Below are 113,219 nucleotides of genomic sequence, written 5' to 3' on the forward strand. Positions count from 1 at the left end.
AGATGAAGAACCTGTGGGAGCGAGCCTGCTCGCGATAGCTCACTGACATCCACCCTTGATGTTGACTGACCGATTGCAATCGCGAGCAGGCTCGCTCCTACAGGTTCCACGCCAGCCGGGGAAATTGCTCGGCTCCAGAAATGACCAAGCCCGGCCGAGGCCGGGCTTTGGTGTCACTGGGGTGAATCAGCTAATGGACGCGCCGCCAGTGCGATCGTAGCCGTCTTCGGCAACGGTGGAGCCGCCAGTGCGGTCGTAACCATCGGCAGCGACGGTGGAGCCGCCAGTGCGGTCGTAGCCATCGGCAGCGACGGTGGAGCCGCCAGTGCGATCGTAACCATCGGCAGCGACGGTGGAGCCGCCAGTGCGATCGTAGCCATCGGCAGCGACGGTGGAGCCGCCGGTGCGATCGTAGCCATCAGCGGCAACGGTAGCGGAGCCGGTGCGGTCATAGCCGTCTGCTGCGACAGCGGAGCCGGTGCGGTCGAAACCGTCGGCGGCGAAGGTGTTGGCAGCCAGTACGGACAGGGCCAGGGCGAGGAACAGTTTGGTTTTCATTTTCGGTTCTCCAGATTCGTTGGCGTTTTGTGTCTTGGGCATGGGTTTCATGCTACGCCAATTAAACTGATTAAAAAGCGCAAAATAATGTTAGAAACAATCGATTAATTAGATGTTAAGGCGGTCGAGCTTTTCCGCTTTCAGACACTGAGTGAGCGCAAGGCACTTAATCGATCGGGCAGGATCAGGATGGAGGGCGAGCATTAACTCGTGATTAATCGGCTCTTTCGCCCGCGTGACAGATTTTTCATAAACCGCTTACCCATTTTTCACCCCCTGTTCTCCAGTCTGCGCGCCATCGGATTACCCGAAGAAAAACGGCCGTCTTGACCATTGGAGCTGCACCTCGATGAATAAACTTCCTCAAATCACCTTGGCGTTCTGGGTGATGAAAATCTGCGCGACGACCCTGGGGGAAACCGCCGGCGATTTACTGTCGATGACGCTCAACGTCGGCTATGCCGTCAGCTCGCTGATTCTGATCAGCGTGTTTGTGTTGACCCTGGTCACGCAACTGATGTCCAAGACCTACAAGCCAGTGCTGTACTGGATCGTGATCCTGTCGACCAGCACGGCCGGTACCACCATGTCTGACTTCATGGACCGCACCCTCGAACTGGGTTACGCCACGGGGTCGATGATCCTGATTGCGATTTTGCTGGGCATCTTCGCGGCCTGGCGCCTGAGCGGCGATTCGCTGAACGTGAGCAAGGTCCAGACGTTCCGCGGCGAGATGTTCTACTGGATGGCGATTCTGTTCTCCAACACCCTGGGCACGGCATTGGGCGATTATCTTGCCGATGATTCCGGCCTTGGTTTTGCCGGCGGCGCGATGCTGATCGGCTCGACCATCGCGGTGGTCGTGCTGCTCAAATACTTCACGAAGATTTCGACCGTGGTGCTGTTCTGGGTGGCCTTTGTCCTGACTCGACCTTTCGGCGCGACCCTGGGTGACTTCCTGACCAAGCCCCATGAAAAAGGTGGCCTGGATTTCGGCACCATCGGCTCGTCGGTGGTGTTGGCGGGGGTTCTGCTGGTGATGATCGTGGGGGCTTCGATGGCGCAGAAGCGCTTCGGGAAACTGCAGGTTGCCGAGTTGACTTGATACCGGGGAGAGCCCATCGCGAGCAGGCTCGCTCCCACATTGGAACTGGGTTCACCAGACCTTTGTGGGAGCGAGCCTGCTCGCGATTATTTCAAGACAACCTTGATCAGTCGGTGACGATCCGCGAATGCTTCTGGGTGTCTTTCATGGTGACGTACACCAGCAACGAAATGGCGATGCACCCGGTCACGTACCAGTAGTAGCCGGATTCCATGCCGATGCTCTTGAACCACAGGGCGATGTATTCAGCGGTGCCGCCGAAGATCGATACGGTCAGTGCATACGGCAGGCCGACACCCAGGGCGCGGATTTCGGTCGGGAACAGTTCGGCTTTGACCACTGCGTTGATCGAGGTGTAGCCGCTGACGATGATCAGCGCCGCCATGATCAGGAAGAACGCGCCCCACCAGGTCTGGATGGTGTGCAGGGTCATCAGGATCGGCACGGTGAAAATCGTGCCCAGCACGCCGAAGGCGATCAGGATCGGACGACGGCCGATCTTGTCCGACAGGCCGCCGATGATCGGCTGCAGGCACATGAACAGGAACAGCGTGGCGGCGGAAATGGTGGTGGAGTCGGAGATGCTCATGCCGACGGTGTTCACCAGGTATTTCTGCATATAGGTGGTGTAGGTGTAGAACGCCAGCGTACCGCCCATGGTCAGGCCGACCACGGTCAGCAGTTCCTTCGGATGACGCAGCAAGGTGCGCATCGCGCTTTCCTTGGCCTTCTCTTTCTTCACGAACGACTCGGTTTCTTCCATGCCGCGACGCAGGTACAGGGCGACCACGGCACACAGCGCGCCGATGGCGAACGGGATGCGCCAGCCCCAGGCATACAGCTGTTCGGTGGTCAGTGTCTGTTGCAGCACGATCAGCACCGCCAGTGCGATGAGCTGCCCGGAAATCAGGGTCACGTACTGGAAGCTGGAGTAGAAGCCGCGACGTTCCTTGGTCGCCATCTCGGAGAGGTAAGTGGCGGAGGTGCCGTATTCGCCACCGACCGACAGGCCTTGCAGCAGGCGCGCGAACACCAGCAGGATCGGCGCGCCGATGCCGATGGTTTCGTAGCCGGGGCTCAGCGCGATCAGCAGCGAGCCGAAGCACATCAGGTACACCGAGGCCATCAGTGCACGTTTGCGACCGGCTTTGTCGGCGTAGAGGCCCATGAGCCAGCCACCGATCGGACGCATCAGGAAGCCCACGGCGAAAATCGCAGCGGTGTTCATCAGCTGTGCGGTGGAGGAACCGGCAGGGAAAAAGGTCTTTGCGAAGTACAGGGAGAAGGCGGCATAAACGTACCAGTCATACCACTCGACCATGTTGCCCACAGAACCGCTGAAGATCGACTTGATGCGGCTGGCAGTGGATCTTTCCTTGACCGGCACGGCAGCCGACCCAAGGGGCAGGGTGTTGGAGTTATCCATTGAAGGATCCTTCATTTAGTTGTTTTTGTGGAGCGCGTCTGAACGCCGCCTGAAGGGGCTATAGCAGGAGCTGTGCCAATGGGGAGAGGGCCGGTTTAGAGGGGGTAAGCCGTTTGAGTGAGCGGGAATCCGCTTATGTACTGGTGGGTGTGAGCGGAAAATCGCTCATTGGGCCGGGGAGTTTTGTTGTATATGCCGGCCCCATCGCGAGCAGGCTCGCTCCCACAATGGCAAGGCGTTCACCGATCTACTGTGGGAGCGAGCCTGCTCGCGATGAGGCCAGATCAAACACCACAAAATCAGCCTTCGGGAAGGAACATCTCTCGGGTGAGCCCATGCCGCTGCATCTTTTCATTGAAGGTACGACGCGGCAGCTGCAGTTCTTCCAGCACCGCCTTGACGTCACCCTTGTGCCGGGTCAACGCCGCGCGCAGGCACTGCGCTTCAAAGGCTTCCTGTTGTGCCGCCAGCGATTGCCCGGGCTCGATGCCCGCCGGCACCGGTTCGCCAAGCCCCAGGACCTGACGCTCGGCCACGTTCGCCAGTTCGCGCACATTGCCCGGCCAGTCGTGGCTCAAAAGGTGGCTCAACTGCGCCCCGCTCAAGGGTGAAAAGCTGCGACCCAGGCGCTCGGCGGCGTGGCGGGCGAAGGCTTCATACAGTAGGGGAATGTCCTCGCGGCGGTCACGCAACGGCGGCAGGCGCAGTTCGGCGACGTTCAGGCGATAGGCCAGATCCTCGCGAAAGCGCCCGGCCCGTGCTTCGTCGAGCAGGTCCGGCTTGGTCGCGGCGATGATGCGCAGGTCCACGTGAATGCTCTGGTTCGAACCCAGGCGCTCCAGCTTCTGCTCCTGCAACACCCGCAGCAGTTTCACCTGCTGCGCCAGGGGCATGCTTTCGATTTCATCGAGAAACAGGGTGCCGCCGTCGGCATATTCGAGCTTGCCGACGCGCTTGCCCTGGGCGCCGGTAAAGGCACCGCTTTCATGGCCGAACAGCTCGGCCTCGAACAGTTGCTCGGGGATCGCCGCGCAGTTCAAGGCGACAAAGGGTTTGTCGGCACGCGGCCCGAAGTCGTGCAGGCAGCGAGCAACCAGTTCCTTGCCGCTGCCGGTTTCACCACGGATCAACACATTGACCGGCAGCGCCGCCAGGTCCAGCACCTGCCCGCGCAGGGTTTGCAGGCCGCGGGATACCCCGAGCAGCGTCGCATCGAGCTTGGCGCGGTTGTCGGCCTGTTCGTGCAAGGCGCGGTTTTCCAGCACCAGGCGGCGCTTGTCCAGCGCGCGGCGCAGGCTGCCGAGCAGGGTTTGCGGGCTGAAGGGTTTTTCCAGGAAGTCGTAGGCGCCATCACGCATGGCATCGACCGCCATCGGTACGTCGCCGTGACCGGTCAGCAGGATCACCGGCAGGTCGGCATCGCGGCGCTGCACTTCGGCCAGCAGTTCCAGGCCGGTCATGCCAGGCATGCGCACGTCACTGAGAATCACCCCGGGAAAATGCCTGGGCAATTGCGCCAGGCACTCTTCGGCACGGCTGAACAGCTGCACCTCGAAGCCCGACAGGCTCAGCCATTGCTCGACGGCACTGCGGATGCTGCTTTCGTCGTCGACCACCATCACTGAGTTGAGCATGAGCCTTGGGCCTCCAGATCGATGGGCAGGGTCAGGGCAAACACCGCGCCGTTGGCATGATTATCGGCAGTCAGGCGTCCGCCCGACTCATGAACGATAGCGAAAGACACCGCCAGGCCGATACCCAGGCCATCGCCCACCGGCTTGGTGGTGAAAAACGGGTCGAACACCTTGGACAGGTTTTCTTCGGCAATACCGCTGCCGTTGTCGATGACGCTCAATCGCCAGATCTGTTCCTCGGCTTCGAGGCGGATTTCCAGGCGCTTGCAGGTTTTGCCACTCATGGCGTCCAGGGCATTGCGCAGCAGGTTGATCAGCACCTGCTCCAGACGAATCGCATCGCCGCGAACCCAGGCCGGGCGTGTCAGATGCAACACGGTGCTGACCTGTTCATCGCGCAATCGCGTGTCGAGCAGTTGCAGCGACTGATCCACCACCGCCGCCAGGTCCAGTCGTTCGCGCAAGCCGCTGGGGCTTTTGCGGGCGAAGGTCTTCAGGTGGCCGGTGAGGGCGGCCATGCGGGTGAGCATCTCGTCCACGGGTTTGAGGGCCGCGTAGGCTTCATCGACCCGGCCGTGATCGAGCAGCAGGCGCAAGGTGGCCAACTGCATGCGCTGCGCGGTCAGCGGCTGATTGATTTCATGGGCCAGGGCGGCCGACATCTGCCCGAGGGCCGCCAGCTTTGCCGATTGCACCAGCCCTTCCTGAGCGGTGCGCAGGTCGCGGGTGCGCTCTTGCACCAGCTGTTCGAGTTCCTCGCGGCTGCGCTGGCGCATTTTCGCCAGGCGCCAGCGCTGGTTGAGGAACAGCAGCAGAAACACCAGCGCCAGCCATAGGCCGGCAGCGGCGAGCGCGGCGTTGCGACTGTCTTCGAACGCCACCTGCGGACGACGCAGCAGGTGCAATGTCCAACCTTCGGCAGCCAGCGGCAGGGACTCCCAAAGGTAATCCGCCTGACCGTCCGGACCTTGCACCCGGGCCAGCTCACTGTTGTCGTCGAAGCGTCGCAGTGAGTGGTAGTCCAGCAGTGTCAGCGGCTGCTTGTCGTATTGGCGGGTGGCCTTGAGTTCGGCGTGGTCGCTGTCGTTCAACGGCTTGAGCAGGCGATAGCGCCAGCCCGGCTGGTTGGCGATGAAGACGATTCCGCGGGCGTCGCTGACCAGCAAGGTGTCGTTGCCCTGGCTCCACTCCCGTTCCAGTTCCGGAAACTCCAGTTTCACCACCATGGCGCCGAGAAACTGCCCGTCGTCGTTGGTCACGGCGCTGGACAGGAAGTAACCCGGAATGCCGCTGGTCACCCCCACGGCATAAAAGCGCCCGGTGCCCTGGGTGCGGGTCTGGTTGAAGTAAGGGCGGAAACCATAGTTGTGGCCGACGTAACTGCTGGGCAGCCGCCAGTTGCTCGCGGCGACTGCAAGACCGGTGCGGTCGAGCAATTCCAGGGTCGAGGATTCGGCGGCGCCGTTGATTTGTTCCAGCTTGCGGTTCAGCAGGTCCTGTTGGCCGGGAGTGACCGGGCCCTTGAGCGCGTCGCGCAATTGCGGGTCCAGCGCCAGTACCGAGGGCAGGGAGCGGTAGCGCTCGATCAGGGTATGCAGGGAGGTGGCATAGAGCCCCAATTGCTGATTGGCGCGGGCCGCGTCTTCGACCATGGATTGGCGCACGGTATGGCGCATCGCCAGGGTGGCGGCGATGACGGCACCGGCAATGATGACCAGGGTATAGAGCGTCAGGCGCAGGGGGCGGGATGACAAGAACATGCAGGCATTACACATGGGGTACGGAGGGGGCGCACCATAGCATGGGTCTTTGCTGACATCCCACAAACCCCTGTAGGAGCGAGCTTGCTCGCGATAAAGTCGGGATCACCACGGGGTGCCAGATGCTACGCGTTATCGTTGACGACCATCGCGAGCAAGCTCGCTCCTACAGGGAATCGGGGCAATAAAAAAGGCGACAGGGGATAAGCCCTGTCGCCTTTTTCAGTCAGTCGAAATGCTTACTGCACTTCTACCGCCAGGCTTTCACTGATCTTTTGCTGCCAGATGGCAGGACCGGTGATGTGTACCGATTCGCCCTTGCTGTCGACCGCAACGGTCACTGGCATGTCGGTCACGTCGAACTCGTAGATCGCTTCCATGCCCAGTTCAGGGAACGCCACCACGCGGGACTTCTTGATGGCTTGCGCCACCAGGTAAGCCGCGCCGCCCACAGCCATCAAGTAAACGGCTTTGTAGTCCTTGATCGCCTCGATGGCGGTCGGGCCACGCTCGGATTTGCCGATCATGCCCAGCAGGCCGGTTTGATCGAGGATCTGCCGGGTGAACTTGTCCATACGCGTTGCGGTGGTCGGGCCCGCTGGGCCAACCACTTCTTCGCGCACCGGATCGACCGGGCCGACGTAATAGATGAAGCGACCCTTGAGGTCCACCGGCAGGGTTTCACCCTTGTTCAGCATCTCGACCATGCGCTTGTGCGCGGCGTCGCGACCGGTGAGCATCTTGCCGTTGAGCAGGATGGTTTCGCCCGGCTTCCAGCTCTGCACTTCTTCCGGGGTCAGGGTGTCGAGGTTGACGCGACGGGCCGACGGACCGGCTTCCCAGACGATTTCCGGGTAGGCATCCAGCGGTGGTGCTTCCAGCGCTGCAGGGCCGGAACCGTCGAGCACGAAGTGCGCGTGACGGGTGGCGGCGCAGTTCGGGATCATGCACACCGGCAGGGACGCTGCGTGGGTCGGGTAGTCCATGATCTTCACGTCGAGCACGGTGGTCAGGCCGCCCAGGCCCTGGGCACCGATGCCCAGCTGGTTGACCTTCTCGAACAGCTCCAGGCGCATCTCTTCGATGCGGTTCTGTGGGCCGCGAGCCTTCAGCTCGTGAATGTCGATGGATTCCATCAACACTTCCTTGGCCATCACCGCGGCTTTCTCGGCGGTGCCGCCGATGCCGATGCCGAGCATGCCCGGTGGGCACCAGCCGGCACCCATGGTCGGAACGGTCTTCAGAACCCAGTCGACGATCGAGTCGGACGGGTTGAGCATGGCCATCTTCGACTTGTTCTCGGAACCGCCGCCCTTGGCCGCCACGTCCACTTCCACGGTGTTACCCGGAACGATGGAGTAGTGGATAACGGCCGGGGTGTTGTCCTTGGTGTTCTTGCGAGCGCCCGCCGGGTCGGCGAGGATCGAAGCGCGCAGGACGTTTTCCGGCAGGTTGTAGGCGCGACGAACGCCTTCGTTGATCATGTCGTCCAGGCCCATGGTGGCGCCATCCCAACGCACGTCCATGCCCACGCGGACAAACACGGTCACGATGCCGGTGTCCTGGCAGATCGGACGGTGGCCGGTGGCGCACATGCGCGAGTTGATCAGGATTTGCGCCATGGAATCACGGGCTGCCGGCGATTCTTCGCGCAGGTAGGCCTCGTGCATCGCCTGGATGAAATCCACGGGGTGGTAGTAGGAAATGAATTGCAGGGCGTCGGCAACGCTCTGAATCAGGTCTTCTTGCTTGATCACGGTCATGAGTCGCGCTCCTCTAAAAGACGGGAACATTCAATAAGGTGCTTGCAGCTTGGGTGCATCGGTCGGTTGCAAGCACCTTTCAAGGCACGCCGGCATGCTGGCGCGACGCTAAAAAGGCGCGGCAGTATACCGCGCCTCGCTCAAGGGCACACGCGCCGGCAGTCAATCGTTGGTCGCATATCGGACACTGGACTTGACGCAAGGCGTTCGTCCCTGAAAATTGAATGGTCATTTATCGGCCACGCCACTAAAGTGACATACGGTCTGTAGAGTAGGACGCTCTACCAGCCTCCTTTCATTCGGTGAGTCAACGATTGACCCATAACGCCATTCAACGCCTGCTGATTAAACGTTTTGCCCTCGCGGCCGGCACCTATGCCCTGGCATTGCTATTGGTGTGGCTGGCGTTTTTTACCGGTCACTATGAGGATTCGCTGGCGGGCATGGCCATTGGCAGTTCGCTGGTGGTCATCAGCCAGGCGGCGCTGTTCGCGCTGTTTTATTCCGGTCGCAACCTGCGTTTCGCCGACCCCAGCCTGACCGAGGCCCAGGTGATATTGGGCCTGGGCTGGCAAACCTGGCTGGTTGCCCACCTGGACGAAGCGCGCGGGGCCTTCCTGGTTTTTTATGTCTTGATCCTGTTGTTCGGGCTGTTCCATCTGTCCCGACGATCATTCCTGCGCTGCGCCTTGCTGGTGTTCTTCAGTTTCAGTGCGATCACGTTGTGGGAGGGCTACCACATGCGGTTGCCCGACCCGGCCCTGGCGGCGTTGCAGGTGTGCGTGCTGTTGATCGTGCTGGTCTGGCTGGTGCTCTATGCCGGTTATGTCCAGGCCTCGCGGCATCGCATGCGCCAGCGCCGCTTTGCTTTGCAGGCGCACCAGGACACCCTGCGCGGGATGATGCGCCAGCTCGAAGACCTCGTGGCCACCGACGAGTTGACCGGACTGTTCAACCGCCGGCACTTCCTGCGCCTGGCCTCCCGCGAGCTCAAAGCCATGGATGCCGGCGTCATGCACGGCCTGGCACTGATCGACCTCGACCATTTCAAGCGCATCAACGACATTCATGGCCATGCCGCTGGCGATCAGGTGCTGCAAGCCTTCGCCGGCGTGGCCACCGCTTGCTTGCGCGACGGTGACGTACTGGCCCGCTATGGCGGCGAGGAATTCGTGGTGCTGTTGCCCGATTGCGATGCGGACAGTTTGACGTCCTGCTGCGAGCGGCTGCGGATCGCGTTCACCGATGTCGAGTTGCTCGGTCTGAGTGTCCGTAACCTCAGCCTGTCCGCCGGCATGACGTTGCTGGTGGCAGGGGACGATCTCGACGATGCCTTGCAGCGCGCCGATCAGGCGCTGTATCGCGCCAAGCGTGACGGGCGCAACCGCTGTGCAGCAGCCTGGGAAAACGTCGATGCCTGAGTTGCGTGTGGGTGAGCGCCAGTGGTCGGTGGCGGCGGGCAGCAATCTGCTCGATGCGCTGAATCACAATGGCGTGGCGGTGCCTTATAGCTGTCGCGCCGGCAGTTGCCATGCGTGCCTGGTGCAGTGTGTGCAAGGGTTGCCGAGCGACAGCCGCCCCGATGCCTTGAGCGCGGAGCAGCGTCAGCAGGGCTGGCGACTGGCGTGTCAGTGTCAGATTGTCGAAGACTTGCAGGTCCACACCTTCGATCCGCAGCAGGACGGTCGGCCCGCCGAGGTCGCCGCGGTCGATTGGTTGAGTGACAGCGTGCTGCGCCTGCGCCTGACTCCGCAGCGCCCGTTGCGCTACAGCGCCGGCCAGCATCTGGTGCTGTGGGCGGGGAATGTGGCAAGACCGTACTCCCTCGCCAGCCTGCCGGAAGACGATCGCTTCCTGGAGTTTCACCTTGATTGCCGCTTGCCTGGGGAATTCAGCGACGCGGCTCGGCGCTTGAACATCGGCGACGCCATCCGCCTAGGCGAGTTGCGCGGTGGCGCCCTGCATTACGACCCGGACTGGCATGAGCGGCCCCTGTGGCTGATGGCTTCCGGGACCGGGCTGGGGCCGCTGTTCGGCGTGCTGCGTGAAGCGTTGCGCCAGGATCACCAAGGTGCGATCCGCGTCATTCACCTGGCCCATGATGCCAATCAGCATTATCTGGCCAAGCCCTTGCAGGCCATGGCGGCCAGCCGTCCAAACCTGAGTATCGAGCTGTGGACCGCGGCCGAGTTGCCAGCGGCTTTGGCGCAACTGCGGCTTGTTTCGCGGCAAACCCTGGCCTTACTCTGCGGAGCCCCCGACAGTGTCGACGCCTTTGCCCGACGCCTGTATCTGGCGGGATTGCCGCGCAATCAACTGCTGGCCGATGTGTTCCTGCCCCGTGGTTGAGCGCTGATTTTTGTGGCGAGCGAGCTTGCTCGCGTTTGAGTGCGTAGCGCTCACAGATTTTTGAGGCCGCTGCGCAGCCCAGCGCGAGCAAGCTCGCTCGCCACAGTCCATCCTCTCAATCGGGACTCGTCATGACCGAAGCCATTCTGCTGCAACGCGAACGCGGCCTGCTGACGCTGCGCCTCAATCGCCCGGAAAAGAAAAACGCACTGACCCGCGCCATGTACAGCCAGTTGGCCGAGGCGCTGAAGCGGGCTGATAGCGACCCTGAAATCAATGCAGTATTGATCACCGGCTCCAGCGAGTGCTTCACCGCCGGCAACGATATCGCTGATTTCGTCCAGCAACCACCGGCCAACCTCGACAGCCCGGTGTTCCATTTCATGCTCAACCTGCTCGAATGCCGCAAACCGGTGATCGCTGCCGTGGCCGGTGCGGCGGTGGGGATCGGTACGACGCTGTTGCTGCATTGCGACCTGGTGTACGTCAGCCGTGACGCGCGCTTGCGCATGCCGTTCGTCAACCTGGGCCTGTGTCCGGAGTTCGGTTCCAGCCTGATCCTGCCGAGGCTGCTCGGGCAGGCCAGGGCGGCGCAATTGCTGCTGCTTGGCGAAGGTTTCAATGGTGAACAGGCGGCCGCCTGGGGTATTGCGTCCGAAGCATTGGGCAGTGGCGAAGAGGCGTTGGCCAAGGCGCGAGAGATGGCCCTGCGTTTCGAGTCCTTGCCACCGGAGGCGGTGCGGATCAGCAAGCAATTGATGAAGGCCCCGGATCGGGAACTGCTGAGAAAGGTAATAGAAGAAGAGGGCGCGTTGTTCACCCAGCGGTTGCGTTCGCCGGAGGCGATGGCGGCGCTATCGGGGTTTATCAACAGGCATTGAGTGTTGTGGTGATTGAGCGGGCCTCATCGCGAGCAGGCTCGCTCCCACAATGGTATGGCGTACACCGGTCTACTGTAGGAGCGAGCATGCTCGCGATGAGGCCAGACCAGACAACACAAATAAAGGATCAGCAAACAAAAAGCCCCGCCATTCACATGGCGGGGCTTTTGTCTTTCAGCAACCGGTCACTCAGACCTGCGGGTCGCCAACGTGCAGGATCTTCATGCCGTTGGTACCGCCGGTGGTGTGGTAGCTGTCGCCCTTGGTCAGGATCACCCAGTCGCCTTTCTCCACCACGCCGCGCTTGACCAGCTCGTCGATGGCTTTCTGGCTGACTTCGTTCGGTGCCAGCGACGCCGGATCGAACGGGATGGTGTACACGCCACGGAACATCGCCGCGCGAGCCTGGGCTTCACGGTGCGGGGTGAACGCATAGATCGGCACCGAGGAACGGATACGCGACATGATCAGCGGGGTATAGCCGCTTTCGGTCAACGCGATGATCGCCTTCACGCCCGGGAAGTGGTTGGCCGTGTACATGGTGGCCAGGGCGATGCTCTCGTCGCAGCGCTCGAAGGTCTTGCCGATGCGGTGGCTGGAGGTCTTGCTGGTCGGGTGCTTTTCCGCGCCGATGCAGATACGGGCCATGGCCTGTACGGCTTCGAGCGGGTAGGCGCCGGCGGCAGACTCGGCCGAGAGCATCACGGCGTCGGTGTAGTCGAGCACGGCGTTGGCCACGTCGGACACTTCGGCACGGGTCGGCATCGGGTTCTGGATCATCGACTCCATCATCTGGGTCGCCACGATCACCGCCTTGTTGTGGCGACGTGCGTGCAGAATGATCTTCTTCTGGATACCCACCAGCTCGGCATCGCCGATTTCCACGCCGAGGTCGCCACGGGCCACCATCACTGCGTCGGAAGCCTGGATCAGGTCATCGAGGGTTTCGTCGTCGGCCACGGCTTCGGCACGTTCGATCTTCGCCACCAGCCAGGCGGTGCCGCCGGCTTCGTCGCGCAGTTGACGGGCGTATTGCATATCGGCGGCGTCACGGGGGAAGGACACTGCCAGGTAGTCCAGGTCCATTTCCGCGGCGAGCTTGATGTCGGCCTTGTCTTTTTCGGTCAGGGCCGGAGCGGTCAGGCCGCCACCGCGACGGTTGATGCCTTTGTGGTCGGACAGCGGGCCGCCGATGGTTACCACGCAATGCAGTTCGGTGGCGGTGGCGGTTTCGACGCGCATCACCACGCGGCCATCGTCGAGCAGCAGCTCGTCGCCCACACCGCAATCCTTGACCAGATCCGGGTAGTCGATGCCGACAACCTGCTGGTTGCCTTCGGTCAGCGGATGGCTGGTGGAGAAGGTGAACTTGTCACCGATCTTCAGCTCGATGCGCTTGTTGGCGAACTTGGCGATACGGATTTTCGGGCCTTGCAGGTCACCCAGCAGGGCGACGAAGCGGCCGTGCTTGGCGGCCAGGTCACGCACCAGCTTCGCGCGAGCCTTGTGCTCGTCGGGGGTGCCGTGGGAGAAGTTCAGGCGGGCGACGTCCAGGCCAGCCAGGATCAGCTGTTCGAGAACTTCCGGCGAGTTACTGGCCGGGCCAAGGGTGGCGACGATTTTGGTACGACGGACGGACATGCAAAGACTCCTGAGTTCAAGCGCTGAGTGAGGCTACTATGCTCCGGATGTGTAGTCATTGTTCGTTTGCACTACTTTTTTCTTTCTTTATTGAACGTGCAACTTTACGCCAGGAGGCCTGAAGATTTCCGTCCACGGGTCGATAAAGCGTTCAAGACAGGAGATTCCCCATGCGATTCGTATTCATTGCCGCCCTTGCCCTGTTCGGTGTCACGGGCTGCGTCCGGTTTGCCATGAACCATCATTTGAACAATGCCTACAGCGCCTATGACCGTGGCAACTGCGAGCAAGTGATGCTCGAACTGTCCAAGGTCGAGCGCGACAGCCGGGCCCGGCCTTATGTCTGGCCGGAAGTCTCGATGATGCGCGGCCAGTGCCTGGAACGGCAGAAAATGTTCATCGATGCAGCACAGACCTACCAGTTCATCATCGCCACTTATCCGCAAAGCGAGTACGCCTATCGCGCCCGTGCCCGCCTGGAAACCCTGGCGAGCCTGGGGCATTACCCGATGCGCAGTGCTGCAACCGTACGTCCGACGCAGTTCTGATGCTGGTTATCATTCAATAGCTGGCCGACCGGCGGTGGTGAGCTATAGTCGAATAGATCGGTTTAGAGCCGGGTTTCTAAACCGGAGCAACACCTGTGATCGGCAGGAGTAAGCGGCAGCGATTGATGGGCTGTCGCGCCAGGATCGGGGAGAGCGGGCTGCATCTGCCTGGACGTATCAGCCGGCAGGCCTGTTCCGAAGCATTAGTGCGGCTCTGCTTAAGGGCCTAGCGAAGCGAATTCAGCAATGTTCACTGACCGCCGGATCGAGCGGCATCAACTGCCGTATTTCCTGAAAGTATTCAACAGTGTCACTGACAAACCCATCGGTTACCTGGGCAATGTCTCCGCAGACGGGTTGATGCTCATCAGCCAGTTGCCAATGATGATTGGCGCGGACTTCGGGTTGCGCCTGAAAATTCCTGTCGGCGATGGGTGCCAGCAGATCATCGATCTGCGTGCGTGTTGCCTGTGGTGCCACGAAGATCAAACCCCCCAGTACTACGACGCCGGCTTCAGCCTGCAGCGGGCCCCGCCGGAATATGGGCAGCTGGTGGAGGCGTTGAAGCAGTACTTCAGTTTCCAGACGTTGTCGGCTTCGGCCTGAACTCAACGGCGCCATTGCAATCGCCATCGCGAGCAAGCTCGCTCCCACAGTTGATCTGCGTAGATCACAAAACTCCCTGTGGGAGCGGGCTTGCTCGCGAAGGCGCCGGTCCCGGCGACTGAGATTCAACGGACCAGATCAAACACTCCCGCTGCGCTTCCAGCTCAAATACTGCGTCACCAGTTGCGTGCCCAATTCCCCAGGCCGCGCATCCAGCACCGGCACCCCATGGGCGCTTAAGCGCTCATGCAGTTCGGCCCGGGCGTTCAGGTAATCCACCGTGCCGCAATAGGCCAGCGCCTCGGGCAAGGTCTGCACCGGAGCTTGTCGCAGGTTGTCGAGCACCTCTTCGCGCAGGCTGGCGACCAGCACCCGATGCTGCTTGCTCAAGCGTTTGACGGCCGTGAGCAGTTCTTCATCGTCTTCGTCCCGCAGGTTGGTCATCAGCACCACCAGCGCCCGGCGTTTCTGGCGGGCAAGCAGTTCGGTGATGGCCGCTTGGTAGTCGGCGCTGCGCTGGCTGCTGTTCAGATCGTAGACAGTGTTGAGCAGGACATTGAGTTGCCCGCTGCCTTTGACCGGGGCGAGGTAGCGCGGTTGTTCGCTGGCGAATGTGCTCAAGCCCACCGCATCACCCTGGCGCAGCGCGACATAACTGAGCAGCAGGCAGGCGTTAAGTGCGTGATCGAAATGCGCCAGTTCACCGTCCTGGCTGCGCATGCGGCGCCCGCAGTCGAGCATGAAGATGATCTGCTGGTCGCGTTCGTCCTGGTACTCCCGGGCAATCGGTGTGCGTTGGCGGGCAGTGGCTTTCCAGTCGATTTGCCGCAGGCTGTCGCCCTCGCGAAATTCGCGCAACTGATGAAACTCCAGCCCCTGGCCACGGCGCTGGCGCTGGCGTACGCCGAGTTGGCTGAGCCAGTTATCCACAGCCAGCAGTTGGCCGCCGTAGAGGTGGGCGAAATCGGGATAGACCCGCGTGTGGTCCGCCACATTGAGCAAGCGCTTGTCGGACCACAGGCCCATCGGCCCCGGCAGATTGATTTCGCAGTGTTCGAAACTGAAATGACCGCGCTTGAGCGGGCGCAGGCGATAGTCGATCAGGCTGCGCTGGCCAGGCTGCAATTGCACGGACATTGGCAGGTGCTCGAAGCTCAGGCCGTCCGGTACGTGGTCGAAGAGTTGCAGGTCCAGTGGCTGCGCAAAATCATGTTCGAGCTCCAGTCGCACCTCACTCCAGCGTCCCAGCGCCAGACTGCCCGGCATCTGCCGCAGCAGACGAGGCGAGGGCAGGCGCTTGAGGCGCACCGCATCGAGCAGTGCCAGGGCCAGCAGGGCCAAAAGCAGGCCCCAGTTGATCCGCGACAGGTACGCAGGCAACCCGAACTCCAGCGCCTGCAAGGTACCCAGCACGATGCCGATGGCCAGCAGCAGCGCAAGCCACAGCAACAGCAGGCGAGTCGGTTTCACAGGCGCGGTGCCGGTACTTGATCGAGCAACTGGCGCAGCACGTGATCCACGTCCAACCCTTCGATATCCAGCTCCGGCGCGATACGCACGCGATGACGCAGGACCGCCAGCGCGCAGTTTTTAATGTCATCGGGAATCACGAACTCGCCACCGCGCAACAAGGCCCGTGCCCTGGCGCAACGCACCAACGCAATCGAGGCCCGCGGCCCGGCACCAAGGGTCAGGCCGGGCCAGCTGCGGGTGGTGCGAGCCAGGCGCACGGCGTAATCGAGCACTTGATCATCCAGCGGCAGGTCACTGGCGATCCGTTGCAGGGCCAGCACATCCCTGGCCTGCAAGACCGTGCGCAGCGGCTGCACATCGAGCATGTCGGCGCGGGTCGAGCGGCTGACCTGGCGCACCATGTCCAGCTCCTGCCCGGCGTCGGGGTAGTCCATGCGCACCTTGAGCATGAAGCGATCCAGCTCGGCTTCCGGCAGCGGGTAGGTGCCTTCCTGTTCGATCGGGTTTTGCGTGGCCAGGACCATGAACGGTTGAGCGATGGGCAGTGCGCGGCCTTCGAGGGTGACCTGCCGTTCCTGCATGGCTTCGAGCAGCGCGGCCTGGGTCTTCGCCGGGGCCCGGTTGATTTCGTCGGCCAGCAACAGGTTGGTGAACAGCGGCCCCTTGCGCAGTTTGAATTGCTCGGTCTGCAGGTCGTACACCGCGTGCCCGGTGACGTCGCTCGGCATCAGGTCCGGGGTGAACTGGATGCGTGCGAATTCACCGCCGAAGCAGCGTGCCAGCGCCCGCACCAGCAAGGTCTTGCCCAGACCGGGCACGCCTTCGAGCAACACGTGGCCCCCGGCAATCAATGCACTGAGGACATCGTCGATGACGCTGTCCTGGCCGATCACGGCCTTTTGCAGTTCGGCGCGTATCGCCTGGGCCAACTGGCTGGCGCGTTGTCGTTGCTGCATGGCGTGACCTGCGGTATCGGGCTCTTTCGGGTCCGTCATAGGGCGTTCCTCAAGGTTTGCAATTGGGCGACCTGCCGACTGAATTCGGCGCTGGATAGCCGTTGCTTCGGTCGCGGGCTCATGGCCTGGCTGATGGCGCGTGTGGGTTGCCGGGTCAGGCGGGACAGCACCAGCCATTGATCGGCGACGACCAGTTGGTCGTACCCGGGATGACGATGGCGAACCCGGCGCAGGATGTCCTGCTGCAAAGCGTGCAGCAGGCTGTGCTGACCGTTGCGCCGTAACATGAAGTCGGCACTGGCGCGCACATGTTCCAGCAGTTGCCGCCGAGCTTTCGGTGCCGGCGCCTGCAATGGCCCATGGCGCATACCGGCATGCCACAGACCCAGGCCGATCAGGGCGATCAGGGCCACCAGCGCCTGGGGGAAATAACGCAGCAACAAGGCCCACAAGCTGTCGTGATCGGTGGTGTACATCAGCGTCACATGGGTGTCGGCCGTCAAATACCAGAGCAGCCAGGCGTTGTCGTACTCGGCGATGGCCGGGGTTTTCCACAGATCGGCGTCGGTCACCACGATGATCGAGCCGAGCCCGTGGTTGAGCTGCATCATGTGCGTGGCCTTGGCGCTGTTGGCCCAGGCCTGGGCGAGGTTGTTCGGGTCTTCGAGGTGGAAGGCGGTATCGAAGCCGGCATAGGCCGGCGCGTCTTCGTTTTCCAGGTACAGCTTGGTCAATTTCGGGTAGGGGTCGGCGCCGTTGCCATTGCCCTTATCGTTGTCGGGCGGTGGATCCTTGAGGTGCTTGCTCAAGGATTGATGCAACTGGACCCGGTCGAGCAGCAGGTCGTTGCTGTGCCCTGCCTTTTCGTCCCACAGCGATTGAGCGACGAACAGAAGACGCCCGCCGGCCCGGGTCCAGTTCATGACTTGATCAATCTGCCGGGGCGTCATGTTGTAGCGGTCCCCGAGCAATAGCAGGCTGTTCCGACGAGGCTCCAGGCTTGGCAGGATGTCGAGACTGTTGGCATGGCTAACGGTCAGGCCCTGCTGGCGCAGGAAGTGTTCGGCCGCTAGGTAGGGATTGGCTCGGGCTTCGGGCGAGGGGCCGTGATCGATATCATCCGTGTAGGGAATTGCCTTGACGTACAGATAGACGGCCAGCGCACCCAGCAGCACGGCGATCAGGATCCCGAGCATCAAAGGCCAGGCGCGCCGGTTCAACGGCTTGTCCCCGGACCGAACAAGGCACGCCAGCCGTCACACAATTGCTGTCTTGAATCTGTCGGCGGCGAGCGGTGCCCATAAGCCATGTTTTGCCAGTGCAGCGTCAGGGTACGGCTGTAGTCCAGCAGGGCCGGTTGCTGCAGTTGCTTGATGCGTTCAAGCACCTGGCCTTCGGTATCGGCGGCCTTGAGCACCAGGTTGAAGTCGTTCAGCAAGTGACTGAGCAGGGCGCGATAGAGCAAGCCGAGCGCTTCCCGAGGCTGGGTTTGCCAGAGGTTTTCGGCGCTGGCGGCAATGTCGGCGGGCAAGGTTTCGCGGTTGAGGTCCAGGCCGAAGGCTTGTTGCGGCATCGTTGGCCGGGCTTTCTTGCCAGGAAGTGGGCGACGACTGACGAAAGTCTGCAGCCAGTCGCGGTAACGCCAGAGCAGCAGGCCGATGGCAACGATCACCGCGCTCCACAAAAAGGTTTCGATCAGCGCGGCCACTGTGCCGAAGCGCTGGCTGCCAAACAGTTCGAACAATGGCTTGAGCCACGCCGGGGTCTGGCCATCGTCCGGAGATTCGGCGCTGGCCTTGTCTTCACCGAAGCGATAGCGGGTAACCGACTCCAGGTTCTTGAAGGGTGGTTGTTCGAGGATCTTCTGGATGCTGGCCCGGGATGCCTGGCTGGTCAGTGGTTGCTCCAGCAGACGCGGGCTATCGGGCGAAGGGACCGACTCTGCCGCCCACACACCTTGACTGGCGGGCATCAGCAGAATTACGGCGAGTAACAGTCCAGCGGCGCTGCTCAAACGCTGACGCAGGCGGCGGAACACCAGTTCGATGTCCCAGGCTTCCAGCACGGTGCGTCGGTTCAGGTAAAGGCTGAATCCGCAGGCGACGTAAATCGGCTCCCACACCACCAGCACCAGGGCATAAAAGGCATTGGTCAGATGCTCCAGCCAGCGCCAGTCCTGGGTCGCGGCAGTGATCAGCGATTGCCAGCTCCAGTCCACGGCCACCTGTTGCGGCAGGAGCAGGTAGAACAGCACCGTCAGGCCGATCCACAGCGCGGTTTCCAGATGCACACCAATCACTGTCAGCCATCGCGCCGCGTTGGCGTCGCGCTGTAACAACACTTGCAGGCGCTGTTGTCGCGCTTCACCGCCAAGGCCTTCGAGCTGCACCACTGGCAGCAGGAAGCTGCGACTCAAGCTCAAGCGACGCCAGGTCAGGCTGGCCAGCAGTTGCGGCTTGAGCAGTCGTGGCCATTGCTGAAGGGCCTGCTTCAGCGTGGGTGTTTCACCGAACATGGCCTTGGACAGGATGTACAGCGGCAGGCGCTCGAACGCCGGTTTCAACCACCAGAAAATGAACACCGCCAGGGACGGCGACTCCCAGAACAGCCAGGTCAACAGGGCAAAGACCGGCAGCGTCACCACGGCCCAACTGGTCATGAGCAGGCGTCGATGGCGCTGGCTCAGCAATACCCCCAGGTCCATGGCTTCCCAGGTCGGGCGCGGGCGGATCACCACACTGGCATCACTCAGGCGCATGGCGGACCCGTCCGGCAAACAGCAGATAGCCTGCGACTAACAGCCAAAGCCCAGCGCCGACCAGGTATTTGGTCAGGGGTGCGGGCGTGGTCATCGACGACCAGTAGGCTTCGATAAACGCTGCAATCAGCAGAAACAGCATGGCCCCGCAAATCAGCAACACACTCTTGCGTGCCGCCAGGCGCAAGGCCTCGGCACGGGGCAGGCGCCCCGGTGCGATCAACGCCCAGCCCAGTTGCAGGCCCGCCGCTCCGGCCAGGGCAATGGCGGTCAGTTCGAAGGCGCCATGACCGATGACGAAAGACCAGAAGGTCTGCCCGTAGCCGATCTGCGTCAGGTGTCCGGCCACCGTGCCGATGATCAAACCGTTGAAGAACAGGAAAAATGCGCTGCCCAGGCCGAACAGCAACCCGCTGGCGAAGGTCTGAAAGGCGATCCCGATGTTATGCATGATGTAGTAGCCGAACATCACCCAGTCTTCGCTGGCGGCGCGATCCGCCGAACGCCCGAGGTGCCCGGCCTCGGGGTCGTACATGCTTTGCATGTCGCTGACCTGCTCGGCCGGCATCAGGTTGTAGACCAGATCCGGGAACAGGTAAACCAACAGGGCAAAGCCGATCAGGCTGCCGAAAAACATCAGGCTGGCGGCCAGCACAAAACGCCACTGTTCGCGCACCAGGCGCGGGAAACCGGCGAGGATGAACGCCAGCACATTGGCACCCAGTCGACTGCGATGGCGGTACAGCTGCTGATGCCCGCGCAGCACTTGTTGCTGCAGGGAGTCGATCAGGAAACTGCTGTAGCCGCGCTCCCGGGCCAGGGCCAGGTGTTGGCAGATACGCCGATAGTCGCCGGGGAAATGGTCCATTCCAGTGGCGTTCCTGTTGCGCTCCATCCTGTCCAGCAGGTCGTTGAACTGCTCCCATTCGGCCATGTGCCGATGTTCGAAAAGACTTTGCTTCATGCCGGACCCAACAGCCCGCGGGCGATGCCATTGAGTTCGGTGGCAGCCTGCGGCGCAGGAACCTGTAGGGGCTGGGCGAGGATGGCTGCCAGTTCATGGACCCTGGCATCGGAGAGTTCGGCCTGGCGTTCGGCGAACCCGAGGATGGCGCGCTGTTCGGCCAGTGTCAGGGTAAAGGCGGGATGGCGCGGTTGGGCGGGCGGCAGTTGCGGGCGGGTGAGTGGCTGCTCGCGGTAGATCACCAGCGTGCCGGCGGCAATGTCGCCCAGGCGCTGGAAGCCAGGAGTCTGCAGGCAACTGATGGCGCCGAGAAAGTAACCGAACGGCAGCAGGTCGACAAAGCGCAACAGGTTACGCAACAGCGATGCGGACCAGCCAATGGGCGTGCCGTCATCCTGCACCACCCGCAGGCCCATCCATTGCTTGCCCGGTGAGCGGCCCTGGTTGAGGACTTCGAACAACACCATGTACCACCAGCTCACGGCGAAGATCAGCAGTGAACCCAGCCCCATGCCCAGTTTGCCGAGCATCGAAAGCACAACGAACAGCAGGCCGAGGATCAAGCCGCGCAGTGCCAGGTCGATGGAGAACGCCAGCGCACGAACCATCAGCCCGGCCGGGCGCAATGGCAAATCGATACCTTCCGGCGTTTCGATCTGATACCGCGTATCCAGCGGCGGGGACAGCGTTGCTTTCCGTGGCAGTGCTGCAGTCTCGAGCATGGGCAACCTGATGATGTGGCCTGATCGGGAGGGTCTCGTCTTCTCGATGCTAGCAGCCTTGCCGGTGAAAATGTTGCCGACGGCTGGGGCAGAAACGAATGAGCACCAACATTGCTGGCCGAAGCAGGACTTGAACGCCTAGACTTCGCCGATCTCCGGTTAAGGAAACGCCTGTGACCTCCATCTTCTGGTACGACTACGAAACGACGGGCATCAATCCCCGTTGCGACCGCCCCCTGCAAATGGCGGGGCTGCGTACTGACTTTGATCTCAATGAAATCGACGAACCGGTCAATCTCTATTGCCGGCCGAGCGACGACATCCTGCCGCACCCGGCAGCCTGCGCCATTACTGGCATTACCCCCGGGCAATTGTCTGAACAAGGCTTGAGCGAAGCCGACTTCATGACCCGGGTGCATGCCCAACTGGCGGCGCCCGGCACCTGTGGCGCGGGCTATAACACCTTGCGTTTCGACGACGAGATGACCCGCTACAGCCTGTACCGCAACTTTTTCGACCCTTACGCGCGGGAGTGGCAGGGCGGCAACAGTCGCTGGGACCTGATCGATGTGGTGCGTGCTGCCTACGCCTTGCGTCCGGACGGCATCGTCTGGCCGACGGACGACGAAGGGCGGGTGACCCTCAAGCTCGAACGCCTGACCGCCGCGAACGCTATCGATCACGGCAATGCTCACGAGGCGCTGTCGGACGTTCGCGCCACCATCGCCCTCGCGCGCTTGATCCGGGAAAAGCAACCGAAGCTGTACGACTTTCTGTTTCAGCTACGCAGTAAACAAAAGGTGCTGGATCAGATTCGCCTGCTTAAACCGATGGTGCACGTGTCCGGGCGTTTTTCCGCAGCTCGCGGCTACATCGGGGTGGTACTGCCCCTGGCCTGGCACCCGCGCAACAAGAACGCATTGATAGTCTGCGATCTGCACCTGGACCCCCAGGGATTGCTGGATCTGGATGCCGACACCCTGCGCCAGCGCCTGTACACCCGGCGCGAGGATTTGGCCGAGGGCGAGTTGCCGGTGCCGCTCAAGCTCATTCATATCAATAAATGCCCGGTGGTGGCGCCCCTGGGTGTTCTGCGCCCGGAAGATCAACAGCGCCTCGGGCTGGATATGGCGTTGTATCAGCAGCGCGCACAGCGACTGAGTGACGCGCAGAAAGTTTGGCAGGATAAAGTCCTGGGGATTTATGCCGGCGAGGAATTTGCTCCAAGCCAGGACCCGGAACAACAGTTGTATGACGGTTTCATTGGCGACCGTGATCGAAGGCTATGTGAACAAGTGCGAACGGCCGATCCGATTCAATTGGCGCAACAGCAATGGCCTTTCGATGATGAACGCTTGCCGGAATTATTGTTTCGATATCGCGCACGTAACTTTACCGACACCTTGAGTTTTGAAGAGCAAGAGCGTTGGCGAATGTTCTGTCAGAATCGTTTGTCCGCCCCGGAATGGGGCGCACCCAATACCCTGGAAAGTTTCACGCAGGCCGCAGCCCAATGGGCTCTTACAGCGACGCCTTTTCAGCAAGAGGTGCTGGATCAATGGCAGCACTATGTTCAGGAATTGCGCAAACGCTTGAATCTTTGATTTCGAAAACGAGCAGTGCTGAATTCAAGGCATAAAAAAACGCCAGCGTAATGCTGGCGTTATTTTTTGTCGCAGATCTGTCTGCGACAAGTGCCGCAGCTTAGCCCAGCAGGGTAGCCCAGCCTTCAACCACGTCACCGCCCCACTTGGCTTTCCACTCTTTCAGAGTCTTGTGGTTGCCGCCTTTGGTTTCAATGACTTCGCCGTTGTGCGGGTTTTTGTATTGTTTAACTTTGCGAGCACGTTTGGTGCCGGTAGTTTTTACTGCGCCACCGCGTGGAGCCTTGGTTTTGGATTCCGGATCCAGCAAAGCAATGATGTCGCGCAGGGACTTGGAGTATTCGCCCATCAGGGTGCGCAGTTTGCCTTCGAATTCCAGCTCGGTTTGCAGTTTGTCGTCTTGGGACAGGTTCTTCAAACGGGCTTGCAGCTCTTTGATAGCTTCTTCGGTGGCACGATATTCGTTGATCAAGGACATGATTACTACCTTACGTAGAAATAGGAGGGCAGGGAGACAGTGCCGCAATAATAGTCAGGGTATTTCATCAAGTAAACATTAAACCGATGTTTATTTAACTTAAAAACGATGAGTTCATCCGCATTGGATGAGCAATTAAAAGTTCGAAGCAGCCACGCCGGATATTCACAGTTGAATGTGTATGGAGGCTAAACAACACTGCCAGGACAGGGCATCCGGGGATGCGGGCAACAACCTCGCCAGCGACCGCTCGGGCAAGACACAACGTGATCAATACTGCGGTTTTGCTGCGTTGTCGCTAGAATGGCCGCCTTTGCGAAGTTCTGGAGTTTCCCCCTCATGCGTACATATCGGCTGGTGATTTCTTGCCCGGACCGCGTCGGCATCGTTGCTAAAGTCAGTAACTTTCTGGCGTCCCATAACGGCTGGATCACTGAAGCGAGCCATCACTCGGACAATCAGAGTGGCTGGTTCTTCATGCGTCACGAAATTCGTGCCGACTCGCTGCCGTTCGGTATCGAGGCCCTGCGTGAAGCGTTCGCGCCGATTGCCGAAGAGTTTTCGATGGACTGGCGCATCACCGATACCGCGCAGAAAAAACGCGTGGTGCTGATGGCAAGTCGCGAATCCCACTGCCTGGCCGACCTTTTGCACCGCTGGCACAGCGACGAGCTGGACTGTGAAATCGCCTGCGTGATTTCCAACCACGACGACTTGCGCAGCATGGTCGAATGGCACGGCATCCCGTACTACCACGTTCCGGTCAATCCACAGGACAAGGAGCCGGCCTTCGCCGAAGTTTCGCGCCTGGTTAAACAGCATGATGCGGAAGTGGTCGTACTGGCGCGCTACATGCAGATTCTGCCGCCTGAGTTGTGCAGCGAATATGCCCACAAGGTCATCAACATCCACCACAGCTTCCTGCCGTCCTTCGTCGGCGCCAAACCGTACCACCAGGCGTCCATGCGTGGCGTGAAGCTGATTGGTGCGACCTGCCACTACGTCACCGAAGAGCTGGACGCCGGTCCGATCATCGAGCAGGACGTGGTCCGTGTCAGCCACAGCGACAGCATCGAAGACATGGTGCGTTTCGGTCGCGACGTCGAGAAGATGGTGCTGGCCCGCGGCCTGCGTTATCACCTGGAAGACCGGGTGCTGGTGCACGGCAACAAAACCGTGGTGTTCTGATTCCGTCAGGTTACGGTTGAAAATCGAAGGGCCTGGGCGTTCAATCGCTGCAGGCCCTTCGCCGTTTCTGCACCGCCGTTTCTTAATAGGGGACATCACCATGGCCGATCCACTGGACAAAGCCACTTCCAAGGCACCCGCGACATTGGGGGAAGGCTGCTTGAGTCGTTATGACCCGGATGACATGAGCCCGGAGGATGGCACCGAGTTTCCGGGAGCGGCCGAGTTGTGGGAGCAGTTGCAGCAAGAGTCCGACGATAAAGAAGAATCGGCCTGAAAAGATCGCAGCCTTCGGCAGCTCCTGCATGGGAACGCGATACCTGTAGGAGCTGCCGAAGGCTGCGATCTTTTAAGCTTGTTTGAGTTTCATCAGCTTCTTGAGCAGCGGCCGGCCCAGCATCAATAGAAACACCGGTCCACCCACCAGCAGATAGAAATAGTAGGTCACCGCCCGCCAGATCAGGATTGCCGCGGCCGCCGTGGACTTGCCCACCATGGGCGCCAGCAACGCCGCCGATGTCAGTTCCGCCGCCCCGGCGCCTCCCGGCAGCAGGCTGAATTGCCCCGCGCTCAATGACAGCATCTGGATCAGAAAACTCCAGGCCCACTGCAAATCTGCGCCCAGCCCGCGCAATGCCAGGTACAGCACGCTGTAGCGCAGGATCCAGTGCAGGCAGGTCAGGGCAAACACCGTGATCAAAGTCTGAAAGGGTAACTTGAGGGTGTCGGTAAATGCCGCCAGAAAGTGCAGGAGCTTTCGTGCCCAGCGTATGCGAGTGGTGGACTGGACGTTCAAGCGAACGAGCAATCGCCCGCCCAGGCGAATCACCAGGCGATGGTAGCGCGCCACCGCAATGCAACAGATCAGGCCGCCAAACATCGAGATCGCACTGACGATCAGCAGCCACTCCATTCGCTGGCTGAGGTGCTGGAAGAGCGCATAAATCAGGATTGCGCTCAACGCACAGAGAAAAAACAACAGATCGCTCAACTGATCCATGGCGAACACCGCACTGCCTCTGGCCGGACGAACGCCGTTGCGCGCCAGCAGTGCCATGATCGTCAGGGGGCCGCCGCTGCCGCCGGGGGTCGCGCAATAGGCGAACTCGGCGGCCATCACCACGCCGAGGCTTTTGACCGGGCTGATCTTTTCCCGTTGATCCCCCAGCAACAGACGCAGGCGCAGGGTGTTGATCAGCCAGCACAGCAGGATCATGCCGAACATCACCAGCAACCAGCTCAATGGAAAACCATTCAGCCGCGACCAGGTTTCGCTGCCGCCCAACAGCCAGGGAATCAGCACGGCGGCGAGCAGGCCGACTAGCAGCACGATCGCGCGGTTCATGCGGCGCGCTCCAGCGGTTCGTTTTGTCGTGCCAGCCAGCACGCCTTGGTCAGCGGCATCCGCCCTTCGTCAAGCAGGCGCTGCAGGGTGTTCAGCCAATAAGTCCGGGAGAACTCATGGCGCAAGTCCACCGGATGGATACCCAGCCGAATGACCGGAGACTGGCGCCAACGCTGTTCGAGTCGGTCGCTGACCAGCTTCGACAAACCCCGCCGCCAGGCACTGCGCGCGCTCCAGACCAGCCCGGGGGCGTCGACCGGACTGAAGTCGGGAAGGCGATACAAATGTTGTGCATCGCTGGTGTAGGTCAGGGGAAGTTGGCGCAGCGCCTGGCGCGTGCCTTCGCTCATCAGCCAGGCAGGTGCGACAAAGCCCTGGAGCGGCCAGTGGTAGCGGCGGAACAGTTCGATGCCGGCCCGCAACCGGGCGAGGGCGTGTTCCCGGGACAACGCGTAAAACTCTCCTTCGTGGGTATAGACCCGGCGCATGAACCAGTCCCGTGGGCTAATCGCCATGGGTTCATCATCGCAATGAAAGTAGCCATGCAATGCCAGCTCGTCACCGCGGTCGAGACGCCCGGCAAGCATGCGGCGAAATTCAGGATGGGCCTGCAGGTCGTTATGGTGGTGAAAGTCCGGCACCACCAGCCAGGTCATCGGCACGGCACCGAGAGCGTCGACTGCTTCGACGAAAGGCTGGTAATCGGCCCAGGTTTGCGGTGCGACATCGTGCAGCACCAGTAGCAGGCTGGGCGAGGGCATGGGCTCAACCATTGGCCGCTCGGGGCCACTGGCTGCCGAGTACGGCGTGATAGTGGCCGAGCAAGCTGTTGACCACGGTATCCCAGGCGTAATGCTGCTCGACATGGCGTCGCGCTTGCTGGCCGAGGGCTGCGCTGCCCTGGCTGAACAGCTCGCGTATGGCGTTGGCCATGGCCAATGGATTGTTCGGGGGGCAAAGCAAACCACATCGATCGTTGATGATTTCCTTGAATGCGCCGGCGGCCACGGCCACCACCGGGATGCCGCAGGCCATGGCTTCGAGAATCACCAGGCCAAAGGTTTCCTGATCGCCGGCATGCAGCAAGGCATCGGCACTGGCCATCAGGCGGGCGATTTGTTCGGCCGGACAGAAATCGTCGATGACAGTCACGTTGTCCGGCACGGTCGTCGGCATCGACGAGCCCACCAGCAGCAAGTGGTAGCGCCGGCCCAGGCGCCTCATGCAGTCGAGCAGGACCGGCAGGTTTTTCTCCTTGGAACCGCGCCCGGCAAAGATCAGCAAACGAGTATTTTCGTCCAGGCCCAGCTCGGCTCGCAGGCCAGGGTCGCGCGCGTCGGGATGAAACATTTGCAGATCGACGCCCAAAGGTTGCACGAAAACGTTCCTGACCCCGAGGCCCTTGAGTTTGTCCGCCATGACCCGGCTGGGCGCCAGTACGCGGTCGAAGTTGCCGTAGAGTTTGCTGACATAAGCCTCGACATTGGGTGTGACCCAGTGGCCCATGCGGTTGCTGACCAGCAGTGGCAGGTCGGAGTGATAAAAGCCGATCACTGGCACATCCAGCTGCCGCCGCGCATCCAGGGCTGCCCAGGCCGTGAGGTACGGGTCGCCGACCTCGATCAGATCCGGTTGCAAGTCGTGCAGGACATTTCGCCAGGGCGCGAGGCGAAGCGGAAATCGATAACCCTTGCCGAAGGGCAGGGCAGGTGCCGGAACGCTGTAGATACCATCCTGTTCGCTGAAATAAGCCCCAGGGATCAGCAAACTGTGGCGAGTGCCCGGCCTTGTGCAGAGACGATGATGTTTGGCATCCAGGTAAGTACGCACGCCACCGCTGGCAGGGGCGTAGAACATGGTTATGTCAGCGATATGCACGATGAACATCCCTCCGGTCAGGTCTCCCTTGGTTGACCTTATTGAAGAATAGATGTTCGGTTGGGGTTTTGCGGGAGGGGTGTCAGTGGGTGTTTGTGGTGCATTGGACACCGCAATCGCGAGCAGGCTCGCTCCCACTTTGGTTCTTCGATGAACACATTATTTGTGAACAACAGAGATCAAATGTGGGAGCGAGCCTGCTCGCGAAGGGGCCGGTTCAGACGCTAGATGCGAAAACTGCCTACCAATTGTTTCAACCGCGCCGCCTGCTGCTCAAGATCGGCACAGGCCCGCAATGTCGACTGCAGGTTCTCCACCCCTTCCTGGTTCAACGTATTGATTTCGCTGATGTCGACGTTGATCGACTCCACGACGGCTGTTTGCTCCTCGGTCGCCGTGGCCACGGATTGGTTCATGCCGTCGATTTCGCCGATGCGCCGGGTCACGCTGCTCAGGCGTTCGCCGGCCAGGTTGGCGATTTCCACGCTGTCCTGACTGTGGCGCTGGCTGTCGCTCATGGTGCTGACGGATTCCCGGGCGCCCACCTGCAACTCCTCGATCATGGTCTGCACTTGCTGCGCCGACTCCTGGGTGCGGTGTGCCAGGTTGCGCACCTCATCGGCCACCACGGCAAACCCGCGCCCGGCTTCGCCTGCCCGTGCCGCTTCAATGGCCGCGTTGAGCGCCAGCAGATTGGTTTGCTGGGAGATGCTGGTGATGACTTCGAGGATCTGCCCGATGTTCACGGTCTTGCTGTTGAGGGATTCGATGTTGCTGCTCGAAGCGCTGAGCATGGTCGACAGCTGATTCATCGCGGCAATGCTGCGGTCCACCACATGCTGGCCATCTTCGGCCAGGTTCCGGGCGTCGCTGGCCTGGTTGGATGCCTGCGCGGCATTGCGGGCGATTTCCTGTGCGGCAGCGCCAAGCTGATTGATCGCCGCTGCGACGCTGCTGGTGCGCGAAGCCTGTTGGTCCGAGTTGTACATCGAGGAGTTCGAGGCGGCCACCACGCGCAGTGCCACTTCGTTGACTTGCCCGGTGGCCGAGCACACCTCGCGGATCGAGCCGTGAATACGCTCGACGAAACGGTTGAAGGCAGTGCCGAGCAGGCCGAACTCATCGTGGTTCACAATGGTCAGGCGCTTGGTCAGGTCACCCTCGCCGTCGGCAATGTCGGCCATGGCCTGGGTCATGACGTGCAGAGGCTGGATCAGGATACGGATCAGCATGCCCAGCAGGGCGATGATGATCACGACGGAAATGACCGTTGCAACGAATGCCGAAGTCCGGAACTCGCTCAACATCGAGAAGGCTTTTTCCTTGTCGACGGACAAGCCGATGTACCAGTTGACCGATGGCAGGCCTTTGACTGGCGTGAAGGTCACGATGCGGGTTTTGCCGTCGACTTCGACTTCGACTTCACTGAAGTCGCGGCTGATGCGTGGCGTGTTTTGCGGGTAAGCCTCGCTGAGGGATTTCATCACCAGCGCCTTGTCCGGGTGGACCAGGATTTTGCCATCGGCGCTGACCAGAAAGGCGTAGCCCATGCCGTTGAAGTCGCGAGCGCTGAGGGTGTCGATCAGGGTTTGCAGGCTCAGGTCACCGCCGACCACGCCGACGCTTTTTCCGCCGATTTTGGAGGCAGTGGCCAGGGAAATGATGGTTTGACCGGTCGCCGCATCGATATAGGGTTCGGTCAGGGTCGAGGTGCTGCTGTTTTCCGCACCCTTGTACCAGGGGCGGACACGGGGGTCGAAACCGTCGGGCATTTTCGCGTCCGGGCGAATGGTGAAGTGCCCGGTCGCGTCACCCAGGTAGGACGCCATGAATGTCGAGGTCAGTGCTTTCTGTTCAAGTAGCGCGGAAACGCTGGCCTGGTCGGGGTTGGTGGCAATGTTCTGCGCGAGGTTTTCGATCAGCAGAATTCGGCCGGCCAGCCAGGTCTGAATATTGTTGGCGGTGACGTCGCCCATCTCGTTGAGGTAGTTGCCCAGGTTTTCGCGGATGGCGTTGCGCTGTAGATAGTCGTTGTACAGGGTGAACGAGGCGAAGGTGGCGATGACGATGAGCGCGGCGGCAAGCAGGATTTTGTGGCTGAAACGCAGATTTTTATTCATGGCTTGAGGTTCCGCTAAAGTCTAAATGCCCATCGCGTGCTTTTATAAAGGGACGCCGATGGACAAGGTTGAAAGCATGTGGGATTTCCATCGCTCCTTAAGGGAAATGTCCGACCAGATTGTGTCTGTTTGCTTTGTCGCTATTCCTATCGGCCGTGCAAGCACAAAGCTTAACCATGGGTGACCAAATGCCTGACTCATTGCAACTCGTTATCGGCGCCGATCCTTCGGGCCAGCCGATCGCCCAGGCCATGCGCCTGGCCAACCGTCACGGTTTGATCGCGGGTGCTACCGGTACCGGCAAGACGGTCACCTTGCAACGGATGGCCGAAGCCTTCAGTGATGCCGGCGTGGCGGTGTTCGCCGCCGATATCAAAGGTGACTTGTGTGGGTTGGGTGCCGCTGGGAACCCCCAGGGCAAAGTCGCCGAGCGGATCGCGGGGATGCCTTGGCTGAACCACAAGCCGGCGGCGTATCCGGTAACCCTGTGGGATATCCACGGTCAGTCCGGTCATCCATTGCGCACGACATTGAGCGAAATGGGGCCGTTGCTGCTGGGCAGCCTGCTGGAACTGACCGACAGTCAACAATCGGCGCTATACGCCGCATTCAAGGTCGCGGACCGCGAAGGCCTGTTGCTGCTGGATCTCAAGGACCTCAAGGCGCTGCTCAATCACCTCAAGGAACACCCGGAGTTGCTGGGAGAAGACGCGGCGCTGATGACCACCGGATCCAGCCAGGCGTTGTTGCGGCGCCTGGCGACCCTCGAACAACAAGGCGCCGAGGCATTGTTCGGTGAGCCGGCGCTGCAACTGGAGGACATCCTGCAACCGACCGCCGACGGGCGAGGGCGCATTCATCTGCTCGATGCCAGTCGTTTGGTGCATGAAGCGCCGAAGGTCTATGCGACCTTTCTGTTGTGGCTGCTGGCCGAACTGTTCGAGCAATTGCCGGAGCGCGGTGACGCGGACAAGCCACTGCTGGCGCTGTTTTTCGACGAAGCGCATTTGTTGTTCGCCGGCACCCCCAAGGCTTTGCAGGATCGTCTGGAACAAGTGGTGCGGCTGATTCGCTCAAAAGGAGTGGGCGTGTATTTCGTCACCCAATCGCCGGGCGACTTGCCGGATGACGTGTTGGCCCAATTGGGCCTGCGCATTCAGCATGGCCTGCGTGCTTTCACCGCCAAGGAACAGAAATCCCTGCGGGCGGTGGCGGACGGCTTCCGGCCGAACCCGGCATTCGATGCCTTGTCGGTGCTGACTGAGTTGGGTATCGGTGAGGCTCTGGTGGGTACCTTGCAGGAAAAGGGCACGCCGGAAATGGTCCAGCGGGTGCTGGTGGCGCCTCCGCAATCCCGGATCGGGCCGCTGACTGACACCGAACGGACGATGCTGATCGCCGGGTCACCACTGCAGGGGCGCTATGACAAACCGATCGATCGCGAGTCGGCCTATGAAGTGCTGATGGGGCGCAAGGGGCTGGCGCCAGAAGCCGAAGCCGCGCCTGGCAAACCGGCAGCCCAGGAGCCGAGTTTCACCGAGCAGGCCGGGGAGTTTCTCGGCACCGCGGCGGGGCAGGCGTTGAAATCGGCAATGCGTCAGGCGGCGAACCAATTGGGACGGCAGTTGGTGCGGGGGTTGATGGGGTCTCTACTCGGAGGCAGCAAACGCCGCTAAAAAGCAAGAGATCGCAGCCTGCGGCAGCTCCTACATGTTGAGCGCGTTTCCCTGTAGGAGCTGCCGCAGGCTGCGATCTTTTGATCTTGTTTCAATCTTTGGGCCTGGCATGCGCCGCCAATCGCTCCAGCGCCGCCCGCAGGTTCGGATCGCTGATGCCATCGGCCGTTGCCTGAATGGTCGCCGCCGCATCCGTGGACAAATCGATGGTATGCCCGGCAGCGCCTCGATGAACGGTAGGTGGCTGCACTTTGAACAGAATTCGGGTGAGACTGGAAAACTCATCGAACATCTGCAACTGCCGTTGCAGGCGTTTTTGCTGGTAGCGCAGGCGGGTGGCCCAATGGCCATCGGTGACGATCAACAACAAACTGCCTTCGCGCCACGACGCCACATGGCAGTGTTCGCGAGCGGCGGGTTGCAGTTGGCTGTCCAGCAGCCGTTGCAGATGACCCAGGCGTTGGGCATGACCGAGGATGGCTTTGAGCGGCTTGGCTTCGCGTAGCAGGACGGCGGGTGCTCTGGCCGTAAGAGGGCGAAATGCCATGATCAGACACCTGAAGTAACAGAGCCGCCATGGTAGCAGAAAGCACGGGTTGAACCCGACCCATTGCTTTGCGCGCGCTTTACCCATTAAATCAACAGATAACTTCTGCCTTTCATGGCTTGAAGTTCAGCCATTTGTCCCTATTTTAAGTGAGCCCCGTCAAAGCGCTGTGCCAGCATCGTGGAATAACGCCACTTTCCTCACCATCGTTTCCGGGTAGAATGCTCGTTCGCATGCGGCCATGAGGGCTGCACGGGCGTCGCTCACGGGGCCGCCCTCCATCCCTTTAGTGTGGAAGATCCTGCCGATATGTTTGCGCCTTTGTTAAAGAAACTTTTTGGAAGCAAGAACGAGCGTGAAGTCAAGCGCATGCTCAAGACGGTGCAACTCGTCAATTCTTTCGAAGAGCAAATGGTGGCCCTTTCGGACGATCAATTGCGTGCCAAGACGGATGAGTTCAAGGCCCGCATCGCCAAAGGGGAAACCCTCGACAAGCTGCTGCCGGAAGCATTTGCGGTCGCCCGCGAAGCCGGCAAGCGCGTCATGGGTATGCGTCACTTCGATGTCCAGCTGATCGGTGGCATGACCTTGCATGAAGGCAAGATCGCCGAAATGCGTACCGGTGAAGGCAAGACCCTGGTGGGAACACTGGGCGTTTACCTCAACGCGCTGTCCGGCAAGGGCGTGCACGTGGTTACGGTGAACGATTACCTGGCCCGCCGTGACGCCAACTGGATGCGTCCACTCTACGAATTCCTCGGCCTGACGGTCGGCGTGGTCACACCATTCCAGCCGCCGGAAGAGAAGCGTCTTGCCTACGCTGCCGACATCACTTACGGCACCAACAACGAATTCGGTTTCGATTACCTTCGCGACAACATGGCGTTCAGCATGGAAGAAAAATTCCAGCGTGAACTCAATTTTGCCGTGATCGACGAAGTCGACTCCATCCTCATCGACGAAGCCCGTACTCCGCTGATCATCTCCGGTCAGGCCGAGGACAGCTCCAAGCTGTACATGGAGATCAACAAACTGATCCCGCAGCTGGAACTGCACGTCGAAGAAGTGGAAGGCGAAGTCACCAAGGCTGGCCACTACACCGTCGACGAGAAGACCCGCCAGGTAGAACTCAACGAAGCCGGCCACCAGTTCGTCGAAGAGGCGCTGACCCGCCTGGGCCTGCTGGCCGAAGGCGAGAGCCTGTACTCGGCCCACAACCTGAGCCTGCTGACTCACGTTTATGCCGGTCTGCGTGCGCACAAGCTGTTCCATCGCAACGTTGAATACATCGTGCAGGACGGCCAGGTTGTCCTGGTCGACGAACACACCGGTCGTACCATGCCGGGCCGTCGTTTGTCCGAAGGCCTGCACCAGGCCATCGAAGCCAAGGAACACCTGAACATCCAGGCCGAAAGCCAGACCCTGGCATCGACCACCTTCCAGAACTACTTCCGTCTGTACGAAAAACTGTCCGGCATGACCGGTACGGCCGACACCGAAGCGTTCGAATTCCATCAGATCTACGGCCTGCCGGTCATCGTCATCCCGACCAACAAGCCGCTGGCCCGTAAGGACTACAACGACTTGGTGTTCCTGACCGCCGACGAGAAATACGCGGCAATCGTCAACGACATCAAGGAAAGCATGGCCGCTGGCCGTCCGGTGCTGGTGGGTACTGCCACCATCGAAACCTCCGAGCACATGTCCAGCCTGCTGGTGAAGGAAGGCATCGAGCACAAGGTTCTGAACGCCAAGTTCCACGAAAAGGAAGCCGAGATCATTGCCCAGGCCGGTCGCCCGGGTGCACTGACCATCGCCACCAACATGGCCGGTCGTGGTACCGACATCCTGTTGGGTGGTAACTGGGAAGTGGAAGTGGCCTCCCTGGAAAACCCGACCCCTGAGCAGATCGCGCAGATCAAGGCCGACTGGCAGAAGCGTCACCAGCAAGTGCTCGAGTCGGGCGGTTTGCAGGTGATCGCCTCCGAGCGTCACGAATCGCGCCGTATCGACAACCAGCTGCGTGGTCGTGCCGGTCGTCAGGGTGACGCCGGTTCCAGCCGTTTCTACCTGTCGCTGGAAGACAGCCTGATGCGTATCTTCGCCTCTGACCGGGTGAAGAACTTCATGAAGGCCCTGGGCATGCAGCCTGGCGAAGCGATTGAGCACCGCATGGTGACCAACGCCATCGAAAAGGCGCAGCGCAAGGTTGAAGGTCGCAACTTCGACATTCGTAAACAACTGCTCGAGTTCGACGACGTCAACAACGAACAGCGTAAAGTGATCTATCACATGCGTAACACGTTGCTGGCCGCCGACAACATCGGTGAAACCATCGCCGACTTCCGCCAGGACGTGCTCAACGCGACCGTCAGCGCACACATTCCGCCGCAATCGCTGCCGGAGCAGTGGGATGTGGCCGGTCTGGAAGCCGCGTTGCAGAGCGACTTTGGTGTGGCCTTGCCAATCCAGCAGTGGCTCGACGAAGACGACCACCTGTACGAAGAAACCCTGCGCGAGAAGCTGATGCAGGAACTGGTGGCTGCGTACAACGAGAAAGAAGATCAGGCGGGCGCCGAAGCGCTGCGCACCTTCGAGAAGCAAATCGTTCTGCGCGTCCTGGATGACCTGTGGAAAGACCACCTGTCGACCATGGACCACCTGCGTCACGGTATCCACCTGCGTGGCTATGCCCAGAAGAACCCGAAGCAGGAGTACAAGCGCGAGTCGTTCACGCTGTTCTCCGAACTGCTGGATTCGATCAAGCGCGACTCGATCCGCGTGCTGTCCCACGTTCAGGTACGCCGCGAAGATCCGGCCGAAGAAGAAGCCCGTCTGCGTCAGGAAGCCGAGGCACTGGCCGCGCGCATGCAGTTCCAGCACGACGAAGCTCCAGGCCTGGAGCAACCGGAACTGCTCGGCGAAGAGGTCGATGTGGCCCTCGCTGCCGCACCGGTTCGCAATGAGCAGAAGCTGGGCCGCAACGAGCTGTGCTACTGCGGTTCGGGCAAGAAGTTCAAGCATTGCCACGGGCAGATCCAATAAAACCCGTTTGATACGCTGAAATACCCGCGCCGCGACCGGCTCATGCCGTCGCGGCGTTTTACCATTCAAACCACCGCCTAGTTGAAAAAAGAGCGCAGCGGTGCAGACATCATCTAGTGAGGAGCGCATTCATGGCTGTTGGTCTTGGTCCTTTGCCAACGTTGCACCCGGTTGCCGGTTTTGAACTCGGTATCGCATCTGCCGGTATCAAGCGCCCGGGGCGCAAGGATGTCGTGGTCATGCGCTGTGTCGAGGGTTCGACAGTCGCTGGCGTGTTCACCCTGAACGCCTTTTGCGCAGCTCCGGTAATCCTGGCCAAGCAACGCGTGCAGGGCCCGGTGCGTTACCTGCTGACCAACACCGGCAATGCCAACGCCGGTACCGGTGAGCCGGGCCTGGCCGCCGCCGAGCGCACCTGCGCCAAGCTGGCTGAGCTGACCGGAGTCGATGCCAGCCAGGTGCTGCCGTACTCCACCGGTGTGATCGGCGAGCCGCTGCCGGTCGAGAAGATCGAAGGCGCTTTGCAAGCCGCCCTCGACGACCTGTCGGTTAACAACTGGGAAGCTGCCGCCACCGGCATCATGACCACCGATACCCTGCCAAAGGGTGCGAGCCGCCAGTTCCAGCACGACGGCGTAACCGTCACCGTGACCGGCATCAGCAAAGGCGCGGGCATGATTCGCCCGAACATGGCCACCATGCTCGGCTACATCGCCACCGATGCCAAAGTCTCCCGTGACGTTCTGCAGAACCTGATGCTGGATGGCGCCAACAAGTCGTTCAACCGCATCACCATCGATGGCGACACCTCGACCAACGACTGCTGCATGCTGATCGCGACCGGTCAGGCGGCATTGCCGGAAATCACCCGTGCCGAAGGCGAGCTGTTCGCCAAGCTCAAGCAAGCGGTGTTCGAAGTGTGCATGGACGTGGCGCAGGCCATCGTTCGCGACGGTGAAGGCGCGACCAAGTTCGTGACCGTTGAAGTCAATGGCGGCGGCAATCACCAGGAATGCCTGGACGTCGGCTACACCGTGGCCCACTCGCCGCTGATCAAGACCGCGCTGTTCGCTTCCGATCCGAACTGGGGCCGAATCCTGGCCGCCGTTGGCCGTGCCGGCGTACCGAACCTGGACGTGAGCAAGATCGACGTGTTCCTCGGTGAAGTGTGCATCGCCAGTCGTGGCGCGCGTGCTGCCACCTACACCGAAGCCCAGGGCGCGGCAGTGATGCAGCAGGAAGAAATCACCATCCGTATCGAGCTGGGACGCGGCGACTGCAGCGAAACCATCTGGACGACCGACCTGTCCCACGAGTACGTGAAGATCAACGCCGAGTACCGTACGTAACACCGATTCGTCCCTGTCGCGAGTAGGTCGAGTCGTCGCACCGTCGCTCCCACAAAGGCCTGCGCTGGACTTGTGGGAGCGAGCCTGCTCGCGATGGCGATTTGCCGGTCACCCGCTAGACTGGCTTGTCCCTATATTTAAAGGTCCCGAACATGAGCCTGCACCTGATCATCGGCGACAAACTGCTTTCCTCCTGGTCCCTGCGCGGCGCTCTGGCTCTCGACCTGGCCGGCGTCCCCTATACCGAAGAACTGATCAAACTGAACCAGCCAGATACCCGCGAGCGTCTGCTCAAGCATTCGCCGACCGGCAAAGTCCCGCTGTTGAAGACCGAGCACGGCACCATCGCCGACTCCCTGGCGATTGCCGAATATCTGGCTGAACAATTCCCCGACAAGGGCCTGTGGCCCAAAGACACCGCTGCCCGCGCCCAGGCGCGTTCGGCCTGTGCGCAGATGCACAGCGGATTCTTTGGCATGCGCGGCAATATGCCGTTCGACCTGAGCCATGACGCGCCGTTGGCGTCGGTTCCCGCCGAAGTCCAGGCGGATGTCGAGCGTATGTCAGCCCTGTGGGCCGAGTGCCGCGCCGCAGCCACCGAAACCGGTCCGTATCTGTTCGGTCGGTTAAGCCTGGCCGACGTGTTCTTCGCCCCGATCGCTGTGCGCCTGCGTACCTATCAGGTCAAGTTGTCGGCGGTCGACGAGGCTTATGTTGAAACCATCTACCAATGGCCGGCCTTCAAGGCCTGGCAGAAGGCCGGACTGGAGGAAATCGAGCGGTGAAACGCGTACACGTAGCGGCTGCCGTCATCCGTGACGACAGCGGCAAAATCCTCATCGCCCGCCGTGCCGATACACAGCACCAGGGCGGGTTGTGGGAGTTTCCCGGTGGCAAGGTCGAGGCCGATGAATCGGTCGAAACCGCACTGGCCCGTGAGCTGCAGGAAGAACTGGGCATCGTGGTCAGCGCGGCGCGCCCGTTGATCAAGGTCCGCCACGATTATCCCGACAAGCAGGTGTTGCTGGACGTCTGGGAGGTCTCGGCATTTACCGGCGAGCCTCACGGTGCGGAAGGCCAGCCATTGGCGTGGGTTACGTCGCGTGAGTTGTCGGGATACGAATTCCCCGAGGCGAACCGGCCCATCGTCGCCGCGGCGCGGTTGCCCGAGCAGTACCTGATCACTCCGGAAGACCTGGAGGCCCCGGCCTTGCTGCGCGGGATTCAGAAAGCCATCGCGGGCGGTATCAAGTTGATCCAGTTGCGCGCGCCGAACGGTTACGACCCGAAATACCGCGATCTGGCGGTCGATGCCGCGGGGCTGTGCGCTGGCAAGGCGCAGTTGATGATCAAGGGGCCATTCGAGTGGCTGGGAGACTTTCCCTCCGCGGGCTGGCACATCACCTCGGCGCAATTGCGCAAATACGCGGCCGCCGGTCGGCCACTGCCCGCATCGCGCTGGTTGGCGGCCTCCTGCCACAACGCCGAAGAACTGGCGCTGGCCGAGGACATGGGCGTGGACTTCGTGACCCTGTCACCGGTACAGCCGACCCTGACGCATCCGGGGGCACAGCCGTTGGGTTGGGAACAGGCCTCGACCTTGATCGAAGGCTTCAGCAAGCCGGTGTTTCTGTTGGGTGGAGTTGGCCCGGCGGAAGTCCAGAAGGCCTGGGCGGCAGGTGCCCAGGGTGTGGCGGGGATTCGGGCATTCTGGCCTGAAGCCTAGTTCTGCGTAGTAGCTGCTGGCCCTATCGCAAGCAGGCTCGCTCCTACAGTTGATCTTTGGTGTTCACAGATAGTGTGTCCACAGAAAGTCCATTGTGGGAGCGAGCTTGCTCGCGATGGGGCCAGTGACTTTATTGCTCAAGCCTCAGGCTTGGCCGCCGGTTGCCACAAAATCTCTGCAACCCCCTGACGCCGCGCTATTACCCGCGCCACCACAAACAGCAGATCCGACAACCGATTGATGTACGCCAGACCCACCCCGGCCAGCGGCTCCAGCGCATTCAAATGCTGGCAACGACGCTCGGCGCTGCGGGCCAGGCTTCTGCACACGTGAGCTTGGGCGATCAACGCTGACCCGCCCGGCAAGATGAAATTCTCCAGCGGCCCCAACTCTTCATTCCACACATCGATCGCCGCTTCCAGGCGCTCAATCTCTGCGCTGTTCAACGCCTGATACTCCGGCATTGCCAGTTCGCCACCCAGGTCGAACAACCGATGCTGGCAGGGCGCCAATACCTCGCTCACTTCCTTGAGTCCCGGATGTTCGACACTTGCTGCTCCCAGCCCGGCCAGCAGTACGCCCACCTGACTGTTCAATGAATCGACCTCGCCAATGGCCTCGATCCGCGGATGATCCTTGGGTACGCGGCGGCCGTCGCCCAGGCCGGTTTCGCCCTTGTCGCCGGTGCGGGTGTAAATCTTCGACAAGCGAAAGCCCATGGCTTACCTCGATAGCTGATTGAGTTCTTGAGAAACCACCGGAGTGCCCGCCAGGGGCAGGCGCAAGGTGAAGCAGGTGCCCTGGCCCAGGGTCGATTGCACTTCCATCTGTCCCTTATGGTTGTTGGTGATGATGAAGTACGACACCGACAGGCCAAGGCCTGTGCCTTGGCCGATTTCCTTGGTGGTGAAAAACGGCTCGAACGTCCGCTTGCGTACGCTTTCGCTCATACCGATACCGTTGTCCTCCACCTGGATTTCCGCCCAGGGCGGATTGAGTCGGGTGCGCAGGATGATCCGCCCTAGCTCGCTGTCGTCTTCACGCAGGTGAATGGCCTGGGCAGCGTTCTTCAGCAGGTTGAGCAGCACCTGTTCCAGTTCGTTGGCGGTGCCGGGCACCGGTCCCAGTGCAGGGTCGAACTGGCGAATGATGGCCTGGCCCTTGAAGTCGAAACCGATCGCCAGGTCAAAGTCGTTACCGGCGATTTCCACGGCTTGATCGATCAGCGCCGGCAGGTCGCAAGGGGCCATTTGCCGGGTGCTGCGACGACTGAAGCTGAGCATATGGGTAACGATTTTCGCCGCACGGGCGCCGGCCTGCTGAATCCCATCGAGCAGCTGCGGCACCTCCCGCGCTTGCAGGTAGTTGTTGACCGTGGACAGTTCGATACCGATCTGTTCCGCCTGTTCGAGGTTCTTCGGCAAGTCCGGAGACAAACGCCGACGAATGTTTTGCACGTTGTGCAGGATGGCGCCCAGCGGATTGTTGATCTCGTGGGCCATACCGGCGGCGAGGCCGCCGACGGAAAGCATTTTTTCCGACTGCACCATCATTTCTTCCAGGGACAGGCGTTGGGTGATGTCGTCGATACGGATCACTACACCCCGTCCGGCGCCACCCATCAGCGGATAGAAGGTCAGGGCGTAATGCCGGGCGTCGTCGTCCTTGACCCAGGTGACACGTTCGATCTTGGCGACCGTGTGTTGTTCGACGGTTTGCTTGAGCTGCGGAAGAAAAGGCTTGAGCGGCTCAAATGCGAGGAAGATCGGCTGGTTCAGGGCTTCGTCCAGGCGAGTGCCGGAGAGGGCGCTGGCTTCCTGGTTCCATTGCGTCACGTAGAGCTGTTCGTCGAGGGCGATCAGCGCCGAAGGCATGGAGTCGATGATGCTGTTGAGGTAGTTCTGGAATCCGGTGAGTTTCTTCTCGATCTTGCTGCGTACCTGGACTTCAAGCTCCAGCTTGCGGTTGGTGTGCCGGGTTTCTTCCGCCAGCCCCTGGGCCTGATCGTAGGCTGCCTGGGAGTCATCCCGCGCCCGTTTGAGCTGCTGCTCCCGCGCTTCGATACGCGAGAGCATGGTGTTGAAGGCTTCGGCGAGGCTGCCGATCTCGTCGTGGTTGCCGCGGGACGCGCGCAGGGAGTAGTTCTCTTCCCGGGTCACTTGCCGCGAAAGCTCTTCGAGTTGATGGATTGGCCGGGTAATCAGGCGTTTGATCTGCCGGGCGATCACCAGCCACAGCAGCACACTGAAGATCAGGATGCCGAGACTGGCGGTCAGGGTCCCGGTATAGAACGCCATCGGCAGTTCGCTGCTGGCCACCAGCAGCAGATGCCCGGAGGCGGCGCCCGGGCGGGGCAGGGTGATCACTTGATTGCTGCGAAATTCGGTGGCTTGCCAGGATTCGATATGCCGGTAGCGTTCAGGCAGGTTCAGATGATCGCCATGTTGCAACTGCGCCAGGCGCTCGCCCTTGCCGTCATACAGGGCGGCGGCGCGCAGGGGGGAATAGCTGTTGAGTTCGTCGAGCAGGCGTTGCGCGCTCTGAGGCGATGCCAGGGCTTCGGAGATCAGGCTCGGGTTGGACACCAGCCGGCCAATGGTTTGCAGGGCCTGGGGCGCCATGCTTTCCTGGGAGATGTAATAGGCGGCGCTGATAAAAGTCAGGTTGGCGACCAGCAGGACGGTGGTCAACAGCACCAACAGGGCGGCCAGCAGTTTCTGGCCGACCGGAAGGTTTTCAAGGCGCTGGCGCAATGGCATCAGGTTTATCGCTGCAAAGGAACAAGTGGCCAGCGTAGCCGCTGCTCAGTCGCTGGGCAATCCAAGGCTGTGCAGGCGAGCGATCAACCTCGATTCAAGCTGATTGAGGTGCGGCAGGTTCAGCTGGTGGCGCGCGGCAACTTTGCAGGCGTGACCGAGCAGATAGCTGATTTCCGTCCGACGCCGGCTGCTTACGTCCTGATGCATGGATGAGTAATTGGCGGCGGTGGCGTGGATCACCCGCTCGACTTCCTGCTGCAGGTTTTCGGCAGCGGCAGGCTGGCCGCAACGCTCAAGCAGTTCGGTCAGTTCGCCACAGAGGGTGGCGACTTCACAATGGTGTTCCTGCAAGCCGCCATTGCGGCAGTCGTGCAGCACCGTCAAAGGGTTGATTGCACAGTTGAGCGCCAGTTTGCGCCACAGCCTGGTGAGGATTTCGGTGCTCCACTCATGGGGAATTCCGGCGTCATTCAGATCGTCCAGCCAGATAGGTGCGACAGGATGGCCGGCGTCCCCCAGCCAGGTGAATCCGTGGCCGGCGAACACCACACGCCAGTCGCCATCGCGGAAGGCGCCTTCGGTGCTGGAGGCATAGATGCAGCGCGCCTGGGGAACCTGTGCCGCCACGGCGTCCTGGCTGCCCAGGCCGTTCTGCAGCAGAATCAGCTCGGCGTCCGGCGCCAGGCGCGATGCCACTTGCGCCACGGCATGCTCGGCGTCGTAGGCTTTGCAGGCGATCAGCAGGCGCTGGATAGGTTCTTGGCTGTCGGCCGTTTCGGCGGGTACCGGGTAGCACTGTTCCTTGCCGTGTTCGACCAGAGTCAGGCCGCCAGCCGCTTCATAGGCCTGCAAACGGGCGGCGTCGCGAAGGATCAGCCGTACCGGTACGCCGGCCCGGGCCAGGCGCGTCGCCCACAATGTACCGAGACTGCCGGCGCCCAAGACATGCCAGGTGGTGGCCATCAACTTTTTGCTCTGTTTAATGCGCGCATGGACGGCTCGCAGCGAATGAGGGGAAAGACCCGTTATAATCAGCGCGGATTTTTACCGCAAGCCAGGCGTGCTTCATGGGTGCGCCTTTTATTTGGAGAGATTACATGCCGTCGTTCGACGTGGTATCCGAACTGGACAAACACGAAGTCACCAATGCGGTCGAGAACGCCGTCAAGGAACTCGATCGTCGCTATGACCTGAAAGGCAAGGGCAGCTTCGAGTTCAAGGAAAAAGACCTGACCGTCAACCTGACTGCCGAAGCCGATTTCCAGCTCGAAGCGATGATTGAGATCCTCAAGCTGGCATTGGTCAAGCGCAAAATCGATGTGCAATGCCTTGAGGTCAAGGACGCTTTTGCCTCGGGCAAGCTGATGAAGCAGGAAGCCGTCCTCAAGGAAGGCATCGACAAAGAGCTGGCAAAGAAGATCGTGGCACACATCAAGGACGCCAAGCTCAAGGTCCAGGCCGCCATTCAGGGCGAGCAGGTGCGTGTAACTGGCAAGAAGCGCGATGACTTGCAGGAAGCGATCGCCGCACTGCGTGGCAAGGAATTCGGCATGCCGCTGCAGTTCAACAACTTCCGCGACTGACCTGCAAATCGGGAACCTCTCGGCGTTTTCAGCGTCCGACCCCCAAGTAACGGTAGAAACGATTGACCCCGAGCGGGCTCGATCTTTTCTACCGTTTATTTTTCGTGTGCCGGGTACCCGGAAATCAGGAGAACAAACATGGATTTGAATGCTGAGGTAGACAACCTGGTCAAGGTGTCCCAAGCCTGGATTCCGATGATCATGGAATACGGCAGTCGCGTGCTGCTGGCAGTGATTACCCTGGCGATTGGCTGGTGGCTGATCAACAAGGTCACCCGCAAGCTTGGCAGTCTGATTGCGCTGCGTAATGCGGATCAGGCCCTGCAAGGCTTTATTAGCAGTCTTGCGAACATCGTTCTGAAAATTCTGCTGATCGTCAGCGTGGCGTCGATGATCGGTGTGGAAACCACCTCGTTCGTGGCGGCTATCGGTGCGGCGGGCCTGGCCATCGGTCTGGCCTTGCAGGGCAGCCTGGCGAATTTCGCAGGCGGCGTGCTTATTCTGCTGTTCCGCCCGTTCCGCATTGGTGACTGGATCGAAGCCCAAGGTGTTGCCGGTACTGTCGACAGCATCCAGATCTTCCACACCGTGCTGCGTACTGGCGATAACAAGACCATTATTGTGCCGAACGGTAACCTGTCGAACGGTATTATCACCAATACCAACCGTCAGCCGACCCGCAAGGTGGTGTTCGACGTAGGCGTCGATTATGAAGCCGACCTGCAGAAGGCTCGCCAGGTATTGCTGGAACTGGCCAAGGATCCGCGTGTTTTGGCGGACCCTGCACCTCAAGCGGTTATTTCGACATTGGGCGACAGTTCGATCACCGTTTCCCTGCGTGTATGGGTGAAAACAGCGGATTACTGGGACGTGATGTTCATGTTTAACGAGCAGTCCCGTGATCGGTTGAAAACAGCCGGTATCGACATTCCATTTCCCCAGCGTGTAGTTCGTGTGGTTCAGGAAGCGGCAGTGCAGTAAGGCTGTTTTGTTTGTTGCTGAATAAACCCAAGAGGATAAAAGTCTCTTGGGTTTTTTTGTGACTATTGATCAGTTCATTGAAAAAAGTATTAACGTTATTCGCGGAAGTTGTTTGCTGCAGTGTCGGGTATATGGCAGGCATAAAAAAACCGCCCACCTGAAGAGGTGGGCGGTTTTTGATCAACAGTACTTGCGGTATTGCACCTGGATTACAGGATGCTCAGCGGGTACTCGATGATCAGACGGGTGTCGTACAGGTCGGACGAGTAGCCGCTGTAAGCGCCGTTCGAGCGGTAGTTGGCGAAACGTGCACGGAACGACAGGTCTTTAGCTGGACCTTCCTGGATCACGTACTTGGACTCGAGGTTCCACTCGTTTTCCTTACCTTCACCCAGACCGTTGGTCTTGATGTTGTCACCCATTACGTAACGGGTCATGAAGCTCAGACCAGGTACGCCGTAGGTAGCCATGTTGATGTCGTAACGAGCCTGCCAGGATTTCTCTTCGCGACCCACGAAGTCGGAGATCTGGATGGAGTTGGATACGAAGATGGTGCTGTTACCGTCAACGCCATAGTAGTAAGCGTTGTCGCCGCTGGATTGCTGGTAAGCAACGGTGAACTTGTGAGCGCCGAGGCTGTATGCAGCTGCCAGGGACCACAGTTTGTTGTCCACACCCAGGGTGCCGTCGCCGATAGCGTCAACCAGGTCGCCGCGCTTGTCGCCGGTGGTTTTGTAACCGTTCAGGTCGAAGTTCAGGGACTGATCGTCAGCGATTGGCAGGGTGTAGTTCAGGTTGATGTAGTACTTCTTGAAGTACTCATCAGCGTCGGAAGCAGCCAGGGCGCCGGTGAAGTTGTCGGTGAAGGCGTAGCTGGCACCGAAGATGTTGATGCCGTCGCTCAGGCCTTTGCCGTGGTTGCCATCTTCATCAGGCAGACCGCCGATGCTGTCGCGAGCCATACCGGTTTGTTTGCTCAGTGCGGTAAAGCGACCGGCGCTCAGTTCCAGGCCTTTGATTTCCTTGGAAGTGACCAGGGTACCGGTGGCGACTTCCGGCAGCAGACGGCTGTCGTCGGTTGCGAACACTGGGCTGGCAACGAATTGCTGGCCGTATTTCAGGACGGTGTCGGACAGGCGGAATTTAACTGCACCACCTACCTTGCCCTGGGATTTCTCTTCTTCGCCGTCGCTGTTGATTGCGAACAGACCGTTCCCACGGTGACCCTTGCCGCCGTCCAGTTTGACCGAGCCCATTGCCATGGCGTCGAGACCGAAACCTACGGTGCCTTGAGTGAAGCCCGACTCGTAAGTGAGCAATTGGCTGAGACCGGAGTCTTGACGGTAGCCGGAATCGCTGTTGGACGGGTTGCTTGCGCCGTTTTTGTAGTCACGGTTCATGTATTCAAAACGGGTTTTCAGTTTCAGGCTCTGGTCGCCAAAGAAACCCTTGGAATCGTCCTGGGAAGACGCTACTGCGAACTGCGAGGTACCAGCTGCAACAGCCAGTGCGATCATGCTCCACTTCATCACGCGCATCGTGATTTGCTCCTTTGGTTTTTAGAAGAGTATTGCCGTCCCACCTGTTTTATTATCTGGGCGGCTCTTTCTTTTTGTGTCGGCGCAAACTTATATCACGTCGACCAATGTTGGCGATACTTGCGCATCTAACCTTTCAGCATCTTTACGACCCTGTCGCAAACAGCTTGCTAGATGTCGCAAATTTACAGCCCCGATGCAACCGGACTGACAACTTTAATGCTGTTTTTCTGCGCTGGCGCATCGGTAAAAAGAGTCCCTGGTGAAACGTTTGAATCTCCATCGGGCTACCCTGCCACTGTTTTATTTAGTCCTGAGGCCTCCACTTCCCGTGGGCCTTATAGACGATGTGGGTGTGAATGCAACAACCGTGCACAAATCACTGTGTTACTGATAATTTTTTCAAAAAGTCTGACTGATACGGTAAAACCCCCATAAAACCGGGGGCTTCATCGCACAGCTTCTGGGGGTTGACGCCATTCTTTTCATGGTGTTGAACATCCTGTTACCGCCCCGTGACAACCAAAAATGTTACCGGTTCACCCCGCCAGTGAGTAATTGGCGGATGCTCGAAGCAGTCAGCGTAGACGCACTGTGCGGTTTTGGTGCAAAAAATTTTAATTGCTGTACTCAATTCACACAGTTCGGCCACTTCAGGAAACTGAACGATTTTCCGTTTTGCAGTCATTCCGGCGCTTTTTCGGCCTGTCCTGGTTCTGCAATGGTGCGTTTTAGCGGTAGGTGTCACATCTCGGGGCGAATTTCGACACCTTTGGTTTTGCGAGTGAGTGAGAACCATGGTTCGTCGTGAAGACGGCGGCGTTCACAGGTATGCTGCCGTCCTGTCGCTTGGTGCGCGATCCCTCTGGATGGGCGCTAAGCTGAAAAATGATGACCCGGCGGGAGTGCGCACAGTGTTCGCTTTAGATTCACGACTTCAACAAGACACCTTGCCGATCGGTGATTTCCCGCTGTGTCGGCTGCTGTTGTCCAACGACTCCAACTATCCGTGGTTCATCCTGGTACCTCGTCGCGACGATATCAGCGAGATATTTCAGTTGGGTGTCGCCGATCAGCAGTTGCTGTGGCAGGAGACAACCGCGCTGGCAGAGTTGCTAAAGACGGCGTTCGATGCGGACAAGATGAATGTCGGGGCCCTGGGTAACGTGGTCAGTCAGCTGCATATGCATGTCATCGTGCGCAAGCGAGAGGATGCAGCGTGGCCGGCTCCGGTCTGGGGCAAGCATCCGGCTATCCCGTACAGTGCCGGGCAGGTCGCCGCGATACGCGAGCAGCTTCGGGGCGTGTTGCCTGAAGATTTCACGTTTCTGGAGGATTGAACCATGAGCCTGGAAGATCGCGTTACCGATCTGGAAAGCCAGTTGGCGTTTCAGGATGACACCATCCAGGCCTTGAATGATGTGCTGGCGGCGCAGCAGCGGATCGTTGAACGCCTGCAGGCGCAAATGGCGGCATTGCTCAAGCGTCAGGAGGAAATGGCTGGTCAATTCGAGACTTTTGAAGAAGAAGCTCCGCCTCCGCATTACTGAATGGCAAGTAAAAAGCCAGGCACAAAAAACCGCGAACAGTTGCACTGTTCGCGGTTTTTTTTGGGGCTTCGAATCAGCGTCGCGGCAGGGCGGCGATCACATCTTCGGCTTGCAGGCCCTTGTCACGATTCATGACGGAGAACTCTACACGCTGGCCTTCGACCAGGACGCGGTGACCTTCGCCGCGAATAGCCCGGAAGTGCACGAAAATATCGTCGCCGGAGTCACGGGAGATAAAGCCGAAACCCTTGGAGGTGTTGAACCACTTGACGGTGCCGGTATCGCGGTTGCTCATGTCGTAGCTGGTTGGAGCTGCGGCCGGTGACGATTTGTAGAAGCTGATGGCCAGATGCAAAACGACGGCGATGAAAGCGGCGATCAGGCTGAACAGTACCGTTGGCTGGCCGGCAATGACAGGCATTGGCGCGATGAGCGTAAGGGTTTGCAGTACAACGGCCAGCATCAGCAGAGCGCTGACGAGGTTTTGCAGGTGATGACGCGGACCCTTGTTCCAGTTCGGGATGACTGGAGCGAGGATGAGGTTGAGCAGGCCGAACAGGGCCAGGTAAAGCGCATCGGGTTGTTGCAGGTAAGGTACAGCTTCGGTACGCAGGCTAGGGATGAAGGACAGCAGCAAGGCTGCTGTGCCCAATAGCAGGTGGACTATTTTCAACATTTTTATTGACTCACGTTAAGACGGATCACAAGGAAGAGCTGAAAGGACACGGTTCGCTTCGGAACAATAAGAGACGTTGAGCACGCATCCGATATCAGCCTATGCGCAGCGCCCGGAAAATAAGGGCGCCAGCGACACGGCATCTATTTAACAGCAAAGCTTGTGGCTACTCAAATCAAGGAGTCCGGCGGTGCATCGGGGGGATTTGTCGCAGGGTGGGGTAACGTCCAGGGCTGTGGTGCCGCGACAGGCTTGCTAGAGTGGTCCTGCACCTGTCGGATGAAATTCATCACCTTTAGGGGAAAAGCATGGCAATCGATATCGGTATCAGTGAAGAGGACCGCAAGTCCATCGTCGATGGTCTTTCGCGGCTGCTGTCGGACACTTACGTACTTTATTTGAAGACCCATAACTTCCATTGGAACGTTACCGGGCCCATGTTTCGCACGTTGCACTTGATGTTTGAAGAGCAATACAACGAACTGGCACTTGCGGTCGATTTGATTGCCGAGCGCATCCGCGCCCTCGGATTTCCCGCTCCCGGTGCCTACTCGATTTATGCTCGACTGTCCTCTATTAAAGAGGAAGAGGGCGTACCGGCCGCCGAAGACATGATCAGGCAACTGGTCGCGGGGCAGGAGGCGGTAACGCGTACGGCCCGTGGGATTTTTCCGTTGCTTGACAAGGTCAGCGACGAACCCACGGCTGACCTGCTGACCCAGCGCATGCAGGTTCACGAAAAAACCGCCTGGATGCTCCGCGCCTTGCTGGATCAGTAACACTTTCGCGCGAATGTACCTTTGGGGTCGTTCGCGCGTTCCTTCGCTGCATCGAGCGCTCATCCTGTCGAAAAATAACTGCCTGTTGAGGGACTTTTCGCCTGTCAGACCAGGAAAAGACAAGGCGTAGGACGCGCTCCATGTTCTGCCTCAGGTTATTGGCTTCTCCTACAGAGAAGGGCAAAAAGTCGTCTGGATATAACTTTGTCCTCGCGGTTCCATGGGCACACAGGCTCTATGGAAACCCGAGATGGCAAAGGAGTGTCAACGGTATGGTTCATGAAAACAGGAGAGGTGACAGGAGAGGTGGTCCGCTCAAGGGAATCAGGATCGATCCATTTGTCAGCGAGTTCGATATGGGGCTGGCTCAGCCTTTGTCCCGGTCGGTGCGACTCAATGGCTTCGCGACCTGTTTGCGGCTTGAGCAGGTGTACTGGGATATCTTGAGTGCAATAGCCAAAGTCAATTGCTGTTCCGTCAGTGCGTTGCTGTCTCACCTGGATCGTGAGGTCCATTTACGTCATGGCGGCGTAAAGAACTTCAGTGGGCTGGTGCGGGTGATTTGTGTTGTACACAGCCTTAAAGAAGCGGAATGCGCTGCCAAGGTTCAGTCTCGGCAATGAAATTGCAGCATGTCGATCTGTGCAGTCTTACGGCTGCACAGGCTGCATTTAATGGATATAATCCCGCTCTTTGCCGCAATACCCAGCGTGCGCGGTAGCAATCTGATCGCCGAGACAACCCCATGCCGATGTACGATTACCAATGTGCTTCCTGTGGTCATCAGTTGGAAGCCATTCAAAAGATCAGCGCGCCGCCGCTGGTCGACTGCCCTGCGTGCCAGGCACCAGAGCTCAAGAAGATGCTGTCCATGCCGGGGTTTCGCCTCAGCGGCAATGGCTGGTACGAGACCGATTTCAAGACCGGTTCGAAGAAGAATCTGGCCGGCGGTGACAAAGCTGACTAGGGTTCATGCTCTGAACTGAATCACACACGTGAGCGCTTGCCTCATCGGTCAGCCGATATGTGCAAGGTCTCCAACCGAATTTCGAATTACGAGAAGTGAAACCACGACCATGATGCGCAGCCATTATTGCGGCCAACTGAACGAAAGCCTGGACGGCCAGGAAATTACCCTTTGCGGATGGGTTCACCGTCGCCGTGACCACGGTGGGGTGATTTTCCTCGATATCCGTGATCGTGACGGTCTGGCTCAGGTGGTATTCGACCCGGATCGCGCTGAAACCTTCGCCGCTGCCGACCGCGTGCGCAGCGAGTACGTCGTGAAGATCACCGGCAAGGTTCGCCTGCGTCCGGCCGGTGCCACGAATCCGAACATGGCGTCGGGCATGATCGAAGTGCTGGGCTATGAGCTGGAAGTGCTGAACGAAGCGGAAACCCCGCCGTTCCCGCTGAACGAGTTCTCCGACGTGGGTGAAGAAACCCGCCTGCGCTATCGCTTCCTGGATCTGCGTCGCCCGGAAATGGCCGAGAAGCTGCGCCTGCGTTCGCGCATGACCACCAGTATTCGTCGCTACCTGGACGAGAACGGCTTCCTCGACGTCGAAACGCCGATCCTGACCCGTGCTACTCCGGAAGGTGCTCGCGACTACCTGGTACCTAGCCGCACCCACGCCGGTTCTTTCTTCGCCCTGCCGCAATCGCCACAGCTGTTCAAGCAACTGCTGATGGTGGCTGGCTTCGATCGTTACTATCAGATCGCAAAGTGCTTCCGCGACGAAGACCTGCGTGCGGACCGTCAGCCGGAATTCACCCAGATCGACATCGAGACCAGCTTCCTCGATGAAAAAGACATCATGGGCCTGACCGAGGGCATGATCCGCAACCTGTTCAAGGAAGTGCTGGGTCTGGAATTCGGCGATTTCCCGCACATGACCTTCGAAGAAGCCATGCGCCGCTACGGTTCCGACAAGCCGGACCTGCGTAACCCGCTGGAACTGGTAGACGTTGCCGACCAACTCAAGGACGTTGAATTCAAGGTCTTCAGCGGCCCGGCCAACGATCCGAAATGCCGTGTGACCGCACTGCGCGTACCGGGCGGGGCGAGCATGCCGCGCAGCAAGATCGACGACTACACCAAGTTCGTCGGCATCTACGGTGCCAAGGGCCTGGCCTACATCAAGGTCAACGAGCGCGCCAAAGGCGTCGAAGGCCTGCAGTCGCCAATCGTCAAGAACATCCCTGAAGCCGCCCTAAACGTGATCCTTGATCGCGTCGGTGCAGTCGATGGCGACATCGTGTTCTTCGGTGCAGACAAGTTCAAGATCGTCAGCGAAGCCCTAGGCGCGCTGCGGATCAAGGTCGGTCACGACCTGAACCTGCTGACCTGCGAGTGGGCACCGATGTGGGTCGTCGACTTCCCGATGTTCGAAGAGAACGACGACGGCAGCTTCACCGCGCTGCACCATCCGTTCACCGCGCCGAAGTGCACCCCGGAAGAGTTGGAAGCCAACCCGGCTATCGCACTGTCCCGTGCCTACGACATGGTCCTGAACGGTACCGAGCTGGGTGGTGGTTCGATCCGTATCCACCGTAAAGAGATGCAGCAGACTGTGTTCCGCCTGTTGGGCATCAACGAAGCGGAACAGGAAGAGAAGTTCGGCTTCCTGCTCGACGCCCTGAAATACGGCGCGCCGCCGCACGGTGGCCTGGCATTCGGTCTGGACCGTCTGGTGATGCTGATGACCGGCGCCCAGTCGATCCGTGAAGTGATCGCCTTCCCGAAAACCCAGAGCGCGGCAGACGTCATGACTCAGGCACCGGGTCAGGTAGATGCCAAGGCCCTGCGCGAACTGCATATTCGTTTGCGCGAAACGCCTAAAGCCGAGTAAGGCTGATCTGAAGGGCGCATCTTCGGATGCGCCTTTTCTTTATGGGTATGGTCGATATTTTTGTTTGCCGGCTGGCGCCTCAAGGCGTAGCGGGCAATGTTCCAAAGTGAATTCGGAGCGAGTTATGGCAGGTCATTCCAAGTGGGCGAACATCAAGCACCGCAAAGAACGTCAGGATGCCAAGAGAGGCAAGATCTTCACCAAGTGGATTCGTGAGCTGACCGTCGCAGCTCGTCAGGGTGGTGGCGATCCAGGTTCCAACCCACGTCTGCGCCTGGCCCTGGACAAGGCGCTGGGGGCGAACATGAGCCGCGACATCATCGATCGCGCCATCGCTCGTGGCACCGGCGCTGCCGATACTGACGACGTGGTAGAACTCACCTACGAAGGTTACGGTCCTGGCGGTGTGGCGGTAATGGTCGAGTGCATGACCGATAACCGCAACCGTACTGCCGCGGCGGTGCGTCATGCGTTCAGTAAATGCGGTGGCAATCTGGGTACCGATGGTTCGGTCGCGTACCTGTTCGAGCGCAAGGGGCAGATTTCCTTTGCGGCCGGCGTGGATGAAGATGCGCTGATGGAAGCGGCGATGGACGCTGATGCCGATGACGTGGTGACCAACCAAGATGGCTCGGTTGATGTGTTCACCTCGTTCGCCGGATTCTATTCGGTGCGTAACGCGCTGGAAGCGGCGGGGTTCAAGGGCGATGATGCGGAAATCGTCATGCTGCCGACCACCAGTGCCGAGCTGGATCTGGAAGGCGCCGAGAAGGTCCTCAAGCTGATCGACATGCTCGAAGACCTCGATGACGTGCAGAACGTCTACTCCAATGCGGATATCCCGGAGTCGGTCGCCGCGCAACTCGGCTGATGATTCGGTAAAAAGATCGCAGTGTTCGGTTTTCTTCCTGTGGGAGCTACCGAAGGCTGCGATCTTTTGATTTTCAGCGTTTTTAATTCAAGGATCGCGGTTATCCTCAGGCCACCGCGGTTATTTCTGCAGGCGTTATGACTTTAATTCTTGGTATCGACCCCGGTTCACGTATCACTGGTTATGGCGTGGTGCGTGATACCGGTCGTGGCTGCGAGTACGTGGCCTCCGGTTGCATCCGCACCGGCGCTGGCGAGCTGCATGAGCGCTTGCAGATCGTCTACCGCGGGGTGCGGGAGATCATCCAGACCTACAAGCCTGTGACCATGGGCATCGAAAAGGTGTTCATGGCGCGTAACGCCGACTCGGCGCTGAAACTGGGGCAGGCTCGTGGTGCCGCCATCGTCGCTGGCGCGGAAGAAAGCCTGGAGATTGCCGAGTACACCGCGACCCAGGTCAAGCAGGCAGTGGTTGGCACCGGCGCCGCCAACAAGGAGCAGGTGCAGATGATGGTCATGCACATGCTGAAACTGACCAGCAAGCCGCAGATCGACGCCTCCGACGCCCTGGCCATCGCCATTTGCCACGCTCACACCCGCTCCAGCCTGTTGCCTCATGGTTTGGGTGCGGCACGCAGTCGTGGCGGGCGCTTGCGTCTCTGATAGCATCGGCAGTCAATTTCATGGAATCAGGGATTTGCGCCCGGGCTGGCGCAAGACCCTCGCTCTGTCAGTCGCCGGCATCATGCTGGCCAACGCTCAAGGATCTGTAACGTGATTGGACGCTTGCGCGGCACACTGGCTGAGAAACAGCCGCCGCACCTGATTCTGGATGTAAACGGTTTGGGGTATGAGCTTGAAGTGCCCATGACCACACTTTATCGCTTGCCGTCGGTCGGTGAGCCGCTGACGCTGCACACCCATTTGGTCGTACGCGAAGACGCGCAGTTACTCTATGGCTTCGTCGGCAAGCGCGAGCGAGACTTTTTTCGCGAGTTGATCCGTCTTAATGGTGTAGGGCCGAAACTGGCCCTGGCGTTGATGTCGAGTCTGGAAGTCGACGAGCTGGTGCGCTGCGTGCAGTCCCAGGACACTTCGTCGTTGACCAAGGTGCCGGGTGTGGGTAAGAAAACCGCCGAGCGCCTGTTGGTCGAGCTGAAGGACCGCTTCAAGGCCTGGGAAACGGTGCCGGCCATGTTTGCCCTGGTGCCGAACCAGCCGGACGGGCCTGTGCCGGTCAACACGGCGGAAAACGACGCGGTCAGCGCGCTGATTTCCCTGGGCTACAAGCCGCAGGAAGCCAGCAAGGCGATTTCCGCGATCAAGGAGAAAGGTTTGAGCAGCGAAGACATGATTCGTCGTGCCCTGAAGGGAATGATCTAAGTGATTGAAGCTGATCGTCTGATCGCCGCCACAGGTAGCCCCCGTGAGCGCGAGGAAGTGCAGGACCGGGCGATTCGCCCTGTCAGCCTGGCCGAATACATTGGCCAGCCGACCGTTCGCGAGCAGATGGAGTTGTTCATCCAGGCGGCTCGAGGGCGCAATGAGTCCCTGGATCACACGCTGATCTTTGGTCCTCCGGGCCTGGGTAAAACCACCCTGGCCAACATCATTGCCCAGGAAATGGGTGTCTCGATCAAAAGCACTTCGGGGCCGGTCCTTGAGCGTCCGGGGGATCTGGCGGCCTTGCTGACCAATCTCGAACCTCATGACGTGCTGTTCATCGATGAAATCCATCGCCTGTCGCCGATTGTCGAAGAAGTGCTGTATCCGGCAATGGAAGATTTCCAGCTCGACATCATGATTGGCGAGGGTCCGGCTGCGCGTTCGATCAAGCTCGACTTGCCGCCATTCACGCTGGTTGGCGCGACCACGCGGGCGGGGATGTTGACCAATCCGTTGCGCGACCGTTTCGGGATCGTTCAGCGCCTGGAGTTCTACAGCAACGCCGATCTTGCAACCATTGTCAGTCGTTCGGCGGGCATCCTTGGCTTGCCGCTGGACCCGGAAGGCGCATTTGAAATCGCCCGCCGCGCCCGTGGCACTCCGCGGATCGCCAACCGTTTGCTGCGCCGGGTACGGGACTTCGCCGAAGTTCGTGCCAAGGGCCACATCACCAAGGCGGTTGCCGATATGGCCTTGAACCTGCTCGATGTCGACGAGCGTGGCTTCGATCATCAGGATCGGCGTCTGTTGCTGACCATGATCGAGAAGTTCGATGGCGGGCCGGTTGGCGTGGACAGCCTCGCCGCGGCCATCAGTGAAGAGCGTCACACCATTGAAGATGTACTGGAACCCTATCTGATTCAGCAGGGCTACATCATGCGTACCCCGCGGGGACGGGTGGTGACACGGCATGCTTACCTGCACTTCGGTTTAAACATTCCGTCACGATTGGGTGAAATGCCCGTGGTAGACGAGTTTCTCGGTGCAGTGGACGATTAATTAACTTTTGCGAGCTGAATTTTCGGGCATTGTGCTGTCCTAGCACCGTACTTTCTCGAGAAAGCCGCAGAACATTGAAAAACAGTTGCCTGCCGGATTGGCAACCCGAGGAGTAAGCACTAGAGTATGCGCGCGCAAAACGGGCTTGAGCCTTTCGCACATCGTTGTCGCGTTTATTACGAGGACACCGATGCGGGCGGCATCGTGTATTACGTTAATTACCTCAAGTTTATGGAACGGGCTCGAACCGAGCGGCTACGCGATCTGGGCTTTGCCCAATCGCAGCTGGCAGGGGAGGACCTGTTGTTCGTCGTGCATTCCAGCGAAGCGCGCTACCACGCGCCGGCGCGACTGGATGACGAATTGCTGGTAAGCGCTGAAGTAATCGAATTGAACCGTGCCAGCCTGCGCTTCAAACAACAGGTCAGGCGGGCTACGGATAACGTACTGCTCTGCGAAGGGCAGTTTCTGGTGGCCTGTGTGCGCACCAACAGCTTGAAACCCCGGGCCATTCCCGAAGCTCTACGAGCGGCCTTTGCCGACGTGAGCGGCGCGGGTACACACTCAACGCAGGAGATAAAGCGTGGAAGCTAACGTCGTCGACCATTCCTCCATGTGGAGCCTGGTCAGCAATGCCAGTATCGTGGTGCAACTGGTAATGCTGACCCTGGTAGCCGCATCGGTGACCTCATGGATCATGATCTTTCAGCGCAGCAACCTGCTGCGCGCCGGTCGACGCGCCCTGGAGAGCTTCGAGGAGCGCTTCTGGTCGGGTATCGACCTGTCCAAACTCTATCGTCAGGCGGGCAGCAACCCGGACCCGGATTCCGGTGTCGAGCAGATCTTCCGCGCCGGCTTCAAGGAATTCTCCCGTCTGCGCCAGCAGCCAGGCGTTGACCCGGAAGCGGTCATGGAAGGCGTGGCCCGTGCCATGCGCGTAGCGATTTCCCGCGAAGAAGAAAAGCTCGAACAGAGCCTGCCTTTCCTGGCCACCGTTGGCTCCGTCAGCCCGTACATCGGTCTGTTCGGAACCGTCTGGGGCATCATGAACTCCTTCCGTGGTCTGGCAACTGCCCAGCAAGCAACCCTGGCTACTGTAGCCCCAGGTATTGCCGAAGCCCTGATCGCCACCGCGATCGGCCTGTTCGCCGCCATTCCGGCGGTAATTGCCTACAACCGCTTCTCTGCTCGCAGCGAAACCCTGCTGAGCCGCTACTACACCTTCGCCGATGAATTCCAGGCGATCCTGCACCGCAAAGTGCACACCAGCGAAGAATAAGCAGGTAATTTCCAATGGCTTTAATCGCTCGAGCTCGACACAAGCGCAAGCCGGTCGCCGAGATGAACGTGGTGCCTTACATCGACGTGATGTTGGTGCTGCTGGTCATCTTCATGGTGACCGCGCCGATGCTCAATCAGGGCGTGAAAGTTGATCTGCCCAAGGTTTCCAGCGAAGCCTTGCCGCAGGACAACAACACCCAGGTCCTGACCATTTCGATCAAGGCTGACAAGACCTACTACTGGAACCTTGGCAGCGAAGTCGACACCGAAAAGCAGCAGGATCGCGCAATGACCCTGCCGCAGATGACAGACGCAGTGACCAAGATCATTCGCGTCGGCAACGAAGGTGGCAAGCGTACCCAGGTCTTCATTCGCGGCGACAAGAGCGTCGACTATGGCGCTGTCATGGGCGCCATGGGCGGGCTGCAGAAAGCCGGGGTCGGTAATGTTGGCTTGATTACCGAGGCGCCCTGATGCAGCAACAGCGAGAGCCGTCCGCCTCGGAAAGCTACTTCTGGCCTAGTGTCTGGGCGATTGGCTTGCACGTGCTGGTGTTCGGCATGTTGTTCGTCAGTTTCGCCTTCACACCGGAGCTGCCACCGGCCAAGCCTATTGTCCAGGCGACCCTGTACCAACTGAAATCGAAAAGTCAGGCAACCACCCAGACCAATCAGAAGATTGCGGGTGAGGCGAAGAAATCCGCTGCGCGCCAGACCGAAGAAGAACAGCTGGAACAGAAAAAGGTCGAGCAGGAAGCGGTGAAGGCTGCGGAACAAAAGAAAGAAGAAGCGGCTCAAAAGGCCGAGGAAGCCAAGAAGGCCGACGAGGCGAAGAAGGCGGAAGAGGCGAAAAAGGCTGATGAGGCCAAGAAAGCCGACGACGCGAAGAAAGCCGCCGAAGCCAAGAAGGCAGAAGAGAAACAATTGGCTGATATAGCCAAGAAGAAAGCGGAAGAAGAAGCCAAGAAGGCTGCTGAAGAAGAGGCCAAGAAAGCGGCCGCTGAAGAAGCGAAGAAAAAGATCGTCGAAGACGCGAAGAAGAAAGCCGCGGAAGACGCCAAGAAGAAAGCTGAAGCTGAAGAGGCGAAGAAGAAAGTCGCCGAAGAAGCGAAGAAGAAAGCTGCTGCCGATGCTGCGAAGAAGAAATCGCAGGACGCGGCGAAAAAGTCCGCCGAAGACAAAAAGGCCCAGGCCCTGGCAGATTTGCTTTCCGACACGCCACAGCGGCAGCAGGCCTTGGCCGATGAACAGGGTGACGAAGTCGCCGGCAGTTTCGATGACCTGATCCGAGTGCGTGCAGCAGAGGGCTGGGCCCGTCCACCTTCGGCTCGCAAAGGCATGACGGTCGTGTTGCAAATCGGCATGTTACCTGACGGTACGGTGACTTCGGTCAGCGTGGCCAAGTCCAGTGGCGACGGTCCGTTCGACGCTTCGGCTGTAGCGGCGGTGAAGAATATTGGACGTTTGACAGAAATGCAGGGAATGAAGCCGAGCGATTTCGCTCCGTATCGTTCGTTCAAGATGACATTTACACCTGAGGATCTATCCCCGTGAGAAACCTCCTTCGAGGAATGCTGGTCGTGATCTGCTGCATGGCAGGGATCGCGATGGCAGATGAGAAAAACATCCTGGTCACCAGCGGCAGTGATCGGGCGACCCCGATCGCGGTCGTGCCATTCGGCTTCCAGGGTGGCAGCGTGCTGCCGGACGACATGGCGGAAATCATCGGTAACGACCTGCGCAACTCGGGTTACTACTCGCCGATTCCGAAGCAGAACATGATCAGCCAGCCAAGCCAGGCCAGCGAAATCATCTTCCGTGACTTCAAGGCACTGGGTGCCCAGTACATCATGGTTGGCAGCATTGTTCCGGCGGGCGGTCGCCTGCAGGTTCAATACGCACTGTTCAACGTCGCGACCGAACAGCAAGTGCTGACCGGCAGCGTGTCGGGTGGTGTCGATCAGCTGCGTGACATGGCGCACTACATCTCCGACCAGTCGTTCGAAAAACTGACCGGCATCAAAGGTGCGTTTTCGACCCGCCTGCTGTACGTGACAGCCGAGCGCTTCTCCGAGAAGAACACTCGCTACACGCTGCAACGCTCGGACTATGACGGTGCCCGTGCCGTGACCTTGCTGCAGTCGCGCGAGCCAATCCTGTCGCCGCGTTTCGCACCGGATGGCAAGCGTATTGCCTACGTGTCGTTTGAGCAGAAGCGTCCTCGTGTGTTCATGCAGAACATCGACACCGGTCGCCGCGAGCAGATCACCAACTTCGAAGGCCTGAACGGCGCACCAGCCTGGTCGCCTGATGGCAATCGCCTGGCGTTCGTACTGTCGAAAGACGGTAACCCGGACATCTACGTGATGAACCTGGGCTCGCGTCAGATCACCCGCGTTACCAATGGTCCTGGCATCAACACCGAACCGTTCTGGGGCAAGGATGGTTCGACCATCTACTTCACCTCCGACCGTGGCGGCAAGCCACAGATCTATAAAACCAGCGTGGGTGGCGGTGGTGCAGAACGTGTAACTTTCGTCGGTAACTACAACGCCAACCCTAAACTGTCGGCGGACGAAAAGACCCTGGTAATGATTCACCGTCAGGACGGATTCACCAATTTCAAAGTGGCGGCTCAGGATTTGCAGCGCGGTAGCGTAAAAATCCTCACTGATAGCACTCTGGACGAGTCGCCCACTGTTGCGCCCAACGGCACCATGGTAATCTACGCCACCCGCCAGCAGGGCCGGGGAGTCTTGATGCTCGTGTCCATCAATGGACGCGTAAGGCTCCCGCTTCCTACCGCACAAGGCGAAGTCAGAGAACCTTCCTGGTCCCCTTACCTGAACTGACGCGGCGCTTTACGTTTTACTTAACACACTGGGGTTCATTAGGAGTTTCACGATGGAAATGCTGAAGTTTGGTAAATTTGCTGCGCTGGCTCTGGCCATGGCTGTAGCTGTAGGTTGCTCGTCCAAAGGCGGCGACAATGCCGGTGAAGGCGCGGTAGATCCAAACGCTGGTTACGGCGCAAACACTGGTGCAGTTGACGGCTCCCTGAGCGAAGAAGCTGCTCTGCGCGCTATCACCACTTTCTACTTCGAATACGACAGCTCGGACCTGAAGCCAGAAGCCATGCGCGCTCTGGACGTTCACGCCAAAGACCTGAAAGCAAACGGCGCTCGCGTTGTTCTGGAAGGCAACACCGACGAACGTGGTACTCGTGAGTACAACATGGCACTGGGCGAGCGTCGTGCGAAAGCCGTTCAACGCTACCTGGTACTGCAAGGTGTTTCCCCAGCTCAGCTGGAACTGGTTTCCTACGGCGAAGAGCGTCCAGTTGCTACCGGCAACGACGAGCAGTCCTGGGCTCAAAACCGTCGCGTCGAACTGCGTAAGTAATTCGTCATGCGAACGTGCCGTCGTGCTGTAACTGTTCTGGCTCTCAGCCTCGCGTCTCTTTCGGCGTGGGCTGCGGTTCCTGTGGTTGATAATGATTCCGGCAATAGCGGGAGCAGTTATCCGCCTGCGGGTTACGGTACGAACGGCGCCTATGCCGGGGGAGGGGTTTCGGCCCCTGTCTCGGCACAGGGCCAGCTGTTCAACCAGCTCCAGCAAATGCAGGAACAGATCGAACGCCAACAAGGCGTGATCGAAGTTCTGCAAAATGATGTAGCGCGCATGAAGCAGGAAAACCTGGAGCGATACCAGGATCTTGATCGGCGCATAGGATCCGGCGTTGCACCAGCCGCGACTCCAGAGAATTCTTCTACCGGCGGCGATTTGAATGCCCCCGGTGCTGCAGCAGGTGCAGGCGCAGCCGCGGGGGCGGCAGCCGCTCAGGCACCATCGGCAGGCAGCGAACCGGCAGACCCGGCGAAGGAAAAGCTCTACTACGATGCAGCCTTCGACCTGATCAAGGCCAAGGATTTCGACAAGGCCAGTCAGGCTTTTGCCGCTTTCCTGCGCAAGTACCCAAACAGCCAGTACGCGGGCAATGCGCAGTACTGGTTGGGCGAAGTGAACCTGGCCAAAGGCGATCTGCAAGGTGCAGGTCAAGCATTTGCCAAGGTTTCGCAGCTGTATCCCAAGCACGCCAAAGTGCCTGATTCGCTGTACAAGCTTGCTGATGTAGAGCGCCGCCTCGGTCATACCGACCGGGTCAAAGGCATTCTGCAGCAGGTGGTTTCCCAATATCCGGGGACATCCGCCGCTCAGCTGGCCCAGCGCGATCTGCAGAAAATGTAAGCCTGCTTGACCCGTTTTGAAGAAACCCGCGCTTGTCGCGGGTTTTTTCGTTAGAATTCACCCCCTTTTTCTGAAACACGCTTTTTGGGATCTACGCATTGCCGGGGTTCCTTGAAGTGCCTGACGGAGGCGGACAGCCTGTTTAGCTGTTACGCCCGTGGCGACTATGCAAGACACATTGAGAATCACCGAAGTTTTCTACTCCTTGCAGGGTGAAACTCGGACTGCCGGCTTGCCCACGGTTTTTGTGCGCCTGACCGGTTGCCCGTTGCGTTGTCAATACTGCGACAGCGCCTACGCCTTCACTGGCGGCACCATTCGCACGCTCGACGATATCCTTGAGCAAGTGGCTGGGTTCCGTCCGCGTTATGTCTGTGTCACGGGCGGCGAGCCCCTGGCGCAGCCCAACGCCATTCCATTGCTCAAGCGGTTGTGTGATGCCGGGTACGAAGTGTCACTGGAAACCAGTGGCTCTATCGATATTTCCGCCGTGGATCCTCGGGTCAGTCGTGTCGTCGACCTGAAGACTCCGGGTTCGAAGGAAGCCCATCGCAACCGTTACGAAAACATTGAACTGCTCACGCCCAATGATCAGGTGAAATTCGTCATCTGCTCGCGGGAAGACTATGACTGGTCCGTGTCCAAGCTGATCCAGTACGGTCTGGACCAGCGTGCCGGTGAAGTCCTGTTTTCGCCAAGCCATCACGATCTCAATGCTCGGGACCTGGCTGACTGGGTGGTGGCGGACAATCTGCCAGTGCGTCTGCAATTGCAGCTGCATAAATATCTTTGGAATGACGAGCCGGGGCGCTGAAATGACGGAACAACTGAACACTGCGGAAAAACGTGCGGTCATCCTGCTGTCCGGCGGCCTGGATTCGGCCACTGTCGTGGCCATGGCCCGCGCCCAAGGCTACAGCTGCTACACCATGAGTTTCGACTATGGTCAGCGCTCCCACGCTGAGCTGTATGCCGCCGAACGTGTTGCCCGGGATCTGGGTGTGGTCGAGCACAAGGTGATCGGTCTCAACCTGAATGGCATGGGCGGCTCGGCACTGACTGACAGCAGCATCGATGTGCCGGAAACACCGGGGGAGGGTATTCCTGTCACTTACGTCCCGGCGCGTAACACGGTGTTCTTGTCCCTGGCACTGGGCTGGGCGGAAGTGCTCGGCGCGCGAGACATCTTCATTGGTGTCAATGCGGTGGATTACTCCGGTTACCCGGATTGCCGTCCCGAGTTCATCGAGTCTTTCGAACGTATGGCGAATCTGGCGACCAAGGCCGGCGTGGAAGGCAATGGTTTCCGTATCCAGGCACCGCTGCAAAACCTCAGCAAGGCGCAGATCGTGCAGGCTGGCGTGAAGCTTGGCGTGAACTACGGCCTGACCGTTTCCTGCTATCAAGCCGATGATGATGGCCGTGCATGCGGTAAATGCGACAGCTGCCGTTTGCGTGCGGAAGGCTTCGCGGCGGCCGGAATCAGCGACCCAACACCTTATTTTTGAATTATTTTAAAATAGGTGTTGAATAGTCCTTAAAAATCAGTATTATACGCGCCACCACACAGCGGGTCGTTAGCTCAGTTGGTAGAGCAGTTGGCTTTTAACCAATTGGTCGTAGGTTCGAATCCCACACGACCCACCATTTTCAAGCTGTTTTAAAAGTCTGGAAGGCCCACGCAAGTGAGGATTTCCGGATTTTTTTTTGCCCGCGATTTAACGTTGCCCGGTTCCGGGACTGCTCTGCGCGACGCAGGTCAGAATCATCTTTTGCATCCACCGGATATTCTGTAGCCTTGCGCAGCTTCAACGCTGTCCGTGCCTGATGAATACTCACTTTCCCGGCGGTACCCTGATGGGTCCGGAGCCGGGTGTATACTCGACTTTCGCGCGAATGCGCCTGCAGGTCTTGCGAACATGACGCAGATTTCCGAACGCCTTCTGGTTCAAGCCCACCTCGACGCCAAGCAGCCCAAGCCGCTGACGGCCGACGAGGAGGCCTATTACCGTGCCGCCATCGCTGCCGAGCTCAAGGCTCAGGATGCGGTGCTGGTTGCTCACTTCTATTGCGATCCGATCATTCAAGCCCTGGCCGAAGAGACCGGCGGCTGCGTCTCCGACTCTCTGGAGATGGCCCGTTTCGGCAATGCTCACCCGGCCAAGACCGTGGTGGTAGCCGGGGTCAAGTTCATGGGGGAGACGGCCAAGATCCTCAACCCTGAAAAACGTATTCTGATGCCGACGCTCGAGGCGACGTGCTCACTGGACCTGGGCTGCCCGGTCGATGAGTTTTCCGCGTTCTGCGATCAGCATCCCGAGCGCACGGTGGTGGTTTATGCCAACACTTCGGCGGCGGTGAAAGCCCGGGCTGACTGGGTGGTGACCTCGAGCTGCGCACTGGAAATCGTCGAAAGCCTGATGGATAACGGCGAAACCATCATCTGGGGTCCTGACAAGCATTTGGGCACTTACATTCAGCGCCAGACCGGTGCCGACATGTTGCTGTGGGACGGTGCCTGCATCGTTCACGAAGAGTTCAAGTCCAAGCAGCTCGAAGACATGAAGGCGCTGTATCCCGATGCGGCGATCCTTGTGCATCCGGAGTCGCCGACCTCGGTGATCGAGCTGGCGGATGCCGTCGGTTCCACCAGTCAGTTGATCGCGGCAGCGCAGACATTGCCGAACAAGACCCTGATCGTTGCGACCGACCGTGGCATCTTCTACAAGATGCAGCAGCTGTGCCCGGACAAGGTGTTTATCGAGGCGCCTACTGCCGGTAATGGCGCGGCATGCCGCAGTTGTGCACATTGCCCATGGATGGCGATGAACACCCTTGAGCGCACGCTCAAGAGCTTGAAAGAGGGGGCGAATGAGATCTTTGTCGATCCGGCGCTGGTTCCTCAGGCCATTCGGCCACTCAAGCGGATGCTGGATTTCACCCAGGCGGCGCGGATGAAGCTGGCCGGGAACGCTTAATACCGTTCAGTCGCAACGCAAAAAACTGTGGGAGCGAGCCTGCTCGCGAAGAGGGAGTGTCAGCTGACATTAATGTTGCTGATACACCGCTTTCGCGAGCCGGCTCGCTCCCACATTGGTTTGTGCTTGTAGCTATTACTTGGTCTTCTTCGGGATCCGCACCAGCTGGGTATTGGAATACATGTCGTGCCAGCTGCGTTTCTGCTTGTCGAACAGGGACCAGATGAACCCCAGGCCAACGCACAGCCAGGACGCGATCGACACCACGAAGCGCAGCAGTGCCTGCCACAGGCTGATGGATGAGCCATCGGCGTTTTGTACGCGAATGCACCAGACTTGCATGCCCAGGGTCTGACCGGAATGCGTCCAGAACTTGGCGAAGAAGCCAAACAGGACGAAGAGCAGAACTGTCGAAAGCAGCGGGTCGCCATCAAGCGCGCCGGCTTCCGTGAGTGCCCGCATTTTTTCTTCGCCGATGATCGCCATCTGGATCATCTTGTAGGCGCCGCTGGTGACGATCAGGAGGGCGGTGCACAGCAGGAAGTCATAGAATATTGCCGCCAGGCGACGACCCAGGCCAACGGCAGGAAATTCGCCCTGAGGGTTAAGCAGGTGTTTCGACATGTTGGCTCTCGGCGAAAAAAGAAGCCATTTTACGGATTTACGCGCACAAAAAAGCCCCTGATGTCAGCATCAGGGGCTTTTTCGTTACAGAAGATTAGGCTTCTGCTTGTACTTCGTCAGCCTGCATGCCTTTCTGGCCTTGCACGGCGATGAAAGTCACTTTTTGGCCTTCTTTCAGGCTCTTGAAGCCGTTGCCCTGAATAGCGCGGAAATGCACGAACAGATCCGGACCGCTTTCTGGAGTGATAAAACCAAAACCTTTCTCGTCGTTAAACCACTTGACGGTACCGCTCTGACGTTGGGACATTTCTTATTTCCTTTGACGCTAAAATTAATGACAGTCTCTATCTTGTGACAGAGTACTGGGGCTGGTTGCAGGAGAGTAAGAAGACGTCGAACGGGATGTAGCTAACTTGAGGCTACTGCCCAGGTCACGATTCCAAGCGACCCATGCAAACACAGTGAACAAACTCTACGCCAACTATGGGAGAAAAAACAAGCCCCTGCGAAGCCCCGGATTTCCTCAGCTTGCTGGCAGTTTCCGGGGAATTACCGGTTCTTATTCTTTGTGCCTGTTCAATTGTTTTCGATCGTTATAAGCAAAGTTCATAATCGAAGCTGTCGTAAAACTGATGCACTATTTTATGGCGGTTGCGTTACACATTAGTGCACTGTTAACGCAACCGCGTTACTTATAGGAACAGTCAATCAGCCGCGATAGTAGCGTTGAGGAACAAATGGCATTTTGCTTACAAGCAAAGGAACCTTTTTCCCACGAACAATCGCCCATACCTGGGTATCGAGAGCGGTATAGGCGCTATTGACGTAACCCATCGCCAGCGGCGCACCCAGGGTCGGGCCGAAACCGCCGCTGCAGACGCTGCCAATGATCTCGCCAGCTTCGTTGACGATCTCTGCACCTTCACGCACTGGAGTGCGTTCCTGCGGCAGCAGGCCGACACGTTTGCGGCTGACCCCGCTTTGTTGCTGGGCAAATACGCTTTCGGCGCCCGGGAAACCACCGGCACGCGCGCCATCGGCACGACGCGGCTTGGAGATGGCCCACAGCAGGCTGGCTTCGATCGGGGTGGTATCGGTGTTCATGTCGTGGCCGTACAGACACAGGCCAGCTTCCAGGCGCAGGGAGTCGCGAGCGCCCAGGCCAATGGCTTCCACTTCCGGCTCAGCCAGCAGTGCGCGGGCGAGGGCTTCGGCGTTGGCCGCCGGTACGGAGATTTCGAAACCGTCTTCACCTGTGTAGCCCGAGCGGCTGACAAAGCAATTCACGCCCAGCAGCGATACGCGGGCGAACTGCATGAAGGTCATCTTTGCCACTTCTGGTGCCAGTCGCGCCAGTACAGTGACGGCTGCCGGACCCTGCAGGGCCAACAGGGCGCGTTCTTCGAACAGTGGCTCGATCTTGCACTGCTCGCCGATGTACTTGCGCAGATGCGCCAGGTCCTGATCCTTGCAGGCGGCGTTGACCACCAGGAACAGTTCGTCGTTACCGAGGTTGGCGACCATCAGGTCGTCGAGGATGCCGCCGGTTTCGTTGGTGAACATGGCGTAGCGCTGCATGCCGACCGGCAGATCAATGATGTCCACAGGTACCAGGGTTTCCAGGGCCTTGGCGGCGTTGGCGCCGGTCAGGCGAATCTGGCCCATGTGCGAAACATCGAACAAGCCGGCCTGGTCGCGACTGTGCTGGTGTTCTTTCATCACGCCCAGCGGGTATTGCACGGGCATGTCGTAGCCGGCGAAGGGCACCATACGTGCGCCCAGTTCGATGTGCAGGGCGTGCAATGGAGTTTTCAACAGTTGTTCGGTGGACATATTCAGCTCCTGGAAAAGGGTGCAGATGCAGGTGAGCGCACATCAGCACTCGATAATGTTGACCGCCAAACCGCCACGGGCGGTTTCCTTGTATTTGCTTTTCATGTCGGCGCCGGTCTGGCGCATGGTGCGGATGACCTTGTCGAGGGAGACGAAGTGGTGTCCGTCGCCACGCATGGCCATGCGCACCGCATTGATGGCCTTGACCGAGCCCATGGCGTTGCGCTCGATGCAAGGGACCTGCACCAGCCCTCCAATCGGATCGCAGGTCAGGCCCAGGTTGTGTTCCATGCCGATTTCCGCAGCGTTTTCCACTTGCTGCACGGTGCCGCCAAGCACCTCGCACAGCGCGCCGGCCGCCATGGAACAGGCAACGCCGACCTCGCCCTGGCAGCCGACTTCGGCGCCGGAGATCGAGGCGTTTTCCTTGTACAGAATGCCGATGGCCGCGGCGGTCAGCAGAAAGCGCACCACCCCGTCCTCATTCGCCGTGGGAATAAAGCGCATGTAGTAATGCAGCACCGCCGGGATGATGCCGGCCGCGCCATTGGTCGGTGCGGTTACGACGCGCCCGCCGTTGGCGTTTTCTTCGTTGACCGCCAGGGCGTACAGATTGACCCAGTCCAGTACCGACAGCGGATCGCGCAGGGACGATTCGGGGTTCTTGCACAATTGCTGGTACAGCGCGGTTGCCCGGCGTTTGACCTTCAAGCCGCCGGGCAGGATGCCTTCGTTGCGGCAACCGGCGGCGACGCAATCCTGCATGACCTGCCAGATTTTCAGCAGGCCGGCGCGGGTTTCCGCTTCGGGGCGCCAGGCGCTTTCGTTGGTCAGCATCACCTGGCTGATGGACAGGCCGTAGGTGGTGCAGTGGCCGAGCAGTTCCTTGGCGTTTTTGAAAGGGAAGGTCAGCGGGGTGGCGTCTTCGACGATGCGGTCGGCGCCGGCGGCGTCTTCATCGACGACAAAGCCGCCGCCAACCGAGTAATACTCGCGACTGCGGATCTGCAGGCCCGCGGCATCGAAGGCGCGAAAAATCATGCCGTTGGGGTGATAGGCCAACGGCTTGCGAATCATCGCCAGGTGTTCTTTCTCGTTGAACGCGATGCTGTGTTCGCCGAGCAGGTTCAAGCGTCCGTTGCCGCGGATCTCTTGCAGACGGGCGGCGACGGTTTCAGTGTCCACGGTATCCGGGTGTTCGCCTTCCAGGCCGAGCAGCACGGCCTTGTCGCTGCCGTGACCCTTGCCGGTGGCGCCAAGCGAGCCGTAGAGCTCGACTTTGACGCTGGTGGTTGCCGCCAGCAGCCCTTCACGGCGCAAGCCTTCGACGAAACGCGCGGCCGCGCGCATCGGGCCGACGGTGTGGGAGCTGGAGGGGCCGATGCCAATCTTGAACAGGTCGAACACGCTAAGCGACATGGTTGTTCTCCGGTTTCTTGTTATAGGAATTGGCGGAAAAATGAGGCTGGAGCCAAGCCCCCTGTGGGAGTGAGCCTGCTCGCGATAGCGGTCTGTCAGTCGACATTGATGTTGAATGTCAGTCCGTCATCGCGAGCAGGCTCGCTCCTACAGAGGTATTGCGGTGTGGTGGGACCAGTGCAACTGATCCCACACTGGTTTAAGCGTAGCTTTCGATCGACGGGCAGGCGCAGACCAGGTTGCGATCGCCGAACACGTTGTCGACCCGACCGACCGGCGGCCAGTACTTGCCTTCGATCAGCGAAGCAACCGGATACACCGCCTGCTCCCGGCTATACGGATGCGACCACTCACCGACCAATTCCGCCGCGGTATGCGGGGCGTTTTTCAGCGGGTTGTCGTCCTTGTCCAGGGTGCCGTTTTCCACCGCGCGGATTTCTTCGCGGATGCGGATCATGGCGTCGCAGAAGCGGTCCAGTTCTTCCTTGGATTCGCTTTCGGTCGGCTCGATCATCAGCGTGCCGGCTACCGGGAACGACATGGTCGGGGCGTGGAAGCCGAAGTCGATCAGGCGCTTGGCCACGTCGTCGACGCTGATGCCGCTGCTGTCTTTGAGCGGACGCAGGTCGAGGATGCACTCGTGCGCCACCAGGCCGTTGCTGCCGGTGTACAGCACTGGGTAGTGCTCTTCGAGGCGACGGGAGATGTAGTTGGCGTTGAGGATCGCCAGCTGCGAAGCGCGTTTCAGACCGGCGCCGCCCATCATGCGGATGTACATCCAGGTGATCGGCAGGATGCTCGCGCTGCCAAACGGCGCCGCGCACACCGCGCCTTCTTTGCGATCCATCTGCGCGTGGCCTGGCAGGAACGGCGCCAGGTGCGACTTGACGCCAATCGGGCCGACGCCCGGGCCGCCACCGCCGTGGGGGATGCAGAAGGTCTTGTGCAGGTTCAGGTGCGACACGTCGCCGCCGAACTTGCCCGGGGCGCAGAGGCCGACCATGGCGTTCATGTTGGCGCCGTCGATGTACACCTGGCCGCCGTTGTCGTGAATGATGCCGCAGATTTCGCGGATGCCTTCCTCGAACACGCCGTGGGTCGACGGGTAGGTGATCATCAGCGCGGCGAGGTGTTCGCGGTGCTCGATGGCCTTGGCGCGCAGGTCTTCGATGTCGACGTTGCCGCGGGCGTCGCAGGCGGTGACGACTACGCGCATGCCGGCCATCTGGGCGGTGGCCGGGTTGGTGCCGTGGGCCGAGGACGGGATCAGGCAGATGTCGCGACGGTCTTCGCCACGGCTCTGGTGGTAGGCACGGATCGCCAGCAGGCCAGCGTACTCACCCTGCGAACCGGCGTTCGGTTGCAGCGAGATCGAGTCGTAGCCGGTGGCGGCGCAGAGCATCGCTTCCAGCTCGTCGGTCAGCTGCTGGTAGCCGGCGCTTTGCGCAGCCGGGGCGAACGGGTGCAGGGCGCCGAATTCGGCCCAGGTCACCGGGATCATTTCGCTGGCGGCGTTGAGTTTCATGGTGCACGAGCCCAGCGGGATCATGGTGCGGTCCAGCGCCAGGTCCTTGTCGGCGAGCTTGCGCAGGTAGCGCATCAGCTCGGTTTCCGAGTGGTAGCGGTTGAACACCGGGTGGCTGAGGATCGGCGACTGGCGCACCAGCGCGGCCGGGATCGTGGCTTGCACCGAAGCGGCGAGAGCGGCGAAATCCGGCAGGGTTTTGCCATCGGCCAGCAGCGCCCACAGGGTTTCCACGTCGGCCTGGGTGCTGGTTTCGTCCAGCGACAGGCCCAGGCGCTCGGCATCCACCACGCGCAGGTTGATCTGCTGGGCATGCGCCTTGTCGTGCAGGGCAGCGGTGTTCGCGCCGGTGTTCACGGTCAGGGTGTCGAAGAAGCTGGCTTGTTCAACCGGCAGGCCGAGGCTGCTCAAGCCCTTGGCCAGGATCGCGGTCAGGTGATGCACGCGGTTGGCGATCTGGGTCAGGCCTTTCGGGCCGTGGTACACGGCGTACATGCTGGCGATGTTGGCCAGCAGCACTTGCGCGGTGCAGATGTTCGAAGTGGCCTTCTCGCGGCGGATGTGCTGCTCGCGGGTCTGCATCGCCAGGCGCAGGGCCGGCTTGCCGAAACGGTCCACCGAGACACCGACCAGACGGCCCGGCATGTCGCGCTTGAACGCATCCTTGGTGGAGAAGTACGCGGCGTGCGGGCCACCGAAGCCCAGCGGCACGCCGAAGCGCTGTGCGCTGCCGATGGCCACGTCGGCGCCGAACTCGCCCGGCGGGGTCAGCAGGGTCAGGGCCAGCAGGTCGGCGGCCACAGCAACAAGCGCGTTGGCGGCGTGGAAACGCTCGGTCAGCTCGCGGTAGTCGAAGACGTCGCCGTTGCTTGCCGGGTATTGCAGCACGGCGCCGAAGAACGCGCTGACGTCCGTCAGTTCACGCTCATCGCCGACCACCACTTCGATGCCCAGCGGCTCGGCTCGGGTGCGCAGCACGTCGAGGGTCTGCGGGTGGCAATGCACGGAGGCGAAGAATTGATGGCTGCCCTTGTTCTTGCTCAGGCGCTTGCAGAAGGTCATGGCTTCGGCGGCGGCGGTGGCTTCGTCGAGCAGGGAAGCGTTGGCGATCGGCAGGCCGGTGAGGTCGCTGATCAGGGTCTGGAAGTTCAGCAGCGCTTCCAGGCGGCCCTGGGAAATTTCCGGCTGGTACGGGGTGTAGGCGGTGTACCAGGCCGGGTTTTCCAGGAGGTTGCGCAGGATCGGCGACGGCGTGTGGGTGCCGTAGTAGCCCTGGCCGATGTAGGTCTTGAACAGCTGGTTCTTGCCGGCGATGGACTTGATCAACGCCAGGGCATCGGCTTCGCTCAGGCCGTCTTCGAGGCCGAGCACGCTGGTGCCTTTGATCGAGTCAGGAATCACGCTGGCGCTCAGGGCTTCCAGGGAGTCGAAGCCGAGGCTGTTGAGCATGGCTTGCTCGTCACCGGCGCGGGGGCCGATGTGGCGGGCGATGAATTCGTTGGCAGTGGTCAGATTGACTTGGGTCATGTCAGCGCTCCTCAGGCTTCGGCTTGGGCTTTGATCAGGCGGTCATACGCGTCCTGATCCAGCAGTTTGGCGACAGCCGAGGCGTCGCTTGGCTGGAAGCGGAAGAACCAGCCTTCGCCCAGTGGGTCTTCGTTGACCAGTTCCGGAGCGCTGTCCAGCGCCGGGTTCACTTCCAGCACTTCACCGTCCAGCGGCATGTACACGCCGCTGGCGGCTTTTACCGATTCCACGGTGGCGGCTTCAGCGCCTTTGTCGTAGGACTGCAGCTCAGGCAGTTGTACGAAAACCACGTCACCCAATGCGTTCTGCGCGAAAGCGGTGATGCCGACTGTGACGCTACCGTCAGCTTCGGTGCGCAGCCATTCGTGATCTTCAGTAAAACGCAACTCGCTCATGGAAACTCCTAAGGGGCCAGACTCGTCTGGTGGACGCGATTGAATGCTTGGGCAATGCCCTGATTTATGAACGCTTACTTAGCAAGAACACGGCCAATGTTTTTTTATTGTTATAAATCAATAAGTTAGGTTGATTTAAAGAGTACGGAAATTGGTGTGCTGTAGCGAAATCGCTACAGGCATGGGGGAGGAAAAAAGCCGAAGTGGATCAAAGCCTTGCACAGCCGCGATTGCAGAGGGGTGTAGCGATATCGTTCCGCTGTAGCGCTTTCAGTACAGGTGGAGGTCGTTTTTGGAGTGTTTGTCGGGTCGATGACTAACCCTGTAGGAGCGAGCCCTGCTCGCGATGACGGACTGACATTCAGCATCAATGTCGACTGAACGACCGCTATCGCGAGCAGGCTCGCTCCCACAGGGTTCTATGGTGTTACGGGAAAGAAGACTTACGGCTTGTTGGGAATCCCGTACTTGCGCAATCGATGGGCGATAGCGGTGTGGGAGGTTTGCAGGCGGCTGGCCAGTTGCCGGGTCGAGGGGTAGCTGACGTAGAGTTTTTCCAGCAGGGTTTTCTCGAACTCGTCCATCGCCTGTTCCAGGCTGTCGACGTCGTGGTCGCTCTGGCGGGCCACCGAGGTGCCGGCGATGTCGAGGTCGCCGATGTCCACCAGGCTGCTTTCGCAAATGGCCGCCGCGCGGAAAATCACGTTTTGCAATTGCCGCACGTTGCCTGGCCAACGGTTGCCCAGCAGTGCCGGATACGTACCCGGCGCCAGACGACAGACCGGACGCTGGATCTGCGCACAGGCCTGCTGCATGAAGTAGCGGGCCAGCAGCAGGATGTCCTGGCCGCGTTCGCGCAGCGGCGGGACTTCGACGTTGAGCACATTGAGGCGGTAGAACAGGTCTTCGCGAAACAGGCCTTCGCTGACCATTTTTTCCAGGTCGCGGTGGGTCGCGCTGAGAATGCGCACATTGACCTTCACTTCGCGATCGCCACCGACCCGGCGAAAACTGCCGTCGTTGAGAAAACGCAGCAACTTGGCCTGCAAATACGGCGACATCTCGCCTATCTCGTCGAGAAACACCGTGCCCTGGTTGGCCAGTTCCATCAGTCCGGGCTTGCCACCGCGCTGCGCGCCGGTAAAGGCGCCGGGGGCGTAGCCGAACAGTTCGCTTTCGGCGAGGTTCTCCGGCAATGCCGCACAGTTCAACGCCAGGAATGGCGCGTTGTGCCGGGCACTGATGGCGTGGCAAGCCCGTGCCACCAGTTCCTTGCCGGTGCCGGTTTCACCCTGGATCAACAACGGCGCATCGAGGGCCGCGACACGTTGCGCGCGAACCTTGAGCGTGCGGATGACCGGCGATTCGCCCAGCAGCGCATCGAAGCCTTCTGCATGGTCGTGGTGCAGCGCTGACAGGCGTTCGCCGATGCGGTTCGGTTGATAGAGGGTCAGCAGGGCGCCGGCGTCGGTGATGGGCGTGGCGTCCAGCAGCAATGTCTGGCCGTTGACGGTGATTTCCCGCAGCGGCAAGCGAAAGCCGTGTTCGAGCAAGGCGTCGAGCAATGCCGGATCGGCGAACAGGTCGGCCACGCTTTCACCGGCCGGCTCGCGACCATACAGGGCAATCAGCGCGGGGTTGGCGAGCAGCACCTTGCCGGCACTGTCCAGCGCCAGCACCGGATCGGTCATGGCCGCGAGCAAGGCGTCGAGCTGCAAGTGCCGACGCTGGCCGGGCAGGATGTCGACCACCGTCATCGCCTGCACGCCGCGCACGCTGAGCAAGGCATCGCGCAGCTCTTCGAGCACGTCCGGGCTCAGGGTCGGGGCGTCGATATAGACGTTGGGCGGCACCATTTCCACCGCATCCAGGTTGAGATTGCGTCCACCGAGCAAAGCCAGGACTTCCTGGGTAATGCCGACGCGGTCGATGAAGCTGACGTGGATACGCATGGGGCGGATTCGGGTTCTGCAGTGCGGAGGGTGGCAAGTATGCCTTGGGGCGGGCGATTGGTGAAATCCGGCGCACTTGGAGCAACGAAGTTTTCACTGTGGGAGCGAGCCTGCTCGCGAAGAGGGTTCGTCAGTCGACAGCAGTGTTGGCTGACACTCCGCTTTCGCGAGCAGGCTCGCTCCCACAAAGGATAATCTGGTCGCACTGATCAATTTGAGGGGCATCATGAAGCTGTCGCTGAAGTTTCAACCACCTTATGACTGGTCCGCCATGCTCGGTTTCCTGTCGGCGCGGGCGATTGCCGGAATGGAAGAGGTGGTGGACGGTGCTTACTCACGCAGCATTGGTTTGAACGGCGTTCACGGCACCCTGTCGATCAAGCCCGAGGCGGTGGATTCACTGGAATTGTCGCTGGATTTTCCCGACCCGACGGCAGTGCCCGAAATCGTCGCTCGATTGCGGCGAATGTTCGATCTGGATGCCGACCTGGTCACCATCCATCGGCAGCTGGCGGTTGACCCGCTGCTGGCGCGGTTGATTGCCGAGCGTCCGGGACTGCGGATTCCAGGGGCATGGGATGGACTGGAACTGGCAATTCGTGCTGTGCTGGGACAGCAGATTACGGTGGTGGCGGCGATCAGGCTGGCGGGGAAACTGGTAGCGAACTACGGCGCCCCGCTGGCTTCGCCGCGTGGTGGCTTGACTCATGTGTTTCCAGAGGCCGCGGTGTTGGCGGTGGCGGACCTGGCGACATTGGGCATGCCGAAAAGCCGTGGCCGAACCTTGTCTGGTGTGGCCCAGGCGTTGCTGGATGATCCGTTGCTGTTCGAGCCGGATCGGCAGGGCGGGGTGGCGCGGTTGCTGGCGCTGTATGGCATTGGCGACTGGACCGCACAGTACGTTGCCCTGCGGCAGTTGCGCAAGCTGGACGGGTTTCCGTCGGGGGATGTGGGGTTGATCAATGCCCTGGCGGCGCTTGAAGGCGAGAAGGTGACAGCGCGTCAGTTGCAAACGCGGGCTGAAGCGTGGCGGCCGTATCGGGGGTATGCGGCGCAGTTGCTTTGGACGTCGTTGAGTCGTTCTGACTGATCCGGATGTTGTGTCGACTGCACTGATCTCTTCGCGAGCAGGCTCGCTCCCACAGTAGATTGTGTGCTTCCTGTGGGAGCGAGCCTGCTCGCGAAAGCTGTCTGAAGGTCACCACCACTGCGGGCGGTGTGAACCCAATTCAGAGGCTGCAATCGTCCACTGCAACGGCGTGCCCGTGATCTTCAACGGCACATGCAATCGGTGCGCAGGTCCCCACGGCGTCTGTTCGACCAGCATCCCCCGATCGCTTTCATCCTCTGCCCGCAACGGCTGATCGGTGCCGGGCCCATGCTCGATCAACAACTTCGCCGTGCGCGCCAGCGACAAGCGCGCCGAGCCACCGCGCCCGCTGTTCAAACGCTCCGTCAGCAACTTGATCGCACTGGCCGCCAACAAATATCCGGTGGCGTGATCCAGGGCCTGCACGGGCAAGGGCGTCGGTTTGTCCGCGTGTTGCCATTGCAGGCCGGCTTCGGCAATGCCACTGCTCATCTGCACCAGGCTGTCGAAGCCGCGGCGGTTCTGCCACGGGCCGGTCCAGCCGTAGGCGTTGAGGCTGACATCGATCAGGCCGGGAGCGAGTTTTTGGCGTTCACCGGCGCCGTATCCCAAGCGCTCCAAGGCATCGGCGCGGTAGCCGTGAAGCACGATGTCGGCGTCCTTGAGCAAGGCTTCAAACAGGCTGCGATCGGTTTTTTCCTGAAGGTCCAGGCGCGCGCAGCGTTTCCCCAGGGTCATTTCCGGCACCACGCCCGGTTCGTTCCAGGTCGGTGGATCGATGCGCAATACCTCGGCACCGAGCCCGGCGAGAAAACGGCTGGCGACGGGGCCTGCGAGCACCCGGGTCAGGTCGAGCACCCTGATTCCGGCCAGCGGTTGCGCCACTGAACCTTGCCAGGGTTTGGCGTTGTGACTGTCGTGGGAGGCGAATTGAATCAGCGGTTCGGCGTTCACCGCCTGGCCTTGCGGGTGTGCCTGCCACTGGGCCCAAGTGCGCATTTCGGCGGCGCAACCACCGGCGTCGACCACCGCCTGCTCCAGATCGCTCTTGCTCCATTGCGCCACCTTGCTCGCCATCGCGGCACGGTCGGCACAGGCGCCCAGCACGGATTCGGCGGCGGCGCGGTGATGCGGGGCGTTGGTGTGCAGGCGGATCCAGCCATCCTTGGCGGCATAATCACCGGCGACCGGATCCCACAAGGGTGGAATGCTCCAGCCCAACGGACGAATCGAACTTGAGAACCAGAACGAGGCCAGGCGTCGGTCGACTTCCAGGCCAGGCAAGCGTCCGGTCTGCTGATGAAGCAGTTCGCTGGTGGCCTGGCCGGCGGCCGCGATGCTGGCGCAGGCCAGGTCGGTGACGGCGAACGCCGAGGGCAGGGCGCCGCTGGAGGTGAACGGAATTGGCGTGGGTGACAAGCCGAGTGCGGCTTGAATGGACGTGAGTAAATCAGTCATCGAAGGCCCTCCGGAACGAGAGGCCGAGGATAGTTCAAAAAGCCGGTGGGGCAGATGAAAAACCTTGTAGGAGCGAGCTTGCTCGCGATGGCGATCTAACAGTCAACATCTGTGTTGAATGTCAGTCAGCTATCGCGAGCAAGCTCGCTCCTACAGAAAAGCTACACCCGGAACTGATCCATCAATTTCATCTGGTGAGTGGTGAGGTTGTTGAGCTGGCTGCTGATCTGCGCCGACTCGGTGGCTTGCCCGGTCAGGGTTTCGGTGACGCTGCGGATCGCCGAGACGTTGCGGTTGACCTCTTCGGCCACGGCGCTTTGCTGTTCGGCGGCGCTGGCGATTTGCAGGTTCATGTCGCTGATGACCGTGACCGCGTCGCTGATTTTGCTCAAGGCCTGGACCGCTTGCTGGATCTGCCCGGCGTTGCTGTGGGCCTGGGTCTGGCTCGAATGCATGGTGGCGACCACGCCGCGCGTGCCGCTCTGGATGCGTTCGATCACCAGGCGGATTTCCTCTACCGAGTCCTGGGTGCGTTTGGCCAGGTTGCGCACTTCATCGGCCACCACCGCAAACCCGCGACCGCTTTCACCGGCACGGGCGGCTTCGATCGCGGCATTGAGCGCCAGCAGGTTGGTTTGTTCGGCGATGCTGCGGATCACCTCCAGCACCGAACCGATCTGCTCGCTGTTCACCGCCAGCGCTTCCACTTCGGTCACGGCCTTGCTGACTTCGTCGGCCAGTTCGTTGATGTCGCGGGTGCTGCGCTCGATGATCTGCATGCCATCGCGGGCCGACTGGTCGGCGCCCTTGGCAGCACTGGCGGCGTTCGACGCGCTGTTGGCGACATCATGGGCGGTCGCGCTCATTTCGTTGGACGCGGTGGCAACCTGGTCGATTTCGCGGAACTGCAACTGCATGCCTTCGCTGGTCTGGCGGGCGATTTCCGAAGACTGGTCGGCGGTGCCACGGGCGTCGGTGATGCTTTGCTTGATCTGCGCGATGGTCGGCTGCAACTTGTCGAGGAAGCGGTTGAACCAGCTGACCAGTTCGCCCAGCTCATCTTTCTTGCTGTAGTGCAGGCGCTGGGTCAAATCGCCGTCGCCACTGGCGATGGCCTTGAGCATTTCCGCAACGCTGTTGATCGGCCGGGTAACGCCGGAGGCGGTCAGCCAGATCAGCAACAGGCCGATCAAGCCGGCAACGATCGCCACCCCTACCGCCTGGATCGTGCCGCTTTGCTGGGCGTCGTCGAGCACGGCTTGCAGTTTCACCGAGTCGGCCAGCAGCACTTGCTTGGGTAGGTCGATCACCACGGCCCAGGCCTTGGCGTCGGCAATCGGGCTGACCGGGTACACCGCCCGGATCAGGTCGCCCTGTTCAAGAATTTTCGGTGCACCGTTGGCGAGCATTTGCAGGATGTCCTTGCCTTCCGCGCCCAGGGTGTCGCCGATGCTCTTGCCCACCTTCGTCGCGTCGACACTGTAGGCGGCCATCACACCGGTGCCGGAGACGATCAGCATGTGCCCGGCATTGTTGAACAGCTCCCGTTGCGCATCGACCGCCGCCGCTTGCAGGGCGTCGAGGGCGATGTCGATGCCGACTACGCCGATGGACTTGCCATCCACCAGCAGCGGCACGGAAATGGTGGTCATCAACACTTCCTTGCCGCCAACCGTATCGGCGTAAGGGTCGAGCAGGCAGGTGCGCTTGGTGTCCCGAGGGCAGGTGTACCAGACGTTGTAGGGCGTGCCGCTGAGGTTCAGGGTGGTCTTGGTCATGTCCTCTTCGACCATGATGGTGTTGAGCGCTTCACCCCCGGCACGGCTCCAGTAAGTGGCGAAGCGGCCAATCTCGTTGGACTGGCGGACGGCGTCACCGACGAACTCGCTGTCCTTGCCATCCAGGCCGTTGGGCTCGAACGCCAGCCAGATGCCCAGCACTTTGCCGTTGCGCTCGAAGGCGGTTTTCAGGCTCTGGTTCAACTCTTCACGCAGGGCACCAGGTTCGAGGGAACGCTTGGCGGCCATATTGCGCATGTCCTTGATCTGATCCGCCAGGGCGGTCACCACCGTCAGGGTTTCACCGAACGTCTTCTGCACCCGCACCGCTTGTTCGGCCGCTTTGGCCTGGAGCAGGTTCTGCACACTGGAGGTGAGCATTGCGCTGCTGGAGTCGTTGACCAGTTCATCGTTCTGATTGGTCTGGTAGATGTTCATGCCGACGATCAGCGCAACGACGCCAAGCAGGCACAGGCCGGAGAGCAGGACGGTTTTCAGGCGGATGGACAGGGAGTCGAACATAGGGCGAACTCGCGAATGGATGAGGTGTTGGCTGTGAGCCGTCGCGGCTCGACGCGCCAAATCCATTCAGCGCCATTCAATCCCCATCGGCGTGGACGCGAGGTGCATGAATTGCAATCCGACGAACGGTAGTGGTTGATCGTTTGCGCGGAAAAATGTGCCGAAAATCATCTAATAAACAGGAAAAATCGCCGACTGTTTCAAGAGCATTTGGGAGGGGCGAGCAAGATCAAAACCTGAAACCTGTGCCGAAAACAGGCGGCAAAACAGGGAGAGTTGCGGGCAATTTCAGGAAGGTTCTGGCAGTGATTCCGGCCGCGACCAGATCCACAGATTGCCCAGGGCCATGCCGGCGATCGCCAGGTAGATCGGCCAGCCGTGATCGAGCATTACCAGCATCAAGGTCGCGCACAGCAGCATGCTGACGGTGGCGCTGACCTTGGCCCGGCGCGCGATGATCTTGCCGTTGCGCCAGTTGCGCAGGATCGGTCCGAACAGGCGGTGGCTTTCCAGCCAGGCACTCAAGCGCGGTGAACTGCGGGTGGCGGTCCAGGCGGCGAGCAGGATGAACTCGGTGGTCGGCAGGCCGGGGATGACGATGGCGATCAGGCCGATGCCGAGGCTGACATAGGCCAGCAGGCCGAAGAGGAGGCGGGAGAGTCTGGAGGTGGCTGGCATGGGCTCAGGCTTGATCGAGATTCACCTGTAGGAGCGAGCATGCTCGCGATGAAGGTCCAAACACCGCGGGGTGTCAGGCAGCCAGCGTTATCGTTGGCGACCATCGCGAGCATGCTCGCTCCTACAGGGAGGTGGGTTAGGCGAGTTCCGGGGCGTAAGCCTGTTCCAACAACACCGTGAACCGGTTAAATGCATCGATGGCGCCTTTATCCAGCTGTGCTTCTTCCTCGGCACTGAACTCCAGCTCATCGAGGGTTTTGACGAAGTTCTTCCAGCCTTGCGCACGACCGCCAGCCGGTTCGCCAAGATGGCGGGCGCCGAAGGTTTCGCTCAGGCCCAGGCCCACGGCGCGCTTGATCAAGAACGCCGCACCAAGCTTGGAACCTTCGGAGACGAACAACCAACCCAGGGCTTGCGCCTTGCTCGGGTTGTTCACGGCGCCCGCCACCGGCGCCGGCACTTCAGTGTCCAGGTCCGCCAGGTCGGCCTTGGCCGCTTCAGCGCGGCAGCGAGCAGGCAGGTCGGCAACGATGGCAGTCAGTTCGGCATCGTTGTACAGCGCCACCAGTTCCGACTGGAACAGGTACTGCGCCACCACGAAACGGGCGAAGCTGGCCTGGGTTTCGAACGGGGCGTGGGCTTTGACCAGCGCGTCGAGTTTGCTGTGGGGTTCGTGGGTGATCTGGTTCAGGCGTTGCGAGCGCAAGGCCGGGCGTGCAGCGGTGTCCTGGGTGGTCATGGGAAATCCTTGAGAAAGAGAAGTATCTGGTAACGAGACGAATGAGCAGGTGCCGGACAGTAAAAATCCTCGCTACGCGACCTGCATCAAGTCGCGCAGCGAGGTGGTCCGGATCAGATGTCCCAGATCAGGTTGACCGCGAAGTTGCGACCCGGCTGGGTCAGGCGGTCGAGGTTGGCCGGTTGCGTCACCGAGGCTTCGCCGACGCTGTCGTAGCCACGCACGTCATCCCACAGCCAGTACTTCTTGTCGGTCAGGTTGTAGATGCCACCGCTGACCGTCACGTCGTCGGTCACTTTGTAGTAGGCACTCATGTCCAGTACGCCGAAGCCCGGGGTCTTGAACTGGCTGCTGACGCCATCCGGCGACTTGAAGTTGCTGTCGTCGACGCGGTCCTTGCGCTTGACCAGCGTCCAGCTGAGCAGGCCACCGTAGTTGTCCTGGTCGTAACCGAGGCCGAATACGCCGGTCAGCGGGTTGACGCTGTTGATCGGCTCGCCGTTGTCGTTGTTGCGACCGTAGGCGTAAGCCACCGAGCCCTGGGTATAGAGGCCCTGCGGCGCGCCGAAGGCGTCGAGGTTCAGGCGGCCCTTGATTTCCGCACCCTTGATGGTGGCGTGCTTGATGTTGGCACTCTGGAAGGTTGGTTCGTCATAGCCTGGGGTCACGGCGTCTTCGTTAATGAAGTCGCGGTACTTGTTGTAGAACACCGCCACATCGAAGGACCCCTGCTCGAAGTTGCCGCGCAGGCCGGTCTCGTAGCCCTGGCTTTTTTCCGGTTCCAGGTTCGGGTTCGGTTCCACGCGGTAGCCGGCCGCGGTGTTGTCGAAGCGCCCGTACAGCGCCTTGGCGGTCGGGGTGCGGAAGCCTTCGGCGTACTGGCCGTACCAGGTGTAATTGTCATTGAAGGCGTAGGTCAGGCCGAACTTGGGCGAGACTTTGTGCCAGGTCTTGTTCTCGTCGCTGACGGTGCCGCGCCCGTCGGCGGAAACCGTGTTGAGGAATTCCTGGGTGATGTCCGGCTTGAGCTCGGTGTAGTCGTAGCGCAGGCCCGGCAGGAAGGTCCAGTTGTTCCAGCTGATCTGATCCTGGGCGTATACGCTGTAGGTATTGATGGTCGGGTCCGGGAAGTCGCTGGATTTTTTCAGCACGTCGGCGGTGCTGATGGCGCCGATGGCCGTGCAACCGCGACCGACCGCCAGGCACGTACCGTTACCGCTGCGCGAGCCGGTGACCTTCTGCTGCTTGAGGGTGGTGCCGTAGGTCAGCAGATGCTCGGTGTCGGCGATGCTGAAGCCTTTGTCCAGCTGCGCGTCGAATACCCACTGCTTTTCTTCGTAGACCGTGTCGCGGGTACGCAGCACCTGGCGGGTGATCGGGAAGTAGAACTCGTCGGTGCTCTGATCAGTCTTGGCGATCTGGTGATTGAGGCTCCACTTGACGTTGTCCACCAGCAGGCTGTCGAGGGCAAAGCTGTGTTCCAGGCCAAAGCGCTCACGGGTAATGGTGTCGTTACCGGTGCGCCACTGGTACATGCCGCCGGGCAACACGCTGGCCGGGATAGTAGGGGCACCAGCGTTGAACGGGCCGCCGTAGGCGCTTTTCTGATCGGTGTCGCGGTCGTCCTTGTACTTTTCGTAGACCAGGCCCAGTCGCGCGTCATCCTGGTAATTCCAGCCGAGCTTGGCCAGCACGTTGGTCGCGCGCACGTCTTCGGGGTTGGCGGCGGTGCGCGTCAGGCCGGTGCTGTTGTTGCTGCCGTAGGATTCGGTTTCGTGACCATCACGCTGGCTGTAGTGCAGCAGACCGTCGAACTGATCGGCGCGACCGGCGACGGTGGCGGATTTCAGCCAGCTCTCATCAGCGGAGCTGTAGCCGGTCTTCAGGCGGGCACCGACGTCCTGGCCGGGCTTGATGATGTCATTGGGGTCGAGAGTGAAATAGCTGACCGCGCCGCCGATGGCGTTGCTGCCGTAGAGCACCGATGCCGGGCCGCGAAGAATTTCGACGCGCTTGATGATTTCCGGGTCGACATAGTTGCGCTGGGTCTTGGCATAGGGACCGTTGAAGAAACCGTTGGGCACTTCAACGCCATCGATCTGGGTCAGCACGCGGTTTCCGTCGATGCCGCGGATGTTGTAGCCGCTGATCCCCCCGCGGGTGCCGGCGCCGCCCACCGAGACTCCCGGTTCATAGCGCACCAGATCCTTGATGGTGTTGACGTTGTTGCGGTCCAGTTCTTCGCGGGTGTGAACGGTAACGGTGCTGGGCACGCTGTTCACATCCTGCTCGTTACGGGTGGCGCTGATGGTCACCTGTTGCAGGTTCAGGGTGCCGGCGCTGGTGCGGCGCTCCAGCACGATGTTGTTATTGCCCAGTTTGCGATAGCTCAGGCTGGTCCCCACCAGCAGGCGATCCAGGGCTTTTTCCGGTGGCAGCGACCCGCGCACACCCGGCGATGCCACACCTTCGGCCAGTTGCGCCGGCAAGCCAACCTGCCAGCCGGTCACGGCGGTGAAGTCATTGAGTGCCGAGACCAGCGGTTGCGGCGCGATGGCGAACGAGTAGTCGCCCATATTGCGGGTCGGCTGTTCGGCAGTGGCGGCGGAGACCTGCGCGGTGCCGGCCATCAGGATGGCGGCAGTCAGCAGCGACAGCACATAAGACGGTGAAGAGGACTGGCGGGTAAGGCGAGGGGACATCGATAGCGCTCCGTGTCGCACGAATCTTTATAGGTGCTGATTGGCATCCGGAGATGCGAATCAATTGCATTGGCTATAACGAGACGTACGAGCTTTGGCTATCGAGTAAAAATAATTCTCATTTAGTTGAGAATGACCAGCGCCGGGAATTCCTTGAGCTTTGCCGAGGTGATGTGGGCCAGCGAGCGGACCACGTCCAGCGGCTGGTCGAGGCGATAGTTTCCGGTGACGGCCACATCAGCCAGTTGCTCGTTGGTGTTGATGATCCAGCCCGGGTAGTAGCGGCGCAATTCCGCGAGCACCTGGCTCAGCGGGCAGTTTTCGAACACCAGGCGGCCCTGGACCCAGGCCAGGTCGGTGGCGGCATCGAGCTTGGCCGGGCGGTCGAAACCGTTGGGACCGATGCGAATGCTTTCACCGGCCGTCAGGCGCACCCGTGCGTCGTCGCGGGTGGCACGCAAGTCGACATCTCCGCGCTGCACACGAACCTGGGCCACGCCATCCAGGTAGCGCACGGCGAATGCGGTGTCGCGAACGCTGGCGGTGACCGGGCCGGCATCGATCTCCAGCGGTTGGCCGCGATGGGACTGCACCTCGAAAAACGCTTCGCCCTGATACAGGCGTGCCACCCGTTGCTGATCGTTGATGGTGCTGGAAAACGCCGAGTTGGTATTGAGCAGAACCCTGGAGCCGTCCTCCAGTTGCAGGCGCTGGCGCTCGCCGACCACGGTCAGGTGATCGGCCTGCAGGCGCAGCGGAAGGTTGCCGAAGCTGAACAGACCGAGGATCAGCACGGCGGCGGTGGCCAGGGGTTTCCAGTGCGGGCGCAGGCGCGACAGGACGGTGACTTTGGCCGGACGCGACGCCAGGCTCTGCGCGCATTGCGTGACTTGCGGACCGTTCCAGATCGCCTGGGCCCTGGCGAAGGCTTCGGCATGCGCCGGGTCGGCAGCGAGCCATGCGTGGAACTGGCGAGACTGCTCTTCGCTCGGGCTGTCCAGCACGATCAGCCAGTCCAGGGCCTGGTCCATCGCATCTGCAGGTTCCTGCGCCGGGGAGGGCGAAGGGGAGCGGTGGGTGTCCGTCACGGTGTTTCCTCGGCTGTGTCTGTGCACGGCTGTTTTTTTAGTGAAGCGCAAAAGAGGGCAAGGGTAGCCCTGATGGACAAAGGCGTCGAGACACGGGCGACTCAGCGGCCGTTCAAGCGGTCGGCGACGCCGATGCAGATGCTCATGATCAGTTTCAGTTCTTTCTGCACGGTGCTGAGCGAGACGTCGAGTGCTTCGGCGATCTCCAGGTAGCTGTGGCCGTGCAGGCGGCTGAGGATGAAAATCTGTTGCTGGCGGGGGCTCAGTTGAGTGAGGCGCACGTTCAAACGCTCGAGCAGTTGTTCGGCATGGGCGGCATCCTCGGCGCTGCTGGCAGGGGCGGCGACGCTTTCCACCACGTCCAGGGGCACGTCATCGACCATGGTCCGCGAGTGGATGCGCCGCGCCCGCAAATGGTCCAGCGCCAGGTTGCGGGCGGTCTGGAAAACGAAGGGTTCCAGGTGATCGATGGCACGCTCGCTAAGCGCACGGGTCACCCGCAGGTAAGTCTCCTGCAGGAGATCCTCGGCGGTGCTGTGGTTATTGACCATCCGCTCCAGCGTGCGCAGCAGAGACACTCGCTGGGTGATGAAGACGTCGTTGAAGCGCGATTGACTCACGGGAGGACCTGATCCATTTCGAGTTAATGATAATGCTTATCATCCGCCTGGCTGGTCAAGTACTGATTTTTCCGGGTGTTACGCGCGGCCCTGCAAATACGTTGCGTAATCCGGGATCCGGTGCAGGTGCGCCTGATCCATCAAGGGGCTGCTGAGCAGGTAGTCGGCGCTGCATTCATTGCAGGCCACGGGAATGTTCCAGACCGCGGCAACGCGCAGCAATGCCTTGATGTCCGGGTCGTGTGGCTGCGGTTCGAACGGGTCCCAGAAGAACACCAGCATGTCGACCCGTTGCTCGGCAATTTGCGCGCCGAGCTGTTGGTCGCTGCCCAGCGGGCCGCTGATCATGCTCTCCACGGGCAGGTCCAGACGTTGTTGCAATAACAAACCCGTGGTGCCGGTGGCGACCAGTTGATGCCGGGCGAGCCGGTCTTTCTGGCGCTCGGCCCAGTCCAGCAAAAACACTTTGCAATGGTCATGGGCGACCAGGGCGATGCGCTTGCGCGCTGCGATGGTTTTCTCGGTAAAGCTGATGCCGATCATGAGGGGAGCTCCAAGGCTTGATACGACCTCTGTAGGAGCGAGCCTGCTCGCGATGAACGAGAGAACACCGCGGGGCATCAGATTCCCCGCGTTATCGTTCACGACCATCGCGAGCAGGCTCGCTCCTACAGGAAGGGGAGGCGGCTTATTCGGCGTTACACAGCGCCAGGCAGTTATCGAGCATGCGGTTGGAGAAGCCCCATTCGTTGTCGTACCAGGCCAGGACCTTGAGCAGCTTGCCGCTGGACTTGGTGTGGTTGGCGTCGAAGATCGACGACAGCGGGTTGTGGTTGAAGTCGCTGGAAACCAGCGGCAGGGCGTTGTAGCCAAGAATCTTCGAATGCTGGCTGGCCTGCTTGAGCAGCGCATTCACTTCCTCTGCGCTCGCCTCGCGTTTGAGCTGCACGGTCAGGTCCACCAGCGACACGTTGATCACCGGTACGCGCACGGCCATGCCGGTCAGCTTGCCCGCCAGTTCCGGCAATACCAGGCCGACCGCTTCGGCGGCGCCGGTCTTGCTCGGGATCATGTTCTGGGTGGCGGAGCGGGCGCGGTACGGGTCGGAGTGATAAACGTCGGTCAGGTTCTGGTCGTTGGTGTAGGCGTGGATGGTGGTCATCAGGCCGCTTTCGATGCCCAGTTCACGGTGCAGCACCTGCGCCACCGGGGCCAGGCAGTTGGTGGTGCACGACGCGTTGGAAATAATCTGGTGCGACTGGCGCAGAATGTCGTGGTTGACCCCATACACCACCGTGGCATCGGCACCCTTGGCCGGTGCGGAGATAATCACTTTGCGTGCGCCGGCGGTGATATGCGCGGCGGCTTTGGCGCGGTCGGTGAACAGACCGGTGCATTCGAACACTACGTCGATCTTCTCCGCGGCCCAGGGCAGGTCGGCGGGATTGCGAATGGCGCTGACCGAAATACGGTCACCATTGACGGTCAGGCTTTCCTGGTCGTGCTGCACATCGGCGTCGAATGTGCCGTGAACCGTGTCGTACTTGAGCAAGTGAGCGTTGATCGCGCTGTCGCCCAGGTCGTTGATGGCGACGATTTGCAGGTCCTGACGGTAGCCCTGGGTATAGAGTGCGCGCAGGACGTTACGGCCAATACGGCCAAAACCATTGATTGCGATTCGAAGAGTCATATATCAGCGCTACCGTCGTTTTGTTGTTGGAATTACAAGATTATTCGCAAAAAAATAGAAAACAAGCCTTTTTAATGGCAATATTTTATTCATTCTACAACGAGTGACCTGAACCAACTGGTCCAACCGATCAAGAAAACCGTCCGTCATCCCATCGACATCGGCGTTTGATCAGCATAGACAATCAGGTCCGCCACATCCGTTAGCCTGGAGTTCTACACATGCATCCCCGCGTCCTTGAGGTCACCGAACGCCTTATCGCCCGTAGTCGCGCCACGCGTGAGGCTTACCTGGCATTGATCCGCGATGCCGCCAGCGACGGGCCGATGCGCGGCAAATTGCAGTGCGCCAACTTCGCCCACGGCGTGGCCGGTTGCGGCAGCGACGACAAGCACAGCCTGCGGATGATGAACTCCGCGAACATCGCGATAGTTTCGTCATATAACGACATGCTCTCGGCGCACCAGCCGTACGAAGTCTTCCCGGAGCTGATCAAGAAGGCCCTGCGCGAGATCGGCTCCGTCGGCCAGTTCGCCGGTGGCACCCCGGCCATGTGCGATGGCGTGACCCAGGGCGAGCCGGGCATGGAGCTGAGCCTGCCCAGTCGTGAAGTGATTGCGCTGTCCACCGCCGTGGCCTTGTCCCACAACATGTTCGACGGCGCGCTGATGCTCGGCATCTGCGACAAGATCGTCCCGGGCCTGATGATGGGCGCGTTGCGTTTCGGTCATCTGCCGATGATCTTCGTCCCGGGCGGGCCGATGGTCTCGGGCATTTCCAACAAGCAGAAAGCCGATGTGCGCCAGCGCTATGCCGAAGGCAAGGCCAGCCGCGAAGAGTTGCTGGAGTCGGAAATGAATTCCTACCACAGCCCCGGCACCTGCACTTTCTACGGCACCGCCAACACCAACCAGCTGCTGATGGAAGTCATGGGCCTGCACTTGCCGGGCGCGTCCTTCGTCAACCCGAACACGCCGTTGCGCGACGCCCTGACCCGCGAAGCGGCGCATCAGGTGACGCGCCTGACCAAGCAGAACGGCAACTACATGCCGATCGGTGAAATCGTCGACGAGCGTTCGATCGTCAACTCCATCGTCGCGCTCAACGCCACCGGCGGCTCGACCAACCACACCCTGCACATGCCGGCCATCGCCATGGCGGCGGGCATTCAACTGACCTGGCAGGACATGGCCGACCTCTCGGAAGTCGTGCCGACCCTGAGCCACGTCTACCCGAACGGCAAGGCCGACATCAACCACTTCCAGGCAGCGGGCGGCATGTCGTTCCTGATCCGCGAACTGCTGGACGCCGGGCTGCTCCACGAAAACGTCAACACCGTGTTGGGCCACGGCCTGAGCCGCTACACCCAGGAGCCGTTCCTCGACAACGGTGAACTGGTCTGGCGCGAAGGCATCACCGAAAGCCTCGACGAAAGCATCCTGCGCCCGGTTGCCCGCGCGTTCTCGCCAGAGGGCGGCCTGCGGGTGATGGAAGGCAACCTGGGTCGCGGCGTGATGAAGGTGTCGGCAGTGGCCCTGGAAAACCAGATCGTCGAAGCACCGGCCATGGTGTTCCAGGATCAGCAGGACCTGGCCGACGCTTTCAAGGCCGGTTTGCTGGAGAAGGATTTCGTCGCGGTGATGCGCTTCCAGGGCCCGCGCTCCAACGGTATGCCCGAGTTGCACAAGATGACGCCGTTCCTCGGCGTGCTGCAGGATCGCGGCTTTAAGGTGGCGCTGGTGACCGACGGGCGCATGTCCGGCGCGTCGGGGAAAATCCCGGCGGCCATTCACGTCAGTCCCGAGGCCTATGTGGGCGGCGCTTTGGCGCGGGTGCAAGAGGGCGATATCATCCGCGTCGATGGCGTCAAAGGCACCCTGGAAATCAAGGTGGACGCCGAAGAATTCGCAGCGCGCACGCCGGCCAAGGGCCTGTTGGGCAACAACATCGGCACCGGTCGCGAGCTGTTCGGTTTCATGCGCATGGCCTTCAGCTCGGCGGAGCAGGGCGCCAGCGCCTTCACTTCTGCCCTGGAGACGCTTAATTGAAACTGGCTTTGGTCGGTGACATCGGTGGGACCAACGCACGCTTCGCGTTGTGGAAAAACCAGCAGCTGGAATCGGTCCAGGTGCTGGCAACGGCCGACCATGCCAGCCCGGAAGAGGCGATCAGCCTGTACCTGAACGGGCTGGGCCTGGCGCCGGGGGCCATCGGGTCGGTGTGCCTGTCGGTGGCCGGTCCCGTGAGCGGCGACGAGTTCAAGTTCACCAACAACCACTGGCGCCTGAGCCGCAAGGGCTTTTGCCAGACCTTGCAAGTGGACCGGTTACTGCTGGTCAACGACTTCTCGGCCATGGCCCTGGGCATGACCCGTTTGCAGCCGGGGGAATTCCGCGTGGTCTGCGAGGGCACGCCGGAGCCGCTGCGCCCGGCGGTGGTGATCGGTCCGGGCACTGGCCTGGGTGTCGGCACTTTGCTGGATTTGGGTGAAGGGCGTTTCGCCGCGCTGCCGGGTGAGGGTGGTCACGTCGACTTGCCGCTGAGCAGCCCGCGCGAGACCCAACTGTGGCAACACATCTTCAACGAGATCGGGCATGTCAGCGCCGAAACGGCGTTGAGCGGCGGCGGCTTGCCCCGTGTCTATCGGGCGATCTGTGCGGTGGACGGCCACGAGCCTGTGCTCGACACCCCGGAAGCGATCACCGCAGCGGGCCTGGCGGGCGATCCGATTGCCCTGGAAGTGCTCGAACAATTCTGCTGCTGGCTCGGCCGCGTGGCCGGCAACAACGTGCTGACTACCGGTGGGCGCGGCGGCGTGTATATCGTGGGCGGGGTGATTCCACGCTTCGCCGACTTCTTCCTCGAAAGCGGCTTCGCCCGGTGCTTTGCCGACAAGGGCTGCATGAGCGATTATTTCAAGGGGATACCGGTGTGGCTGGTGACGGCGCCGTATTCGGGCCTGGTCGGTGCCGGAGTAGCGCTGGAGCAATCAATCCTCGTTTGAAATGCGGTCAAAATGTAGGAGCGAGCCTGCTCGCGATGACGGTGTGTCAGTCAACAGAACTGTTGGATGCAAGACCGCTATCGCGAGCAGGCTCGCTCCTACAGTGGTTTGTGGTGTTTGTAAAAATGGTGCATCAGGCATAATCCGCCCAATTCAAACAACAAGGACGCCGCCCCGTGAGCTCAGTCAACAAGTCGATTTTGTTGGTCGATGACGATCAAGAGATACGCGAGTTGCTGGACACCTACCTGACCCGCGCCGGTTTCCAGGTCCGTACCACGCCCGATGGCGCCGGTTTTCGCCAGGCACTCAATGACGAACCGAGCGATCTGGTGATTCTCGACGTGATGCTGCCCGACGAGGACGGCTTCAGTCTGTGCCGCTGGATTCGCCAGCATCCGAAGCGGGCGCAAGTGCCGATCATCATGCTCACCGCCAGTTCCGACGAGGCTGACCGGGTCATCGGCCTGGAACTGGGCGCCGACGATTATCTGGGCAAGCCCTTCAGCCCCCGTGAATTGCAGGCACGCATCAAGGCCTTGTTGCGCCGGGCTCAGTTTGGCCAGGAGCGCACTGGCGGCGAAGTCCTGGCTTTCGATGACTGGCGCCTGGATATGGTGAGCCACCGTCTGTTTCACATCGACGGCGAAGAGGTGATTCTTTCCGGCGCCGATTTCGCCCTGCTGAAACTGTTCCTCGATCACCCCCAGGAAATCCTCGACCGCGACACCATCGGCAACGCCACCCGTGGTCGCGAATTGATGCCGCTGGATCGCATCGTCGACATGGCGGTCAGTCGCCTGCGCCAGCGCCTGCGGGATACGGAAAAGCCGCCACGGCTGATCCGTACCGTGCGCGGCAGTGGCTACCAACTGGCCGCCAATGTGATCGCCAGCAATGGTCACTGAATCCCTGCGCAAGCTGATCCGACGGATCCCGGTGCCGCGTTCGCTGCTCGGGCGCATGTTGCTGCTCACTTTGCTGGCGGTGTTGTTCGCCCAGGCGCTGTCGAGCGCGATCTGGGTTTCGCAACTGCGCGCTACCCAACTTGAAGGCCTGATCACCAGTGCCCGCAGCCTCGCGCATTCAATGAACGCCAGTGTCAGTTACCTGCGCTCGCTGCCGGTGGCCTATCGACCGCTGGTGCTCGACCAGTTGCGCAGCATGGGTGGCACGCGGTTCGTGGTGACCCTCAACGACAAGCCCCTGGGCATGGAAGTGCTGCCGATCACCCCGCGCAAATTGGCGGTGATGAACGCCGTGGATGAAGTGCTGCGTCAGTCCCTCGGCCAGGGCACGGACATCTCTGTGTCGTTCGTCAGCCCCGAAGACCTGCGGATCTTCAATGGCGGGCTGAAACTCGATGAATTGCCGCGCTCCTGGGCGCACTACGCGTTGACCCTGGAACCGGTGAACCCGCCGGTGCTGGTGACGCAGATCCAGATGGCGCCCGGCGAGTGGCTGTACATCGCCTCGCTGTTGCCCGAGCCCTACACCAGCCTTGAAGAGCAGGGCCTGCCGGCGCAGCAGGTGTGGTTCATCGTCCTCACCAGCGGCTTCTTGCTGTTGTTCATCGGCCTGTTGGTGCACTGGCAGAGCCGGCCGCTCAAGCGTCTGGCGCGGGCCGCGCGGGAGCTGTCGCTGGGGGCGGATGTGGAGCCGGTGGCGGAGGGCGGCGGCAGTGAAGTGGTCGAAGTCGGCCGGGCCTTCAACACCATGCGCGAGCGCATCAGCCGCTACCTGACCGAACGCAGCCAATTGTTCAGTGCGATCTCCCACGACCTGCGTACGCCGATCACCCGCCTGCGCCTGCGGGTTGAACTGCTGGAAGACGAAAAGCTGCAAGCCAAGTTCGGCCGCGATCTGGATGAGCTGGAGCTGCTGGTCAAGGGCGCACTGCAATGTGTGAAAGACACCGACATCCACGAAAACATCGAGCCGGTGGATCTCAACCATGTGCTGCATTGCCTGGTGGAGCCGTATCTGGCGCCCAACGGCAATGGCCGCGTGACCCAGCAGGGGCGGGCACTGGCGGCCTATCCGGGCAAGCCCCTGGCGCTCAAGCGTTGCATCGGCAACCTGATCGATAACGCCCTGAAGTACGGCCAGAACGCGCACCTGCACATCGATGACGACGAGAGTGCGTTTGTGCTTCACGTCGACGACGAAGGGCCGGGGGTTCCCGAGCAGCGGCTTGAGCAGGTGTTCGAGCCGCACTTTCGGTTGGCGGGGCAGCAGCAGGGGTATGGGTTGGGGCTGGGGATTGCCCGCAACATTGCCCATAGCCATGGCGGGGAAGTGAGCCTGCAGAATTTGCGCGAGGGCGGGTTGCGGGTGACTTTGCAGTTGCCGCGCTCAGTTGATTGACACAGTTCCTGTGGCGAGGGAGCTTGCTCCCGCCGGGCTGCGCAGCGGCCCCGGTTATCCTTAAAAAGAAGGGGATTGCTGCGCAATCCAACGGGAGCAAGCTCCCTCGCCACAGGTGGTCACTCGCCCCAATATCTGAGTGATTGTCACAGGTCGGTGACATAACTCGCCCCCTTCGTTACAAGCCCGCCCCGGCCCGTTGTTTAGACTGCCCTGCAGTCATAACAACAAAAAAGGCCCCCCATGCACACCTTCCAACCTGCCTTCAGTAGTTGGCTGAACGCTCCTGCCCACCAGCAATGGCTTGCCGCTGAAGGCTTGCGCCTGCTGGCGTTTGCCAGGGCTTCGAAGCTGCCTGAAGGTTTCGGCAATCTCGACGAGCGCGGTCATCTGCCGGCCGATGCACAAGCCGAAACCATGAACACCGCACGCATGACCCACAGCTTCGCCATGGCCCATATTCAGGGCCTGCCGGGGTTTGCCGAGCTGGTGGATCACGGTATCCAGGCGCTGCGTGGGCCGTTGCGCGATGCGTTGCATGGCGGCTGGTTCGCCGTGGCCGAGCACCGCGACGGCAACACTGGCAAGAACGCCTATCTGCATGCTTTCGTGGCGCTCGCCGCCAGCTCCGCAGTGGTTGCGCAACGGCCCGGCGCGCAGGCCTTGCTCGATGATGCGATCGACATCATCGACACGTACTTCTGGAGCGAAGAAGAAGGCGCCATGCGCGAATCCTTCAACCGTGACTGGAGTGAAGAAGAAGCCTATCGCGGCGCCAACAGCAACATGCACGCCACCGAGGCCTTCCTGGCCCTGGCCGATGTCACCGACGACAACCGTTGGTTATGCCGCGCCCAGCGCATTGTCGAGCGGGTGATTCATGGTCACGCCGCCGCCAATGGCTACCTGGTGGTCGAGCATTTCGACCGCGATTGGCAGCCGCTGCGCGAGTACAACCACGACAATCCAGCCGACGGTTTCCGCCCTTATGGCACCACCCCGGGCCACGGTTTCGAATGGGCGCGACTGGTGCTGCATCTCGAAGCAGCTCGGGTTCGGGCGGGCATGCTCACACCGGGCTGGCTGGCCACCGATGCGGAAAAACTCTTCGAGCAAAACTGCCTGCATGGCTGGGACGTCGATGGCGCGCCGGGCATCGTCTACACCCTCGACTGGGATAATCGCGCGGTGGTCCGTCATCGCCTGCACTGGACCCATTGCGAAGCCAGCGCCGCCGCCAGTGCCTTGCTCAAGCGCACCGGCGATGCGCAGTACGAGCGCTGGTACCGGCTGTTCTGGGAATTTTGCGACAGGCATTTCATCGATCGGTGCGATGGCAGCTGGCACCACGAACTCGATCCGTTGAATCGCCCGAGCGCCGACATCTGGGCCGGTAAACCCGATCTCTATCACGCCTGGCAGGCGCTGCTGATCCCCCGCCTGCCCCTGGCGCCAAGCATGGCCACTGCGCTGGGACAGTTGTCCCAGAGCGCCGCTGTGTAACCAGCTGTGTAACCATGTGGTGACATTCGCGCGTCCCTTCGTTACCTGCGAAGGGGTGCCTCCTGTTTAAAATCCATGCAGCGCAAGCACCAGACTTGCAACGCATAACAACAAGAAAGGTACTTTTAGATGAATGCGATTTCTCGCCTCGCTACTGTCATTTCTCTCGCCTCCCTGGTTCCATTTTCCGCGTTCCCGCTCAGCGCACTTGCCGACGATGCCAAAGGCTCGGTCGAAGTTGTGCACTGGTGGACATCCGGTGGTGAAAAGGCAGCGGTCGATGTCCTCAAGGCCCAGGTCGAAAAAGACGGCTACACCTGGAAGGACGGCGCAGTCGCCGGTGGTGGCGGTTCCACGGCCATGACCGTACTCAAGAGTCGCGCCGTAGCCGGCAACCCGCCGGGCGTTGCGCAGATCAAGGGACCGGACATCCAGGAGTGGGGCAGCACTGGCCTGCTCAGCACCGACACTCTGGCACCTGTCGCCAAGGCGGAAAACTGGGATGGCCTGCTGTCGAAGAAAGTCTCCGACACCGTCAAATACGAAGGCGATTACGTGGCCGTGCCGGTGAACATCCACCGCGTGAACTGGCTGTGGATCAACCCGGAAGTGTTCAAGAAAGCCGGGATCGACAAGGCCCCGACCACCCTCGAAGAATTCTATGCCGCCGGCGACAAGCTCAAGGCCGCAGGCTTCATCGCGCTCGCCCACGGTGGCCAGCCGTGGCAGGACAGCACCGTGTTCGAAGACGTGGTGCTCTCGGTCATGGGCGCCGATGGTTACAAGAAAGCCTTGGTAGATCTCGACCAGAAAACCCTGTCGGGCGCCGAGATGACCAAGGCCTTCACCGAGCTGAAAAAAATCACCACCTACATGGACCCCAACCGCGCCGGTCGTGACTGGAACATCGCTGCCGCCGACGTAATCAACGGCAAGGCGGGCATGCAGATGATGGGCGACTGGGCCAAGAGTGAATGGACCGCCGCCAAGAAAGTCGCCGGCAAGGACTACCAGTGCGTAGCGTTCCCGGGGACCGACAAAGCCTTCACCTACAACATCGACTCGATGGCCGTGTTCAAGCTCAAGGCTGATCGCAAAGGTGATATCGCCGCGCAGCAGGACCTGGCCAAGGTCGCGCTGGGTACCGACTTCCAGAAAGTCTTCAGCATCAACAAGGGTTCGATCCCGGTCCGCACTGACATGCTGAACGAGATGGACAAACTGGGCTTCGACTCCTGCGCCCAGACCGCCGCCAAGGACTTCCTGGCGGACGACAAGACCGGCGGCCTGCAACCAAGCATGGCGCACAACATGGCCACCTCCCTGGCCGTGCAGGGCGCGATCTTCGACGTGGTCACCAACTTCATGAACGACAAGGACGCCGACCCGGCCAAGGCCAGCGCCCAGCTGGCGTCGGCGGTCAAAGCGGCCCAGTAATTCGTAGACGCCGCAGGAGAATCCTGCGGCAAACCCCAGAGAGAGCTCTGCCCCAGTGTGGGAGCGAGCCTGCTCGCGATAGCGGTGCAACAGGCGACATCGATTTGAATGTCGTCAGCTATCACGGGCAAGTTCGCGCCTGCAGGGGGGAACTCTGTCCGGATTTCACTTCTCCACCTGGATTATCCCGATGAGCTCTGTGGCGGTTTTCAGCAAAGCCTCACCGTTCGATGCGCTGCAGCGCTGGCTACCCAAGTTGGTACTGGCGCCGAGCATGCTGATCGTGTTGGTCGGCTTTTACGGTTACATCATCTGGACGTTCATTCTGTCCTTCACCAACTCCAGCTTCATGCCGAGCTACAAGTGGGTCGGCCTGCAGCAATACATGCGCCTGATGGACAACGACCGCTGGTGGGTCGCGAGCAAGAACCTTGCGGTGTTCGGCGGCCTGTTCATCGGCATCAGCCTGGTGCTGGGCGTGCTCTTCGCCGTGCTGCTGGACCAGCGCATCCGCAAGGAAGGCTTCATCCGCACCATCTACCTGTACCCGATGGCGCTGTCGATGATCGTCACCGGTACCGCGTGGAAATGGCTGCTCAACCCAGGGCTGGGCCTGGACAAGATGCTGCGTGACTGGGGCTGGGAAGGCTTCCGCCTGGACTGGCTGGTGGATCAGGATCGCGTGGTCTACTGCCTGGTGATCGCCGCCGTCTGGCAAGCCTCCGGCTTTGTCATGGCGATGTTCCTCGCCGGTCTGCGTGGTGTCGACCAGTCGATCATCCGTGCCGCGCAAGTCGACGGTGCGAGCCTGCCGACCATCTACCTGAAGATCGTGCTGCCGAGCCTGCGCCCGGTGTTCTTCAGCGCCTTCATGATCCTGGCGCACATCGCGATCAAGAGCTTCGACCTGGTGGCGGCGATGACCGCCGGCGGCCCTGGCTACTCGTCCGACCTGCCGGCGATGTTCATGTATTCCTTCACCTTCAGCCGTGGCCAGATGGGCATCGGTTCGGCCAGCGCCATGCTGATGCTCGGCGCCGTGCTGACCATCCTCGTGCCGTACTTGTACTCCGAGCTGCGAGGCAAACGCCATGACTAATCAACTCGGAAAACCCGCGCTCAGCTTCAGCCGCATCGCCATCTACGCAACCTTGTTGCTGGCTGCCGCGGTGTACCTGATCCCGCTGATCGTGATGCTGCTGACCAGCTTCAAGACGCCGGAAGACATTCGTACTGGCAACCTGCTGAGCTGGCCGACCGTGATCGACGGCATCGGCTGGCTCAAGGCCTGGGACGTGGTCGGCGGCTACTTCTGGAACTCGGTGAAGATCACCGTGCCGGCGGTGCTGATCTCGACTTTCATCGGTGCCATGAATGGCTATGTGCTGTCGATGTGGCGCTTCCGTGGCTCGCAACTGTTCTTCGGCCTGCTGTTGTTCGGCTGCTTCCTGCCGTTCCAGACAGTACTGCTGCCGGCTTCGTTCACCCTCGGCAAGTTCGGCCTGGCCAACACCACCGCGGGCCTGGTGCTGGTGCACGTGGTCTACGGCCTGGCGTTCACCACGCTGTTCTTCCGCAACTACTACGTGAGCATTCCGGATGCGCTGGTCAAGGCCGCGCGGCTCGATGGCGCGGGCTTCTTCATGATTTTCTGGAAGATCCTGCTGCCGATGTCGATCCCGATCGTGATGGTCTGCCTGATCTGGCAGTTCACCCAGATCTGGAACGATTTCCTGTTCGGCGTGGTGTTCGCCAGTGGCGATGCGCAACCGATCACCGTGGCCCTGAACAACCTGGTCAACACCAGCACCGGGGTCAAGGAATACAACGTTGATATGGCCGCCGCGATGATCGCCGGGCTGCCGACACTGCTGGTCTACATATTCGCTGGCAAGTATTTCCTGCGTGGGCTGACGTCCGGCGCGGTCAAGGGGTAGAAACATGGCAACTCTCGAATTACGCAACGTCAACAAGACCTACGGCGCCGGTTTGCCGGACACCCTGAAAAACATCGAGCTGAAGATCAACGACGGGGAATTCCTGATCCTGGTCGGCCCGTCGGGCTGCGGCAAATCGACCTTGATGAACTGCATCGCCGGCCTGGAAACCATCAGCGGCGGCGCGATCCTGGTGGACGACGCCGATATCAGCGGCATGAGCCCCAAGGATCGCGACATCGCCATGGTGTTCCAGTCCTACGCGCTGTACCCGACCATGAGCGTGCGCGACAACATCGCCTTTGGCCTGAAAATTCGCAAAATGCCCACCGCCGAAATCGACGAAGAAGTGGCGCGGGTGGCCAAGCTGTTGCAGATCGAACACCTGCTCAGCCGCAAGCCTGGCCAGCTCTCCGGCGGCCAGCAACAGCGGGTGGCAATGGGTCGTGCACTGGCGCGGCGGCCGAAGATTTATCTGTTCGACGAACCGCTGTCCAACCTCGATGCCAAGCTGCGGGTCGAGATGCGCACCGAAATGAAACTGATGCACCAGCGCCTGAAGACCACCACGGTCTACGTGACCCACGACCAGATCGAAGCGATGACCCTGGGCGACAAAGTGGCGGTGATGAAGGACGGGATCATCCAGCAGTTCGGGACCCCGAAGGACATCTACAACGACCCGGCCAACCTGTTCGTGGCGAGCTTCATCGGCTCGCCGCCGATGAACTTCATCCCGCTGCGCCTGCAGCGCAAGGACGGTCGCCTGCTGGCGCTGCTCGACAGCGGCCAGGCGCGCTGCGAATTGCCGCTGGGCATGCAGGACGCCGGGCTTGAAGACCGCGAAGTGATCCTCGGCATGCGTCCGGAGCAGATCGTGCTGGCCAGCGCCGAGGCCAATGGATTGCCGACCATTCGCGCCGAAGTCCAGGTCACCGAGCCGACCGGGCCGGACACCCTGGTCTTCGTCAATCTCAACGGCACCAAAGTCTGCTGCCGCCTTTCGCCTGACGTCGCGCCTGCGGTGGGCGAGACCCTGACCCTGCAATTCGATCCGGCGAAAGTGCTGCTGTTCGATGCCAAGACCGGTGAACGCCTGGGGGCTGCCGGATTGCCAAAAGTCGAGAGCCACGCTGCCAACGTCGCTCAATTCAAAGGCCGCTGAAATTCAAAAACTGTGGGTGATCAATGTGGGAGCGAGCCTGCTCGCGAATACGGTCTGGCATTCAGCACAGATGTTGTCTGACACGCCGCTTTCGCGAGCAGGCTCGCTCCCACAGGGGGCATCACCCACATGGAGTCCGTGGTGCGCGGCCTGTCGCGCGTCACAACCGATGTAACCGCGTTAGTGAAGAAAAAACTTAATAAAAATAAAACGAGGAAGTAGGGATGAAGAAGAAAAACAGCGCTCAGCTGATCTGCCAGTTATCCGCGATCGCCGCGATGACACTGGCCGGTAGTGTCCACGCAGCTGAAGCGTTCAGTGCCGATTCAGAATGGATGACCGGTGATTGGGGTGGTGAGCGGACTCGACTGATCGAGCAGGGCATCGACATCAAGATGGACTATGTCGGTGAGGTCGGTGGCAACCTGCACGGCGGTTTCAACGATGACAAGACCGCGCGTTACGCCGACCAGTTCGGCCTGGGCGCGGCGCTGGACCTGCAAAAGCTGCTGGGCTGGGACAACACCCAGGCCAAGATCCAGCTGACCAACCGTAACGGCGAAAACATCTCCAACGACCGCATCGGCGACCCGCGCGCCGGCACCCTGAGTTCCTCCCAGGAAGTCTACGGCCGTGGCCACATGGTCCGTCTGACCCAGTTGTGGATCAAGCACCAGTTCTTCGACAACCAGCTGGACGTGAAGGCCGGTTACTTCGGTGAAGGCGAAGACTTCAACAGCTTCCCGTGCGAATTCCAGAACCTGGCGTTCTGCGGCTCCCAGGTGGGTAACTGGGCCACCAACATCTGGTACAACTGGCCAATCAGCCAGGCGGCGATCCGCGTGAAGTGGAACATCTCGCCCGAGTGGTATGCGCAGATCGGCGCGTACAACCAGAACCCGACGCAGCTGGAGCACGGCAACGGCTTCAAGCTCAGCGGCAGCGGCACCGAAGGTACCGTGCTGCCGGTCGAACTGGTCTGGCTGCCTAACCCTGGCAACCTGCCGGGCGAGTACCGTGTCGGTTACTACAAGAGCACGGCCAAGGCCGATGACGTCCGTGAAGACGACAACGGCAATGACGCCGCCACCACTGGCAACGCCTATCGCAGCCACAACAGCAAGCACGGCTACTGGTTCGTGGCGCAGCAACAGCTCACCAGCCACAACGGCGACGCTTCCCGCGGCCTGAACATCGCGGCCAACGCCACCTTCCACGACAAGGACACCAACATTGTCGACAACTACCAGTCGTTGATGTTCGTGTACAAGGGGCCATTCGATGCGCGTCCGAAAGATGACGTGGGCATCGGTTTCTCCCGCATCCATGTCAACGATGATGTGAAGAAAAACGCTGAGCTGGTGAACGCTGCCAACGGTGTTTCCGACTACAACGACCCGCTGTTCTCGCCACTGCGCGAGACCGAGTACAACTACGAACTCAACTACGGCTTCCACGTCACCAACTGGCTGACCGTGCGTCCCAACCTGCAGTACATCACTCACCCGGGCGGTGTGGATGAAGTGGATAACGCGCTGGTCGCCGGCCTGAAAATTCAGTCGGTGTTCTGACGCTGTTGCGATAAGCTCCTCTCTATGTGCGCATTTTGCGGACAGCCCAGGCTGTCCGCTTTTTTTTGGGGAGGCGCAGCCCCGGTGACAGATGTTTTTCAGGACCGTTGCACATGCTTGAGCATCCGCTACAACGCTTCTTCAAATCCTTGCGCGAACGGCCGGTGTTTGCGTGGGAGCGCTATCAGAAGCGCGACGTACTGGTGATCGACCACCCGTTGTGCCAGGCGGTATTCAGTCGCCAGGGCGCGCAGCTGTTGCACTTTCAACCCAGGGACCAGAAGCCGTGGCTGTGGTGTGCGGCGCGCTGGCCTCAGGTGGGCGCCATTCGTGGTGGCGTGCCGGTGTGCTGGCCGTGGTATGGCCGTCACCCGAGTGAAAATGCCTGGCCGTCCCATGGCTGGGCGCGCCTGCTCGACTGGAAGCTGATCGACAGCAGCAGTGACGACGATGGCGTGCGCCTGCACTGGCAGCTTCAACTGTGCGACTGGCAGGCGGACCTGCACGCGCACCTGGGCGAAAGCATGGATCTGCGCTTGAGCACCGAGCATCACGACAGCTTGCCTTGCCAGTTGAGCCAGGCTTTGCACGCCTACTGGCGTATTGGCGATGTCGGTGAGGTAGCGCTGTCTGGGCTCGATGGCGTGCAAGGTTACGACCAGTTGAGCCGCGAGTTTTGCCAGCAGGAAGGCGAGTTGCGCGTGGACGGCGGCTGTCAGCGGGTGTTCCAGCATGACGGCGAGTTGCAGCTCAATGATCACGCCTGGCAGCGCGCCTTGTGCATCGATACCGGTGACGCGGCCGACACGGTGGTCTGGCATCCGGGCTCGCGGCCGTTGCTGGGGGTGAGCTGGAATGAGGTGTCGGAATTCGTTTGCGTGGAAGCGGCGAGCGGGGGCACCGACAGTTTGTGCCTGAAGCCTGGGGAGCGGGCGCATTTGAGTTTGCAGGCGCGGGTGGGGGCATGATTTTGCGGTGCTGCCATCGCGAGCAGGCTCGCTCCCACAGTGGTTTTGCATGAAGGCAAATACCAGATCCACTGAGGATCAATTGTGGGAGCGAGCCTGCTCGCGATGAGGCCCTGTCGGGCAATGAAAATACTGGATCAGTTGAACTCGTCACCCACCGGATACCGGCTGGCATTCAGGCTCTCTTTGATCTTGCGCAAATGCGGCTGGAAATCCACGCCCCGGCGCAAGGTCATGCCGGTCGCCAGCACGTCCAGCACGGTCAACTGAATGATCCGCGAGGTCATCGGCATGTAGATGTCGGTGTCTTCCGGCAGCGGAATGTTCAGGCTCAGGGTGCTGGCCTTGGCCAGTGGTGAGTTTTCCGCGGTCAGGCCCAGCACCGAAGCGCCGTTTTCCCGGGCGATACGCGCCACTTCCACCAGTTCACGGGTACGGCCGGTGTAGGAAATGATCACGAACAACTCGCCGGTGTGCGCCACCGAGGCAATCATGCGCTGCATCAGCACGTCGGCGTGGGCGGTCACGGCCAGGTTGAAACGGAAGAACTTGTGCTGTGCATCCAGCGCCACCGGAGCCGAGGCGCCGAGGCCGAAGAAGTGGATTTGCCGGGCCTGGATCAACAGGTCGACGGCGCGGCTGATCAGGTTCGGGTCCAGCGCCTGGCAAGCGCTGTCCAGGGAGGCGATGGCGCTGCCGAAGATCTTCTGGGTATAGGCCTGGGGATTGTCGTCGGCTTCCACCGCACGGCTGACATAGGCCGCGCCGCTAGCCAGGCTCTGGGCCAGTTGCAGCTTGAGTTCGGGGTAGCCGCTGACGCCGAAGGATCGGCAGAAACGGTTGACCGTCGGTTCACTGACCGAAGCGGCCTGGGCGAGGGCGGCGATGCTGAAGCGAGTGGCCTGCTGCGGGTTGAGCAGGATCACCTCGGCGACTTTGCGTTCGGCCTTGTTCAGCTCTTCAAGGCGATTCTGGATCTGCTCCAGTAAATTTCGCACGCGGTCCATATAAGTATCCTTAACACCTGCGCCAAACAGCGCGCGGCTCATGCAAAAAGGGCCTTTGGTCAGGCCCATAACGGTGGCCTATCCTACTGTTGGCTCCGACTGACCACCATACGGAATCTGTATTTTGCGAAAATGTTGTGGTTATTACTACATTTTCCCTTGAGTGATGCCTTGAAAAAAGGTATTTGTAGCTTAACTTGATAAAAGAACAAACATCATGCTTTTGATTACGGTTGAACCGTGCACCTTTGCCTTGTTCGGCGCCTTGGGCGATCTGGCCCTGCGCAAGCTGTTTCCAGCCCTTTATCAACTCGATGGCGCGGGCCTGCTGCATGAGGACACCCGCATCATCGCGCTGGCCCGTGAGTCTGGCAGCGAGCAGGAGCACCTGACGTTCATCGCTTCCGAGCTGCGCCGCTACGTTGGTGCCAAGGAGCTGGACGAAGCCGTGGTCGAGCGCTTCCTCGCTCGCCTGACTTATCTGCACGTCGACTTCCTCAAGTCCGAAGACTACGTGGCCCTGGCTGAACAGGCCGGCAGTGCCCAACGGGTGATTGCCTATTTCGCCACGCCGGCCGCGGTTTACGGCGCGATCTGCGAGAACCTGGCGAAGGTTGGCCTGGCGGAAAACACCCGCGTGGTGCTGGAAAAGCCCATCGGTTCGGACCTTGAATCCTCGCGCAAGGTCAACGATGCCGTGGCGCAGTTCTTCCCGGAGAACCGCACCTATCGCATCGACCACTACCTGGGCAAGGAAACGGTGCAGAACCTGATCGCCCTGCGTTTCGCCAACAGCCTGTTCGAAACCCAGTGGAACCAGAACTACATCTCCCACGTGGAAATCACCGTGGCCGAGAAGGTCGGTATCGAAGGCCGCTGGGGCTACTTCGACAAGGCCGGCCAGCTGCGGGACATGATCCAGAATCACCTGCTGCAACTGCTCTGCCTGATCGCCATGGACCCGCCGGCCGACTTGTCCGCCGACAGTATTCGCGACGAGAAGGTCAAGGTCCTCAAGGCGCTGGCGCCGATCAGTCCGGAAGGCCTGACCACCCAGGTGGTGCGCGGCCAGTACATCGCCGGCTACAGCGAAGGCAAGGCAGTGCCGGGCTACCTGGAAGAACCCAATTCCAACACCCAGAGCGACACCGAGACCTTCGTCGCCCTGCGTGCCGACATCCGCAACTGGCGCTGGGCCGGCGTGCCGTTTTACCTGCGTACCGGCAAGCGCATGCCGCAGAAGCTGTCGCAGATCGTCATCCACTTCAAGGAACCGTCGCACTACATCTTCGCTCCCGAGCAGCGCCTGCAAATCAGCAACAAGCTGATTATCCGCCTGCAACCGGACGAAGGCATTTCCTTGCGCGTGATGACGAAGGATCAAGGCCTGGACAAGGGCATGCAGCTGCGCAGCGGTCCGTTGCAGCTGAATTTTTCCGACACCTGGAGCAGCGCACGGATTCCCGATGCCTACGAACGGTTGTTGCTGGAAGTGATGCGCGGCAATCAGAACCTGTTTGTCCGCAAAGATGAAATCGAAGCCGCGTGGAAGTGGTGTGACCAGTTGATCGCCGGGTGGAAGAAATCCGGTGATGCGCCCAAGCCGTACGCGGCTGGGTCCTGGGGACCGATGAGCTCCATTGCTCTGATCACGCGGGACGGGAGGTCGTGGTATGGCGATATCTGATTTGAAACTGCCCCAGGGCGTCAGTGCCCATCAGTTCAAGAGCCCGGCGCTGTTGGCCGAGGCCCTGGCCCTGAACGTGGCCAAGCAATTGAGCGACGCGATCGACGCCCAGGGCACCGCGACCCTGGTGGTGTCCGGTGGTCGCAGTCCGGTGGCGTTTTTCCAGCATCTGGCCAAGCAGGCGCTGGACTGGTCGAACGTGGTGGTCAGCCTGGCCGACGAGCGTTGGGTGCCGGTGGAGCACGCCGATAGCAATGCCGGTCTGCTCAAGAAATACCTGCTGCAAGGCCCGGCGGCCAAGGCGCAGTTCCTGAGCCTGTACAGCGCCAGCGCCAACCTCGAACAGGCGGCCGAGCAAGCCGACCGCCTGCTCTCGGAATTGCCGGTGATCGACGTGCTGGTGCTGGGCATGGGCGATGACGGTCACACCGCGTCCCTGTTCCCCGACAGCCCGAACCTCACCGAGGCCTTGCAGGCCGACGGTACTCGTCGCTGCTACCCGATGCTGGCGCCCACGGTGCCGCGTCAGCGCCTGACCATGAGTCGCGCGCTGCTGGCTTCGGCCAAACACAAGGTTCTATCGATTTCCGGTCAGTCCAAGCTGACCACCCTGAGTTTTGCGCTGGCCGGTGACGACGTCGCCGAACTGCCGATTCGCGCGTTTCTGCAACCCACGTTAGAGATTTACTGGTGCCCATGAGCCAAGGAACAGCCGCTATGACAAACCCATCCCCGACCGTTTCCATGGCGGACAAAGTTGCCCTGATCGACAGCCTCTGCGCCAAGGCGCGGATCCTGCCGGTGATCACCATCGCCCGCGAGCAGGACGTCCTGCCGCTGGCCGATGCCCTCGCGGCCGGTGGCCTGACCGCCCTGGAAGTGACCCTGCGTTCGCAGTTCGGCCTCAAGGCCATCCAGATCCTGCGCGAGCAGCGTCCGGAGCTGGTGACCGGTGCCGGTACCGTGCTCGATCGCCACATGCTGGCTGCCGCTGAAGCTGCGGGCTCGCAGTTCATCGTCACGCCGGGCATTACCCGCGACCTGCTGGAAGCCAGCGTCGCGAGCCCGATCCCGCTGTTGCCTGGCATCAGCAACGCCTCGGGCATCATGGAAGGCTATGGCCTGGGTTATCGCCGCTTCAAGCTGTTCCCGGCTGAAGTCAGCGGCGGCGTCGCGGCCATCAAGGCCCTGGGCGGTCCGTTCGGCGAAGTGAAATTCTGCCCGACCGGCGGCGTGGGTCCTGCCAACATCAAGAGCTACATGGCGCTGAAAAACGTCATGTGCGTGGGCGGTAGCTGGATGCTTGATCCTGAGTGGGTCAAGAACGGCGACTGGGCCCGCATTCAGGAATGCACCGCCGAGGCCCTGGCGCTGCTGGACTGATCCGCTTCACCCTACACGTAGTTGTGTGCTTTACGGCTTTAACGGTGCGCTTGGTCGGTGCGCCGTTTTTTTTTGCCCGCGAAAAATGCCCGGCGCGGAACCCTGTAGGAGCGAGCTTGCTCGCGATGAACCAGAGAGCACCGCGGGGCATCAGGTTCCCAGCGTTACCGTTGACGACCATCGCGAGCAAGCTCGCTCCTACAGAGAGGCTCAACGCAGCTCGGTGAGGGCCGTGACCAACCGCTTCATGTGTTCGGCGGTGGTGGTCAGCCCCGGCGTAATGCGGATGCACGGACCACAGGCCGCACCGGTGCGTACCACGGTGAACAGGTTGTAGTCCTTGAGCAGTCGCTCGACCATCGCCTGTTGATCGACCTGCGCGGTAAAGCGCATCGACGTGATGCCGCAATACAGGCGCGGATCATCCGGTGTCAGGACTTCGATGCCCGGCCGTTCGCGCACCTCGCGCACCCACAGGTTGCGCAGGTAATTCAGCCGGGACCCCTTGGCCGCGGCGCCACCCATGGCTTCATGCTCTTCGAGCACCAGCGGCAAGGTCAGCAGGGCAGGGATGTTCGGTGTGCTGTACGGCGTGCGGGCGCGAATGTCGGTGATGGGGAAATGCATTTCACCCATGTCCGGGTCGATGTCGGCCAGTCGCTCGGGCGCGATGTGCAGGAAGCCCAGGGTCAGCGGCGCGCCGATCCACTTGTGCAGGTTGTAGGCCGCGAAGGCGATGCCCAGGTCGTCGAGGTTGAACTCCAACTGGCCCAGGGCATGTGCACCGTCAAGAATCACATCGATGCCATGCTCCTTCGCGGCGGCGGCGATGGCCTTCACCGGCATTACCAGGCCGGTGCGGTGGGTGACGTGGGTCAGGGCCATCAGCTTCAGGCGTGGATGGCGGGCGAAGGTTTCCCGGTAGGTGTTCACCAGGCCATCGAAGGTGGCTGGGTGCTGGTGTTCGATCTCGATCACCTCGACACCGCGATGTTTGGCCAGCCAGCGCATGGCCCCTTTGACCGTGTCGTATTCCAGATCGCAGACCAGCACCTGATCGCCCGGTTGCAGCCGATTGTAGTTGCGGATCAGGGACTGCAAACCGTCCGAGGCGTTGCGGGTGAGGGCAACGGCTTCGGCGGGCACGCCGATCAGCCCGGCCACTTGCGCGTTGATCTTCACGCTGTCGCCCTGTTCGAAACGCTGGCGCACCTGCACCGAATTGCCACGGTTGATCAGCTCGATATTGCGCTGATATTCCTCGACCACCGTGCGCGACATGCGCCCGAAGTAACCGTTTTCCAGGTTGATCGGGCCAGGTTGCAGATCGTAGCGATCGGCGAAGGTTTGCCAGAAGGCTTCATCACGGGCGCGGCGGGTATTGTCGGGCATGGGCTACTCAGGCAGAGGGCGTTCGAGTGGAAAGTATTCAGTGACGAGGGGCGGGCTTGCCATGTTTGGCACGCAGCGGTTCGAGCAGTTCCGACAAACCGTTGTGATCGATTTCATGCATCAGGGCCAGCAGGCCACCCAGTTCACCATGGGGAAAACCTTCACGGGCGAACCAGTTCAGGTACGGCCCCGGCAAGTCCGCAATGATCCGGCCCTTGTATTTGCCGAAGGGCATTTGGCGGGTAATCAGAAGTTCGAGTTTTTCAGGGTTCATCACTCAGTCGTCCCGATTGCTGTGAGTCGGAAAAATACAGGCATTCTGCATGCAGGCCAATTGACAGATCATGCAAAAAAAACGGATACAGATGGATTGTGTGTAGATAACTGATTGAAAAATAACGACTTATTTATCGATTCCGAGCTGGCATGCAGGGTGCACCGCTAATTGCACCTTTCATCAACCGCAAGGAATTGAAAAATGACCGACATGAATAAAGAAGCGATTTCTGTACTCAACGACCTGATTGAAACCAGCAAGGACGGTCAGGAAGGGTTCAAGACTTGCGCTGAAGACATCAAACACCCTGAACTCAAGAGCCTGTTCGTAAAACGCTCGGCCGATTGTGCGAGCGCAGCTTCCGAATTGCAGAGTGCCGTGCGTTCGATGGGCGGAGATCCGGAAACCTCCACCAGTGTCAGTGGCGATTTGCACCGTCGCTGGGTCGATGTGAAGTCGATGTTCACCGGCAAGGATGAAGAAGCCGTGCTGAACGAAGCCGAGCGCGGTGAAGACCATGCGTTGAAGGCTTATCGCGCCGCCATGGAAAAAATCAACAAGCACAACCTGGTGGGCATTCGTGACCTGGTTGAACGTCAGTATCACGGCGTGCAACGCAACCATGATCAGGTCAAGGCCCTGCGTAATCAGGCGCGTGCACGTTCATAAATTCCAACCGGTGACCCCCTGTAGGAGCGAGCCTGCTCGCGATAGCACCGGTTCAGTCAACATCAATGTTGAATGGACGGCCGCCATCGCGAGCAGGCTCGCTCCTACAGTTTATGGCGCGGCCAATCAGCCGATGCTGATCGCAGGCAACTCGGTCAAGGTCACCGACTGCTGTTTACGCGGCGCCAGAATCTCCGCCTCGCCATCCACCACCAGCTCATCGCGCTGGTTGAACACGCGGGTGGCAATGCGCACGCGGAATTTCGGCAGTTTTTCGAGGATCTCCAGACGCACGGTCAGGGTGTCGCCAATCTTCACCGGCTTCTGAAAGCTCATCTGCTGGCCGATGTAGATGGTGCCCGGCCCAGGCAATTCGCAGGCAACCGCGGCGCTGATCAGCGCACCGCTGAACATGCCGTGGGCGATGCGTTCCTTGAACATGGTGCTGGCGGCGTATTCGGCGTCCAGGTGCACCGGGTTGTGGTCACCCGACATCGCGGCGAACAACTGGATATCGCGCTCTTCGACGGTCTTGCTGAAGCTGGCGGTCTGGCCGACTTCGAGGGCTTCGTAAGGGGTGTTGGTAACCTGGGTCATGGGTCTGAATTCCTGTGACGAATAAAAAGATTCGCAAAAAACTATTCGGTTCGGTGTGGCCGGGGGTTGCTCAAGGTCTGCTGGATCCAGGCCAGCACATCGGCGGTCACTTCATCGCGGTTGGTTTCGTTGAACAGTTCGTGCCGGGCCTGCGGATAAACGGTCAGTTGCAGGTTCTGGCTGCCAGACTCGCGCAAGGCACCGGCCAGATCTTTCAGACGCTTGCCTTCACTCACCGGATCACATTCACCGCCTATTACCAGCAATGGCAGGCCCGGATCGATCTGGGCGAGATTGGACGTTTTGCTGATTTGCTGCAACCCGCCGAGCAAATCGATCCACAGCTGATTGGTACAGCGAAAGCCGCAGAGCGGGTCGTTGGCGTACAGATCGACCTCCGCCGGATCGCGGCTGAGCCAGTCGAAGGCCGTGCGCGCCGGCTTGAACTGCTTGTTGAACGAACCGAACGACAACCATTCGATCAGCGCGCTGCGCCCTTTGGGGCCCTGGCGCAGGCGTTCGAAACGGGCAATCTGGCGAGCCGCGCGATAGAGCGCCACGGGCTGGAAGTTCGAACCGCTGAGTACGGCGCCATGCAGGCTGGCGCTGTGATGCAGCAGATAGGCCTGGGCGATGTAGCTGCCCATGCTGTGCCCCAGCAGCACGATTGGTGCGCCGGGGTGCTGCTGGCCGATGTGCTGGTTGAGGCAGGCCAGGTCGCCGACCACCTTGGACCAGCCGTCTTTATCGGCGAAATGTCCCAAGGTCCCATTTTCGGCAGTTTTGCCATGTCCGCGCAGATCCGGCGCGTACACGGCAATGCCTTGATCGCAGAATTTCTCTGCCAGACGTCCATAGCGACCGCTGTGTTCCGCCATGCCGTGCGCCAGCAGGATCACGGCCCTGGGGTTGCCCGCGGGCAGCCACTGGTTGACGAAAAGGCGCTGGTGGTCACTGGTGGTCAGCCAGAACGTGTCGTGGATCATCGCGATTCCTTTGCATGGGTTTCAGGGTGAAAACACACTGGTTGCACTGTATAGCGCATCCTTCGCCCAGTGTCTGATCAGGCTGCGCCGGGGCAGCAAGATTCACGCGATCTATGACACCCGTGCGCATATTTGCCTGATTCGCCATAGCTGCTAGTGTCCGTGAAGCTCCGCTTTTCTGCGTTTCGAGAATTCAAGGGAAATGACAGAAAAGCGGCCCGGATCGGCTCAGGTAAAGAGGACAAGAACAATGCAACCTGATTTCTGGAATGACAAACGCCCGGCCGGCGTGCCATTGGACATTGATGTCGCTGAGTACAAGTCGGTCATCGAGGTGTTCGAGCGTTCCTGCAAGAAGTTTGCTGATCGCCCGGCGTTCAGCAACATGGGTGTGACCCTGACCTACGCCCAGCTGGAGCGCTACAGCGCAGCGTTCGCCGGTTACCTGCAAGCGCACACCGATCTGGTGCCGGGGGATCGCATTGCGGTGCAGATGCCCAACGTCCTGCAATACCCGATTGCCGTGTTCGGTGCCTTGCGCGCCGGGCTGATCGTGGTCAACACCAACCCGCTGTACACCGCGCGGGAGATGCGTCACCAGTTCAAGGACTCCGGCGCCCGGGCGCTGGTGTACCTGAACATGTTCGGGCAGAAGGTCCAGGAAGTGCTGGCCGACACTGACATCCAGTACCTGATCGAAGCCAGGATGGGCGACCTGATGCCGACCGCCAAGGGCTGGCTGGTCAACACCATGGTGAGCAAGGTCAAGAAAATGGTTCCGGCCTACGCCTTGCCCCAGGCCATTTCCTTCAAAAGCGCGCTGCAACAGGGCAAAGGCCAGCCAATCAAGCCTTTGAAAGCCAAACTCAACGACATCGCGGTGCTGCAATACACCGGCGGCACCACCGGCCTGGCCAAGGGCGCGATGCTGACCCACGGCAACCTGGTGGCCAACATGCAGCAGGCGCGGGCCTGCCTGAGCCAGTTTTCCAGCGACGGCCAGCCGCTGCTGCGCGAAGGGCAGGAGATCATGATCGCGCCGCTGCCGCTGTACCACATCTATGCCTTCACGGCGAACTGCATGTGCATGATGGTGACCGGCAACCACAACGTGCTGATCACCAATCCAAGGGACATCGGCGGCTTCATCAAGGAGCTGAAAAACTGGCGGTTCTCGGCGCTGCTGGGGCTGAACACGCTGTTCGTGGCGCTGATGGACCACCCGGAATTCAAGACCCTGGACTTCTCCAGCCTCAAGCTCACCAACTCCGGCGGCACCGCGCTGGTCAAGGCCACCGCCGAGCGCTGGGAGCAGTTGACCGGTTGCCGGATCACCGAAGGCTATGGCCTGACCGAAACCTCGCCGGTAGCCTGCACCAACCCCTACGGCGACCAGTCGCGCATCGGCACGGTCGGCCTGCCGGTGCCGGGCACCACGCTCAAGGTCATCAACGATGACGGTGTTGAACAGCCATTGGGCGAGCGTGGCGAGCTGTGCATCAAGGGCCCGCAGATCATGAAGGGCTACTGGCAGAAACCCGAGGCGACCAACGAAGTGCTGGACGCCGAAGGCTGGTTCAAGTCCGGCGACATCGCGGTGATCGATCCGGATGGTTTTGTGCGCATCGTCGACCGCAAGAAAGACATGATCATCGTTTCGGGCTTCAACGTGTACCCGAACGAAATCGAAGATGTGGTGATGGCCCACCCGAAAGTCGCCAACTGCGCGGTCATCGGTGTGCCGGACGAGCGTTCGGGGGAGGCGGTGAAACTGTTTGTGGTGGCGCGTGAGGCGGGGGTCAGCCTTGAAGAGCTGAAGGCCTACTGCAAGGAGAATTTCACGGCGTACAAGGTGCCCAAGCACATTGTTCTGCGTGAGTCGTTGCCGATGACGCCGGTGGGCAAGATTTTGCGGCGGGAGTTGCGGGATATCGCATAAGCGATGAATGGCCGCGCCTTGCGCGGATCGCGGGCAAGCCACGCTCCCACAAGTTCAGCATTGTTCACAGGATGAGTGAACGATGCCAAACCTGTGGGAGCGGGCTTGCCCGCGATGCTTTTAAAGGAAAGCCCCGGTTTACGGGGCTTTTAGCGACATATAGGTTTTTTGCTCTAAAATGACCGGCAGCCATTCTTGAGTCACGAATGTGACCGTAGAGGCCGCTTTTGGCTCTGGTCGACCCTATTCAAAGCTGCTACTCTCGGCGCGCTTTGTGACTTCTCGGCCTGGAAAAAAGCCAGACTCACGTATAAACAAACACCAATAATAATCGCATCAAATGCGGTGCTGAATTCGCGTTGCTGAGGAGTGGGCTTCCATGATCGAAGACTTTTGGAAGGATAAGTACCCAGCTGGAATTGCTGCCGACATCAATCCAGACGAGTACCCGAATATTCAGGCAGTGTTGAAGCAATCCTGCCAACGCTTCGCTAACAAACCGGCGTTCAGCAACCTGGGCAAGACAATCACCTACGGTGAGCTGTACGAATTGTCCGGTGCCTTTGCCGCTTACCTGCAACAGCATACCGATTTGCAGCCTGGCGATCGAATCGCCGTGCAACTGCCCAACGTGTTGCAGTACCCGGTGGCCGTCTTCGGTGCGATCCGTGCCGGGTTGATCGTGGTCAACACTAATCCGCTGTACACCGCACGGGAAATGGAGCACCAGTTCAACGACTCCGGCGCCAAGGCCCTGGTGTGCCTGGCCAACATGGCGCACCTGGCGGAAACCGTCGTGCCGAAAACCGGCGTCAAGCACGTGATCGTCACTGAAGTGGCGGACCTGCTGCCACCGCTCAAGCGCCTGCTGATCAACAGCGTGATCAAGTACGTGAAGAAGATGGTGCCGGCCTATCACCTGCCCAAGGCCATCAAGTTCAACGACGTTTTGAGCAAGGGCCAGGGCCAGCCTGTGACCGAGGCCAGCCCGGCCAGCAGTGATGTGGCCGTGCTGCAATATACCGGCGGCACCACCGGCGTGGCCAAGGGCGCGATGCTGACCCACCGCAACCTGGTGGCCAACATGTTGCAGTGCAAGGCGCTGATGGGCTCCAACCTCAACGAAGGCTGCGAGATCCTGATCACGCCGCTGCCGCTGTATCACATCTACGCCTTCACCTTTCATTGCATGGCGATGATGCTGATCGGCAACCACAACATCCTGATCAGCAACCCGCGTGATTTGCCGGCGATGGTCAAGGAACTGTCGAAGTGGAAGTTCAGCGGTTTCGTTGGCCTCAACACCCTGTTCGTGGCGCTGTGCAACAACGAAGGCTTCCGCAAGCTGGACTTCTCCGCGCTGAAAGTCACCCTGTCCGGTGGCATGGCCCTGCAACTGGCAGCCGCCGAGCGCTGGAAAGCGGTGACCGGTTGCGCGATCTGCGAAGGTTACGGCATGACCGAAACCAGCCCGGTGGCCACGGTGAACCCGATCCAGAACATCCAGATCGGCACCATCGGCATTCCGGTGCCGTCCACCCTGTGCAAAATCGTCAACGATGCAGGCACAGAGCAACCGATGGGCGAAATCGGCGAGCTGTGCGTGAAAGGCCCGCAAGTGATGAAGGGCTACTGGCAGCGCCAGGAAGCCACCGATGAAATCCTCGACAGCGAAGGCTGGTTGAAGACCGGTGACATCGCCCTGATCCAGCCTGATGGCTACATGCGGATTGTCGATCGCAAGAAAGACATGATCCTGGTCTCGGGTTTCAACGTGTACCCCAACGAGCTGGAAGACGTGTTGGCGACCCTGCCGGGCGTGCTGCAATGCGCGGCCATTGGCGTGCCGGACGAGAAGTCGGGCGAGGCGATCAAGATTTTCATCGTCGCCAAGCCGGGGGTCACCCTGACCAAGGAACAAGTGATGGAGCACATGCGCGCCAATGTCACCGGTTACAAGGTCCCGCGTGCCGTCGAGTTCCGCGATGCGCTGCCGACCACCAACGTCGGCAAGATCCTGCGGCGTGAGTTGCGCGATGAAGAACTGAAGAAGATCAACGCGAAGAAAGCGACCGCGTGATCAAAAAAAAGCCCCGCAGATGCGGGGCTTTTTTTTGAAGCAAAGTCAAAAGATCGCAGCCTTCGGCAGCTCCTACATGGGAATGGGATCATCCTGTAGGAGCTGCCGAAGGCTGCGATCTTTTGTTTTATTGGCGGAACGGCGCGAAGTTGACGTTGGTACCCGCCGGGCGCATGTCCTGCAGCCAGGAGTCCTTGTCGGCGCTCAGTTCCAGGCTCAGGGCTGCCTTGCGTTTGCCCTGGTTGCGCACCACCAGGCCTTCCAGTTTTTCCCTCAGGAACACCGTCGGCACTTTCAGGTGCAGCAGTTCATCGGTTGCCGGGGTGTGCATCAGCAGGTGAATCCACTCGTACTGACCGACGGCCAGGCGCGACACCGGGATGTCGAACCACCAGATGTTGCGGTTGCGGTTCAATTCGGTGAAATGGCAGTTGTTGACGCCAAGCACGGCACCGCCAAGTTCCTGGTTTCTGCGGGCAATGGCCTGCTTTTTATCGAGTTTCATAACATTCCTGCGGGGGTTGGATCTTCAGCGTCATGGCGCCGATACGTGGCGCATTCTCGGGGGTTGCCGGGCAAACATAAAGCCCAACCTGCATTGAGCGATGAAATGTCCTGCTGAAAATAAATGAAACTCCCCGCGAAAGCCCCCGGTCAACCTTGTGTAACCCACTTTTCTCATCGAGATGTTCACAGGAGAAACACCATGGGCAGCACAAGCGATAAAGTGAAAGGCATGGCCAACGAAGCGGTCGGCAACGTCAAGCAAGGCGTCGGCAAGGCCACCGGTAACGACAAAATGCGCGCCGAAGGCGTGATGCAGGAAAAGAAAGGCGAGGCCCAGCAAGCGGTCGGCAAAGCCAAGGACGCGCTGAAAAAAGGCATCGACAAGGCTTGATTCGGCCTTTGACGAAAATCAGGAGCGGCCATCCACGGATGGCCGTTTTTGTGTCAGCCTGAACTTGAGCGACGAAATTGTTTCAAAGTCGCCAGGTAGGCTAACTTGATGTAAGAAAAGGGCCCCTGAGTCGCCAAGACTTCCACCCAACACTGTATGCGGCGAATGGAGACGCGAATGATTTTCCCGGACATGAGAGGCCTGCCCCTGCACCGTGTGATGATGCGCACGGTCACCGAGTTCGTCGAGGACGAGATGTCGACCTACGCCTCGGCACTGGCCTATCAAATGCTGTTTTCGCTGTTTCCCTTCATCCTGTTCCTGATCGCTCTGATCGGCTTCCTGCATCTGCCGGACTTCTTCTCCTGGCTGCGCCTGCAATCGGAACTGGTGCTGCCGCCCCAGGCCCTGGAACAGGTGAACCCGGTCATCGACCAGCTCCAGCAGTCCAAGGGTGGCCTGTTGTCGGTGGGTATCGTGATTGCCCTGTGGACGGCCTCCGCCGGCGTGCGGCTGATGATGAGCGCGATGAACGCCGCTTACGACGTGGTCGAGGGGCGTCCGGTGTGGAAGCGCTTTCCGCTGTCGATCATCTACACGGTCGGTATCGCCGGCATGCTGTTGGTGGCCGCCGCGTTGATGGTGCTCGGGCCGCAGGTGATGAGCTGGATCGCCGAGCAGGTCGGCCTCGAGTACTTCATCGTCACCCTGTGGTCCATTGCCCGCTGGCCGGCGATCGTGATCCTGCTGATGGTTGCCGTGGCGTTGATCTACTACGTGATGCCCGACGTCAAACAGGAGTTCCGTTTCATCACGCCGGGCTCGGTGCTGGCGGTGGTGGTGTGGATCATCGCGTCCCTGGGCTTCGGGCTGTACGTCAAGGAGTTCGCCAACTACAACGCCATGTATGGCAGTATCGGCGCGATCATCGTGCTGCTCCTGTACTTCTACATTTCCGCCGCAGTGTTGCTGCTTGGCGCCGAGATGAATGCGGTGATCGAACACATGTCGCGCGAGGGCAAGGAGCCCGGCGAAAAAGTCCCCGGTGAGCACGGTCCCGGCCACCAGGAGAAACATCACGTGTCCGGACTGGGCCGTGATCACTCGGTGAAACCACCCTCTGACGAAGTCATCAAATGATCCGTGAAATCCTGAAAATGGGCGATGAGCGCCTGCTGCGCATTGCCCCGCCGGTACCCGCCGAGATGTTCGACAGCCCCGAGCTGTGGCAGCTGATCGACGACATGTTCCAGACCATGGAAAGCGTCGGCGGCGTCGGCCTGGCCGCGCCGCAGATCGGTGTCGACCTGCAACTGGTGATCTTCGGTTTCGAGCACAGCGAACGTTACCCGGATGCCGAAGCCGTGCCGCAGACGATCCTGATCAACCCGCTGATCACGCCGCTGAGCCCGATCATGGAGGAGGGTTTCGAAGGTTGCCTGTCGGTGCCCGGTATGCGGGGTGCGGTGGATCGCTATCAACAGATCCGCTACGAAGGTGTCGACCCCAAGGGCGAGCCGATTGTGCGAATTGCCTCGGGGTTCCATGCGCGGGTGGTGCAGCATGAATGCGATCACCTGATCGGTCGCTTGTACCCGTCGCGCATTACCGATTTCAGCAAGTTCGGGTTTACCGAGGTGATGTTTCCGGATCTTGATCCCAACGCGGACGATTGAATCCACCACACAACCTTGTAGGAGCGAGCCTGCTCGCGATGGGGCCGTGTCAGTCAATGATGAGTTGAATGACACGATCCCATCGCGAGCAGGCTCGCTCCTACAGTTGAAGGGTGTTTACTTCGCAGGTTTAACGAACCGCAACGTCATCCGGTCCGACTCGCCAATCGCCAGATATTTCTCCCGATCCTTCTCCCCCAGGGTCAACGCCGGCGGCAGCGTCCACACACCTTCGGGATAATCCTTGGTGTCCTTCGGGTTGGCGTTTATTTCACTCTGCGCCTCAAGCTTGAACCCGGCATCGGTCGCCAGTTTCACCACGTAATCGGTGGTCAGGTAGCCGCTGTGCTTGATGTCCTCCAGAGACGCCCCATCCTTGGCCCGATGATCCACCACG

General features: G+C 60.5%; 103 protein-coding genes, 1 tRNA gene and 2 pseudogenes (1 of these 106 running past the window's edge). 58 read left to right on the plus strand and 48 right to left on the minus strand.

Annotation, left to right across the window (positions count from 1 at the left end; genetic code table 11):
• Positions 1 to 186: 186 nt before the first annotated feature.
• Entirely contained in the window at positions 187 to 558 is a 372-nt protein-coding gene (locus ABTV29_RS05660) for a heme utilization protein (RefSeq protein ID WP_433769202.1), read from the minus strand.
• Between the two features lie 349 nt (positions 559 to 907).
• Here ABTV29_RS05660 and ABTV29_RS05665 point away from each other — a divergent pair, with 349 nt between their 5' ends.
• Complete coding sequence (locus ABTV29_RS05665; RefSeq protein WP_433769203.1) at positions 908 to 1,663, plus strand: COG4705 family protein; 756 nt, start codon at positions 908 to 910, stop codon at positions 1,661 to 1,663.
• A gap of 106 nt (positions 1,664 to 1,769) precedes the next feature.
• Here the strand turns inward: ABTV29_RS05665 and ABTV29_RS05670 are convergent, their stop codons facing one another.
• The 4 genes from ABTV29_RS05670 to ABTV29_RS05685 all read right to left on the minus strand — a co-directional run bounded on the left by ABTV29_RS05670 (position 1,770) and on the right by ABTV29_RS05685 (position 8,246).
• Entirely contained in the window at positions 1,770 to 3,089 is a 1,320-nt protein-coding gene (locus ABTV29_RS05670; protein ID WP_433769204.1) for an MFS transporter, read from the minus strand.
• Positions 3,090 to 3,388: 299 nt separating this feature from the next.
• Positions 3,389 to 4,723 carry a sigma-54-dependent transcriptional regulator gene (locus ABTV29_RS05675; protein WP_433769205.1) on the minus strand — a complete coding sequence of 445 codons (1,335 nt, stop codon included), beginning with the start codon at positions 4,721 to 4,723 and terminating at the stop codon, positions 3,389 to 3,391.
• Positions 4,708 to 6,483 carry an ATP-binding protein gene (locus ABTV29_RS05680; RefSeq protein WP_433769206.1) on the minus strand — a complete coding sequence of 592 codons (1,776 nt, stop codon included), beginning with the start codon at positions 6,481 to 6,483 and terminating at the stop codon, positions 4,708 to 4,710. Before ABTV29_RS05680 ends, ABTV29_RS05675 begins: the two co-directional genes overlap by 16 nt.
• Positions 6,484 to 6,722: 239 nt before the next feature.
• A complete protein-coding gene (locus ABTV29_RS05685) occupies positions 6,723 to 8,246 on the minus strand; it encodes a fumarate hydratase (RefSeq protein ID WP_433769207.1) in 1,524 nt (507 codons plus the stop codon).
• Positions 8,247 to 8,560: 314 nt separating this feature from the next.
• Between ABTV29_RS05685 and ABTV29_RS05690 the strand changes: the two genes are divergently transcribed.
• From ABTV29_RS05690 to ABTV29_RS05700, 3 genes are all read left to right on the plus strand, one after another.
• The gene (locus ABTV29_RS05690) at positions 8,561 to 9,667 is read left to right on the plus strand and encodes a diguanylate cyclase domain-containing protein (protein ID WP_433769208.1); all 1,107 of its coding nucleotides are present in this window, start codon (positions 8,561 to 8,563) and stop codon (positions 9,665 to 9,667) included.
• Positions 9,660 to 10,595, plus strand: coding sequence for an iron-sulfur-binding ferredoxin reductase (locus tag ABTV29_RS05695; RefSeq protein ID WP_433769209.1), 936 nt, complete (start codon positions 9,660 to 9,662; stop codon positions 10,593 to 10,595). Before ABTV29_RS05690 ends, ABTV29_RS05695 begins: the two co-directional genes overlap by 8 nt.
• 131 nt (positions 10,596 to 10,726) lie before the next feature.
• Positions 10,727 to 11,476: an enoyl-CoA hydratase-related protein gene (locus tag ABTV29_RS05700; protein ID WP_433769210.1), complete on the plus strand. Its 750-nt coding sequence runs from the start codon at positions 10,727 to 10,729 to the stop codon at positions 11,474 to 11,476.
• A gap of 189 nt (positions 11,477 to 11,665) precedes the next feature.
• On the opposite strand, the gene pyk is transcribed toward ABTV29_RS05700, so the two are convergent.
• A complete protein-coding gene (gene pyk / locus ABTV29_RS05705; RefSeq protein WP_110964649.1) occupies positions 11,666 to 13,117 on the minus strand; it encodes a pyruvate kinase in 1,452 nt (483 codons plus the stop codon).
• 170 nt (positions 13,118 to 13,287) lie between these two features.
• Between pyk and ABTV29_RS05710 the strand changes: the two genes are divergently transcribed.
• Both ABTV29_RS05710 and ABTV29_RS05715 read left to right on the plus strand, forming a co-directional pair.
• Positions 13,288 to 13,665, plus strand: a complete 378-nt coding sequence (locus ABTV29_RS05710; RefSeq protein ID WP_433769211.1) for a tetratricopeptide repeat protein — start codon at positions 13,288 to 13,290, stop codon at positions 13,663 to 13,665.
• 246 nt (positions 13,666 to 13,911) lie between these two features.
• Positions 13,912 to 14,271: a PilZ domain-containing protein gene (locus ABTV29_RS05715; RefSeq protein WP_433769212.1), complete on the plus strand. Its 360-nt coding sequence runs from the start codon at positions 13,912 to 13,914 to the stop codon at positions 14,269 to 14,271.
• Between the two features lie 138 nt (positions 14,272 to 14,409).
• On the opposite strand, the gene ABTV29_RS05720 is transcribed toward ABTV29_RS05715, so the two are convergent.
• Genes ABTV29_RS05720 through ABTV29_RS05745 form a run of 6 tightly spaced genes read right to left on the minus strand, consistent with a single transcriptional unit; the run spans position 14,410 to position 21,144 of the window.
• On the minus strand, positions 14,410 to 15,741 hold the full coding sequence (locus ABTV29_RS05720; RefSeq protein ID WP_433769213.1) for a DUF58 domain-containing protein: 1,332 nt from the start codon (positions 15,739 to 15,741) through the stop codon (positions 14,410 to 14,412).
• Complete coding sequence (locus tag ABTV29_RS05725) at positions 15,738 to 16,739, minus strand: AAA family ATPase (protein ID WP_433769214.1); 1,002 nt, start codon at positions 16,737 to 16,739, stop codon at positions 15,738 to 15,740. Before ABTV29_RS05725 ends, ABTV29_RS05720 begins: the two co-directional genes overlap by 4 nt.
• Complete coding sequence (locus ABTV29_RS05730) at positions 16,736 to 17,920, minus strand: DUF4350 domain-containing protein (protein WP_433769215.1); 1,185 nt, start codon at positions 17,918 to 17,920, stop codon at positions 16,736 to 16,738. Before ABTV29_RS05730 ends, ABTV29_RS05725 begins: the two co-directional genes overlap by 4 nt.
• Positions 17,917 to 19,458 (minus strand): DUF4129 domain-containing protein, encoded by a 1,542-nt coding sequence (locus ABTV29_RS05735; protein WP_433769216.1) that lies wholly within the window; start codon positions 19,456 to 19,458, stop codon positions 17,917 to 17,919. Before ABTV29_RS05735 ends, ABTV29_RS05730 begins: the two co-directional genes overlap by 4 nt.
• Entirely contained in the window at positions 19,445 to 20,422 is a 978-nt protein-coding gene (locus ABTV29_RS05740; RefSeq protein ID WP_433769217.1) for a stage II sporulation protein M, read from the minus strand. Before ABTV29_RS05740 ends, ABTV29_RS05735 begins: the two co-directional genes overlap by 14 nt.
• Positions 20,419 to 21,144 (minus strand): RDD family protein, encoded by a 726-nt coding sequence (locus ABTV29_RS05745; protein WP_433769218.1) that lies wholly within the window; start codon positions 21,142 to 21,144, stop codon positions 20,419 to 20,421. Before ABTV29_RS05745 ends, ABTV29_RS05740 begins: the two co-directional genes overlap by 4 nt.
• Positions 21,145 to 21,317: 173 nt before the next feature.
• Here ABTV29_RS05745 and sbcB point away from each other — a divergent pair, with 173 nt between their 5' ends.
• Complete coding sequence (gene sbcB, locus ABTV29_RS05750) at positions 21,318 to 22,748, plus strand: exodeoxyribonuclease I (RefSeq protein WP_433769219.1); 1,431 nt, start codon at positions 21,318 to 21,320, stop codon at positions 22,746 to 22,748.
• A gap of 100 nt (positions 22,749 to 22,848) precedes the next feature.
• On the opposite strand, the gene mvaT is transcribed toward sbcB, so the two are convergent.
• Positions 22,849 to 23,226, minus strand: a complete 378-nt coding sequence (mvaT, locus tag ABTV29_RS05755; RefSeq protein ID WP_007933316.1) for a histone-like nucleoid-structuring protein MvaT — start codon at positions 23,224 to 23,226, stop codon at positions 22,849 to 22,851.
• A 339-nt stretch (positions 23,227 to 23,565) separates the two neighbouring features.
• Between mvaT and purU the strand changes: the two genes are divergently transcribed.
• Both purU and ABTV29_RS05765 read left to right on the plus strand, forming a co-directional pair.
• Positions 23,566 to 24,414 carry a formyltetrahydrofolate deformylase gene (purU, locus tag ABTV29_RS05760; protein ID WP_433769220.1) on the plus strand — a complete coding sequence of 283 codons (849 nt, stop codon included), beginning with the start codon at positions 23,566 to 23,568 and terminating at the stop codon, positions 24,412 to 24,414.
• Positions 24,415 to 24,514: 100 nt separating this feature from the next.
• On the plus strand, positions 24,515 to 24,691 hold the full coding sequence (locus tag ABTV29_RS05765) for a hypothetical protein (protein WP_433769221.1): 177 nt from the start codon (positions 24,515 to 24,517) through the stop codon (positions 24,689 to 24,691).
• A 72-nt stretch (positions 24,692 to 24,763) separates the two neighbouring features.
• Here the strand turns inward: ABTV29_RS05765 and ABTV29_RS05770 are convergent, their stop codons facing one another.
• The 5 genes and pseudogenes from ABTV29_RS05770 to ABTV29_RS05790 form a co-directional block, all read right to left on the minus strand.
• Positions 24,764 to 25,759, minus strand: coding sequence for a lysylphosphatidylglycerol synthase transmembrane domain-containing protein (locus ABTV29_RS05770; protein ID WP_433769222.1), 996 nt, complete (start codon positions 25,757 to 25,759; stop codon positions 24,764 to 24,766).
• Entirely contained in the window at positions 25,756 to 26,532 is a 777-nt protein-coding gene (locus ABTV29_RS05775; protein ID WP_433769223.1) for a DUF2334 domain-containing protein, read from the minus strand. Before ABTV29_RS05775 ends, ABTV29_RS05770 begins: the two co-directional genes overlap by 4 nt.
• Positions 26,525 to 27,646: a glycosyltransferase family 4 protein gene (locus ABTV29_RS05780; RefSeq protein WP_433769224.1), complete on the minus strand. Its 1,122-nt coding sequence runs from the start codon at positions 27,644 to 27,646 to the stop codon at positions 26,525 to 26,527. Before ABTV29_RS05780 ends, ABTV29_RS05775 begins: the two co-directional genes overlap by 8 nt.
• Positions 27,647 to 27,861: 215 nt before the next feature.
• Positions 27,862 to 28,626, minus strand: coding sequence for a methyl-accepting chemotaxis protein (locus ABTV29_RS05785; protein ID WP_433771759.1), 765 nt, complete (start codon positions 28,624 to 28,626; stop codon positions 27,862 to 27,864).
• A gap of 141 nt (positions 28,627 to 28,767) precedes the next feature.
• Positions 28,768 to 29,757: pseudogene (locus ABTV29_RS05790) on the minus strand (PDC sensor domain-containing protein); the annotation flags it as partial.
• A gap of 188 nt (positions 29,758 to 29,945) precedes the next feature.
• Here ABTV29_RS05790 and ABTV29_RS05795 point away from each other — a divergent pair.
• Complete coding sequence (locus ABTV29_RS05795; RefSeq protein ID WP_433769225.1) at positions 29,946 to 31,433, plus strand: helicase HerA-like domain-containing protein; 1,488 nt, start codon at positions 29,946 to 29,948, stop codon at positions 31,431 to 31,433.
• Positions 31,434 to 31,524: 91 nt separating this feature from the next.
• Here ABTV29_RS05795 and ABTV29_RS05800 read toward each other — a convergent pair whose 3' ends face one another.
• Positions 31,525 to 31,980 carry a DUF721 domain-containing protein gene (locus tag ABTV29_RS05800; RefSeq protein ID WP_433769226.1) on the minus strand — a complete coding sequence of 152 codons (456 nt, stop codon included), beginning with the start codon at positions 31,978 to 31,980 and terminating at the stop codon, positions 31,525 to 31,527.
• A gap of 309 nt (positions 31,981 to 32,289) precedes the next feature.
• Between ABTV29_RS05800 and secA the strand changes: the two genes are divergently transcribed.
• From secA to ABTV29_RS05820, 4 genes are all read left to right on the plus strand, one after another.
• Entirely contained in the window at positions 32,290 to 35,025 is a 2,736-nt protein-coding gene (secA, locus tag ABTV29_RS05805; protein ID WP_433769227.1) for a preprotein translocase subunit SecA, read from the plus strand.
• A 131-nt stretch (positions 35,026 to 35,156) separates the two neighbouring features.
• Positions 35,157 to 36,374, plus strand: a complete 1,218-nt coding sequence (gene argJ, locus ABTV29_RS05810) for a bifunctional glutamate N-acetyltransferase/amino-acid acetyltransferase ArgJ (protein WP_224541632.1) — start codon at positions 35,157 to 35,159, stop codon at positions 36,372 to 36,374.
• A gap of 152 nt (positions 36,375 to 36,526) precedes the next feature.
• Complete coding sequence (locus ABTV29_RS05815) at positions 36,527 to 37,159, plus strand: glutathione S-transferase family protein (RefSeq protein ID WP_433769228.1); 633 nt, start codon at positions 36,527 to 36,529, stop codon at positions 37,157 to 37,159.
• On the plus strand, positions 37,156 to 38,100 hold the full coding sequence (locus tag ABTV29_RS05820; RefSeq protein WP_433769229.1) for a Nudix family hydrolase: 945 nt from the start codon (positions 37,156 to 37,158) through the stop codon (positions 38,098 to 38,100). The genes ABTV29_RS05815 and ABTV29_RS05820 overlap by 4 nt, the downstream gene beginning before the upstream one ends.
• Positions 38,101 to 38,237: 137 nt before the next feature.
• Here the strand turns inward: ABTV29_RS05820 and ABTV29_RS05825 are convergent, their stop codons facing one another.
• From ABTV29_RS05825 to ABTV29_RS05835, 3 genes are read right to left on the minus strand one after another with little or no spacing between them, the layout of a single operon-like run.
• A complete protein-coding gene (locus ABTV29_RS05825) occupies positions 38,238 to 38,819 on the minus strand; it encodes a cob(I)yrinic acid a,c-diamide adenosyltransferase (protein WP_433769230.1) in 582 nt (193 codons plus the stop codon).
• 3 nt (positions 38,820 to 38,822) lie between these two features.
• Positions 38,823 to 40,859, minus strand: a complete 2,037-nt coding sequence (locus ABTV29_RS05830; protein ID WP_433769231.1) for a sensor histidine kinase — start codon at positions 40,857 to 40,859, stop codon at positions 38,823 to 38,825.
• Between the two features lie 45 nt (positions 40,860 to 40,904).
• Complete coding sequence (locus ABTV29_RS05835; RefSeq protein WP_433769232.1) at positions 40,905 to 41,822, minus strand: putative 2-dehydropantoate 2-reductase; 918 nt, start codon at positions 41,820 to 41,822, stop codon at positions 40,905 to 40,907.
• Between the two features lie 134 nt (positions 41,823 to 41,956).
• Between ABTV29_RS05835 and ABTV29_RS05840 the strand changes: the two genes are divergently transcribed.
• Together ABTV29_RS05840 and ABTV29_RS05845 are read left to right on the plus strand one after the other, a co-directional pair.
• Positions 41,957 to 42,442: a YajQ family cyclic di-GMP-binding protein gene (locus tag ABTV29_RS05840; RefSeq protein ID WP_042728748.1), complete on the plus strand. Its 486-nt coding sequence runs from the start codon at positions 41,957 to 41,959 to the stop codon at positions 42,440 to 42,442.
• 138 nt (positions 42,443 to 42,580) lie between these two features.
• Positions 42,581 to 43,423, plus strand: a complete 843-nt coding sequence (locus ABTV29_RS05845; protein ID WP_433769233.1) for a mechanosensitive ion channel family protein — start codon at positions 42,581 to 42,583, stop codon at positions 43,421 to 43,423.
• Positions 43,424 to 43,632: 209 nt separating this feature from the next.
• Here the strand turns inward: ABTV29_RS05845 and ABTV29_RS05850 are convergent, their stop codons facing one another.
• Entirely contained in the window at positions 43,633 to 44,961 is a 1,329-nt protein-coding gene (locus ABTV29_RS05850) for an OprD family porin (RefSeq protein ID WP_433769234.1), read from the minus strand.
• 914 nt (positions 44,962 to 45,875) lie between these two features.
• On the opposite strand from ABTV29_RS05850, the gene ABTV29_RS05855 reads away from it, so the two are divergent.
• A complete protein-coding gene (locus tag ABTV29_RS05855; RefSeq protein WP_433771761.1) occupies positions 45,876 to 46,301 on the plus strand; it encodes an HIT domain-containing protein in 426 nt (141 codons plus the stop codon).
• A 3-nt stretch (positions 46,302 to 46,304) separates the two neighbouring features.
• A complete protein-coding gene (locus tag ABTV29_RS05860) occupies positions 46,305 to 46,511 on the plus strand; it encodes a SlyX family protein (RefSeq protein WP_433769235.1) in 207 nt (68 codons plus the stop codon).
• Between the two features lie 73 nt (positions 46,512 to 46,584).
• On the opposite strand, the gene ABTV29_RS05865 is transcribed toward ABTV29_RS05860, so the two are convergent.
• Entirely contained in the window at positions 46,585 to 47,187 is a 603-nt protein-coding gene (locus ABTV29_RS05865; RefSeq protein ID WP_110964624.1) for a cold-shock protein, read from the minus strand.
• 308 nt (positions 47,188 to 47,495) lie between these two features.
• On the opposite strand from ABTV29_RS05865, the gene ABTV29_RS05870 reads away from it, so the two are divergent.
• The 19 genes from ABTV29_RS05870 (at position 47,496) to nadA (ending at position 62,639) form a co-directional block, all read left to right on the plus strand.
• The gene (locus tag ABTV29_RS05870) at positions 47,496 to 47,966 is read left to right on the plus strand and encodes a Dps family protein (RefSeq protein ID WP_433769236.1); all 471 of its coding nucleotides are present in this window, start codon (positions 47,496 to 47,498) and stop codon (positions 47,964 to 47,966) included.
• A gap of 272 nt (positions 47,967 to 48,238) precedes the next feature.
• Positions 48,239 to 48,589, plus strand: a complete 351-nt coding sequence (locus tag ABTV29_RS05875) for a ribbon-helix-helix domain-containing protein (RefSeq protein ID WP_433769237.1) — start codon at positions 48,239 to 48,241, stop codon at positions 48,587 to 48,589.
• Between the two features lie 122 nt (positions 48,590 to 48,711).
• Positions 48,712 to 48,933 (plus strand): FmdB family zinc ribbon protein, encoded by a 222-nt coding sequence (locus ABTV29_RS05880; RefSeq protein WP_110964621.1) that lies wholly within the window; start codon positions 48,712 to 48,714, stop codon positions 48,931 to 48,933.
• Positions 48,934 to 49,042: 109 nt separating this feature from the next.
• The gene (aspS, locus tag ABTV29_RS05885) at positions 49,043 to 50,818 is read left to right on the plus strand and encodes an aspartate--tRNA ligase (RefSeq protein WP_433769238.1); all 1,776 of its coding nucleotides are present in this window, start codon (positions 49,043 to 49,045) and stop codon (positions 50,816 to 50,818) included.
• 124 nt (positions 50,819 to 50,942) lie between these two features.
• Positions 50,943 to 51,689: a YebC/PmpR family DNA-binding transcriptional regulator gene (locus ABTV29_RS05890; RefSeq protein ID WP_433769239.1), complete on the plus strand. Its 747-nt coding sequence runs from the start codon at positions 50,943 to 50,945 to the stop codon at positions 51,687 to 51,689.
• Between the two features lie 137 nt (positions 51,690 to 51,826).
• The gene (ruvC, locus tag ABTV29_RS05895; RefSeq protein ID WP_110964618.1) at positions 51,827 to 52,351 is read left to right on the plus strand and encodes a crossover junction endodeoxyribonuclease RuvC; all 525 of its coding nucleotides are present in this window, start codon (positions 51,827 to 51,829) and stop codon (positions 52,349 to 52,351) included.
• Between the two features lie 111 nt (positions 52,352 to 52,462).
• Positions 52,463 to 53,071 (plus strand): Holliday junction branch migration protein RuvA, encoded by a 609-nt coding sequence (gene ruvA, locus ABTV29_RS05900; protein ID WP_433769240.1) that lies wholly within the window; start codon positions 52,463 to 52,465, stop codon positions 53,069 to 53,071.
• Positions 53,072 to 54,133, plus strand: coding sequence for a Holliday junction branch migration DNA helicase RuvB (gene ruvB / locus ABTV29_RS05905; protein ID WP_433769241.1), 1,062 nt, complete (start codon positions 53,072 to 53,074; stop codon positions 54,131 to 54,133).
• A gap of 126 nt (positions 54,134 to 54,259) precedes the next feature.
• Entirely contained in the window at positions 54,260 to 54,727 is a 468-nt protein-coding gene (gene ybgC / locus ABTV29_RS05910; RefSeq protein ID WP_110964615.1) for a tol-pal system-associated acyl-CoA thioesterase, read from the plus strand.
• On the plus strand, positions 54,717 to 55,412 hold the full coding sequence (tolQ, locus tag ABTV29_RS05915) for a protein TolQ (protein ID WP_095193175.1): 696 nt from the start codon (positions 54,717 to 54,719) through the stop codon (positions 55,410 to 55,412). The genes ybgC and tolQ overlap by 11 nt, the downstream gene beginning before the upstream one ends.
• Before the next feature lie 23 nt (positions 55,413 to 55,435).
• Entirely contained in the window at positions 55,436 to 55,888 is a 453-nt protein-coding gene (tolR, locus tag ABTV29_RS05920) for a protein TolR (protein ID WP_170948638.1), read from the plus strand.
• Positions 55,888 to 56,967, plus strand: coding sequence for a cell envelope integrity protein TolA (gene tolA / locus ABTV29_RS05925; RefSeq protein ID WP_433769242.1), 1,080 nt, complete (start codon positions 55,888 to 55,890; stop codon positions 56,965 to 56,967). The genes tolR and tolA overlap by 1 nt, the downstream gene beginning before the upstream one ends.
• Before the next feature lie 17 nt (positions 56,968 to 56,984).
• A complete protein-coding gene (gene tolB / locus ABTV29_RS05930) occupies positions 56,985 to 58,265 on the plus strand; it encodes a Tol-Pal system beta propeller repeat protein TolB (protein WP_175388515.1) in 1,281 nt (426 codons plus the stop codon).
• A 52-nt stretch (positions 58,266 to 58,317) separates the two neighbouring features.
• The gene (gene pal, locus ABTV29_RS05935) at positions 58,318 to 58,815 is read left to right on the plus strand and encodes a peptidoglycan-associated lipoprotein Pal (protein ID WP_003178634.1); all 498 of its coding nucleotides are present in this window, start codon (positions 58,318 to 58,320) and stop codon (positions 58,813 to 58,815) included.
• Positions 58,816 to 58,821: 6 nt separating this feature from the next.
• On the plus strand, positions 58,822 to 59,661 hold the full coding sequence (gene ybgF / locus ABTV29_RS05940) for a tol-pal system protein YbgF (RefSeq protein ID WP_433769243.1): 840 nt from the start codon (positions 58,822 to 58,824) through the stop codon (positions 59,659 to 59,661).
• Between the two features lie 166 nt (positions 59,662 to 59,827).
• Positions 59,828 to 60,475, plus strand: a complete 648-nt coding sequence (gene queE / locus ABTV29_RS05945) for a 7-carboxy-7-deazaguanine synthase QueE (RefSeq protein ID WP_095193179.1) — start codon at positions 59,828 to 59,830, stop codon at positions 60,473 to 60,475.
• A gap of 1 nt (position 60,476) precedes the next feature.
• Positions 60,477 to 61,169, plus strand: coding sequence for a 7-cyano-7-deazaguanine synthase QueC (queC, locus tag ABTV29_RS05950; protein WP_433769244.1), 693 nt, complete (start codon positions 60,477 to 60,479; stop codon positions 61,167 to 61,169).
• 63 nt (positions 61,170 to 61,232) lie between these two features.
• Positions 61,233 to 61,308 (plus strand) — tRNA-Lys (locus ABTV29_RS05955).
• 272 nt (positions 61,309 to 61,580) lie between these two features.
• Entirely contained in the window at positions 61,581 to 62,639 is a 1,059-nt protein-coding gene (gene nadA, locus ABTV29_RS05960) for a quinolinate synthase NadA (protein ID WP_433769245.1), read from the plus strand.
• 135 nt (positions 62,640 to 62,774) lie between these two features.
• Here nadA and ABTV29_RS05965 read toward each other — a convergent pair whose 3' ends face one another.
• The 7 genes from ABTV29_RS05965 to ABTV29_RS05995 all read right to left on the minus strand — a co-directional run bounded on the left by ABTV29_RS05965 (position 62,775) and on the right by ABTV29_RS05995 (position 71,914).
• Entirely contained in the window at positions 62,775 to 63,263 is a 489-nt protein-coding gene (locus ABTV29_RS05965; protein WP_433769246.1) for an RDD family protein, read from the minus strand.
• Positions 63,264 to 63,357: 94 nt separating this feature from the next.
• On the minus strand, positions 63,358 to 63,570 hold the full coding sequence (locus ABTV29_RS05970; RefSeq protein WP_007977299.1) for a cold-shock protein: 213 nt from the start codon (positions 63,568 to 63,570) through the stop codon (positions 63,358 to 63,360).
• Positions 63,571 to 63,971: 401 nt separating this feature from the next.
• Complete coding sequence (gcvT, locus tag ABTV29_RS05975; RefSeq protein WP_433769247.1) at positions 63,972 to 65,096, minus strand: glycine cleavage system aminomethyltransferase GcvT; 1,125 nt, start codon at positions 65,094 to 65,096, stop codon at positions 63,972 to 63,974.
• A gap of 42 nt (positions 65,097 to 65,138) precedes the next feature.
• Positions 65,139 to 66,515 carry an L-serine ammonia-lyase gene (locus tag ABTV29_RS05980; protein WP_433769248.1) on the minus strand — a complete coding sequence of 459 codons (1,377 nt, stop codon included), beginning with the start codon at positions 66,513 to 66,515 and terminating at the stop codon, positions 65,139 to 65,141.
• Between the two features lie 199 nt (positions 66,516 to 66,714).
• Entirely contained in the window at positions 66,715 to 69,567 is a 2,853-nt protein-coding gene (gene gcvP / locus ABTV29_RS05985) for an aminomethyl-transferring glycine dehydrogenase (RefSeq protein ID WP_433769249.1), read from the minus strand.
• Between the two features lie 11 nt (positions 69,568 to 69,578).
• A complete protein-coding gene (gene gcvH, locus ABTV29_RS05990; RefSeq protein ID WP_433769250.1) occupies positions 69,579 to 69,962 on the minus strand; it encodes a glycine cleavage system protein GcvH in 384 nt (127 codons plus the stop codon).
• A 443-nt stretch (positions 69,963 to 70,405) separates the two neighbouring features.
• On the minus strand, positions 70,406 to 71,914 hold the full coding sequence (locus tag ABTV29_RS05995) for a sigma-54-dependent transcriptional regulator (RefSeq protein ID WP_433769251.1): 1,509 nt from the start codon (positions 71,912 to 71,914) through the stop codon (positions 70,406 to 70,408).
• Positions 71,915 to 72,140: 226 nt separating this feature from the next.
• On the opposite strand from ABTV29_RS05995, the gene ABTV29_RS06000 reads away from it, so the two are divergent.
• A complete protein-coding gene (locus ABTV29_RS06000; RefSeq protein WP_433769252.1) occupies positions 72,141 to 73,004 on the plus strand; it encodes a DNA-3-methyladenine glycosylase family protein in 864 nt (287 codons plus the stop codon).
• A 108-nt stretch (positions 73,005 to 73,112) separates the two neighbouring features.
• On the opposite strand, the gene ABTV29_RS06005 is transcribed toward ABTV29_RS06000, so the two are convergent.
• From ABTV29_RS06005 to gap, 10 genes and pseudogenes are all read right to left on the minus strand, one after another.
• A complete protein-coding gene (locus tag ABTV29_RS06005; RefSeq protein ID WP_433769253.1) occupies positions 73,113 to 74,462 on the minus strand; it encodes a CoA transferase in 1,350 nt (449 codons plus the stop codon).
• A 161-nt stretch (positions 74,463 to 74,623) separates the two neighbouring features.
• Positions 74,624 to 75,379: a methyl-accepting chemotaxis protein gene (locus tag ABTV29_RS06010; RefSeq protein ID WP_433771763.1), complete on the minus strand. Its 756-nt coding sequence runs from the start codon at positions 75,377 to 75,379 to the stop codon at positions 74,624 to 74,626.
• 150 nt (positions 75,380 to 75,529) lie between these two features.
• A pseudogene (locus ABTV29_RS06015) lies at positions 75,530 to 76,828 on the minus strand (PDC sensor domain-containing protein); the annotation flags it as partial.
• A gap of 222 nt (positions 76,829 to 77,050) precedes the next feature.
• Positions 77,051 to 77,440 (minus strand): YbaN family protein, encoded by a 390-nt coding sequence (locus tag ABTV29_RS06020; protein WP_433769254.1) that lies wholly within the window; start codon positions 77,438 to 77,440, stop codon positions 77,051 to 77,053.
• A 136-nt stretch (positions 77,441 to 77,576) separates the two neighbouring features.
• Positions 77,577 to 78,179, minus strand: a complete 603-nt coding sequence (locus ABTV29_RS06025) for a biliverdin-producing heme oxygenase (RefSeq protein ID WP_433769255.1) — start codon at positions 78,177 to 78,179, stop codon at positions 77,577 to 77,579.
• Between the two features lie 113 nt (positions 78,180 to 78,292).
• The gene (locus ABTV29_RS06030; RefSeq protein ID WP_433769256.1) at positions 78,293 to 80,881 is read right to left on the minus strand and encodes a TonB-dependent receptor; all 2,589 of its coding nucleotides are present in this window, start codon (positions 80,879 to 80,881) and stop codon (positions 78,293 to 78,295) included.
• A gap of 122 nt (positions 80,882 to 81,003) precedes the next feature.
• Positions 81,004 to 81,969, minus strand: a complete 966-nt coding sequence (locus tag ABTV29_RS06035) for a FecR family protein (protein WP_433769257.1) — start codon at positions 81,967 to 81,969, stop codon at positions 81,004 to 81,006.
• Positions 81,970 to 82,070: 101 nt separating this feature from the next.
• On the minus strand, positions 82,071 to 82,589 hold the full coding sequence (locus ABTV29_RS06040) for an RNA polymerase sigma factor (RefSeq protein ID WP_433769258.1): 519 nt from the start codon (positions 82,587 to 82,589) through the stop codon (positions 82,071 to 82,073).
• Positions 82,590 to 82,667: 78 nt separating this feature from the next.
• A complete protein-coding gene (locus tag ABTV29_RS06045) occupies positions 82,668 to 83,132 on the minus strand; it encodes a methylglyoxal synthase (protein WP_433769259.1) in 465 nt (154 codons plus the stop codon).
• 145 nt (positions 83,133 to 83,277) lie between these two features.
• Positions 83,278 to 84,279 (minus strand): type I glyceraldehyde-3-phosphate dehydrogenase, encoded by a 1,002-nt coding sequence (gap, locus tag ABTV29_RS06050; protein ID WP_110964590.1) that lies wholly within the window; start codon positions 84,277 to 84,279, stop codon positions 83,278 to 83,280.
• Positions 84,280 to 84,500: 221 nt separating this feature from the next.
• On the opposite strand from gap, the gene edd reads away from it, so the two are divergent.
• The 11 genes from edd to ABTV29_RS06105 all read left to right on the plus strand — a co-directional run bounded on the left by edd (position 84,501) and on the right by ABTV29_RS06105 (position 98,231).
• Positions 84,501 to 86,327, plus strand: coding sequence for a phosphogluconate dehydratase (gene edd / locus ABTV29_RS06055; RefSeq protein ID WP_433769260.1), 1,827 nt, complete (start codon positions 84,501 to 84,503; stop codon positions 86,325 to 86,327).
• A complete protein-coding gene (locus tag ABTV29_RS06060) occupies positions 86,324 to 87,283 on the plus strand; it encodes a glucokinase (protein ID WP_433769261.1) in 960 nt (319 codons plus the stop codon). The genes edd and ABTV29_RS06060 overlap by 4 nt, the downstream gene beginning before the upstream one ends.
• A gap of 176 nt (positions 87,284 to 87,459) precedes the next feature.
• Complete coding sequence (locus ABTV29_RS06065) at positions 87,460 to 88,191, plus strand: response regulator (protein WP_433769262.1); 732 nt, start codon at positions 87,460 to 87,462, stop codon at positions 88,189 to 88,191.
• Positions 88,181 to 89,650, plus strand: coding sequence for an ATP-binding protein (locus tag ABTV29_RS06070; protein ID WP_433769263.1), 1,470 nt, complete (start codon positions 88,181 to 88,183; stop codon positions 89,648 to 89,650). Before ABTV29_RS06065 ends, ABTV29_RS06070 begins: the two co-directional genes overlap by 11 nt.
• Positions 89,651 to 89,893: 243 nt before the next feature.
• On the plus strand, positions 89,894 to 91,153 hold the full coding sequence (locus ABTV29_RS06075; protein ID WP_433769264.1) for an AGE family epimerase/isomerase: 1,260 nt from the start codon (positions 89,894 to 89,896) through the stop codon (positions 91,151 to 91,153).
• A gap of 129 nt (positions 91,154 to 91,282) precedes the next feature.
• Complete coding sequence (locus ABTV29_RS06080; RefSeq protein ID WP_433769265.1) at positions 91,283 to 92,590, plus strand: ABC transporter substrate-binding protein; 1,308 nt, start codon at positions 91,283 to 91,285, stop codon at positions 92,588 to 92,590.
• A gap of 190 nt (positions 92,591 to 92,780) precedes the next feature.
• Complete coding sequence (locus ABTV29_RS06085; RefSeq protein WP_110964583.1) at positions 92,781 to 93,689, plus strand: carbohydrate ABC transporter permease; 909 nt, start codon at positions 92,781 to 92,783, stop codon at positions 93,687 to 93,689.
• Positions 93,682 to 94,527: a carbohydrate ABC transporter permease gene (locus tag ABTV29_RS06090; RefSeq protein WP_433769266.1), complete on the plus strand. Its 846-nt coding sequence runs from the start codon at positions 93,682 to 93,684 to the stop codon at positions 94,525 to 94,527. The genes ABTV29_RS06085 and ABTV29_RS06090 overlap by 8 nt, the downstream gene beginning before the upstream one ends.
• Before the next feature lie 4 nt (positions 94,528 to 94,531).
• The gene (locus ABTV29_RS06095; protein ID WP_433769267.1) at positions 94,532 to 95,692 is read left to right on the plus strand and encodes an ABC transporter ATP-binding protein; all 1,161 of its coding nucleotides are present in this window, start codon (positions 94,532 to 94,534) and stop codon (positions 95,690 to 95,692) included.
• 224 nt (positions 95,693 to 95,916) lie between these two features.
• Positions 95,917 to 97,263 (plus strand): carbohydrate porin, encoded by a 1,347-nt coding sequence (locus ABTV29_RS06100; protein ID WP_433769268.1) that lies wholly within the window; start codon positions 95,917 to 95,919, stop codon positions 97,261 to 97,263.
• A gap of 113 nt (positions 97,264 to 97,376) precedes the next feature.
• Positions 97,377 to 98,231 carry a D-hexose-6-phosphate mutarotase gene (locus ABTV29_RS06105; RefSeq protein ID WP_433769269.1) on the plus strand — a complete coding sequence of 285 codons (855 nt, stop codon included), beginning with the start codon at positions 97,377 to 97,379 and terminating at the stop codon, positions 98,229 to 98,231.
• Between the two features lie 137 nt (positions 98,232 to 98,368).
• Here the strand turns inward: ABTV29_RS06105 and ABTV29_RS06110 are convergent, their stop codons facing one another.
• Positions 98,369 to 99,229, minus strand: a complete 861-nt coding sequence (locus tag ABTV29_RS06110; protein ID WP_175379671.1) for a MurR/RpiR family transcriptional regulator — start codon at positions 99,227 to 99,229, stop codon at positions 98,369 to 98,371.
• Positions 99,230 to 99,455: 226 nt separating this feature from the next.
• Between ABTV29_RS06110 and zwf the strand changes: the two genes are divergently transcribed.
• The 3 genes from zwf to ABTV29_RS06125 are packed head-to-tail and all read left to right on the plus strand — an operon-like array spanning position 99,456 to position 102,308.
• Complete coding sequence (gene zwf / locus ABTV29_RS06115; protein ID WP_433769270.1) at positions 99,456 to 100,925, plus strand: glucose-6-phosphate dehydrogenase; 1,470 nt, start codon at positions 99,456 to 99,458, stop codon at positions 100,923 to 100,925.
• The gene (gene pgl / locus ABTV29_RS06120; protein WP_433769271.1) at positions 100,912 to 101,625 is read left to right on the plus strand and encodes a 6-phosphogluconolactonase; all 714 of its coding nucleotides are present in this window, start codon (positions 100,912 to 100,914) and stop codon (positions 101,623 to 101,625) included. Before zwf ends, pgl begins: the two co-directional genes overlap by 14 nt.
• Positions 101,626 to 101,642: 17 nt before the next feature.
• On the plus strand, positions 101,643 to 102,308 hold the full coding sequence (locus ABTV29_RS06125; protein ID WP_433769272.1) for a bifunctional 4-hydroxy-2-oxoglutarate aldolase/2-dehydro-3-deoxy-phosphogluconate aldolase: 666 nt from the start codon (positions 101,643 to 101,645) through the stop codon (positions 102,306 to 102,308).
• A 210-nt stretch (positions 102,309 to 102,518) separates the two neighbouring features.
• On the opposite strand, the gene ABTV29_RS06130 is transcribed toward ABTV29_RS06125, so the two are convergent.
• Together ABTV29_RS06130 and ABTV29_RS06135 are read right to left on the minus strand one after the other, a co-directional pair.
• The gene (locus ABTV29_RS06130) at positions 102,519 to 103,700 is read right to left on the minus strand and encodes an aminotransferase class V-fold PLP-dependent enzyme (RefSeq protein ID WP_433769273.1); all 1,182 of its coding nucleotides are present in this window, start codon (positions 103,698 to 103,700) and stop codon (positions 102,519 to 102,521) included.
• A 37-nt stretch (positions 103,701 to 103,737) separates the two neighbouring features.
• Positions 103,738 to 103,974, minus strand: a complete 237-nt coding sequence (locus ABTV29_RS06135) for a DUF3820 family protein (protein WP_110964572.1) — start codon at positions 103,972 to 103,974, stop codon at positions 103,738 to 103,740.
• Positions 103,975 to 104,178: 204 nt separating this feature from the next.
• On the opposite strand from ABTV29_RS06135, the gene ABTV29_RS06140 reads away from it, so the two are divergent.
• Positions 104,179 to 104,646, plus strand: coding sequence for a ferritin-like domain-containing protein (locus tag ABTV29_RS06140; RefSeq protein WP_433769274.1), 468 nt, complete (start codon positions 104,179 to 104,181; stop codon positions 104,644 to 104,646).
• A 126-nt stretch (positions 104,647 to 104,772) separates the two neighbouring features.
• On the opposite strand, the gene ABTV29_RS06145 is transcribed toward ABTV29_RS06140, so the two are convergent.
• Positions 104,773 to 105,243 carry a MaoC family dehydratase gene (locus ABTV29_RS06145; RefSeq protein ID WP_007974451.1) on the minus strand — a complete coding sequence of 157 codons (471 nt, stop codon included), beginning with the start codon at positions 105,241 to 105,243 and terminating at the stop codon, positions 104,773 to 104,775.
• A gap of 41 nt (positions 105,244 to 105,284) precedes the next feature.
• Positions 105,285 to 106,229 carry an alpha/beta hydrolase gene (locus ABTV29_RS06150; protein ID WP_433769275.1) on the minus strand — a complete coding sequence of 315 codons (945 nt, stop codon included), beginning with the start codon at positions 106,227 to 106,229 and terminating at the stop codon, positions 105,285 to 105,287.
• A gap of 250 nt (positions 106,230 to 106,479) precedes the next feature.
• Between ABTV29_RS06150 and fadD2 the strand changes: the two genes are divergently transcribed.
• Together fadD2 and fadD1 are read left to right on the plus strand one after the other, a co-directional pair.
• Complete coding sequence (gene fadD2 / locus ABTV29_RS06155) at positions 106,480 to 108,168, plus strand: long-chain-fatty-acid--CoA ligase FadD2 (RefSeq protein ID WP_433769276.1); 1,689 nt, start codon at positions 106,480 to 106,482, stop codon at positions 108,166 to 108,168.
• A 379-nt stretch (positions 108,169 to 108,547) separates the two neighbouring features.
• On the plus strand, positions 108,548 to 110,248 hold the full coding sequence (gene fadD1, locus ABTV29_RS06160) for a long-chain-fatty-acid--CoA ligase FadD1 (protein WP_433769277.1): 1,701 nt from the start codon (positions 108,548 to 108,550) through the stop codon (positions 110,246 to 110,248).
• Positions 110,249 to 110,375: 127 nt separating this feature from the next.
• On the opposite strand, the gene ABTV29_RS06165 is transcribed toward fadD1, so the two are convergent.
• Positions 110,376 to 110,753 carry a hypothetical protein gene (locus tag ABTV29_RS06165; protein ID WP_110964566.1) on the minus strand — a complete coding sequence of 126 codons (378 nt, stop codon included), beginning with the start codon at positions 110,751 to 110,753 and terminating at the stop codon, positions 110,376 to 110,378.
• 201 nt (positions 110,754 to 110,954) lie between these two features.
• On the opposite strand from ABTV29_RS06165, the gene ABTV29_RS06170 reads away from it, so the two are divergent.
• The 3 genes from ABTV29_RS06170 to def all read left to right on the plus strand — a co-directional run bounded on the left by ABTV29_RS06170 (position 110,955) and on the right by def (position 112,822).
• Positions 110,955 to 111,146 carry a CsbD family protein gene (locus ABTV29_RS06170; RefSeq protein ID WP_433736818.1) on the plus strand — a complete coding sequence of 64 codons (192 nt, stop codon included), beginning with the start codon at positions 110,955 to 110,957 and terminating at the stop codon, positions 111,144 to 111,146.
• Between the two features lie 177 nt (positions 111,147 to 111,323).
• A complete protein-coding gene (locus ABTV29_RS06175) occupies positions 111,324 to 112,286 on the plus strand; it encodes a YihY/virulence factor BrkB family protein (RefSeq protein WP_433769278.1) in 963 nt (320 codons plus the stop codon).
• Positions 112,283 to 112,822: a peptide deformylase gene (def, locus tag ABTV29_RS06180; protein WP_433769279.1), complete on the plus strand. Its 540-nt coding sequence runs from the start codon at positions 112,283 to 112,285 to the stop codon at positions 112,820 to 112,822. Before ABTV29_RS06175 ends, def begins: the two co-directional genes overlap by 4 nt.
• 117 nt (positions 112,823 to 112,939) lie before the next feature.
• Here the strand turns inward: def and ABTV29_RS06185 are convergent, their stop codons facing one another.
• Positions 112,940 to 113,219, minus strand: the 3' portion of a protein-coding gene (locus ABTV29_RS06185) for a class I SAM-dependent methyltransferase (RefSeq protein WP_433769280.1). Its footprint extends 539 nt past the window's final position; the window shows 280 of its 819 coding nt (coding positions 540–819); its start codon lies off the right edge, out of view — the gene reads right to left on this strand; its stop codon occupies positions 112,940 to 112,942.

Source organism: Pseudomonas putida (assembly GCF_050989985.1).
GTDB classification, from domain to species: Bacteria; Pseudomonadota; Gammaproteobacteria; order Pseudomonadales; family Pseudomonadaceae; genus Aquipseudomonas; species Aquipseudomonas putida_AI.

Excerpts from the sequence above, each read along its gene's own strand:
- ABTV29_RS05660 (WP_433769202.1), bottom strand. The coding sequence starts at position 558 with ATGAAAACCAAACTGTTCCTCGCCCTGGCCCTGTCCGTACTGGCTGCC.
- ABTV29_RS05665 (WP_433769203.1), top strand. The coding sequence starts at position 908 with ATGAATAAACTTCCTCAAATCACCTTGGCGTTCTGGGTGATGAAAATC.
- ABTV29_RS05670 (WP_433769204.1), bottom strand. The coding sequence starts at position 3,089 with ATGGATAACTCCAACACCCTGCCCCTTGGGTCGGCTGCCGTGCCGGTC.
- ABTV29_RS05675 (WP_433769205.1), bottom strand. The coding sequence starts at position 4,723 with ATGCTCAACTCAGTGATGGTGGTCGACGACGAAAGCAGCATCCGCAGT.
- ABTV29_RS05680 (WP_433769206.1), bottom strand. The coding sequence starts at position 6,483 with ATGTTCTTGTCATCCCGCCCCCTGCGCCTGACGCTCTATACCCTGGTC.
- ABTV29_RS05685 (WP_433769207.1), bottom strand. The coding sequence starts at position 8,246 with ATGACCGTGATCAAGCAAGAAGACCTGATTCAGAGCGTTGCCGACGCC.
- ABTV29_RS05695 (WP_433769209.1), top strand. The coding sequence starts at position 9,660 with ATGCCTGAGTTGCGTGTGGGTGAGCGCCAGTGGTCGGTGGCGGCGGGC.
- ABTV29_RS05700 (WP_433769210.1), top strand. The coding sequence starts at position 10,727 with ATGACCGAAGCCATTCTGCTGCAACGCGAACGCGGCCTGCTGACGCTG.
- pyk (WP_110964649.1), bottom strand. The coding sequence starts at position 13,117 with ATGTCCGTCCGTCGTACCAAAATCGTCGCCACCCTTGGCCCGGCCAGT.
- ABTV29_RS05710 (WP_433769211.1), top strand. The coding sequence starts at position 13,288 with ATGCGATTCGTATTCATTGCCGCCCTTGCCCTGTTCGGTGTCACGGGC.
- ABTV29_RS05715 (WP_433769212.1), top strand. The coding sequence starts at position 13,912 with ATGTTCACTGACCGCCGGATCGAGCGGCATCAACTGCCGTATTTCCTG.
- ABTV29_RS05725 (WP_433769214.1), bottom strand. The coding sequence starts at position 16,739 with ATGACGGACCCGAAAGAGCCCGATACCGCAGGTCACGCCATGCAGCAA.
- ABTV29_RS05735 (WP_433769216.1), bottom strand. The coding sequence starts at position 19,458 with ATGCGCCTGAGTGATGCCAGTGTGGTGATCCGCCCGCGCCCGACCTGG.
- ABTV29_RS05740 (WP_433769217.1), bottom strand. The coding sequence starts at position 20,422 with ATGAAGCAAAGTCTTTTCGAACATCGGCACATGGCCGAATGGGAGCAG.
- ABTV29_RS05745 (WP_433769218.1), bottom strand. The coding sequence starts at position 21,144 with ATGCTCGAGACTGCAGCACTGCCACGGAAAGCAACGCTGTCCCCGCCG.
- mvaT (WP_007933316.1), bottom strand. The coding sequence starts at position 23,226 with ATGTCCTTGATCAACGAATATCGTGCCACCGAAGAAGCTATCAAAGAG.
- purU (WP_433769220.1), top strand. The coding sequence starts at position 23,566 with ATGCGTACATATCGGCTGGTGATTTCTTGCCCGGACCGCGTCGGCATC.
- ABTV29_RS05765 (WP_433769221.1), top strand. The coding sequence starts at position 24,515 with ATGGCCGATCCACTGGACAAAGCCACTTCCAAGGCACCCGCGACATTG.
- ABTV29_RS05770 (WP_433769222.1), bottom strand. The coding sequence starts at position 25,759 with ATGAACCGCGCGATCGTGCTGCTAGTCGGCCTGCTCGCCGCCGTGCTG.
- ABTV29_RS05775 (WP_433769223.1), bottom strand. The coding sequence starts at position 26,532 with ATGGTTGAGCCCATGCCCTCGCCCAGCCTGCTACTGGTGCTGCACGAT.
- ABTV29_RS05780 (WP_433769224.1), bottom strand. The coding sequence starts at position 27,646 with ATGTTCATCGTGCATATCGCTGACATAACCATGTTCTACGCCCCTGCC.
- ABTV29_RS05785 (WP_433771759.1), bottom strand. The coding sequence starts at position 28,626 with ATGTACAACTCGGACCAACAGGCTTCGCGCACCAGCAGCGTCGCAGCG.
- ABTV29_RS05795 (WP_433769225.1), top strand. The coding sequence starts at position 29,946 with ATGCCTGACTCATTGCAACTCGTTATCGGCGCCGATCCTTCGGGCCAG.
- ABTV29_RS05800 (WP_433769226.1), bottom strand. The coding sequence starts at position 31,980 with ATGGCATTTCGCCCTCTTACGGCCAGAGCACCCGCCGTCCTGCTACGC.
- secA (WP_433769227.1), top strand. The coding sequence starts at position 32,290 with ATGTTTGCGCCTTTGTTAAAGAAACTTTTTGGAAGCAAGAACGAGCGT.
- argJ (WP_224541632.1), top strand. The coding sequence starts at position 35,157 with ATGGCTGTTGGTCTTGGTCCTTTGCCAACGTTGCACCCGGTTGCCGGT.
- ABTV29_RS05815 (WP_433769228.1), top strand. The coding sequence starts at position 36,527 with ATGAGCCTGCACCTGATCATCGGCGACAAACTGCTTTCCTCCTGGTCC.
- ABTV29_RS05825 (WP_433769230.1), bottom strand. The coding sequence starts at position 38,819 with ATGGGCTTTCGCTTGTCGAAGATTTACACCCGCACCGGCGACAAGGGC.
- ABTV29_RS05830 (WP_433769231.1), bottom strand. The coding sequence starts at position 40,859 with ATGCCATTGCGCCAGCGCCTTGAAAACCTTCCGGTCGGCCAGAAACTG.
- ABTV29_RS05835 (WP_433769232.1), bottom strand. The coding sequence starts at position 41,822 with ATGGCCACCACCTGGCATGTCTTGGGCGCCGGCAGTCTCGGTACATTG.
- ABTV29_RS05840 (WP_042728748.1), top strand. The coding sequence starts at position 41,957 with ATGCCGTCGTTCGACGTGGTATCCGAACTGGACAAACACGAAGTCACC.
- ABTV29_RS05845 (WP_433769233.1), top strand. The coding sequence starts at position 42,581 with ATGGATTTGAATGCTGAGGTAGACAACCTGGTCAAGGTGTCCCAAGCC.
- ABTV29_RS05850 (WP_433769234.1), bottom strand. The coding sequence starts at position 44,961 with ATGCGCGTGATGAAGTGGAGCATGATCGCACTGGCTGTTGCAGCTGGT.
- ABTV29_RS05860 (WP_433769235.1), top strand. The coding sequence starts at position 46,305 with ATGAGCCTGGAAGATCGCGTTACCGATCTGGAAAGCCAGTTGGCGTTT.
- ABTV29_RS05865 (WP_110964624.1), bottom strand. The coding sequence starts at position 47,187 with ATGTTGAAAATAGTCCACCTGCTATTGGGCACAGCAGCCTTGCTGCTG.
- ABTV29_RS05870 (WP_433769236.1), top strand. The coding sequence starts at position 47,496 with ATGGCAATCGATATCGGTATCAGTGAAGAGGACCGCAAGTCCATCGTC.
- ABTV29_RS05875 (WP_433769237.1), top strand. The coding sequence starts at position 48,239 with ATGGTTCATGAAAACAGGAGAGGTGACAGGAGAGGTGGTCCGCTCAAG.
- ABTV29_RS05880 (WP_110964621.1), top strand. The coding sequence starts at position 48,712 with ATGCCGATGTACGATTACCAATGTGCTTCCTGTGGTCATCAGTTGGAA.
- aspS (WP_433769238.1), top strand. The coding sequence starts at position 49,043 with ATGATGCGCAGCCATTATTGCGGCCAACTGAACGAAAGCCTGGACGGC.
- ABTV29_RS05890 (WP_433769239.1), top strand. The coding sequence starts at position 50,943 with ATGGCAGGTCATTCCAAGTGGGCGAACATCAAGCACCGCAAAGAACGT.
- ruvC (WP_110964618.1), top strand. The coding sequence starts at position 51,827 with ATGACTTTAATTCTTGGTATCGACCCCGGTTCACGTATCACTGGTTAT.
- ybgC (WP_110964615.1), top strand. The coding sequence starts at position 54,260 with ATGCGCGCGCAAAACGGGCTTGAGCCTTTCGCACATCGTTGTCGCGTT.
- tolA (WP_433769242.1), top strand. The coding sequence starts at position 55,888 with ATGCAGCAACAGCGAGAGCCGTCCGCCTCGGAAAGCTACTTCTGGCCT.
- tolB (WP_175388515.1), top strand. The coding sequence starts at position 56,985 with ATGCTGGTCGTGATCTGCTGCATGGCAGGGATCGCGATGGCAGATGAG.
- pal (WP_003178634.1), top strand. The coding sequence starts at position 58,318 with ATGGAAATGCTGAAGTTTGGTAAATTTGCTGCGCTGGCTCTGGCCATG.
- ybgF (WP_433769243.1), top strand. The coding sequence starts at position 58,822 with ATGCGAACGTGCCGTCGTGCTGTAACTGTTCTGGCTCTCAGCCTCGCG.
- queE (WP_095193179.1), top strand. The coding sequence starts at position 59,828 with ATGCAAGACACATTGAGAATCACCGAAGTTTTCTACTCCTTGCAGGGT.
- queC (WP_433769244.1), top strand. The coding sequence starts at position 60,477 with ATGACGGAACAACTGAACACTGCGGAAAAACGTGCGGTCATCCTGCTG.
- nadA (WP_433769245.1), top strand. The coding sequence starts at position 61,581 with ATGACGCAGATTTCCGAACGCCTTCTGGTTCAAGCCCACCTCGACGCC.
- ABTV29_RS05965 (WP_433769246.1), bottom strand. The coding sequence starts at position 63,263 with ATGTCGAAACACCTGCTTAACCCTCAGGGCGAATTTCCTGCCGTTGGC.
- ABTV29_RS05970 (WP_007977299.1), bottom strand. The coding sequence starts at position 63,570 with ATGTCCCAACGTCAGAGCGGTACCGTCAAGTGGTTTAACGACGAGAAA.
- gcvT (WP_433769247.1), bottom strand. The coding sequence starts at position 65,096 with ATGTCCACCGAACAACTGTTGAAAACTCCATTGCACGCCCTGCACATC.
- ABTV29_RS05980 (WP_433769248.1), bottom strand. The coding sequence starts at position 66,515 with ATGTCGCTTAGCGTGTTCGACCTGTTCAAGATTGGCATCGGCCCCTCC.
- gcvP (WP_433769249.1), bottom strand. The coding sequence starts at position 69,567 with ATGACCCAAGTCAATCTGACCACTGCCAACGAATTCATCGCCCGCCAC.
- gcvH (WP_433769250.1), bottom strand. The coding sequence starts at position 69,962 with ATGAGCGAGTTGCGTTTTACTGAAGATCACGAATGGCTGCGCACCGAA.
- ABTV29_RS05995 (WP_433769251.1), bottom strand. The coding sequence starts at position 71,914 with ATGCGTATCCACGTCAGCTTCATCGACCGCGTCGGCATTACCCAGGAA.
- ABTV29_RS06000 (WP_433769252.1), top strand. The coding sequence starts at position 72,141 with ATGAAGCTGTCGCTGAAGTTTCAACCACCTTATGACTGGTCCGCCATG.
- ABTV29_RS06005 (WP_433769253.1), bottom strand. The coding sequence starts at position 74,462 with ATGACTGATTTACTCACGTCCATTCAAGCCGCACTCGGCTTGTCACCC.
- ABTV29_RS06010 (WP_433771763.1), bottom strand. The coding sequence starts at position 75,379 with ATGCAGTTGCAGTTCCGCGAAATCGACCAGGTTGCCACCGCGTCCAAC.
- ABTV29_RS06020 (WP_433769254.1), bottom strand. The coding sequence starts at position 77,440 with ATGCCAGCCACCTCCAGACTCTCCCGCCTCCTCTTCGGCCTGCTGGCC.
- ABTV29_RS06025 (WP_433769255.1), bottom strand. The coding sequence starts at position 78,179 with ATGACCACCCAGGACACCGCTGCACGCCCGGCCTTGCGCTCGCAACGC.
- ABTV29_RS06030 (WP_433769256.1), bottom strand. The coding sequence starts at position 80,881 with ATGTCCCCTCGCCTTACCCGCCAGTCCTCTTCACCGTCTTATGTGCTG.
- ABTV29_RS06045 (WP_433769259.1), bottom strand. The coding sequence starts at position 83,132 with ATGATCGGCATCAGCTTTACCGAGAAAACCATCGCAGCGCGCAAGCGC.
- gap (WP_110964590.1), bottom strand. The coding sequence starts at position 84,279 with ATGACTCTTCGAATCGCAATCAATGGTTTTGGCCGTATTGGCCGTAAC.
- edd (WP_433769260.1), top strand. The coding sequence starts at position 84,501 with ATGCATCCCCGCGTCCTTGAGGTCACCGAACGCCTTATCGCCCGTAGT.
- ABTV29_RS06070 (WP_433769263.1), top strand. The coding sequence starts at position 88,181 with ATGGTCACTGAATCCCTGCGCAAGCTGATCCGACGGATCCCGGTGCCG.
- ABTV29_RS06075 (WP_433769264.1), top strand. The coding sequence starts at position 89,894 with ATGCACACCTTCCAACCTGCCTTCAGTAGTTGGCTGAACGCTCCTGCC.
- ABTV29_RS06080 (WP_433769265.1), top strand. The coding sequence starts at position 91,283 with ATGAATGCGATTTCTCGCCTCGCTACTGTCATTTCTCTCGCCTCCCTG.
- ABTV29_RS06085 (WP_110964583.1), top strand. The coding sequence starts at position 92,781 with ATGAGCTCTGTGGCGGTTTTCAGCAAAGCCTCACCGTTCGATGCGCTG.
- ABTV29_RS06090 (WP_433769266.1), top strand. The coding sequence starts at position 93,682 with ATGACTAATCAACTCGGAAAACCCGCGCTCAGCTTCAGCCGCATCGCC.
- ABTV29_RS06095 (WP_433769267.1), top strand. The coding sequence starts at position 94,532 with ATGGCAACTCTCGAATTACGCAACGTCAACAAGACCTACGGCGCCGGT.
- ABTV29_RS06100 (WP_433769268.1), top strand. The coding sequence starts at position 95,917 with ATGAAGAAGAAAAACAGCGCTCAGCTGATCTGCCAGTTATCCGCGATC.
- ABTV29_RS06105 (WP_433769269.1), top strand. The coding sequence starts at position 97,377 with ATGCTTGAGCATCCGCTACAACGCTTCTTCAAATCCTTGCGCGAACGG.
- zwf (WP_433769270.1), top strand. The coding sequence starts at position 99,456 with ATGCTTTTGATTACGGTTGAACCGTGCACCTTTGCCTTGTTCGGCGCC.
- pgl (WP_433769271.1), top strand. The coding sequence starts at position 100,912 with ATGGCGATATCTGATTTGAAACTGCCCCAGGGCGTCAGTGCCCATCAG.
- ABTV29_RS06125 (WP_433769272.1), top strand. The coding sequence starts at position 101,643 with ATGACAAACCCATCCCCGACCGTTTCCATGGCGGACAAAGTTGCCCTG.
- ABTV29_RS06130 (WP_433769273.1), bottom strand. The coding sequence starts at position 103,700 with ATGCCCGACAATACCCGCCGCGCCCGTGATGAAGCCTTCTGGCAAACC.
- ABTV29_RS06135 (WP_110964572.1), bottom strand. The coding sequence starts at position 103,974 with ATGAACCCTGAAAAACTCGAACTTCTGATTACCCGCCAAATGCCCTTC.
- ABTV29_RS06140 (WP_433769274.1), top strand. The coding sequence starts at position 104,179 with ATGACCGACATGAATAAAGAAGCGATTTCTGTACTCAACGACCTGATT.
- ABTV29_RS06145 (WP_007974451.1), bottom strand. The coding sequence starts at position 105,243 with ATGACCCAGGTTACCAACACCCCTTACGAAGCCCTCGAAGTCGGCCAG.
- ABTV29_RS06150 (WP_433769275.1), bottom strand. The coding sequence starts at position 106,229 with ATGATCCACGACACGTTCTGGCTGACCACCAGTGACCACCAGCGCCTT.
- fadD2 (WP_433769276.1), top strand. The coding sequence starts at position 106,480 with ATGCAACCTGATTTCTGGAATGACAAACGCCCGGCCGGCGTGCCATTG.
- fadD1 (WP_433769277.1), top strand. The coding sequence starts at position 108,548 with ATGATCGAAGACTTTTGGAAGGATAAGTACCCAGCTGGAATTGCTGCC.
- ABTV29_RS06165 (WP_110964566.1), bottom strand. The coding sequence starts at position 110,753 with ATGAAACTCGATAAAAAGCAGGCCATTGCCCGCAGAAACCAGGAACTT.
- ABTV29_RS06170 (WP_433736818.1), top strand. The coding sequence starts at position 110,955 with ATGGGCAGCACAAGCGATAAAGTGAAAGGCATGGCCAACGAAGCGGTC.
- ABTV29_RS06175 (WP_433769278.1), top strand. The coding sequence starts at position 111,324 with ATGATTTTCCCGGACATGAGAGGCCTGCCCCTGCACCGTGTGATGATG.
- def (WP_433769279.1), top strand. The coding sequence starts at position 112,283 with ATGATCCGTGAAATCCTGAAAATGGGCGATGAGCGCCTGCTGCGCATT.